The 113782-nt window shown below is 71.9% G+C and carries 107 protein-coding genes and 5 tRNA genes (2 of these 112 cut by a window edge); 47 read left to right on the top strand and 65 right to left on the bottom strand.

What is annotated here, in order from left to right; translation table 11 throughout:
* The 3 genes from ABC270_RS10780 to ABC270_RS10770 all read left to right on the top strand — a co-directional run.
* Positions 1-291 carry the 3' portion of an NUDIX hydrolase gene (locus ABC270_RS10780; protein ID WP_412880797.1) on the top strand. The gene continues 171 nt to the left of window position 1, outside the view, so only the last 291 of its 462 coding nucleotides appear in the window; the start codon falls outside the window, past its left edge; the stop codon is at positions 289-291.
* A 99-nt stretch (positions 292-390) separates the two neighbouring features.
* A complete protein-coding gene (locus ABC270_RS10775; protein ID WP_412880796.1) occupies positions 391-2757 on the top strand; it encodes an ATP-binding cassette domain-containing protein in 2367 nt (788 codons plus the stop codon).
* Between the two features lie 91 nt (positions 2758-2848).
* Positions 2849-3028, top strand: a complete 180-nt coding sequence (locus ABC270_RS10770) for a hypothetical protein (protein ID WP_412880795.1) — start codon at positions 2849-2851, stop codon at positions 3026-3028.
* A gap of 135 nt (positions 3029-3163) precedes the next feature.
* Here the strand turns inward: ABC270_RS10770 and ABC270_RS10765 are convergent, their stop codons facing one another.
* A complete protein-coding gene (locus ABC270_RS10765) occupies positions 3164-3610 on the bottom strand; it encodes a MarR family winged helix-turn-helix transcriptional regulator (RefSeq protein WP_412880794.1) in 447 nt (148 codons plus the stop codon).
* 59 nt (positions 3611-3669) lie between these two features.
* Between ABC270_RS10765 and ABC270_RS10760 the strand changes: the two genes are divergently transcribed.
* The gene (locus tag ABC270_RS10760) at positions 3670-4038 is read left to right on the top strand and encodes a VOC family protein (RefSeq protein WP_412880793.1); all 369 of its coding nucleotides are present in this window, start codon (positions 3670-3672) and stop codon (positions 4036-4038) included.
* 12 nt (positions 4039-4050) lie between these two features.
* Here ABC270_RS10760 and ABC270_RS10755 read toward each other — a convergent pair whose 3' ends face one another.
* Positions 4051-5043, bottom strand: a complete 993-nt coding sequence (locus ABC270_RS10755; RefSeq protein ID WP_412880792.1) for a lipid II:glycine glycyltransferase FemX — start codon at positions 5041-5043, stop codon at positions 4051-4053.
* A 164-nt stretch (positions 5044-5207) separates the two neighbouring features.
* A complete protein-coding gene (locus ABC270_RS10750; protein ID WP_412880791.1) occupies positions 5208-6239 on the bottom strand; it encodes an alcohol dehydrogenase catalytic domain-containing protein in 1032 nt (343 codons plus the stop codon).
* 54 nt (positions 6240-6293) lie between these two features.
* On the opposite strand from ABC270_RS10750, the gene ABC270_RS10745 reads away from it, so the two are divergent.
* The gene (locus ABC270_RS10745) at positions 6294-6941 is read left to right on the top strand and encodes a copper resistance CopC family protein (protein WP_412880790.1); all 648 of its coding nucleotides are present in this window, start codon (positions 6294-6296) and stop codon (positions 6939-6941) included.
* 84 nt (positions 6942-7025) lie between these two features.
* Here ABC270_RS10745 and ABC270_RS10740 read toward each other — a convergent pair whose 3' ends face one another.
* Positions 7026-8246, bottom strand: a complete 1221-nt coding sequence (locus ABC270_RS10740; RefSeq protein ID WP_412880789.1) for a beta-ketoacyl-[acyl-carrier-protein] synthase family protein — start codon at positions 8244-8246, stop codon at positions 7026-7028.
* 57 nt (positions 8247-8303) lie between these two features.
* Between ABC270_RS10740 and ABC270_RS10735 the strand changes: the two genes are divergently transcribed.
* Positions 8304-8885, top strand: coding sequence for a TetR/AcrR family transcriptional regulator (locus tag ABC270_RS10735; RefSeq protein WP_412880788.1), 582 nt, complete (start codon positions 8304-8306; stop codon positions 8883-8885).
* Between the two features lie 23 nt (positions 8886-8908).
* Here ABC270_RS10735 and dhaM read toward each other — a convergent pair whose 3' ends face one another.
* The 3 genes from dhaM to dhaK are packed head-to-tail and all read right to left on the bottom strand — an operon-like array spanning position 8909 to position 11313.
* On the bottom strand, positions 8909-9631 hold the full coding sequence (gene dhaM, locus ABC270_RS10730) for a dihydroxyacetone kinase phosphoryl donor subunit DhaM (protein ID WP_412880787.1): 723 nt from the start codon (positions 9629-9631) through the stop codon (positions 8909-8911).
* On the bottom strand, positions 9628-10254 hold the full coding sequence (dhaL, locus tag ABC270_RS10725; RefSeq protein WP_412880786.1) for a dihydroxyacetone kinase subunit DhaL: 627 nt from the start codon (positions 10252-10254) through the stop codon (positions 9628-9630). The genes dhaM and dhaL overlap by 4 nt, the downstream gene beginning before the upstream one ends.
* 57 nt (positions 10255-10311) lie before the next feature.
* On the bottom strand, positions 10312-11313 hold the full coding sequence (dhaK, locus tag ABC270_RS10720) for a dihydroxyacetone kinase subunit DhaK (RefSeq protein ID WP_412880785.1): 1002 nt from the start codon (positions 11311-11313) through the stop codon (positions 10312-10314).
* Between the two features lie 292 nt (positions 11314-11605).
* Here dhaK and ABC270_RS10715 point away from each other — a divergent pair, with 292 nt between their 5' ends.
* Positions 11606-12328, top strand: a complete 723-nt coding sequence (locus tag ABC270_RS10715) for an MIP/aquaporin family protein (RefSeq protein WP_412880784.1) — start codon at positions 11606-11608, stop codon at positions 12326-12328.
* 210 nt (positions 12329-12538) lie between these two features.
* Positions 12539-14050 carry a glycerol kinase GlpK gene (gene glpK / locus ABC270_RS10710; protein WP_412880783.1) on the top strand — a complete coding sequence of 504 codons (1512 nt, stop codon included), beginning with the start codon at positions 12539-12541 and terminating at the stop codon, positions 14048-14050.
* Positions 14051-14219: 169 nt separating this feature from the next.
* On the opposite strand, the gene trpD is transcribed toward glpK, so the two are convergent.
* Entirely contained in the window at positions 14220-15275 is a 1056-nt protein-coding gene (gene trpD, locus ABC270_RS10705) for an anthranilate phosphoribosyltransferase (RefSeq protein ID WP_412880782.1), read from the bottom strand.
* A gap of 70 nt (positions 15276-15345) precedes the next feature.
* Between trpD and ctaE the strand changes: the two genes are divergently transcribed.
* From ctaE to ABC270_RS10680, 5 genes are all read left to right on the top strand, one after another.
* On the top strand, positions 15346-15984 hold the full coding sequence (ctaE, locus tag ABC270_RS10700) for an aa3-type cytochrome oxidase subunit III (protein ID WP_412880781.1): 639 nt from the start codon (positions 15346-15348) through the stop codon (positions 15982-15984).
* Between the two features lie 20 nt (positions 15985-16004).
* A complete protein-coding gene (gene qcrC, locus ABC270_RS10695) occupies positions 16005-16814 on the top strand; it encodes a cytochrome bc1 complex diheme cytochrome c subunit (RefSeq protein WP_412880780.1) in 810 nt (269 codons plus the stop codon).
* Positions 16815-16847: 33 nt separating this feature from the next.
* A complete protein-coding gene (gene qcrA / locus ABC270_RS10690) occupies positions 16848-17924 on the top strand; it encodes a cytochrome bc1 complex Rieske iron-sulfur subunit (protein ID WP_412880779.1) in 1077 nt (358 codons plus the stop codon).
* Positions 17924-19612 carry a cytochrome bc1 complex cytochrome b subunit gene (gene qcrB / locus ABC270_RS10685; RefSeq protein WP_412880778.1) on the top strand — a complete coding sequence of 563 codons (1689 nt, stop codon included), beginning with the start codon at positions 17924-17926 and terminating at the stop codon, positions 19610-19612. Before qcrA ends, qcrB begins: the two co-directional genes overlap by 1 nt.
* Positions 19613-19787: 175 nt before the next feature.
* Complete coding sequence (locus ABC270_RS10680; RefSeq protein WP_412880777.1) at positions 19788-20747, top strand: phosphodiesterase; 960 nt, start codon at positions 19788-19790, stop codon at positions 20745-20747.
* A gap of 192 nt (positions 20748-20939) precedes the next feature.
* On the opposite strand, the gene ABC270_RS10675 is transcribed toward ABC270_RS10680, so the two are convergent.
* The 4 genes from ABC270_RS10675 to ABC270_RS10660 form a co-directional block, all read right to left on the bottom strand.
* The gene (locus tag ABC270_RS10675) at positions 20940-22517 is read right to left on the bottom strand and encodes a stealth conserved region 3 domain-containing protein (RefSeq protein ID WP_412880776.1); all 1578 of its coding nucleotides are present in this window, start codon (positions 22515-22517) and stop codon (positions 20940-20942) included.
* Positions 22518-22701: 184 nt separating this feature from the next.
* Positions 22702-23139, bottom strand: coding sequence for a DUF6804 family protein (locus ABC270_RS10670; protein WP_412880775.1), 438 nt, complete (start codon positions 23137-23139; stop codon positions 22702-22704).
* Positions 23139-23723 carry a GDSL-type esterase/lipase family protein gene (locus ABC270_RS10665; protein WP_412880774.1) on the bottom strand — a complete coding sequence of 195 codons (585 nt, stop codon included), beginning with the start codon at positions 23721-23723 and terminating at the stop codon, positions 23139-23141. The genes ABC270_RS10670 and ABC270_RS10665 overlap by 1 nt, the downstream gene beginning before the upstream one ends.
* Positions 23720-25252, bottom strand: a complete 1533-nt coding sequence (locus ABC270_RS10660; RefSeq protein WP_412880773.1) for an SDR family oxidoreductase — start codon at positions 25250-25252, stop codon at positions 23720-23722. The genes ABC270_RS10665 and ABC270_RS10660 overlap by 4 nt, the downstream gene beginning before the upstream one ends.
* A 42-nt stretch (positions 25253-25294) precedes the next feature.
* Between ABC270_RS10660 and deoC the strand changes: the two genes are divergently transcribed.
* The 3 genes from deoC to ABC270_RS10645 all read left to right on the top strand — a co-directional run bounded on the left by deoC (position 25295) and on the right by ABC270_RS10645 (position 27984).
* A complete protein-coding gene (deoC, locus tag ABC270_RS10655; protein ID WP_412880772.1) occupies positions 25295-26038 on the top strand; it encodes a deoxyribose-phosphate aldolase in 744 nt (247 codons plus the stop codon).
* Positions 26039-26129: 91 nt separating this feature from the next.
* On the top strand, positions 26130-27095 hold the full coding sequence (locus tag ABC270_RS10650; protein WP_412880771.1) for an ROK family protein: 966 nt from the start codon (positions 26130-26132) through the stop codon (positions 27093-27095).
* A gap of 322 nt (positions 27096-27417) precedes the next feature.
* Complete coding sequence (locus ABC270_RS10645; protein ID WP_412880770.1) at positions 27418-27984, top strand: type IV toxin-antitoxin system AbiEi family antitoxin; 567 nt, start codon at positions 27418-27420, stop codon at positions 27982-27984.
* 24 nt (positions 27985-28008) lie between these two features.
* Here the strand turns inward: ABC270_RS10645 and ABC270_RS10640 are convergent, their stop codons facing one another.
* The 17 genes from ABC270_RS10640 to ybaK all read right to left on the bottom strand — a co-directional run bounded on the left by ABC270_RS10640 (position 28009) and on the right by ybaK (position 46573).
* The gene (locus ABC270_RS10640) at positions 28009-30336 is read right to left on the bottom strand and encodes a RelA/SpoT family protein (protein ID WP_412880769.1); all 2328 of its coding nucleotides are present in this window, start codon (positions 30334-30336) and stop codon (positions 28009-28011) included.
* Positions 30337-30408: 72 nt separating this feature from the next.
* The gene (locus ABC270_RS10635) at positions 30409-30756 is read right to left on the bottom strand and encodes a rhodanese-like domain-containing protein (RefSeq protein ID WP_412880768.1); all 348 of its coding nucleotides are present in this window, start codon (positions 30754-30756) and stop codon (positions 30409-30411) included.
* Positions 30756-31757, bottom strand: coding sequence for a protein translocase subunit SecF (secF, locus tag ABC270_RS10630; RefSeq protein WP_412880767.1), 1002 nt, complete (start codon positions 31755-31757; stop codon positions 30756-30758). Before secF ends, ABC270_RS10635 begins: the two co-directional genes overlap by 1 nt.
* A complete protein-coding gene (gene secD / locus ABC270_RS10625) occupies positions 31757-33511 on the bottom strand; it encodes a protein translocase subunit SecD (protein WP_412880766.1) in 1755 nt (584 codons plus the stop codon). The genes secF and secD overlap by 1 nt, the downstream gene beginning before the upstream one ends.
* An 89-nt stretch (positions 33512-33600) precedes the next feature.
* A complete protein-coding gene (locus ABC270_RS10620) occupies positions 33601-33999 on the bottom strand; it encodes a preprotein translocase subunit YajC (RefSeq protein WP_412880765.1) in 399 nt (132 codons plus the stop codon).
* A 99-nt stretch (positions 34000-34098) separates the two neighbouring features.
* Entirely contained in the window at positions 34099-35130 is a 1032-nt protein-coding gene (gene ruvB / locus ABC270_RS10615) for a Holliday junction branch migration DNA helicase RuvB (protein WP_412880764.1), read from the bottom strand.
* Entirely contained in the window at positions 35127-35747 is a 621-nt protein-coding gene (ruvA, locus tag ABC270_RS10610) for a Holliday junction branch migration protein RuvA (RefSeq protein WP_412880763.1), read from the bottom strand. Before ruvA ends, ruvB begins: the two co-directional genes overlap by 4 nt.
* Positions 35744-36409: a crossover junction endodeoxyribonuclease RuvC gene (gene ruvC, locus ABC270_RS10605; RefSeq protein ID WP_412880762.1), complete on the bottom strand. Its 666-nt coding sequence runs from the start codon at positions 36407-36409 to the stop codon at positions 35744-35746. The genes ruvA and ruvC overlap by 4 nt, the downstream gene beginning before the upstream one ends.
* Positions 36410-36411: 2 nt before the next feature.
* Complete coding sequence (locus ABC270_RS10600) at positions 36412-37179, bottom strand: YebC/PmpR family DNA-binding transcriptional regulator (protein WP_412880761.1); 768 nt, start codon at positions 37177-37179, stop codon at positions 36412-36414.
* A gap of 240 nt (positions 37180-37419) precedes the next feature.
* A complete protein-coding gene (pdxT, locus tag ABC270_RS10595) occupies positions 37420-38025 on the bottom strand; it encodes a pyridoxal 5'-phosphate synthase glutaminase subunit PdxT (protein ID WP_412880760.1) in 606 nt (201 codons plus the stop codon).
* Positions 38015-38935 (bottom strand): pyridoxal 5'-phosphate synthase lyase subunit PdxS, encoded by a 921-nt coding sequence (pdxS, locus tag ABC270_RS10590; RefSeq protein WP_175350594.1) that lies wholly within the window; start codon positions 38933-38935, stop codon positions 38015-38017. The genes pdxT and pdxS overlap by 11 nt, the downstream gene beginning before the upstream one ends.
* 12 nt (positions 38936-38947) lie before the next feature.
* Positions 38948-39541: an HIT family protein gene (locus ABC270_RS10585; protein WP_412882071.1), complete on the bottom strand. Its 594-nt coding sequence runs from the start codon at positions 39539-39541 to the stop codon at positions 38948-38950.
* A 131-nt stretch (positions 39542-39672) separates the two neighbouring features.
* The gene (thrS, locus tag ABC270_RS10580) at positions 39673-41709 is read right to left on the bottom strand and encodes a threonine--tRNA ligase (protein ID WP_412880759.1); all 2037 of its coding nucleotides are present in this window, start codon (positions 41707-41709) and stop codon (positions 39673-39675) included.
* Between the two features lie 135 nt (positions 41710-41844).
* Positions 41845-42387 (bottom strand): adenine phosphoribosyltransferase, encoded by a 543-nt coding sequence (locus tag ABC270_RS10575; RefSeq protein WP_412880758.1) that lies wholly within the window; start codon positions 42385-42387, stop codon positions 41845-41847.
* Between the two features lie 166 nt (positions 42388-42553).
* Positions 42554-42787, bottom strand: a complete 234-nt coding sequence (locus tag ABC270_RS10570) for a hypothetical protein (RefSeq protein ID WP_412880757.1) — start codon at positions 42785-42787, stop codon at positions 42554-42556.
* Between the two features lie 613 nt (positions 42788-43400).
* Positions 43401-45992 (bottom strand): ATP-dependent Clp protease ATP-binding subunit, encoded by a 2592-nt coding sequence (locus ABC270_RS10565; RefSeq protein WP_412880756.1) that lies wholly within the window; start codon positions 45990-45992, stop codon positions 43401-43403.
* 95 nt (positions 45993-46087) lie between these two features.
* On the bottom strand, positions 46088-46573 hold the full coding sequence (gene ybaK, locus ABC270_RS10560; RefSeq protein ID WP_412880755.1) for a Cys-tRNA(Pro) deacylase: 486 nt from the start codon (positions 46571-46573) through the stop codon (positions 46088-46090).
* A gap of 66 nt (positions 46574-46639) precedes the next feature.
* On the opposite strand from ybaK, the gene ABC270_RS10555 reads away from it, so the two are divergent.
* Positions 46640-46936: a DUF6412 domain-containing protein gene (locus tag ABC270_RS10555; protein ID WP_412880754.1), complete on the top strand. Its 297-nt coding sequence runs from the start codon at positions 46640-46642 to the stop codon at positions 46934-46936.
* 56 nt (positions 46937-46992) lie between these two features.
* A complete protein-coding gene (yidC, locus tag ABC270_RS10550) occupies positions 46993-47742 on the top strand; it encodes a membrane protein insertase YidC (protein ID WP_412880753.1) in 750 nt (249 codons plus the stop codon).
* On the opposite strand, the gene ABC270_RS10545 is transcribed toward yidC, so the two are convergent.
* Positions 47739-47957, bottom strand: a complete 219-nt coding sequence (locus ABC270_RS10545; protein WP_412880752.1) for a hypothetical protein — start codon at positions 47955-47957, stop codon at positions 47739-47741. The genes yidC and ABC270_RS10545 overlap by 4 nt on opposite strands.
* A 92-nt stretch (positions 47958-48049) precedes the next feature.
* Between ABC270_RS10545 and ABC270_RS10540 the strand changes: the two genes are divergently transcribed.
* A complete protein-coding gene (locus ABC270_RS10540) occupies positions 48050-49024 on the top strand; it encodes a hypothetical protein (protein WP_412880751.1) in 975 nt (324 codons plus the stop codon).
* Here the strand turns inward: ABC270_RS10540 and ABC270_RS10535 are convergent.
* The 3 genes from ABC270_RS10535 to ABC270_RS10525 all read right to left on the bottom strand — a co-directional run bounded on the left by ABC270_RS10535 (position 49018) and on the right by ABC270_RS10525 (position 52987).
* The gene (locus ABC270_RS10535; protein ID WP_412880750.1) at positions 49018-50421 is read right to left on the bottom strand and encodes an MFS transporter; all 1404 of its coding nucleotides are present in this window, start codon (positions 50419-50421) and stop codon (positions 49018-49020) included. The genes ABC270_RS10540 and ABC270_RS10535 overlap by 7 nt on opposite strands.
* 267 nt (positions 50422-50688) lie before the next feature.
* A complete protein-coding gene (locus ABC270_RS10530; protein WP_412880749.1) occupies positions 50689-52416 on the bottom strand; it encodes a carboxypeptidase regulatory-like domain-containing protein in 1728 nt (575 codons plus the stop codon).
* Between the two features lie 109 nt (positions 52417-52525).
* Positions 52526-52987, bottom strand: coding sequence for an NUDIX hydrolase (locus ABC270_RS10525; RefSeq protein WP_412880748.1), 462 nt, complete (start codon positions 52985-52987; stop codon positions 52526-52528).
* 247 nt (positions 52988-53234) lie between these two features.
* Here ABC270_RS10525 and ABC270_RS10520 point away from each other — a divergent pair, with 247 nt between their 5' ends.
* Positions 53235-54062 (top strand): universal stress protein, encoded by an 828-nt coding sequence (locus ABC270_RS10520; protein ID WP_412880747.1) that lies wholly within the window; start codon positions 53235-53237, stop codon positions 54060-54062.
* An 18-nt stretch (positions 54063-54080) separates the two neighbouring features.
* On the opposite strand, the gene ABC270_RS10515 is transcribed toward ABC270_RS10520, so the two are convergent.
* The 3 genes from ABC270_RS10515 to ABC270_RS10505 all read right to left on the bottom strand — a co-directional run bounded on the left by ABC270_RS10515 (position 54081) and on the right by ABC270_RS10505 (position 56615).
* Positions 54081-55136, bottom strand: a complete 1056-nt coding sequence (locus ABC270_RS10515; protein ID WP_412880746.1) for an SGNH/GDSL hydrolase family protein — start codon at positions 55134-55136, stop codon at positions 54081-54083.
* Positions 55137-55214: 78 nt separating this feature from the next.
* Positions 55215-55571, bottom strand: a complete 357-nt coding sequence (locus tag ABC270_RS10510) for a PRC-barrel domain-containing protein (protein ID WP_412880745.1) — start codon at positions 55569-55571, stop codon at positions 55215-55217.
* A gap of 48 nt (positions 55572-55619) precedes the next feature.
* Entirely contained in the window at positions 55620-56615 is a 996-nt protein-coding gene (locus ABC270_RS10505; protein ID WP_412880744.1) for a glycosyltransferase family 9 protein, read from the bottom strand.
* Positions 56616-56717: 102 nt separating this feature from the next.
* On the opposite strand from ABC270_RS10505, the gene ABC270_RS10500 reads away from it, so the two are divergent.
* The 7 genes from ABC270_RS10500 (at position 56718) to ABC270_RS10470 (ending at position 63657) form a co-directional block, all read left to right on the top strand.
* Positions 56718-57269 (top strand): D-glycero-alpha-D-manno-heptose-1,7-bisphosphate 7-phosphatase, encoded by a 552-nt coding sequence (locus ABC270_RS10500; protein WP_412880743.1) that lies wholly within the window; start codon positions 56718-56720, stop codon positions 57267-57269.
* Between the two features lie 74 nt (positions 57270-57343).
* Entirely contained in the window at positions 57344-58411 is a 1068-nt protein-coding gene (locus tag ABC270_RS10495; protein ID WP_412882070.1) for a glycosyltransferase family 9 protein, read from the top strand.
* A gap of 71 nt (positions 58412-58482) precedes the next feature.
* Entirely contained in the window at positions 58483-59502 is a 1020-nt protein-coding gene (locus ABC270_RS10490) for a glycosyltransferase (protein WP_412880742.1), read from the top strand.
* A complete protein-coding gene (locus ABC270_RS10485) occupies positions 59499-60800 on the top strand; it encodes a glycosyltransferase (protein ID WP_412880741.1) in 1302 nt (433 codons plus the stop codon). Before ABC270_RS10490 ends, ABC270_RS10485 begins: the two co-directional genes overlap by 4 nt.
* Positions 60797-61426 carry a D-sedoheptulose-7-phosphate isomerase gene (locus tag ABC270_RS10480; RefSeq protein WP_412880740.1) on the top strand — a complete coding sequence of 210 codons (630 nt, stop codon included), beginning with the start codon at positions 60797-60799 and terminating at the stop codon, positions 61424-61426. Before ABC270_RS10485 ends, ABC270_RS10480 begins: the two co-directional genes overlap by 4 nt.
* Positions 61423-62814, top strand: coding sequence for a PfkB family carbohydrate kinase (locus ABC270_RS10475; protein ID WP_412880739.1), 1392 nt, complete (start codon positions 61423-61425; stop codon positions 62812-62814). The genes ABC270_RS10480 and ABC270_RS10475 overlap by 4 nt, the downstream gene beginning before the upstream one ends.
* 138 nt (positions 62815-62952) lie before the next feature.
* Positions 62953-63657 (top strand): SDR family oxidoreductase, encoded by a 705-nt coding sequence (locus tag ABC270_RS10470; RefSeq protein WP_412880738.1) that lies wholly within the window; start codon positions 62953-62955, stop codon positions 63655-63657.
* A 144-nt stretch (positions 63658-63801) separates the two neighbouring features.
* On the opposite strand, the gene ABC270_RS10465 is transcribed toward ABC270_RS10470, so the two are convergent.
* Positions 63802-64896: a glycosyltransferase family 9 protein gene (locus ABC270_RS10465; protein ID WP_412880737.1), complete on the bottom strand. Its 1095-nt coding sequence runs from the start codon at positions 64894-64896 to the stop codon at positions 63802-63804.
* 117 nt (positions 64897-65013) lie between these two features.
* On the opposite strand from ABC270_RS10465, the gene ABC270_RS10460 reads away from it, so the two are divergent.
* The 3 genes from ABC270_RS10460 to ABC270_RS10450 are packed head-to-tail and all read left to right on the top strand — an operon-like array spanning position 65014 to position 68767.
* Positions 65014-66429, top strand: coding sequence for an aldehyde dehydrogenase family protein (locus tag ABC270_RS10460; protein WP_412880736.1), 1416 nt, complete (start codon positions 65014-65016; stop codon positions 66427-66429).
* Positions 66426-67913, top strand: coding sequence for a D-glycero-beta-D-manno-heptose 1-phosphate adenylyltransferase (rfaE2, locus tag ABC270_RS10455; protein ID WP_412880735.1), 1488 nt, complete (start codon positions 66426-66428; stop codon positions 67911-67913). Before ABC270_RS10460 ends, rfaE2 begins: the two co-directional genes overlap by 4 nt.
* Positions 67910-68767: a glycosyltransferase family 2 protein gene (locus ABC270_RS10450; RefSeq protein WP_412880734.1), complete on the top strand. Its 858-nt coding sequence runs from the start codon at positions 67910-67912 to the stop codon at positions 68765-68767. Before rfaE2 ends, ABC270_RS10450 begins: the two co-directional genes overlap by 4 nt.
* Before the next feature lie 662 nt (positions 68768-69429).
* On the opposite strand, the gene phoA is transcribed toward ABC270_RS10450, so the two are convergent.
* From phoA to ABC270_RS10410, 8 genes are all read right to left on the bottom strand, one after another.
* Positions 69430-71112 (bottom strand): alkaline phosphatase, encoded by a 1683-nt coding sequence (gene phoA / locus ABC270_RS10445; RefSeq protein WP_412880733.1) that lies wholly within the window; start codon positions 71110-71112, stop codon positions 69430-69432.
* A gap of 131 nt (positions 71113-71243) precedes the next feature.
* Positions 71244-71660: an SIP domain-containing protein gene (locus tag ABC270_RS10440; RefSeq protein WP_412880732.1), complete on the bottom strand. Its 417-nt coding sequence runs from the start codon at positions 71658-71660 to the stop codon at positions 71244-71246.
* A gap of 26 nt (positions 71661-71686) precedes the next feature.
* The gene (locus ABC270_RS10435) at positions 71687-72388 is read right to left on the bottom strand and encodes a TetR/AcrR family transcriptional regulator (protein WP_412880731.1); all 702 of its coding nucleotides are present in this window, start codon (positions 72386-72388) and stop codon (positions 71687-71689) included.
* Positions 72385-74544, bottom strand: a complete 2160-nt coding sequence (locus tag ABC270_RS10430; protein WP_412880730.1) for a CocE/NonD family hydrolase — start codon at positions 74542-74544, stop codon at positions 72385-72387. Before ABC270_RS10430 ends, ABC270_RS10435 begins: the two co-directional genes overlap by 4 nt.
* Entirely contained in the window at positions 74541-76355 is a 1815-nt protein-coding gene (locus ABC270_RS10425) for a dipeptide ABC transporter ATP-binding protein (RefSeq protein ID WP_412880729.1), read from the bottom strand. Before ABC270_RS10425 ends, ABC270_RS10430 begins: the two co-directional genes overlap by 4 nt.
* Positions 76352-77245, bottom strand: coding sequence for an ABC transporter permease (locus ABC270_RS10420; RefSeq protein ID WP_412880728.1), 894 nt, complete (start codon positions 77243-77245; stop codon positions 76352-76354). The genes ABC270_RS10425 and ABC270_RS10420 overlap by 4 nt, the downstream gene beginning before the upstream one ends.
* Positions 77242-78252 carry an ABC transporter permease gene (locus tag ABC270_RS10415; RefSeq protein ID WP_412880727.1) on the bottom strand — a complete coding sequence of 337 codons (1011 nt, stop codon included), beginning with the start codon at positions 78250-78252 and terminating at the stop codon, positions 77242-77244. The genes ABC270_RS10420 and ABC270_RS10415 overlap by 4 nt, the downstream gene beginning before the upstream one ends.
* Positions 78249-79850 (bottom strand): ABC transporter substrate-binding protein, encoded by a 1602-nt coding sequence (locus tag ABC270_RS10410; RefSeq protein WP_412880726.1) that lies wholly within the window; start codon positions 79848-79850, stop codon positions 78249-78251. Before ABC270_RS10410 ends, ABC270_RS10415 begins: the two co-directional genes overlap by 4 nt.
* A gap of 212 nt (positions 79851-80062) precedes the next feature.
* On the opposite strand from ABC270_RS10410, the gene ABC270_RS10405 reads away from it, so the two are divergent.
* Genes ABC270_RS10405 through ABC270_RS10395 form a run of 3 tightly spaced genes read left to right on the top strand, consistent with a single transcriptional unit; the run spans position 80063 to position 81707 of the window.
* The gene (locus ABC270_RS10405; protein ID WP_412880725.1) at positions 80063-80656 is read left to right on the top strand and encodes a molybdopterin-dependent oxidoreductase; all 594 of its coding nucleotides are present in this window, start codon (positions 80063-80065) and stop codon (positions 80654-80656) included.
* Positions 80653-81453 carry an FAD-binding oxidoreductase gene (locus tag ABC270_RS10400; protein WP_412880724.1) on the top strand — a complete coding sequence of 267 codons (801 nt, stop codon included), beginning with the start codon at positions 80653-80655 and terminating at the stop codon, positions 81451-81453. The genes ABC270_RS10405 and ABC270_RS10400 overlap by 4 nt, the downstream gene beginning before the upstream one ends.
* On the top strand, positions 81453-81707 hold the full coding sequence (locus ABC270_RS10395) for a DUF6510 family protein (protein WP_412880723.1): 255 nt from the start codon (positions 81453-81455) through the stop codon (positions 81705-81707). Before ABC270_RS10400 ends, ABC270_RS10395 begins: the two co-directional genes overlap by 1 nt.
* A gap of 274 nt (positions 81708-81981) precedes the next feature.
* Here the strand turns inward: ABC270_RS10395 and ABC270_RS10390 are convergent.
* A tRNA-Gly gene (locus tag ABC270_RS10390) sits at positions 81982-82053 on the bottom strand.
* Between the two features lie 273 nt (positions 82054-82326).
* On the opposite strand from ABC270_RS10390, the gene ABC270_RS10385 reads away from it, so the two are divergent.
* From ABC270_RS10385 to ABC270_RS10375, 3 genes are all read left to right on the top strand, one after another.
* Positions 82327-83088, top strand: coding sequence for a glycoside hydrolase family 16 protein (locus ABC270_RS10385; RefSeq protein ID WP_412880722.1), 762 nt, complete (start codon positions 82327-82329; stop codon positions 83086-83088).
* 137 nt (positions 83089-83225) lie between these two features.
* The gene (locus ABC270_RS10380) at positions 83226-84011 is read left to right on the top strand and encodes a phosphatase PAP2 family protein (protein WP_412880721.1); all 786 of its coding nucleotides are present in this window, start codon (positions 83226-83228) and stop codon (positions 84009-84011) included.
* A 136-nt stretch (positions 84012-84147) separates the two neighbouring features.
* Positions 84148-84486: a hypothetical protein gene (locus ABC270_RS10375; protein ID WP_412880720.1), complete on the top strand. Its 339-nt coding sequence runs from the start codon at positions 84148-84150 to the stop codon at positions 84484-84486.
* Positions 84487-84640: 154 nt separating this feature from the next.
* Here ABC270_RS10375 and ABC270_RS10370 read toward each other — a convergent pair whose 3' ends face one another.
* Complete coding sequence (locus ABC270_RS10370; protein ID WP_412880719.1) at positions 84641-86107, bottom strand: family 20 glycosylhydrolase; 1467 nt, start codon at positions 86105-86107, stop codon at positions 84641-84643.
* A 35-nt stretch (positions 86108-86142) separates the two neighbouring features.
* Positions 86143-86646, bottom strand: a complete 504-nt coding sequence (locus ABC270_RS10365) for a hypothetical protein (RefSeq protein WP_412880718.1) — start codon at positions 86644-86646, stop codon at positions 86143-86145.
* A gap of 117 nt (positions 86647-86763) precedes the next feature.
* Here ABC270_RS10365 and ABC270_RS10360 point away from each other — a divergent pair, with 117 nt between their 5' ends.
* The gene (locus tag ABC270_RS10360) at positions 86764-88629 is read left to right on the top strand and encodes a glycoside hydrolase family 43 protein (protein ID WP_412880717.1); all 1866 of its coding nucleotides are present in this window, start codon (positions 86764-86766) and stop codon (positions 88627-88629) included.
* 59 nt (positions 88630-88688) lie between these two features.
* On the opposite strand, the gene ABC270_RS10355 is transcribed toward ABC270_RS10360, so the two are convergent.
* The 3 genes from ABC270_RS10355 to ABC270_RS10345 form a co-directional block, all read right to left on the bottom strand.
* Positions 88689-88763, bottom strand: a tRNA-Val gene (locus tag ABC270_RS10355).
* 15 nt (positions 88764-88778) lie between these two features.
* Positions 88779-88852, bottom strand: a tRNA-Cys gene (locus ABC270_RS10350).
* Positions 88853-88934: 82 nt separating this feature from the next.
* A tRNA-Gly gene (locus ABC270_RS10345) sits at positions 88935-89006 on the bottom strand.
* Positions 89007-89252: 246 nt separating this feature from the next.
* Between ABC270_RS10345 and ABC270_RS10340 the strand changes: the two genes are divergently transcribed.
* From ABC270_RS10340 to ABC270_RS10320, 5 genes are all read left to right on the top strand, one after another.
* A tRNA-Val gene (locus ABC270_RS10340) sits at positions 89253-89325 on the top strand.
* Positions 89326-89437: 112 nt separating this feature from the next.
* Complete coding sequence (locus ABC270_RS10335; RefSeq protein ID WP_412880716.1) at positions 89438-90997, top strand: DUF3375 family protein; 1560 nt, start codon at positions 89438-89440, stop codon at positions 90995-90997.
* On the top strand, positions 90994-91755 hold the full coding sequence (locus ABC270_RS10330) for a DUF4194 domain-containing protein (protein WP_412880715.1): 762 nt from the start codon (positions 90994-90996) through the stop codon (positions 91753-91755). Before ABC270_RS10335 ends, ABC270_RS10330 begins: the two co-directional genes overlap by 4 nt.
* Positions 91752-95144, top strand: a complete 3393-nt coding sequence (locus tag ABC270_RS10325; RefSeq protein ID WP_412880714.1) for an ATP-binding protein — start codon at positions 91752-91754, stop codon at positions 95142-95144. The genes ABC270_RS10330 and ABC270_RS10325 overlap by 4 nt, the downstream gene beginning before the upstream one ends.
* A 464-nt stretch (positions 95145-95608) precedes the next feature.
* Entirely contained in the window at positions 95609-95905 is a 297-nt protein-coding gene (locus ABC270_RS10320) for a hypothetical protein (protein WP_412880713.1), read from the top strand.
* Between the two features lie 201 nt (positions 95906-96106).
* Here ABC270_RS10320 and ABC270_RS10315 read toward each other — a convergent pair whose 3' ends face one another.
* Complete coding sequence (locus ABC270_RS10315; protein ID WP_412880712.1) at positions 96107-97573, bottom strand: peptide MFS transporter; 1467 nt, start codon at positions 97571-97573, stop codon at positions 96107-96109.
* Between the two features lie 214 nt (positions 97574-97787).
* Between ABC270_RS10315 and ABC270_RS10310 the strand changes: the two genes are divergently transcribed.
* The 3 genes from ABC270_RS10310 (at position 97788) to ABC270_RS10300 (ending at position 101284) form a co-directional block, all read left to right on the top strand.
* Complete coding sequence (locus tag ABC270_RS10310; protein WP_412880711.1) at positions 97788-99887, top strand: acyl-CoA dehydrogenase family protein; 2100 nt, start codon at positions 97788-97790, stop codon at positions 99885-99887.
* Positions 99888-99968: 81 nt separating this feature from the next.
* Positions 99969-100637 (top strand): DNA-binding protein, encoded by a 669-nt coding sequence (locus ABC270_RS10305; RefSeq protein ID WP_412880710.1) that lies wholly within the window; start codon positions 99969-99971, stop codon positions 100635-100637.
* Positions 100634-101284, top strand: a complete 651-nt coding sequence (locus ABC270_RS10300) for a hypothetical protein (protein ID WP_412880709.1) — start codon at positions 100634-100636, stop codon at positions 101282-101284. Before ABC270_RS10305 ends, ABC270_RS10300 begins: the two co-directional genes overlap by 4 nt.
* A 60-nt stretch (positions 101285-101344) precedes the next feature.
* Here the strand turns inward: ABC270_RS10300 and csrA are convergent, their stop codons facing one another.
* From csrA to ABC270_RS10235, 13 genes are all read right to left on the bottom strand, one after another.
* On the bottom strand, positions 101345-101605 hold the full coding sequence (csrA, locus tag ABC270_RS10295; protein ID WP_412880708.1) for a carbon storage regulator CsrA: 261 nt from the start codon (positions 101603-101605) through the stop codon (positions 101345-101347).
* A 4-nt stretch (positions 101606-101609) separates the two neighbouring features.
* Positions 101610-102539: a hypothetical protein gene (locus ABC270_RS10290; protein ID WP_412880707.1), complete on the bottom strand. Its 930-nt coding sequence runs from the start codon at positions 102537-102539 to the stop codon at positions 101610-101612.
* Positions 102514-104568, bottom strand: coding sequence for a flagellar biosynthesis protein FlhA (locus ABC270_RS10285; protein WP_412880706.1), 2055 nt, complete (start codon positions 104566-104568; stop codon positions 102514-102516). The genes ABC270_RS10290 and ABC270_RS10285 overlap by 26 nt, the downstream gene beginning before the upstream one ends.
* Complete coding sequence (locus tag ABC270_RS10280) at positions 104565-105809, bottom strand: EscU/YscU/HrcU family type III secretion system export apparatus switch protein (RefSeq protein ID WP_412880705.1); 1245 nt, start codon at positions 105807-105809, stop codon at positions 104565-104567. Before ABC270_RS10280 ends, ABC270_RS10285 begins: the two co-directional genes overlap by 4 nt.
* 4 nt (positions 105810-105813) lie before the next feature.
* The gene (locus ABC270_RS10275) at positions 105814-106590 is read right to left on the bottom strand and encodes a flagellar biosynthetic protein FliR (protein WP_412880704.1); all 777 of its coding nucleotides are present in this window, start codon (positions 106588-106590) and stop codon (positions 105814-105816) included.
* On the bottom strand, positions 106590-106865 hold the full coding sequence (gene fliQ / locus ABC270_RS10270) for a flagellar biosynthesis protein FliQ (RefSeq protein WP_412880703.1): 276 nt from the start codon (positions 106863-106865) through the stop codon (positions 106590-106592). Before fliQ ends, ABC270_RS10275 begins: the two co-directional genes overlap by 1 nt.
* On the bottom strand, positions 106865-107686 hold the full coding sequence (fliP, locus tag ABC270_RS10265; protein ID WP_412880702.1) for a flagellar type III secretion system pore protein FliP: 822 nt from the start codon (positions 107684-107686) through the stop codon (positions 106865-106867). The genes fliQ and fliP overlap by 1 nt, the downstream gene beginning before the upstream one ends.
* A complete protein-coding gene (locus tag ABC270_RS10260) occupies positions 107683-108225 on the bottom strand; it encodes a FliO/MopB family protein (protein WP_412880701.1) in 543 nt (180 codons plus the stop codon). Before ABC270_RS10260 ends, fliP begins: the two co-directional genes overlap by 4 nt.
* 2 nt (positions 108226-108227) lie before the next feature.
* Positions 108228-108938 (bottom strand): flagellar motor switch protein FliN, encoded by a 711-nt coding sequence (gene fliN / locus ABC270_RS10255; RefSeq protein WP_412880700.1) that lies wholly within the window; start codon positions 108936-108938, stop codon positions 108228-108230.
* Positions 108935-109840, bottom strand: a complete 906-nt coding sequence (locus tag ABC270_RS10250; RefSeq protein ID WP_412880699.1) for a flagellar motor switch protein FliM — start codon at positions 109838-109840, stop codon at positions 108935-108937. Before ABC270_RS10250 ends, fliN begins: the two co-directional genes overlap by 4 nt.
* Before the next feature lie 150 nt (positions 109841-109990).
* A complete protein-coding gene (locus tag ABC270_RS10245; protein WP_412880698.1) occupies positions 109991-110956 on the bottom strand; it encodes an OmpA/MotB family protein in 966 nt (321 codons plus the stop codon).
* Between the two features lie 2 nt (positions 110957-110958).
* On the bottom strand, positions 110959-111771 hold the full coding sequence (locus tag ABC270_RS10240; protein ID WP_412880697.1) for a motility protein A: 813 nt from the start codon (positions 111769-111771) through the stop codon (positions 110959-110961).
* A gap of 1 nt (position 111772) precedes the next feature.
* Positions 111773-112054 (bottom strand): flagellar FlbD family protein, encoded by a 282-nt coding sequence (locus ABC270_RS10235; protein WP_412880696.1) that lies wholly within the window; start codon positions 112052-112054, stop codon positions 111773-111775.
* Between the two features lie 277 nt (positions 112055-112331).
* Between ABC270_RS10235 and ABC270_RS10230 the strand changes: the two genes are divergently transcribed.
* Together ABC270_RS10230 and ABC270_RS10225 are read left to right on the top strand one after the other, a co-directional pair.
* On the top strand, positions 112332-113189 hold the full coding sequence (locus tag ABC270_RS10230) for a DUF4397 domain-containing protein (protein ID WP_412880695.1): 858 nt from the start codon (positions 112332-112334) through the stop codon (positions 113187-113189).
* Between the two features lie 26 nt (positions 113190-113215).
* On the top strand, positions 113216-113782 hold the 5' portion of the coding sequence (locus ABC270_RS10225; protein ID WP_412880694.1) for a class F sortase. 63 nt of this gene lie beyond the right edge of the window; the window shows 567 of its 630 coding nt (coding positions 1-567); its start codon is at positions 113216-113218; its stop codon lies beyond the right edge, outside the window.

Here is a 113782-nt window from a genome sequence, read left to right as displayed (position 1 = left end):
GAGCTCCGTGAGGAGACCGGCATCGTCATCGCCGACCCCGGCGAGAGCGTCTGGTCGCACGACTTCGACGTGACCTGGGACCAAGCCGACCACGACCGCGGTCACGCCGAGTTCTACGTCGTGCACACCGACGGCTTCGAGCTCGACGACAGCGGCTGGACCGACGACGAGCGCGTCGACATCACCGCATCGCGTTGGTGGACCGCTGACGAGCTCGCAGCGACCGCGGAACCCTTCGAGCCGGCGGAACTCCCCGAGCTGGTACGTCGCGCAGGGCGGTCGCGGGGCTGACCTGCTGCGCAGCGGCCTGGAGGCGCGCCCCGCCTCCGTCGCGCTGCTCCCGTCCGTGGGGGTGTCGCCACGGACGGACCGCGCGCTACGGTGACGTCCATGCACACCGGCTCCGAGCACGCTGCCGACCAGCACGACCGCATCCGCGTCCGCGGCGCGCGGGAGCACAACCTCCGGGACGTCGACGTCGACCTGCCGAAACGGCGGTTGACCGTCTTCACCGGTGTGTCGGGTTCCGGCAAGAGCTCGCTGGTCTTCGGAACCGTCGCGGCCGAGTCGCAGCGCATGATCAACGAGACGTACAGCGCGTTCGTCCAGGGCTTCCTGCCGTCGCTCGGTCGCCCCGACGTGGACCTCCTCGACGGACTGACCACGGCGATCGTCGTCGACCAGGAGCGCATCGGCTCGGACCCCCGCTCCACCGTCGGGACGGTCACGGACGCGAACGCGCTGCTGCGGCTGCTCTTCAGCCGCCTCGGGCAGCCGCACATCGGTGGCCCGAACGCCTTCTCGTTCAACCTCGCGACCGTGTCGGCCCGCGGGGCGATCACGGTCCAGAAGGGGACCGACGCCAAGGCCGAGCGCGTCACCTACGACCGACTCGGGGGCATGTGCGCCGACTGCGAAGGCCGCGGGCAGGTGAGCGACATCGACCTCACGCAGCTCTTCGACGACTCGAAGTCCCTGGCTGACGGTGCGATCACGGTCCCCGGCTACGGCACGGACGGCTGGAACGTCCGCATGTTCGCCGAGTCCGGGTACGTCGACAGGTCGAAGCCCATCAGGGAGTTCACCGAGCAGGAACGACAGGACTTCCTGTACCGCGAGCCGACCAAGCGGAAGATCGCCGGGATCAACATGACGTACGAGGGTCTGGTACCCCGGGTCCGACGCTCCCTGCTGCAGAAGGACCGTGAGTCGATGCAGCCGCACATCCGCGCGTTCGTCGACCGGGCCGTGACGTTCACGACCTGTCCGACGTGCGACGGGACGCGCCTCAACGACAGCGCCCGGTCCTCCCGGATCGACGGGAAGAACATCGCCGACGTCTGCGCCATGCAGATCAGCGATCTCGCCGACTGGCTCCGAACGCTCGACGCGCCGAGCGTCGGCCCGTTGCTCTACGGACTGCGGGACGCGGTCGACGCGTTCGTCGAGATCGGCCTCGGCTACCTCTCGCTCGACCGTCCGACCGGCACCCTCTCCGGGGGAGAGGGGCAGCGGGTGAAGATGGTGAAGCACCTCGGATCGGCGCTGAGCGACGTGACGTACGTGTTCGACGAGCCGAGCACCGGGCTCCACCCGCACGACGTCGAGCGCATGAACGAACTCCTCCTGCGCCTCCGCGACAAGGGCAACACCGTGCTGGTGGTCGAGCACAAGCCCGAGGTCATCCGGATCGCCGACCACGTCGTCGACCTCGGTCCCGGTGCCGGGTCCGAGGGTGGCCGGGTCTGCTTCGAGGGGACGGTCGACGAACTGCGGGCGAGCGACACCGTGACCGGGCGGCACCTCGGCGACCGGCAGACCCTGCGTGCCGACGTCCGGACCCCCAGCGGGGCGATCGAGATCCGTGGCGCGGCAACGCACAACCTGCAGGATGTGGACGTCGACGTCCCGACCGGGGTGCTGACGGTCGTCACCGGCGTCGCAGGGTCCGGCAAGAGCTCGCTGATCCACGGCGCACTGTCGACCCGGGACGGCGTGGTCACGATCGACCAGGGCGCGATCCGAGGGTCCCGTCGGAGCAACCCGGCGACGTACACCGGTCTCCTCGAACCCATCCGGAAGGCCTTCGCGAAGGCGAACGGCGTGAAACCCGCGTTGTTCAGCGCCAACTCCGAGGGCGCGTGCCCGGCGTGCAACGGTGCCGGGGTCGTCTACACGGACCTCGGCATCATGGCAGGCGTCTCGACCACGTGCATCGAGTGCGGCGGCAAGCGCTTCGACCAGACCGTGCTCGAGTACCACCTCGGCGGCAAGGACATCAGTGAGGTGCTCGCGATGCCGGTGTCCGAGGCCGAACGGTTCTTCGCGGAGGGCGACGCACGCATCCCCGCCGCGCATGCCGTCCTCGGTCGGCTGGTCGACGTCGGCCTCGGCTACCTGACGATCGGCCAGCCGTTGACGACGCTGTCGGGCGGGGAACGCCAGCGACTGAAGCTCGCCGTGCACCTCGGTGAACCCGGCAACGTGATCGTGCTCGACGAGCCGACCACGGGCCTCCACCTCGCCGACGTCGCGGGGCTGCTCGGCCTCCTCGATCGTATGGTGGACGCCGGGCGCACGGTCGTCGTCATCGAACACCACCAGGCCGTCATGGCGCACGCGGACTGGATCATCGACCTCGGCCCAGGGGCGGGGCGCGACGGCGGGCGGGTCGTGTTCGAGGGCACGCCCGGGCAACTCGTCGCCGACCGATCGACGGTGACCGCCCAGCACCTGGCGGAGTTCGTCGGGGCCTGAGGGGCGTCGCAGCGACCGTCGTCGGCGGGGGAGCGGCCGACCAGCGCACTCCGACCGCCGCGCTCAGCGGAGCGGGCGTACGGTCCAGCGCATGACGTACAGCCAGCCCGACCCCGCAGAAGAGACCACCGCAGCCGCGTCCCCCGAGCAGCCCGACACCGACGAGCAGTTCCTCGAGGAGTCCGGCCGCGAGGACGCCGCCCTCGAGATCGACGCCGAGGACGTCCCGACCGAGAGCGACACCGCAGAAGGCGACTCGTCGGGGGAGTGACGCTCGGGTCCATCGTCGTCCTCATCAACCACTGAGACACACCAGCACCGCTGTGACGGGGCGGATCGACGTGGTCGATCCGCCCCGTCACACGTTCAGCGGGCCGGTCCGGGGCCACACCCGCACCGGTCGTCGTCAGGGTGCGCGAAGCGCCTGCACCATCGACCGCAGGGCGTGCCGCGCGGCTGATCGGTCGGCTGCGTCCATGCCGGCCAGCATCCGGTCCTCGACGCTCCGAACAGCGGCTGACGCCTGCGCGAGTGCGACCCTGCCCCGATCGGTCAGCGTCACCGGCACCACCTTGCCGACGCCGTCCTCGGGCCGCCGGATCACCGAGCCGTCCTGCTCGAGTGCCTGGAGCAGGACGTTCATGGTCTGGCGCGTGACGAACGCCCCTCGGGCGAGTTCGGAGTTCGACAGGCCGGGTCGCTGCGCGAGCAGCTCGAGGCACGAGTAGTGGGTCACGTTCATGCCCAGGGGGCGGAGCACGTCCTCCATCGCGGTCCGCAGCGCGCTCGACGCCTCCTTGAGGAGGTACCCGAGCGAGGTCTCGAGGTCGATGCCGGGGGTGTCTTGACCCATGTCAGTAGTCTGACATATCCTTTGTGTCAGGAAACTGACACGCTACCAAGGAGCGCACCATGCCCGTCACCGGCCCCGACTTCATCTCGTTCCAGGTCCGCGACCTCGACGCCGCGCAGGCGTTCTACGAGCACTACCTCGGGCTCGTCCGATCGCCGGCCGGACCGCCGCACGCGGTCGTCTTCGCCACGCAGCCGGTCGCGTTCGCGCTGCGCGACCTCGTCCCGGGAACCGACCTCGACGCCGTGGAGCAGCCGGGCACCGGCATCGCCGCCTGGTTCCACGCCGACGGTGTGCAGGACATCCACGACGCCCTCGCCGCGGACGGGCACCGCATCGTCACGGCACCGTTCGACGGGCCGTTCGGTCGGACGTTCACGTTCGCCGACCCGGACGGCTACCAGGTCACCCTGCACGACCGCGCGTGACGGCGGGACGGATCAGCCGTGGACGGTCGCAGGCCGACGGAGCGCGAGTACCGCCGTACGGACGACCGGCGGCAGGGGAGACGACACGACCGTCGTGAACGGCCGCTCGACCGCCCCGAGCGACATCTTGAACCGGCTGATCCCCTCGTCGACGTACCCCACGAGGTCGACCGCGGTGTGCCCGTGCTCGAGGGCGTGCCGCAGCACGTCGAAGTACAGCGCGGTACTCGGGTTCGCGGACCGGAAGGCTCGGAGGGTCCCGCCGGCCCAGCCGGTGACGACGGGGTGTCCGGTCAGCGCGACGATCACACCGGCGACCGTGCCGTCGACGAGGGCCGTGGCGGTGTAGACGTCGTCCCGGGTCGTCGCGAGCCGCTCGATCCGGGCGCCGATGTCCTGCGGGTACGGCGACGGGACCCCGCGGCTCTCGTACGACTCGTTCAGGACGTGCGGCAGGTGCTCGGTGACCTCACCGGCCCGCGACCGCCTGATCGTCACGCCCTTGCGCTCGGCGACCCGGATCGCTTGCCGCGCACCGCGCTTCATGCCCGAGAGCAGCCGTTCCGGCGTCGCGTCGACGAGGTCGACCACGTACGTCCGGTCCGGCAGCCCGGTGACGCCGGCACCCCGGACCGCAGCGCCGGGATCCGGTGTGGCACCCGGGCCGAGGTCGTACCGAGCCACCATGACCCCGTGCCGGAGCTGCCAGCGGCGGAAGGCACGCAGGACCGCGGTCAGCACGTGGTCGGGCACGAGCGGTCCCACGAACGGGAACGGCGGCAGCACGGGCCTCGACGGCACGCCACGGTGCCGCAGGACCGGGAACACGCCGACCGGGACGCCGTCCGAAGTCACGACGAGCGGCTCGAACCGCCAGTCGAAGCACTCGGCCTGCATCCTGAGCCACGCCCAGTCGTGGAAGCCGGTGGCCCCGGGGTGCGCCGAGACGAGTGCATCCCACTCGAGTCCGTCACGAGCCGTCCGGAACCACATCGTCGTACCCACACCAGGAGCCTAGGCAGGCCACGTGCGGCGGAACGGCCGGGTGCGAGAAGTGTGCGGCAAGCCGCGGCTCCCGGTCCCTCAGAGCAATCAGCGGGAGCCGATAATGCATATTATGTCAACTCAGGCTTCGCCGACCGGGCGGCCGAGGACGCTGAGCGGTCCCCTCACCACGTCGCGACGGTCATCCCCGAGCCCGCTGCCGGACGGTCCATCGCCAGGACGGCCTCAGGCAACTCCTCGAACCCGATCGTGCGTCCGATCGACTCCGCGGGTCGCAGTCGTCCGGCGACGACGTCCTCGAGCATCGCCGCGTACTCCGCCACGGCGATGCCGTGGCTGCCGAGCAGTTCGAGCTCGTCGCCGATCACCCGACCCATCGGGATCGCCGGGATCGCCTCGTCGCCGAGCAGCAGCCCGACCTGCACGTGCCGACCCCGAGGCCGCAGCGTCGCCACCGCGGCCACCGACGTCGCTCGACTCCCGAACGCGTCGACGGAGACGTGCGCCCCGCCGCCGGTCAGCGCGCGGATCCGGTCGACCGTGTCGTCGTCCAGCGGCACGGTCTGGGCGCCGAGCGCCGCAGCACGACCGAGCGCCGCGTCCGAGATGTCCGACGCCACCACGCGCGCGCCGGCAGCGACCGCGACCTGCACCGTCGAGAGTCCGACACCACCGCAGCCGAACACCGTCACCCACTCCCCTGCGGCCACGCGACCTCGGGCGTGCAGCGCGTGGTACGCGGTGCCGAACCGGCAGCCGAGACTCGCGGCCTCCGCGAATCCGACCGCGTCCGGCAGGGCGACGACGTTGAGGTCGGCGTGCGGCACGGCGACGAGGTCCGCGTAGGAACCCGGCAGGTCGAAGCCGGGCTGCTGCTGCGCGGTGCACACCTGGGTCGCCCCGGCACGGCACTGCTCGCACTCCCCACAGGCGAAGACGAAGGGAGCGGTCACGCGGTCCCCGACGGCGATCCGCCGGACCTCGGCGCCGACGGCGGCGACCTCGCCGGCGAACTCGTGGCCGGGGACGTGCGGCAACGTCACCGAATCGTCGTGGCCGGTCCACGCGTGCCAGTCGCTCCGGCAGACCCCGGTCGCGCGGACCCGGATCAGGACGCCGTGCGGCGGCAGCACCGGCTCGGGGATCTCGACCACGGTCGGGACGGAACGGAACTCGGAGTACTGCACGGCTCGCACCCGACCATGATGGCAGGTCGGCAGCGACCGGAGCACGCCCGTAGGCTCCTGTGCATGCGTTCATGGTCGGTCATCGCCCTCGTGCTGCTCGCCGCGGCGTCCCTGTTCGTCGGAGCGGCCCCGGCGTCGGCGCACTCGGCGCTGGTGTCGAGCAACCCGGCCGCCGGCGCCGACGTCACGGCTCCGCTCGACCGCGTGAGCCTCACCTTCTCCGAGGCGCCGCTCGCCGGTCTCGACGCGGGCCTGCGCATCGAGGTCCGCGACGGCTCGGACCGTGACGTGTCGACGGGCTCCGTCGAGGTCTCCGGCTCCTCGATGTCGAAGGCCGTGGCGCTGGCCGACGGGACCTACCGGGTCCTCTGGCGGTACGTGTCGCCCGACGGCCACCCGATCACGGGCGAGTACTCGTTCACCGCTTCGGGTGCGTCAGCGGTGACCTCGACCGCAGCACCGACCGCCTCCCCCGCACCCACGACGCCCACCCCCTCGAAGGCCGCGACGTCCCGGTCGACCGCCACGGCGACGGTCGGCCCGGCCGGCGCGATCACCCACGCCGGCCATTCGCCGGTCGCCGTCTGGGTGATCGGCGCGGTCGCGGTCCTCGCCGCCGCTGCTGCGGCGGCCGCGGCCGTCGTGCGCCGCCGCTCCGTCCGCCCGGCGGCCCGTGGAGACGACACGCCGGTCAGGGGCTCGGCAGACTGACGCGACGGCGGCGGCCTGTGCACGCCGCCACCGGGCCCGGCCTGGAGGCACGACACACCGCCGCCTCGTCGGTCGCGCGGCCGGTCAGGCAGCCGTGAAGACGAGGGACACGTTCTGACCGCCGAACCCGAAGGAGTTGTTGAGCGCCGCGCGCACCGGGGTGCTCCGTGCTGCGCCCGAGACCACGTCGAGGTCGATCGCGGGGTCGAGCCGGTCGAGGTTGCGGGTCGGCGGGACCACCCCGGTCTCGACGGCGCGGAGCGCGAGGATCGACTCCACCGCGCCCGCGGCACCGAACAGGTGCCCGATGGCGCTCTTCGGGGCGGACACCGCCACACCGGTGCCGACCGCTCGTGCGATGGCCGCCGCCTCCCCCACGTCCCCGACCGGCGTGCTCGTCGCGTGGGCGTTGACGTGGTCGATGTCGCCCGGCGCGATCCCGGCCATCCGGATCGCGGACCGCATGGCCCGCTCCTGCTCGCTGCCGTCGGCCAGCGGCGCCGTGATGTGGTGTGCGTCCGAGGTGACCGACCAGCCAGCTAGGCGCCCCCGCACGTGCGCGGCCCGTGCTCGGGCGTGGTCGGCACGTTCGAGGACGACGATGCCGGCGCCCTCACCGAGCACGAAGCCGCGGCGGTCCGCGTCGAAGGGCCGCGAGAGCGTCGTGGGGTCGTCCTCCCCCGGCTTCGCGAGCGCCTGTGACTGCGCGAACGACGCCATCGTCACCGGTGTGACCGCAGCCTCCGTACCACCGGCCACCACGACGTCGGCCTCGCCGGTCGCGATGAGCCGGGCAGCGGTGACGAGCGCCTCCGCCCCCGACGCGCAGGCGGAGACCGTCGTGTAGGCACCGGCCCGCGCGCCCAGTTCGATGCTGATCTGCGCCGCGGCGCCGTTCGCCATGAGCATCGGGACCGCACGCGGGGACACGCGTCGGGCACCCGCATCGCCGAGCACGTCGTGGGCGCCGAGGAGCGTCTCCACTCCCCCGATGCCGGTGCCGACGACCACCGCGAGCCGGTCCCCCTCGACGCCCGGCGCTCCGGCGTCCGCCCAGGCCTCGTGTGCAGCGACGAGCGCGAGCTGCTGGCTCCGGTCGAGCCGGGCGGCACGGACGCGTCCGAGGGCTGCGTCGGCATCGAGCGCGGCGTCCGCCCCGACGCGGATCGGAACCCGGTCCCAGAGATCGCCCCCGCGATCGAGGACGTGCACGCCCGAGCGTCCGGCGACGAGGGCGTCCCAGAGCGCGTCCACGCCGTGGCCGAACGGGGTGACGCTGCCGTACCCGGTGATGACGATGTCCACGCGGAACCTCCTGCTTGTACGTTGAACAAGTCGAGTTGTACCACGTACAATTCCCGCATGGCAATCGACGGCGACGGCACGACCGCACGCGGATCGGCGACCAGAGCGCGGATCATCGCGGCGACGGCGGGGCTCCTCGCGGCGGGTGGGTCGACCGACGTCACGGTGAGCGGCATCGCCCGGACGGCGGGCGTCTACCCGAACCAGATCACGCACCACTTCGGCTCGAAGGACCGCCTCGTCCTCGATGCCGCGTTCACGCTCTTCCTCCGCGACACGAGCCGGATGCAGGCGGCTGGTCGCCGGGTCGGTACTCCCGAGGCGTTCCGGAACCTGCTGGCGCGGACGACGTTGACGATGCCCTCGCTCCCCCTGGTCGTCGCCGCGCTCGGCGCCGGAGGGCGGGAGCGCAGCGCACACCTGCTCGGGCTGCTCTTCCGGCAGTCCGAGCGCTACCTGGAGCGCGTCGCGCATGACCGCGACTGGGCCCTCGGTTCGGTGCACGGCGACGTCCGGACGTTCTGGAGCGCGGCGTTCGGAGCGGCGCTGCTGCATGCGGCCGGCGGCACCGGCGCCCCCGGGGACGTCGACCTCGCCGCGACGCTGTCGATCAGCGCGCGACCAGGCGCCGCACGCTGACCGACGTCATCCCCGGGAGCCGGTCACTCGCCGAATCCTGACCGCACGAGCGCGACGAGTGCGTCGACGGCGTCCTGCGCGTCGTCCCCCGCCGCCTCCACCGCGATCGTCGCGCCCTTCGGCAGTGCGAGCGCCATGATGGCGAGGAGGCTCTTCGCGTCGACACCGTTCACCCGGACGCGTGCGTCGAAGCGGGCAGCGGTCTTCACGAACTCCGCCGCCGGGCGGGCGTGGAGCCCGCTCTCGTTCACCAGTTCGACCGTCGCCGATGCGGCCGGGCCCTCCTCTGGTGCCGAGCCCGCCGTGTCGTCGGCGGAGGTCGACGTACTGTCGGGTGTCGCGCCTCCCGGCTGGTCCGTGGCGTCCGGACCTGCAGCGCTGGCGGCCGCGGCGAGGACCGCCGACACGTCGCCGCCGGTCTGTGCGGCGACCGCCGCCGCGACCGTCCCCTCGACCAGCGGGGCGTGCGAGACGTGGACCCGGGCCCGGTCGTCGTCATCGAGGAAGTCGAGCGCCGTGTCGGTCGTCAGGTAAGCAGAGCCGAGGTCGCAGAGGACGACGATCCCGTCGCTGTCGCGGAGCTCCTCGAGTCCGGCCGTGATGGCCTCGAACGACGTGCCGATCCCGCCGTCCTCGGTGCCCCCGGCGGCCACGAGCGCGACGTCCGCGGCCATCTGCCGGGCCAGCTCGACGGTCCCGGAGGCAACCGCGGCGCTGTGCGAGACGACGAGGATGCCGACGGTCACGCGGCGTCCACCGCGGCGCGCAGGAGGTAGACCGTCGACTGGGCCCCGGGGTCGCGGTGCCCGACAGCGCGTTCACCGAGGTAGCTCGCGCGGCCCTTCCGAGCGACCAGTGCGTCGGTGGACTCGGCACCGGTCGCGGCGGCCTCCGCTGCGGCGGCGAGGACCTGCTCCGGGGTCGCACCGTCGCCGGCTGCCGACGCAGCGGCGTCCACCGCGGGTGTCCACGCGTCCACCATCGTCTTGTCCCCGACCTCCGCCTTGCCGCGGGAGACGATGCCGTCCCGCGCTGCCGTCAGCACGGCGACGAGCGCGGACGCGTCGAGCGTCTCCGCGTCACCCGCGGCCTGCGCGGCCTTGAGGTACGCCGTGCCGAACAGGGGTCCCGCCGCACCGCCGACCGTGGAGATGAGCTTGGTCGCGACCGTCTTGAAGACCGAGCCCGGGGTGTCGAACGACCCGGCGTCGATCGCCTCGACCACGGCGCGGAAGCCACGGTCGAGGTTCTCGCCGTGGTCGCCGTCGCCGATCTCGCGGTCGAGCGTCACGAGTTCGGCGCGGTGGTCGTCGATCGTCGCTGCTGAGCGACGCACCCAGTCGATGGCCCATGCGGTGTCGAGCGCCAATGCGGTGTCCCTTCTGCGGCCGGCCCGTCGTCCGGGCCGGGGTCGTGGTCCGGCGGGTCAGCGACCCCAGCGCAGGGCCGGGGTCTCCACCGGGGCGTCCCAGAGGGCGGTGAGTTCGTCGTCGAGCACCGTGACGGTCAACGAGAACCCCTGCATCTCGAGGGACGTGACGTAGTTGCCGACCAAACTACGCGTGACCTCGAAGCCGCGGTCGGAGAGGACCTCCTCGGCGCGTCGGTAGGCGATGTAGAGCTCCAACTGCGGGGTGCCGCCCATGCCGTTCACGAGGAGGAGCAGCCGCGAACCGGCGGGCGCATCGAGGTCCGTGAGGATCGGTTCGAGCACGCGGTCGACGAGCTCGTCAGCCGGCGCCATCGGGATGCGCTCGCGGCCGGGTTCCCCGTGGATGCCGATGCCGAGTTCGACCTCGTCGTCGGCGAGGGTGAACGACGGCTCGCCCGCGTGCGGCACGGTGCCGGACGAGAGCGCGAGCCCCATCGACCGGGTGACCTCGTTCACGTGGCGGGCGACCGCGGCCACGGCGTCGAGGTCGTCGCCGCGCTCGGCGGCCGCGCCGGCGCACTTCTCGACGACCACGGTGCCCGCGACACCCCGACGACCGGCGGTGTACAGCGAGTCCTGCACCGCGACGTCGTCGTCGACCACGACGGACTCGACGCGGACGTCGTCCATGGCGGCGAGTTCGGCCGCGGTCTCGAAGTTGAGGACGTCGCCGGTGTAGTTCTTCACGATGTGGAGGACGCCGGCTCCCCCGTCGACGGCCTTCGTCGCGGCCACGATCGGGTCCGGGGTCGGGCTGGTGAACACCGGGCCGGGGACGGCGGCGTCGAGCATGCCGTACCCGACGAACCCGGCGTGCAGGGGCTCGTGACCGCTGCCGCCACCGCTGACGATCCCGACCTTGCCGGACACCGGGGCGTCGGCTCGGTGCAGGTGGATCGGGTCCTCGACGAGCACCACGTGACCGGCGTGTGCCCGGGCGAACCCGCGGACGGTCTCGTCGACCACGGCGTGCGGGTCGTTGATGAGCTTCTTCATGCGCGGAACTCCTTCGTCGACGGTGACGGGCGCACCTGACCGGTGACGCGTTCACCCTACAGCGGGCGCCCGTTCGTGCTGCGTGCACGTTCGTGCACCAGGATCACGGGCGGAACCGTGCCGGGGACGCGCAATCTCCTACCCGTCATGCACGTTCGTGCACTTTCCCGCGGATCGCTCGCGAATCCGTCGCGGAGCCGCGATCCGCGTCAGTATGCTCGCCCCAATCACTCAACGGGGAGTGCCGGACCCGCACCACCGGACCCCCACCCTCACGCACTGGAGGTCACCGATGGACGGCATCGGCGTCAATTTCCTCTCCGAGCTCGTCGGCACGGCGATGCTCATCATCCTCGGTGGCGGTGTCGTCGCCGCCGTGTCCCTCACGAAGTCCAAGGGCTTCGGCGCGGGCTTCCTCATGGTCACGATCGGTTGGGGCTTCGCGGTCTTCGCGGGCGTCACCGTGTCGTACAAGTCGGGCGGCCAGCTGAACCCGGCGGTGAGCCTCGCGCAGGCGATCCTCGGCAACATCACCGTCGGCGAGATGTTCCTCTACTGGATCGCGCAGCTCATCGGAGCGATCATCGGTGCGGTCATCGTCTGGCTCGCCTACAAGCAGCACTTCGACGAGGAGCCGGACCCGGCAGCCAAGCTCGGCGTCTTCTCGACCGGCCCGGCGATCCGCAACTACGCCTGGAACCTCGTCACCGAGATCATCGGCACCTTCGTCCTCGTCTTCGTGGTCATCGCCTTCACCAACGGCAAGACCCCGGCGGCACTCGGCGCGGTCCCCGTCGCCTTCCTCGTGATCGCGATCGGTGTCTCGCTCGGTGGTCCGACCGGCTACGCCATCAACCCGGCCCGTGACCTCGGCCCGCGCATCGCCCACGCCTTCCTCCCGATCAAGGGCAAGGGCTCGTCCGACTGGTCCTACGCGTGGGTCCCTGTCGTCGGCCCGCTCGTCGGCGGTGCACTCGCGGCGGGGCTCTCGTACGCGCTGCTCCCCCTGGCCTGACCTCTCCCACTCCGCTGCGGTCGACGCCGACACCGACGTCGACCGCGGCACCCCGCCCGATCGGCACAGCAGCCGGTCCGAGCACCCCGCCCGACCGGCACAGCAGCCGGTCCGAGCACCCCGCCCGACCGGCACAGCAGCCGGTCCGGGCACCCGAAGCCCGGTCGGCACCGCAGCCGACCGTGACACCGACACCCGTAAGGAGCACCAATGGCCGACTACATCGTCGCCATCGACCAGGGCACCACCTCGACCCGAGCGATCGTGTTCGACCACTCCGGTTCCATCGTGTCCGTCGGACAGAAGGAGCACGAGCAGATCTTCCCGCGCGCCGGATGGGTCGAGCACGACCCGGCCGAGATCTGGGACAACACCCGCGAGGTCATCGGCCAGGCGCTCTCCCGCGCCGACATCACGCGACACGACGTCGCCGCGGTCGGCATCACCAACCAGCGCGAGACCGCGGTGGTCTGGGACAAGAACACCGGCAAGGCGGTCTACAACGCCATCGTCTGGCAGGACACCCGCACCCAGGCCATCGTCGACAAGCTCGCGGACGGTGACACCGACCGCTACAAGGCCATCGTCGGCCTGCCGCTCGCCACCTACTTCGCCGGCACGAAGATCGCCTGGATCCTCGACAACGTCGAGGGTGCGCGTGAGAAGGCCGAGGCGGGCGACCTCCTCTTCGGCACCACGGACACCTGGGTGCTCTGGAACCTCACCGGCGGCACCGACGGAGGCGTCCACAAGACCGACGTCACGAACGCGTCGCGCACGCTCTTCATGGACCTCGAGACGCTGCAGTGGCGCGACGACATCCTCGCCGACTTCGGTGTCCCGAAGTCGATGCTCCCGGAGATCGTCAGCTCCTCCGAGGTCTACGGGCACGTCGAGTCGTCGAGCCTCCTCCGCGAGGTCCCGATCGCCGGCATCCTCGGCGACCAGCAGGCCGCGACCTTCGGCCAGGCGGCGTTCGACCAGGGCGAGTCGAAGAACACCTACGGCACGGGCAACTTCCTCATCTTCAACACCGGCACCGAGATCGTCCGGTCGGAGAACGGCCTGCTCACCACCGTCGGGTACAAGCTCGGCGACCAGGAGACGCACTACGCCCTCGAGGGTTCGATCGCCGTGACCGGGTCGCTCATCCAGTGGCTGCGCGACAACCTCGGTCTCATCGGCAGCGCCCCGGAGGTCGAGGCCCTCGCCAAGACCGTCGAGGACAACGGCGGCGTGTACTTCGTCCCGGCGTTCTCGGGCCTCTTCGCGCCGTACTGGCGCCCGGACGCCCGCGGTGCGATCGTCGGTCTCACGCGCTACGTCAACAAGGGCCACATCGCCCGTGCCGCCCTCGAGGCCACGGCGCTGCAGACCCGCGAGGTCCTCGACGCGGTGAACGCCGACTCGGGCGTGGACCTCACGGAGCTCAAGGTCGACGGCGGCATGACCGCGAACGACGCCCTCATGCAGTTCCAGGCGGACATCCTCAACGTGCCGGTCGTCCGACCGGTCGTCGCGGAGACCACGGCGCTCGGTGCCGCCTACGCCGCGGGTCTCGCCGTCGGCTTCTGGGCGAACCTCGACGAGCTCCGTGCCAACTGGCAGGAGGACAAGCGCTGGGAGCCGCAGCTCGACGACGCCGAGCGTGAGCGCACGCTGCGGCTCTGGAAGAAGGCCGTCACGAAGACCTTCGACTGGGTCGACGAGGACGTCCAGTAGTCCGCTGCTGACGTGACCGCCTGGAGGCGCGGTGCGGGTCCGACGGACCGGCACCGCGCCTCCCGGCGGTTGCGGTGGGCGCGGGCGCTGCCTCCCACCCTGGGACCGCGGGGTCGCGGCGTTCGGGTGAATCCAGGTTCCGGCGCACCGGCGTTCCGGCGGAACGCGATCAGGCGGCGGGTGCGGTGCCGACCCAGTCGGCCAGCTTGCGGGCCGCCGCGCCGGAGTCGATCGCCTCGGCCGCGACGGCGAGCTGCTCCCGGAACCGCTGCAGGATCGGACGGTCCGCCTCAGCAGGGGCTTCGGCGAGCCGGAACGACACGAGACCCGCCGCGGCGTTGAGCAGCACGATGTCGCGGACGGGGCCGGTCTCGCCCGCGAGCACGCGGTGCACCACGGCTGCGTTGTGCTCCGGGTCGCCCCCGAGGAGGTCCTCCGTCCGGGCGCGGGCGATGCCGAGGTCGCGCGGGTCGAGGTCGTGCTCGATGATCCGCCCTCCGGTGACCTCCCAGATGTGGCTGTGCCCGGTCGTCGTGAGCTCGTCGAGCCCGTCGTCCCCGCGGAACACCAGCGCGGTCGCACCCCGGGTCTGGAACACGCCCGTGATGATCGGCACGAGCTCGAGCTGCGCCACGCCCACCGCGTTCGCCTCGCACCGCGCGGGGTTGACGAGCGGACCGAGGAAGTTGAAGACGGTCGGCACACCGATCTCGCGGCGGACCGGTGCCGCGTGCGCGAAGCCCGGGTGGAACGCGCTCGCGAACGCGAAGGTGAGCCCGACGCGGTGGAAGGTGTCCGCAACACGCGCGGCGTCCATCGTGAGGTCGAGGCCGAGTGCGGCGAGGACGTCGCTCGAACCGGACTTCGACGAGCTCGCCCGGTTGCCGTGCTTGACGACCGGCACGCCGGCGGCCGCGATGACGATCGCGGCCATCGTGGACACGTTCACGGTTCCGACCACGTCGCCGCCGGTCCCGACGATGTCGAGCGCCATGGGGTCCACGTCCAGCGGGACCGCGGCGTCCAGGATCGCATCGCGGAAGCCGACGACCTCGTCGACGGTCTCGCCCTTCGCGCGGAGTGCGACGGCGAACGCTGCGACCTGGGCGGACGTCGCACGCCCCTGCACGATCTCCTCCATGGCCCATGTGGACTGCCTGATCGACAGGTCCTGGCGCGCCATGAGCGCGCTGATCACCGAGGGCCACGTGAGTTGGTCGTGCATGATCCGATCGTAGTGAATTCGAGCGACCCACCAGTTGGCTGCGAAAACACTGTCGGTGGTTTCGGCCATAATGGAGTCCGTGACTAGCACCCCTCTCTCCAGATCTGCCACCGCACCGGTCCTGAACAGGCCGAACGCCGTGGCCGTGGGGACGATCGTGTGGCTGGGCAGCGAGGTCATGTTCTTCGCCGGCCTGTTCGCGATCTACTTCACGCTCCGCAGCACCTCGCCCGAGCTCTGGGCCACCGAGACCGCCAAGCTCGAGGTGCCGTTCGCGTCGGTGAACACGATCATCCTGGTGCTGTCCAGCTTCGCCTGCCAGTTCGCGGTCTTCGCCGCCGAGCGCTTCCAGGTGCACCGCACGAGTTGGAACCCGCGCCACTGGGGCATGACCGAGTGGTTCTTCGTCACCTACTGCATGGGTGCGATCTTCGTCTGCGGGCAGGTCTTCGAGTACGCCAACCTCTGGCACGAGGGCGTCACGCTCTCCTCCAGCGCCTACGGTTCGGCCTTCTACATGACGACCGGCTTCCACGGCCTCCACGTCACGGGTGGCCTCATCGCGTTCCTGCTGACCCTCGGTCGCGGGTTCGCCGCCAAGAACTTCGGTCACAAGGAAGCGACCACCGCGATCGTCGTGTCGTACTACTGGCACTTCGTCGACGTCGTCTGGATCGGCCTCTTCGCCGTCATCTACCTGCTCAAGTAGAACTGGATAGCCCCCACAGCATGTTCAACAGATCCAAGTCCAAGAAGGGCCGCCGGTCTCCCCTGGCGACCGTCTCGCTCATCGTCGTCGGCCTGATGACGACCGGCGGTGCCTACGCGCTGTTCAGCTCCACGGCGAACGCCGACGACAGCACGAGCAGTGTCTCCGCCGCGTCGACCCAGTCGAAGGTCAACGAGGGCGAGAAGCTCTTCGCCTCGAACTGCGCGACCTGCCACGGTCTGAACGCCCAGGGCACCGGCGAGGGGCCGTCCCTCATCGGCGTGGGCGCCGCGTCCGTCGACTTCCAGGTCGGCACCGGTCGCATGCCGATGGCTGCCTCGGGCCCCCAGGCCGAGGAGAAGCCGGTGCAGTTCACCGACGAGCAGGTCGACGCGCTCGCGCAGTACGTCGCGTCGCTCGCCCCCGGGCCGGCCATCCCCTCCTCCGACCTGACGGACGGCAAGGGCGATGCGGCCGAGGGTGCCGAGCTCTTCCGCATCAACTGCGCGATGTGCCACAACGTGGCCGGCGCCGGCGGTGCGCTGACCGAGGGCAAGTACGCGCCGAACCTGCAGAGCGTCTCGGGCAAGCACATCTACGAGGCCATGCTCACCGGCCCGCAGAACATGCCGGTCTTCAACGACCTGAACCTGACCCCGCAGCAGAAGGCCGACGTCATCTCGTACCTCAAGTACGTGCAGGACAACAAGTCGCCCGGCGGCTTCGCACTCGGCTCCATCGGCCCGGTGGCAGAAGGTCTGTTCATCTGGATCTTCGGTCTCGGCGCCGTCGTCGCGATGACGGTCTGGCTGACCGCGAAGTCCAACTGATCGTCCGTGTCGAACGACACTGAAGGGAACACCATGGCAGAGCACGACGACGAGGCACTGAACTCGTCCTCGGCTGTCGAGAAGCACGGCACGACACACGGCACCATCGCCTCGGCCGGCACCGCGGTCGTGCCCGCGGACCCGTTCGAGAACCCGGGCGAGCCGCCGCACCGCGCGCGTCGAACCGACGTCGACCCGAAGAAGCAGCGGCTGGCCGAGCGCCAGGTCGCGACGTTCTTCTACCTCTCGATCGTGGGCAGCGTCCTCGCGATCGCGGCGTACGTCGCCTTCCCGATCAAGGAAGACGACTTCAGCACCGTCCGCCTGGCGAACCTCTGGCTCGGGCTGTCGATCACCCTCGCGCTCCTCGCACTCGGCCTGGGCGCCGTGTACTGGTCGAAGTCCCTCGTGGTGGACCGCGAGATCACCGAGATGCGCCACTCCACGCGCGGCACCGACGCGACCCGCGCCAAGGCGGTCGAGGCCTTCCAGCTCGCCGACAAGGAATCCGGGTTCAGCCGTCGCAAGCTGATCCGCAACTCGATGATCGGCGCCCTGGCCGCCTTCCCGCTCCCGGGCATCGTCCTCGTGCGCGACCTCGCGCCCGCTGCCGACCCGAACGAACTCCTCCGCCACACCATGTGGGCGAAGGGCACGCGCCTGACGAAGGACCCCACGGGTCTGCCGATCAAGGCGTCCGACGTGACCATCGGTTCGGTGTTCCACGTCATCCCGGACGGCATGCTCGACAAGGAGGACATGCTGGAGGAGAAGGCCAAGGCCGCCGTCCTCCTCATGCGCCTCGACCCCAAGGACCTCCACCCGGCCAAGGGCCAGGAGAACTGGGGCTACGACGGCATCGTCGCGTACTCGAAGATCTGCACCCACGTCGGGTGCCCGGTCGCCCTGTACGAACAGCAGACGCACCACCTGCTCTGCCCGTGCCACCAGTCGACCTTCGACGTCGCGAACAACTGCGAGGTCATCTTCGGACCGGCTGCACGTCCCCTCCCCCAACTTCCGATCGCGATCGACGACGACGGCTACCTGGTCGCACAGAGCGACTTCCACGAGCCCGTCGGACCGTCCTTCTGGGAGCGTGAGCGCTGATGAGCACAACCACCCGTCCCGCGACGACGTCGGCCACCAAGCCGGCGCCGGAACGCGGTTCCCGCATCATCGGGGCCGCTGCCAACTACATCGACGAGCGCACGAGCATCTTGGGCCTGGTGAAGGAGGTCGGTCGCAAGATCTTCCCCGACCACTGGAGCTTCATGCTCGGCGAGGTCGCGCTGTACAGCTTCGTCGTCATCCTGCTGTCGGGGACGTTCCTGACGTTCTTCTTCCAGGCGTCGATGGCCGAGGTCGTGTACCACGGCGCGTACGTCCCGCTGAAGGGCGTCGAGATGTCGACCGCGCTGCAGTCGACCCTGAACATCTCGTTCGACATCCGCGGTGGTCTGTTCGTCCGACAGATCCACCACTGGGCGGCCCTGCTGTTCATCGCCTCGGTGATGCTGCACATGGCGCGCGTCTTCTTCACCGGCGCGTTCCGCAAGCCGCGTGAGCTCAACTGGGTCTTCGGCTTCATCCTCTGGGTGCTCGCCATGGCCGAGGGCTTCACCGGCTACTCGCTCCCCGACGACCTGCTCTCCGGCAACGGTCTCCGCATCATCGTCGGCATGATCGAGGGCGTCCCGGTGATCGGTGTCTGGATCGCCTACCTGCTCTTCGGTGGGGAGTTCCCGGGCACCGACATCGTCGGCCGGCTGTACACGCTGCACATCCTGCTGCTCCCGGCGATCCTCGTCGCGGTGCTCGGCGTCCACCTCGTGCTCGTCGTCATCAACAAGCACACGCAGTTCGCCGGTCCGGGCAAGACGAACGACAACGTCGTGGGCGTCCCGATCCTCCCCGCGTTCGCCGCGAAGGCCGGTGGCTTCTTCTTCATCGTCGCGGGCATCCTCGCCCTCATCGCGTCGCTGTTCACGATCAACCCGATCTGGAACTACGGCCCGTACGACCCGTCCCCGGTGTCCGCCGGTACCCAGCCCGACTGGTACATCGGCTTCGCCGACGGTGCGCTCCGTCTGGTGCCGCCGCACTGGGAGGTCGTCTGGTTCGGCTACACCGTGTCGTTCAACATCCTCGTGCCGATCGCCGTCCTCCTGGCGCTCATCGTGGCGATGTTCATCTACCCGTTCGTCGAGGCGTGGGTCACGGGCGACAAGCGCGAGCACCACATCCTCGACCGTCCGCGCAACGCCCCGACCCGCACGGGTCTCGGTGCGGCCGGCATCACGCTGTACGCGAGCCTCTGGGCCGCGGCGTCGTCGGACATCATCGCGACCCACTTCATGGTGTCGATCGACCACGTGATCCACGTGATCCAGGCCATGACGGTCCTCGGCCCGTTCGTCGCCTTCTGGATCACGAAGCGCGTGTGCCTCGCCCTCCAGAAGAAGGACCGCGAGATCGTCCTGCACGGGTACGAGTCGGGCCGCATCGTTCGACTCCCCCACGGCGAGTACATCGAGGTGCACGAGCCCCTCGACGAGTACGAGCGGTGGCGTCTGCTGCAGTTCAACGAGTACAAGCCGCTCATGGTCCGCCCGGACGCCCGGGGTCGCATCACCGGCCTCCAGAAGGCTCGCGCACGCGTGTCGCGGTTCTTCTTCGAGGACCGCATCGCCCCGGTGTCGAAGGCCGAGCTCGAGGCCGCGCACGCCGCGCACCACGGGCCCGAGCTGACCGAGGGTGAGCACCCCGCGGCCGCGGTCGGAGCCGGCAACCACTAGCAGGAGCAGGAGCAGGAACACTGCTCAGCAAGAACGAACGAGCCCCTCGTCCACTTCGTGGTCGGGGGGCTCGTTCGTTCGCTGCATCTCGGAAACACCGTCTCCGGTTCACCGGCGGTTCAGAAACGTGTGGCAGCGTGTTGCACCACGCACCCGTCAACGGAACGAGAAACCGATGGACAGCCGGACGGCCGAACACCCCAGGCCGAACCACTTCCTCCTCCACCTCAGTGACACGCACCTCGTCGGCGGCGACGGCCCGCTCTACGGGGACGTCGACCCCGCCGCGCGGCTGGCCGAGATCATCGCCGACATCGAGGCCTCCGGTGCCCGGCCCGAGGCGATCGTCGTGACCGGCGACGTCGCGGACAAGGGCGAACCCGGCGCCTACGCCCGTGTGCGGGAACTCCTCGAACCCGCCGCAGCCCGCATCGGCGCGCAGGTCATCTGGGCGATGGGCAACCACGACGAGCGCGGCGCCTTCCGCCAGGAGCTGTTCGGCATCCAGCCCACCGATCGTCCGGTCGACTTCGTCTACGACGTCAACGGCCTGCGCGTGATCACCCTCGACACGAGTGTTCCCGGACACCACCACGGCGAGGTCTCCCCCGAGCAGCTCGACTGGCTCGCCGAGGTCCTCTCCGAAGCTGCGCCCCACGGCACCATCCTCGCGATGCACCACCCGCCCGTCCCGAGCGTCCAAGACCTCGCCGTGCTGGTCGAGCTCCGTGACCAGGCGTCACTCGCGGAGGTCGTCGAGGGCAGCGACGTGATCGGCATCATCGCCGGACACCTGCACTACTCGACGAGCGCCGTGTTCGCGGGCATCCCCGTGTCGGTGGCGAGCGCGACCTGCTACACGCAGGACCTCATGGAGTACCAGGCCGGTACCCGGGGTCGGGACGGCGCTCAGTCGTTCAACCTCGTCCACGTGTACGGGCGGAACGTCGTGCACTCGGTCGTGCCGATCGGGCACTACACGACGGTCGGCGAACCGGTGTCCGCGGTCGAGACGGAGGCCCGACTCGCCGCCGCCGGTGTCCGCATCGCTCCCGCTGTGGAGCCGGCTCCGGTGACGTCGAGCATCCCCGTGTTCACCCTCGACTCGGTGCCACTCTCCCCCGTGCACCCGTAGGCCCACCCTGCGAGCAACGCGCGCGTCCCGACGTCCCGCGTGTCGATCGACACGTACGGCATCGGGACCCGCGCGTTCCTCCGCCTGAGCCCGCTGAACCGTCGAGACCGCGGTGCACGCGGTACGCGGGGCTGGGTTCCGGCGCTGAGCTCGCCGGCTCGCCCGGAGCGACCCGGCAAGACGCTGGCCTCCTCAACGGCGGGTCGCTGGCGCGTCCTCAGCGTCGGGCCGCTCCCACGGTGCGGGGAACGGGAAGTACTTCTCGAGGAAGTCCGTCACACGCTCGGTCCGCTCCTCGTCGCTGACCTCCGGGAAGCTGCCGTCGTTGAGGCAGAAGAAGTCGACGTTCCGCTTCTTGAGCAGGTCGTCGAGCATCTTCAACCCGGACTGCATCGTCGTGTCGACGTAGCGGACCGACGCGTTCTCCTGGATGATCGCCCGACCCGTGAGCAGCGCGTAGTAGTGATACAGCGAGTTCGTCACCGAGATGTTGTCCGCCGCCCGGAACCGCGACGCCGCCGTGGCCCGGAACTCGTCGGCGAACTCGTGCTCCATCTCGGTCATGATCGACGCTCGGAGCGGCGTCGGCGCGTGTTCGAGGTGCCTGGTCGTCACGGCGCCGAACCGCTGCTGCAGCAGGCGTCGGTTGACCCGGGCCGAGTTCTCGAAGCCGCTGCGCCGGGGGTTGTTCGAGCCGAGCCCGATGCGGGTGTCGGCGACGATGAACTTCGTCACCGACCCCGGGCTGAAGAACACCGACGGGTCTGCCAGGCGCCCGAAGAACATGTCGTCGTTCGAGTAGATGAAGTGCTCGCTGATGCCCGGGATGTGGTGCAACTGCGACTCCACGGCCTGGGAGTTGTGCGTGGGCAGCACGGAGGGATCGGCGAAGAACTCCTCGCTCCGGACGATGCGGACCTTCGGGTGGTCGGCGAGCCACTTCGGCGCCGGCGAGTCGGTCGCGATGTAGATCTGCCGGATCCACGGGGCGAACGTGTGGACGGAGCGGAGCGCGTACTTCAGCTCGTCGATCTGCCGGAACCGGGCGGGGGCGTCGTCGCCCTCCCCCAGGACCGCGTTCGCCTGCGCCGCCTGACGTGCCCGCTGGTACTCGACCGCGTTGCCGTCGACCCACGAGAACACGATGTCGATCGGGAAGCGGATGTCCGACACGTGGTCGTCGAACATGTGCTCCACGGTGCGCCAGGTGCGGCCGTAGCGGTCGATGTCGACGAGGACGAACTCCTCGATCGGCAGACTGCGGCGCATCAGGGCGTTCTCGACGGGTGCGAGGACCTCGGTGTCGGTGACGCGCCAGAACTCGAGCTGCACGCTCGTCTCGGCACCGTAGCGCAGGCGGCCGATCGGTTCGACCCGGGGACGGAACAGGCGCAGGACCGGTTCGTCCGGTGCGCCCAGACCGTCGTCGAGGACGAGGACCGCGGGTCGCTTCGGTGGCTTCGCGTAGAAGGGTTCGTTCGCGGCGGCCGCCATGATCGCGCTCTCGGCGCGCTGGTGGTCGCGCTCGTCGACGGCGATCACCGGCCGCCGGTCGTTGCCGCGGATGAGCAGGTGGTCGACGTCACCGGCGGTGAGGGCGTCGTCGAGGAACAGCAGGTCCTCGATCATGGACTGCTGGGGCGTCAGGTGGCCGTTGACGAGCGTCAGACGACCCTTCCGCACCACGACGTCGGGCCGGTCGAGACCGCCGGACGACGGGCGAGGGGTCAGCAGTGGACTCTCGGTCACCGGCTCGGTCTCGTCGCTCATCCATGCCCTTCGGGTCGATCGGTCGGGTCCTGCACCCGACTGACTGATCCTACCGTCCGCACGGACCGCGGGTTCGCGCTGCGCCTCGGGACCCGCTGGCGCCGGGACCCGCTGTCGTCGGGACCGGCACGGAGGCTCGGCGCACGCCCGCCCCGCCGCGCTCGGGGTGCGCGGGGTCGCCTGCTCAGCGGCTGGTCGCGTCCGCCTCGCGCGGCACCTTCACGGCCAGCCCGACGACGACGAAGAGCGCCGCGGCGACGATCTGCAGGGCGGCCCAGACCTGTCCGGGGATCGGCACGACGACCAGCGGGTTCCAGCAGACCGCCACCGCGGCCATGAGGGCTGCCGCCCACCAGGTGCGCCCACGGACGGCGAACACGAGGATGATGAGGGCGAGGACGGTGACGCCCCACCGGGCGAAGACGAACGCCGAGGCGTCGATGATCGCGACGCAGGCGAGCAGGACGACGGCGGCGAGCAGCGACGGCGCGAGTGCCGGGCGGGTGTACGGCGGCAGTTCCCGTCCACCACCGGCGGGCCGCTGTGCCGGACGCGACCGCGGTGCCGCGGGCACGCCCTGCTGGGACGACCCGATCGCGGGCCGTCCCTTCCTCGGTGCCATCAGGCGGACGCGCCGTCGAGGTCGATCGCCCGGAACGGACGCGACATCGGCGGGAGGTCCCGGACGCGCTCGAGTGCGGGCTCGAGCTCGTCGAGGTACGCCCGGTATCCCTCGTCGTTGAGGTGCAGGCCGTCGTCGGTGAAGCGGTCGGCGAGGTGGTCGCCGTCGGCGAGGGCGGGCCAGGCGTCGAGGTACTGCGCGTGGCAGGTGGCGACGAACTGGCGGAGGTGTCGGTTCGCCTCCTCGATCTTCGCGCGGTACTCGGCCTGGCGCGGCAGCACCGAGACGAGGAGCAGCCGGACGCCGGGCAGCTCGCGACGCAGGGTGACCAGGATCGTCTCGACGTTCCGGACCACGTGCTCGACGCTCGCGCGGTGGTTGCCGAAGTCGTTGGTGCCGATGAGCAGCACGATGACCTCGGGCTCTGCGGCGACGACGGCGTCCAACCGGGCGAGCACCCCGTCGGTGGTGTCGCCGCCGACGCCGAGGTTCAGCGTCCGCTCCGACGGGAGCCGGTCCTGCCAGTCACCGGCCTCGGTGATGCTGTCCCCCAGGAACAGGATGGTGGGTCGGTCCTCGGTCATGCTGCCTCCTCGTGCGACGTGTCAGCGCTCCCATTCTGGTGGGTCCGGTTGCGCGAGGTCGAGTCGGTGTTGTGCGACTCCCGCTCGGCCGCGGCCGTGATCCGCTCCACCATGCCGGGGAAGATCACCCCGTGGAACGGCAGGATCGAGTACCAGTACAGGCGCCCGGAGAGCCCCTGCGGGAAGTAGATCGCACGCTGGTGGTAGTCGCTGCCGCCCGTCGGTGAGGGCGTCACGGTCATCTCGAGCCATGCCCGGCCGGGCGACTTGAACTCCGCCCGGAGCCGCAGGTAGTGCCCGCGGTCCAGTCGTTCCACACGCCACCAGTCGAGCGCGTCGCCCTGCTCCAGACGCTGTGGGTCCCGGCGACCACGGCTCAGCCCGACGCCGCCGGCGATCTTGTCCATCCACCCCCGCGCGACCCAGGCGAGCGGGAACGAGTACCAGCCGTTCTCCCCGCCGATCGACTCGACGACCCGCCAGACGTCGGCCGCGGACGCGTCGGTGTGTCGCTTGCGGTCGTCCACGTACACGGTGTGGCCGGCCCAGTCGGGGTCGCTCGGGAGCGGGTCGGCCGGGGTGGCGGCCAGGGTCGCGTTCCGCCAGCTCGTCTCGACCTCGCCCGTGCGCATGCGGGTCAGGGCGAGCCGGACGGCGCGGCGGTACGGCGTCAGCCCGCCGTCCGGGTGCGGGACGTACTGGTCGATGTCGTGCTCGCGTTGGACGCACTCGAACTGGAGTGACTCGATGATCGGCCGGGCGAGCTTGCGTGGGATGGGCGTGACGATGTTGAACCAGTGCGCGGCGAGCCCCGGCGTGAGCACCGGCAACGAGGCGATGCCACGCTGCGGCAGCTTCGCCTCGACCGCGTAGCCGTTGAGCATCTGGCCGTAGCGGAGGACGTCGGGGCCACCGATGTCGAACGTGCGATTGACGTCAGCGGGGATCTCGAGCGCCTTGACCAGGTAGTAGAGCACGTCGCGGATGGCGATGGGCTGGATGTGGTTTCGGACCCACTTCGGCGCGGGCATCCACGGCAGGACGTCGGTCACGTGCCGGATCATCTCGAACGAGGTGCTCCCGGAGCCGATCACCACGCCCGCCTGGTACGCGATCGTCGGCACGCCGGAGCGGAGCAGGACGTCGCCGACCTCCTTGCGGCTCCGCAGGTGCTTCGACAGCTCGCCGTCCGGGTGCAGTCCGCCGAGGTACACGAACCGACGCACCCCGGCGACGCGGGCCTCGTGCCCCATCGTCCCGGCTGCCTGGGTCTCGGCTCGCTCGAAGTCGCCGTCGGCACCCATCGCGTGCGCGAGGTAGTAGACCGCGTCGATCCCCTCGACGGCGGACCGGACGGCGCGGGCGTCCATCAGGTCGCCCTCCGCGATCTCCACGTCGTCGTGCCAGGGGACGTCCTGCAGCTTCCGGGGCGTCCGCACGAAGACCCGCACCGTGTGACCGGCTTCGAGGAGTCTGGGGACGAGACGACCGCCGATGTACCCGGTGGCGCCGGTGACGAGGACGTGCATGCTGGGCACGGTACGCGCGTCGCCTCCGGGTAGGCTTGCCGGGTGGACAACGCAGCCATCCCCACCACCGGCCACCTCAACGCGGACGCGGTCCGGGCCCTCATCGACCACGCGATCCTGAAGCCCGAGCTCACCCGGGCGGACGTCGACGCGCAGCTCGACGAGGCCGCGGCGTACCGCGTGTTCAGCGTGTGCGTCCGACCGAGCGACGTCGCGCACGCCGTCGAGCGCCTGACCGGCACCGGGGTCGGCGTCGGTACCGTGATCGGCTTCCCGCACGGCACCACCTCGACCGCCGCGAAGGTCGCCGAGTCGCTGCAGGCCCTGGCCGACGGTGCCTTCGAGCTCGACATGGTGCAGAACATCGGTGCCGCGAAGTCCGGCGACTGGGAGCGCGTGGAGCAGGACGTCCGTGCCGTCGTCGACGCGGCGGGGAGCACCGTCGTGAAGGTCATCCTCGAGACCGCGTTCCTCACCGAGGACGAGATCGTCGCAGCCTCGCGCGCCGCACAGCGCGCGGGCGCCGCCTTCGTGAAGACCTCGACCGGCTTCGCCGGCGGCGGCGCGACGGCCGCGCACATCCGTCTCATGCGCGAGACCGTCGGCGCGGGCACCGGCGTGAAGGCCTCCGGCGGCGTCCGCGGCCTCGACACCCTGATCGAGATGGTCGACGCGGGCGCGGACCGCATCGGCACGAGCGCCTCGGCGCGCATCCTCGACGAGCTCGCGCACCGCACCGAGACCGGAGCCGCGTCGTCGCTCGGCGACGACACCTCGTCCTACTGACCCCACCCCTCGCCGGGGCCGAGCACCTGCCGGACGCCAGCGTGCGTGCCGGACGTGCACCGAGCCTCCAGGCCGTCGCACCGGAGCGATCATGACCGACAGCACCACACCGACCAACCCCGTGGGCCAGTCCCTCGCCCTCGCCGTGGACCTCGGCGGCACCAAGGTCGAGGCGGCCCTGGTCACCGACCAGGGCGTCGTCCTGCCGGCGACCAGACACCGCAGCCCGACCGGCCCGGGGCGGACCTCGGACGAGTTGCAGGCCGCGGTCGACGAGGTCGTCACCGCCACGCTCGCGACCCTTCCTGCGGACGCGGTCCTCGTCGGCGTCGGCATCGGTTCGGCCGGGCCCGTCGACGAGGTGAACGGACTCGTCTCCCCGCTGAACATGCCGGTCTGGCGCGGCTACCCGCTGCGTGAGCGGGTCGCGCAGCACGTGCCGGACGGTGTCCCGGTGACGCTCCGCATGGACGGTCTCGCGATCACCCTCGCCGAGCACTGGGTCGGAGCCGCGCAGGGATCCGACCACGTGATGGGCATGATCGTCTCCACCGGGGTCGGCGGTGGCCTCATCCTGCACGGGCGCACGGTCAGCGGTCCGACCGGCAACGCGGGCCACATCGGCCACGTCGAGTGCGGCGGGTTCGACGACCCGTGCGCGTGCGGTGGCACCGGCTGCCTCGAGGCCGTCGCGTCCGGTCCGAAGACCGTCGCCTGGGCACGGCGCCAGGGCTTCGCCGGCACGACCGGCGAGGAACTCGCCGCCGCGTACGCCGCTGGCGACGAGGTCGCCGTCGCCGCGGTGCGGCGCAGCGGACGCGCGCTCGGTCAGGCGATCGCCGCGGCGACGAGCCTGGTGGACCTCGAGGTCGTCGCGATCGGCGGCGGCTTCTCGCACGTCACACCGGACCTCTTCGAGTTCGCCCGGCAGGCCGTCGCGGAGCGCGTCGAGTTCCCGTTCGTGACGAAGGTACGGATCGTCCCCACCGGGCTGTCGCAGGACGGGCCGCTCATCGGCGCTGCTGCGCTCGTCCACCGAGCCGACGTGCTGCGCTGAGCGACCGGCGCTGACGCGGCCACGCGGCGTTGAGCTGCAGTTCGGCGCGCGGTGCGGCGTCTTGCGGCGCCGCGCGGTGTCGCGTCCGTCCGCACCGTGGTGCGGCGCGTCCGTCGGCACCGTGTCGTACGCGGCCTGTGCCGCTGGCGTGCGGCGCGGCTGGAGCCGCTGCCGTCGGCTGCGGCGTCTGCCGCGGCGGTCACTCGACAGGCGTCGGCCGGCCGGGAGGCACGGGCCGTCCCCGTCGTCCTGCCTCCGGTCGCGCAGGGACCCTGTCCACAGCCCCGCCCGACGAGGCCGGGCGGTCCGGCAGGATGTCGGGGTGCCCCGCTCGCGCCTGCTGACGACCGACGACTGGCCGGAGGTCGAACTCCGGGCCGCGGTGCTCGCCGGCGAACTCGTGCCGGTCGGACCGTGTTGGGCGTCTGCAGCCGAGCCTCAGGATCCCGCGTTGCGTGCGGCAGCGGCCGCGTGGGCGCTGCCGGACGTCCGGCTCGTCGCCGCCCACGGCACCGCGGCCTGGGTGTGGGGTGCGATCTCGCGTCCGCCGCTCCCCCACGAGTGCGTCGTCCCCGCGCACGTCCGGCTCCGTGTCGACCCCGCAACGGTCCGGGTGCGCGAGGTGGCTCTGCCACCAGACGACGTCGTGGTCCTCGCAGCACTGCGGGTGACCACGCCGCTCCGGACCGGGATCGACCTGCTCCGGGCTCCCGGGCCGGCCCCGGGCGTCATGCACGCAGCGGACGCGGAGGCTGTCCGGGGTCTCGTCGTGTCCGGCGCGGTCGAGACGGACGACCTGCGGCGAGCACTCCGTTCGCTCGGTGTCGTGCCGATGGCCCGGCAGGCCGAGCGTCGTGTCACCGCGCTGTTCGGAACGGACCCGGGCTGACGGCGCTGCTGCGGCGTGACGGCGTCAGCCGGCGCTGACCCGGTACACGTCGTAGACGGCGTCGATGCGCCGTACCGCGTTGAGCACCCGGTCGAGGTGGGTGGTGTCACCCATCTCGAACACGAACCTGCTGAGCGCCAGGCGGTCCGACGAGGTCGAGACGGTCGCCGAGAGGATGTTCACGTGGTGGTCGGTCAGGACGCGCGTCACGTCGCTCAGGAGCCCCGAGCGATCGAGCGCCTCGATCTGGATCTGTACGAGGAACACCGACTTCGAGGACGGAGCCCACTCGACCTCGATCATGCGGTCCGGCTCGTTCATGAGCGACTTCACGTTCGAGCACGACGCCTGGTGCACGGAGACGCCCTGGCCGCGGGTGATGAAGCCGACGATCTGGTCGCCGGGCACCGGGGTGCAGCACTTCGCGAGCTTCACCAGGATGTCCGGCGCGCCGCGGACCAACACGCCGGAGTCGCTGTTGCGGAGCTGGCGACTCGTGATCTGCCGCGGGAAGGCGAGCTCCGGCTCGTCGGTCTCCGTCTCGGTCTGGACGCTGCCCAGCACCTTCTCGATGACGGACTGCGTCGAGACGTGGCCCTCACCGATGGCGGCGTAGAGGGCGGAGACGTCCTCGTAGCGCATCGACGACGCGACCTCGGCGATGGTGTCCTGACTGAGGATGCGCTGCAGCGGCAGGTTCTGCTTCCGCATCGCGCGGGCGATCGCGTCACGGCCCTGCTCGATCGCCTCTTCGCGACGTTCCTTCGTGAACCACTGCTTGATCTTGTTCCGCGCGCGCGGGCTCCGGACGAAGGTCAGCCAGTCCTGGCTCGGGCCGGAGTCGGGGTTCTTCGACGTGAAGATCTCGACGACGTCGCCGCTCGAGAGGGTGCTCTCCAGGGGCACGAGGCGGCCGTTGACCTTCGCCCCCATGGTGCGGTGCCCGATCTCGGTGTGCACCGCGTACGCGAAGTCCACCGGGGTCGCGCCCGACGGCAGCCCGATGACCTTGCCCTGCGGTGTGAAGACGTAGGTCTCCTTGGCGCCGATCTCGTAGCGCAGCGAGTCGAGGAACTCACCGGGGTCGCTCGTCTCTGCCTGCCAGTCGGTGATGTGGGCGAGCCACGCCATGTCCTGGTCGTTCTGGCTCGACGAGTCGACGTCACGACCGGCGACGCGCTGCTTGTACTTCCAGTGCGCCGCGACACCGAACTCGGCCCGCTGGTGCATCTCGTGGGTGCGGATCTGGATCTCGACCGGACGGCCCTGGGGTCCGAGGACCGTGGTGTGCAGCGACTGGTACAGGTTGAACTTCGGCGTCGCGATGTAGTCCTTGAACCGTCCGGGCAGCGGCGTCCACCGGGCGTGCACGGAACCGAGCATCGCGTAGCAGTCCCGCACGGTCGGGACGAGCACACGGATGCCGACGAGGTCGTAGATCTCGTCGAACTCGCGCCCCCGCACGATCATCTTCTGGTAGATCGAGTAGTACTGCTTCGGACGCCCCATCACGTCGCCACGGATCTTCGCGGCCTTGAGGTCCTTCTTCAGCGTGCCGATGACGTTCTGCACGAACTGCTCGCGCTTCGGCTGCCGCTCCTTCACGAGGCTGTCGATCTCGACGTAGAGCTTCGGGTGCAGCACCGCGAAGGACAGGTCTTCGAGCTCCAGCTTGATCATCTGGATGCCGAGCCGGTGCGCGAGCGGCGCGTAGATCTCGAGCGTCTCCTTGGCCTTGCGCGTGGCCGAGGCGGACTCGACGAAGCCCCAGGTCCGAGCGTTGTGCAGGCGGTCCGCGAGCTTGATGACGAGCACCCGGATGTCCTTCGACATCGCGATCACCATCTTGCGGACGGTCTCCGCCTGCGCGCTGTCGCCGTACTTGACCTTGTCGAGCTTCGTGACGCCGTCCACGAGCATCGCGATCTCGTCGCCGAAGTCAGCGCGGAGCTGGTCGAGCTGGTAGTCGGTGTCCTCGACGGTGTCGTGCAGGAGCGCCGCGGCGATCGTGATGGTGCCGATGCCGAGGTCGGCGAGGATCTGCGCGACCGCGACGGGGTGGGTGATGTAGGGCTCGCCGGACTTGCGCTTCTGCCCGTCGTGCGCCTGTTCCGCGACCGAGTACGCCCGCTCGATCAGCGTGACGTCGGCCTTCGGGTGGTGCGACCGGACCGTCCGGATGAGCGTGTCGACCGCGCCGGCCGGCTGCGCGCGGGAGAACAACCGCGGGAGCAGGGACCGGAGCGAGCCCAGGTTGCCCGTGGTGTTCGGCCCGACCGGACTCGTCGGTCGAGCAGGCGAGGCCGGGCGGCTCGCGGCGTCCGACGGCGTTGATTCGCGCGTGTCGGTCATGATGCGCCTCCCGAGACCTCGTCCGGTGCGGAGACTCTCCGCGGTCGATCCGACAAGACTACGCGCGTCCGGTCAGTGCTCGTGACGTGGTTCGCTCTGGGCGCTCCGCACGACCTCGGCGCCAGACTGCTCCCACGCGGTCATGCCACCGAGCACGTTCACGGCGGACACTCCGGACTGCTCGAGCGCGGCGACCACGCGGGCCGAGCGACCACCGGAGTGGCAGATCACCATCGCGGGGCTGTCACCGCCGTCGATCTCCTGCCACCGCGACACCAGCTCGGACATCGGGACCAGCGTGGCCTCGGGAGCGTGGACCTCGTCCCACTCCCCCTGCTCGCGGACGTCGAACAGCTTCGCGCCCGCGGCGAGACGGCGACGGGCCTCCGCCACGTCGATGTCGGTGATCTCGACGCCCATCAGGCGTTCGCCGCCGCGTCGACCTGCTGCTGGCGCTTCGCCGCGGCCTGTTCCTTCTTCGCGTCGGCCTGCTTGATCTTCGGCTCGTTCTCCCGGAGGTGGGCGTACATCGGCGACGCGATGAAGATCGTCGAGTAGGTGCCCACGATGATGCCGATGAACAGCGCGAGCGAGATGTCCCGGAGCGTGCCCGCCCCGAGGACGTACGACCCGATGAAGAGGATCGCCGCGACCGGCAGCAGTGCGACCACCGAGGTGTTGATCGACCGCACGAGGGTCTGGTTCACCGCGAGGTTCACGGACTGCTTGAACGTCCGCACGCTCTCCTGGCTCGTGTTCTCACGGACCTTGTCGAACACGACGACGGTGTCGTACAGCGAGTAGCCGAGGATCGTCAGGAAGCCGATGACCGCGGCCGGCGTCACCTCGAGCCCGACGATGCCGTAGACGCCTGCGGTGATCAGCAGGTCGTGCAGCAGCGCCGTCATGGCAGCCAGCGACATCTTCCACGTCCGGAAGTACAGCGCCATGACCACGGCGGCCAGCGCGAGGAAGATGATGAGGCCGCGGATGGCCTGCGCGAGGACGTCCGCGCCCCACGTCGCGCCGATGAACGTCGACGCGACCTGGCTGTCGGGGACGTCGTACGCCTTCGCGAGGGCGTCCTGCACCTCGGTGGTCTGCCGGTCGGTCAGCTGGCCGGTCTGCACACGGATGCCGTGCTGGCCGAGCTGCGAGACGCGCGGGATGCCCTCGGGCACGATCGACTCGACCGTGTTCGTCGCGATCTGCTGGTTCGTGGTCGTGACGTCGGAGATCGTGAACTCCGAGCCGCCCGTGAACTCGATCCCGAGCTGGTACCCGCCGCGGAGCCACGGGATGCCGAGGGAGAGCACGATCATGACGATCGCGATGAGGTACCACGTGCGACGGCGCCCGACGATGTCGTAGGAGCGCTTGCCCGTGTAGAGGTCGCTGCCGAACTGGCTGAAGCTGGCCATCAGTCGTCCTTCCCGTCCGGCGTCGTGCCGTTGTCGCCCGCGGCTTCGCGGGCCTTCCGCTCGGCGATCGTCTGCCGACGCTGCGCCTCACCGGCACTGCGCCGCTGACGCTTGCCGTCCACGACCGGAGCGCGGAACTGCGCGCGCCCCCGGTAGACGGCGCCGAGCGCGCTCGGGTCGAGCCCGCTGAACGTGTGCCCCTCGCCGAAGAACCGGCTGCGCGCGATGAGCTGCATCATCGGGTGGGTGAACAGCACCACCACGACGACGTCGATCAGGGTCGTGAGCAGCAGGGTGAACGCGAAGCCCTTCACGTCGCTCACCGCGAGGATGTAGAGCACGACCGCGGCGAGGAAGTTGATCGAGTCGGACGCGAGGATCGTCCGCAGGGCTCGACGCCACCCGGACTCGACCGCGCCCTCGAGCCCGCGTCCGTCGCGGAGCTCGTCGCGGATGCGTTCGAAGTAGACGATGAACGAGTCCGCGGTGATGCCGATCGCGACGATCAGACCCGCGACGCCGGCCAACGAGAGGCGGTAGTCGACGCGCCACGACATGATCGCGATGACGAGGTAGGTGAGTGCGGCCGCCACGGCGAGGGACAGCACCGTCACGAACGCGAGCGCCCGGTACTGGATGACCGAGTAGATGATCACCAGGATGAGGCCGATCAGGCCCGCGATGAGACCGCCGACGAGCTGCGCGGTCCCGAGGGTCGCCGAGATGTTCTCGTTCGACTGGACCTGGAAGTTGATCGGCAGCGCACCGTACTTGAGCTGGTCCGCGAGGGTCTTGGCGGAGTCTGCCGTGAAGTTGCCGGTGATCTGCGCCCTGCCGTTGGTGATCGCTGCGTTCGACGCCGGGGCGGTGATGACGGTGCCGTCGAGGACGATCGCGAACTGGTTCTGCGGGGGCTGCAGCTTCACGAGTCGGCTCGTGACGTCGCGGAAGTCGTCCGAGCTCTTGCCGGAGAAGGTCAGGTTGACGGCCCACTGACCGGTCGACGCGCCCTGGGAGTCGGTCGCGAGGCCTGAGGTCGCGTTGCTGATGCCGGAGCCGGACACCTCGACCGGGCCGAGGATGTACTTGGCCGCACCGTCCTGGTCGCACGTGACGAGGGGCTTGTCGTCGGGCGCCGTCGTGACGTCGTCCGGCGCCTTGCAGTTGTAGTTGTCGTACAGGGCCTGCAGCGCGGGCGTGACCTGGGAGAGGTCGCTCCCGTTCGTCGGCTTCGTGCTCGGCGTGGCCTGCAGCGACGCCGGCGGCGTGTACGGCGTCGGCGAGGCTGACGCCCCGTCGCTGCCGCCCACCGACGTGTTCGTCGCGGCCTCGGTGTAGAGCACCGGGCGGAAGGTCAGCTTCGCCGCTGCCTCGATCCGGTCGATCGTCGCCTGGTCCGGCTTGCCGGGGATCGACACGACGATGTTGTTCGTCCCCTGCGTGTTGATCTGCGACTCGGACACGCCCGTCGCGTTGATGCGCTGCCGGATGATGTTGACGGCCTGGTTGAGCTGCTGGCTCGTGACCGAGTCACCCTGGGTGTTCTGCGCCGCGAGGGTGAGCTGCGTGCCACCCTGCAGGTCGAGCGCGAGCTCCGGGACCCAGCTGGCGCCCGCGAACCACTTGCCGGAGTCGTCCTTCGTCGTGCTCGCGAGGATCGAGGCGGCGGTGTTGAGTCCTGCGAGGACCGCCATCAGGATCACCAGCCAGGTGAGCGAGCGGAGCGCCTTCTTGACGGGTGTCGATCGTGCCACCAGTCGTCTCGTCTTTCTGTCAGGACCGACGACGCGAGCCGACGGCGGGGGTGGTGCTGCCGGGCCTGACGGCCCGACAGCCCAGGATGTCAGTTGTCGTTCTTGCGGTTCGGCTCGTCGGTGCGCTCACCGTAGGCCGGGGCCTGATCGTCGACGACCGGCTGACCGTTCAGTTCCGTGACGCGCTTCGGCTCGTCCTCCGGCGTGACGGTGGTGTCGACGTCGTTCGCGGTGTCGTCCACGACCCGCGAGAGCGTCTGGCGGTGCACGGTGACGACCGTACCGGGGGCGATCTCGACCTCGGCGGTGACCTTCTCGTCGTCGACCGAGAGGAGCTTGCCGTAGAGACCGAAGGACAGCATGACCTGTGCGCCCGGGACCATCTTCGTGGCGAGCTCCGCCTGCTGCTTCTTGCGCTTCCGGCTGTTGTAGAACATGAAGGCCGCGAACGCCACGACGATGACGATGAGGATGACTTCTTGACCCATGATGCGATGCCTTCTCTGGTTGCTCGGTTTCGGGCCGTAGCAGTCTAGGGCACTCGTCCAGCGGGAACGTGTGCGGCCGGGGACTGCGCCGCCCGACGATCAGTCTTCGTCGTCGAAGAGACCCGGTTGCGCTGCAGCCTGACCGGGCGTCAGCCCGAAGTGCCGCCAGGCCTGTGGTGTGGCGATCCGCCCGCGAGGGGTCCGGGTGACGAGCCCGACACGGACGAGGAACGGCTCCACGACGGACTCGATGGTCTCGGACTCCTCGCCGACGGCGACCGCGAGGGTGTTCAACCCCACGGGACCGCCGTCGAACCGCGTCAGCATCGTCTCGACGACGGCTCGGTCGAGCCGGTCGAGGCCGAGTTCGTCGACGTCGTAGAGCTCGAGTGCGCCCTGCACCGCGGCCATGCCGTCGCGGGGCCGGTGCACCAGGGTGAAGTCACGGACGCGCCGGAGCAACCGGTTGGCGATGCGGGGGGTGCCGCGGGAACGCCCGGCGATCTCGCGCAGGGCGGACCGGTCGATGTCGAGCTCGAGGAGGTGCGCGGCACGGATGAGGACCTGCTCGAGCTCGTCCTTCTCGTAGAACTCGAGGTGGGCGGTGAACCCGAACCGGTCGCGCAACGGGTTCGGGAGCAGGCCGGCCCGGGTCGTCGCGCCCACGAGCGTGAACGGTGCGAGGTCGAGCGGGATGCTCGTCGCGCCGGCACCCTTGCCGACCATCACGTCGATCCGGAAGTCCTCCATCGCGAGGTAGAGCATCTCTTCCGCGGACCGAGCCATCCGGTGGATCTCGTCGATGAACAGGACCTCGCCCGGGACCAGTGAGGACAGCACGGCCGCGAGGTCACCGGCGTGCTGGATCGCCGGACCGCTCGACATGCGCAGGGGCCGGCCGGACTCGTGGGCGACGATCATCGCGAGCGTCGTCTTGCCGAGTCCGGGAGGACCCGCCATCAGGATGTGGTCGGGCGTGCGCTCCTGCATGGCCGCGGCCTTGAGCAGCAGGTCGAGCTGGCCGCGGACCTTGCGCTGCCCGACGAACTCGTCGAGCGAACGGGGACGGAGTGCTCCCTCGAAGGCGAGTTCCTCCTGCGATTCCGCGCCCGCCGCGGTGATGCCGCTCACCGACCGGCACCGGCGGGCCGGAGTGCCCCGAGCGCGGCGCGCAACAACGCCTGGGTGCCGAAGGTGGCGGCAGCGGGGTCCCCGGCGACGACGGCGTCGACGGCGGACCGAGCGGCGTCTTCACGCCAACCGAGGCCGGTGAGCGCCGTGACGACGTCCTCCGACGCGGGGTGGGCAGGGACGCCCGTCGAGGAGACGGCCAGTGCCGGCTGCTCGAACGCGGCGAGCTTGCCCGCGAGCGCGACGGTGATGAGCTTCGCGGTCTTCGGGCCGATGCCGGACACCTTGCGGAAGGCGGCGTCGTCCTCGTCGGCGACGGCGGTGGCGATCTGGCCCGGGTCCATGTGGGCGAGCACCCCGAGGGCGGACTTCGGCCCCACGCCGGAGACGCTGCGGAGGAGGTCGAACACCCGGAGGGCATCGGTGGTCTCGAAGCCGAACAGGAGGTGCTCGTCCTCACGCACGATCATCGCGGTGCGGACGAACACCTCGGCCCCGTGTCGCATGGTCAGGGCGTGCGCGGGCGTGACGGTGACGGCGTACCCGACTCCCCCGACCTCGATCACCACGCTCGACCCGGCGACGTCGATGCAGGTGCCCCGGAGACTCGCGATCATGCTCCGAGCCTAGGGCCGCCCACCGACGTTGCCCCCGCACCACGCGCGACGCCGCGTGACCCGCCGCGAGCCGCCGCGGCTGCGGCTCGTGCCAGGGGCGAGTCGGCGCCCGAGCCCTGCTGCGCGTCGCGCCAGGCCCGCTGCGCCGGGGTGAGCGACGACGGACCGGACCCGATCTGGTCGGGTGATCCGAGCCTCCAGGCGTGGCACACCGCGAGGGCGAGCGCGTCCGCGGCGTCGGCGGGCCGCGGTGCCTCGGCCAGGCCGAGCACCGCTGCGACCATCGTCTGCACCTGACGCTTGTCGGCGTTGCCGTACCCGGTGATCGCCGCCTTGACCTCGGACGGGGTGTGCAGCCCGACCGGCAGGCCGCGCGCTGCCGCGGCGTGCAGGGCGAGGCCCGCAGCCTGTGCGGTGCCCATCACCGTGCGGACGTTCGCCTGCGCGAACACCCGCTCGACCGCGACGGCCTGCGGTCGGTGCTCGTCGATCTCCGCGGCGATGCCGTCCGCGATCCGCAGCAACCGCTGTTCGAGTGCCATGTCCGCCGGTGTCCGGACGACGGTCACGTGCACGAGCCGAGCGCGACGGTTCGGTGCGACCTCGACCACGCCGACGCCGCACCGGGTGAGCCCGGGGTCGACCCCGAGCACCCGGAGCATCGCTACTCGCCTTCGTCCTCGTCGAGTTCGGCCTGGACGTCCGCGGGGATGTCGAAGTTCGCGTAGACGTTCTGCACGTCGTCCGAGTCCTCGAGCGCGTCGATCAGCTTGAACACCTTGCGGGCGGTGTCGGCGTCGACCGGGACCTTGAGCCCGGGGACGAACTCGGCGTCGGCCGAGTCGTAGTCGATGCCGGCGTCCTGCAGTGCGGTTCGGGCCGCGACGAGGTCGGATGCCTCGGTGATGACCTCGAAGCCGCCGCCCTGGTCGATGACGTCCTCGACACCGGCGTCCAGCACGGCACCCATGACGGTGTCCTCGTCGAGGCCGTCGGTCTTCGTGACCGAGATGACGCCCTTGCGGGAGAAGTTGTAGGCGACGCTGCCCGGGTCGGCCATGGTGCCGCCGTTGCGCGACATCGCGGTCCGGACCTCGGCCGCAGCGCGGTTCTTGTTGTCCGTCAGACACTCGATGAGCATCGCGACGCCGTTCGGGCCGTAGCCCTCGTACATGATCGTCGTGTACTCGATCGACTCACCGGTCAGCCCGGCACCGCGCTTGATGGCGCGGTCGATGTTGTCGTTCGGCACCGAGGTCTTCTTCGCCTTCTGCACGGCGTCGACCAGGGTCGGGTTCCCCGACAGGTCGGCGCCGCCCATCTTCGCGGCGACCTCGATGTTCTTGATGAGCTTGGCGAACGACTTCGCACGGCGCTGGTCGATGACCGCCTTCTTGTGCTTGGTCGTTGCCCACTTGGAATGCCCGGACACGGTGCTCCTTGCGTCTTGCGGAAGATCCTGGTCAGTCTACCGAGCCGGGAGGCACGGTGTCGGTCCGGCGCGCTGGTCCTGTGGAGAGCGCGCGGCCGACTCGCGGGACCAGGTTCCGGACACGGCACCGCGAACGAGCACGGTTCATTGTCCGGAACCTGGTCCCGCCGGTCGGGTCGGTCGCCGGTCGGGTCGGTCGCCGGTCGGGTCGGTCGCCCGTCGGGTCGGGCGCCGTTCGGGTCAGGCGCTGCGGACGAGGTCGAGGAAGCGCCGGTGGAACCGGTCCTCCCCCGCGACCTCGGGGTGGAACGCGCTGGCGATGACGTTCGCCTGCTGCACGGCGACGACCTGGCCGTCCGGGAGCGCCCCGAGCACTTCGACCCCCGGGCCGTGCTCCTCGACCACCGGTGCGCGGATGAAGACAGCGTGCACCGGGGCGTCACCGAGCTCGGGCATCGGGATGTCGATCTCGAAGGAGTCGTTCTGGCTCCCGAAGGCGTTCCGTCGGACCGTCGTGTCGAGCACGCCGAGTGTCTGCTGGCCCGGGATGCCCGCGGCGATCCGCGAGGAGAGCATGATCATCCCGGCGCAGGTGCCGTACGTGGGGAGTCCGCCGCGGATGGCGTCGGCGAGGGGCTCCGCGACGCCGAACGCCCGGGACAGCTTGTCCATCACGCTCGACTCGCCACCGGGGACGACCACGCCGTCGAGCGACGCGATCTCCTCCGGGCGGCGGAGCGGCACGACGTCGGCGCCGAGTTCGGTCAGCGACGCGATGTGCTCCCGGAAGTCGCCCTGGAGGGCGAGGACGCCGATGCGCGGGTGCGCGGCCGGACTACCAGCCACGCTCGGCCAGGCGGTGCGGCGCGGGGACGTCGGCGACGTTGATGCCGACCATGGCCTCGCCGAGCCCGCGGGACACCTCGGCGATGACCTTCGGGTCGTCGTGGAAGGTCGTCGCCTTGACGATCGCCGCGGCACGCTTGGCCGGGTCGCCCGACTTGAAGATGCCGGAGCCCACGAAGACACCGTCGGCGCCGAGCTGCATCATCATCGCGGCGTCGGCCGGGGTGGCCACGCCACCGGCGGTGAAGAGCACGACGGGGAGCTTGCCGGTCTGCGCGACCTCCTTCACGACGTCGAACGGCGCCTGGAGCTCCTTCGCGGCGACGTAGAGCTCGTCCTCCTTGAGGTGGCGGAGGGCAGCGATCTCCTTGTTGATCGTGCGGATGTGCTTGGTGGCCTCGGACACGTCGCCCGTGCCGGCCTCCCCCTTTGAGCGGATCATGGCCGCACCCTCGGTGATGCGACGGAGGGCCTCGCCGAGGTTGGTCGCACCGCAGACGAAGGGGGTGGTGAAGTTCCACTTGTCGATGTGGTTGACGTAGTCGGCGGGCGAGAGCACCTCGGACTCGTCGATGTAGTCGACACCGAGCTCCTGCAGCACCTGCGCCTCGACGAAGTGGCCGATGCGGGCCTTCGCCATGACCGGGATCGACACCGCGGCGATGATCTCCTCGATCATGGACGGGTCGGACATGCGGGCGACGCCGCCCTGTGCACGGATGTCGGCGGGGACGCGCTCGAGGGCCATGACGGCCGTGGCGCCGGCTTCTTCCGCGATGCGGGCCTGCTCGGCGTCGACGACGTCCATGATCACGCCGCCCTTGAGCATCTCCGCGAGGCCGCGCTTGACGCGGTCGGAGCCGGTGATCGAGGTGCCGGGGGTGCTCGGGGTGCTGCTGCTGTCGCTCATGATGACGACAGTCTAGTGGTCCCCCGGCCAGCCTTCCGCGACGAGTCGACGGGTCTCGCCGAGCAGCTGGGACATCGACTTCGTGCGGGCGATGATCGGGAAGAAGTTGGAGTCGGACTGCCAGCGCGGGACGATGTGCTGGTGCAGGTGCCCGGCAACGCCGGCCCCTGCGACCTCGCCCTGGTTCATGCCGATGTTGAAGCCGTCGCAGTGCGAGACCGCCCGCAACACGCGCATGGCCGTCTGCGTGAGCTCGCCCATCTCGCGCAGTTCGTCCGGTGTGGCTTCGTCGTACAGCGGGACGTGCCGGTAGGGACACACGAGGAGGTGCCCGTTGTTGTACGGGAACAGGTTGAGCAGGACGTAGGCGTGCGCTCCACGAGCGACGATGAGGGCGTCCTCGTCGGACTTGTGCGGCGCCTCGCAGAACGGGCAGTCGTCCTCGTGCCCGCGACCCCGTCCTTCACGCCCGGCGTCGATGTACGCCATGCGGTGCGGGTTCCAGAGTCGCTGGAAGGCGTCCGGCACCGCGGCACCGGTCGCGGCGTCCCGGATCACCAGCGGGTCGTCGGCCCCGCCGGGGGCCGGAGCGGCGCCAGCGCCCACCGCGCCGTCCGGACCCACTGCGTCGTTCGCAGCCGACGCAGCGGACGCACCCGCGGCCCGGGAGCCGACCACGTCGGTGACGTGACCGGTCCCGGGGACGTCGGACGGGCTTCCCGGCTGGTCGGTGACCATCAGACCTGCGCGCGGTCGCGGATCGCGGTGAGGATGCGCTCCACCGCCTCGTCGACCGGCACGGCGTTGTCCTGCCGACCGTCGCGGAAGCGGAACGACACGGCACCGGCGTCGCGGTCGTCGCCGCCGGCGATGAGCTGGAACGGCACCTTCGCCTTGGTGTGTGTGCGGATCTTCTTCTGCATGCGGTCGTCCGAGTGGTCGACCTCGGCGCGCACACCGTGCGACCGGAGCTTCGCGACGACCTCGTCGAGGTAGTCGCCGTACTCGGCAGCGACCGGGATGCCGACGACCTGCACCGGCGACAGCCATGCCGGGAACGCACCCGCGTAGTGCTCCGTGAGGACGCCGAAGAAGCGCTCGATCGAACCGAACAGGGCGCGGTGGATCATGACCGGGCGCTGCCGCGAGCCGTCGGACGCCGTGTACTCGAGCTCGAAGCGCTCCGGCAGGTTGAAGTCGAGCTGCACGGTCGACATCTGCCACGTGCGGCCGATGGCGTCGCGGGCCTGCACCGAGATCTTCGGGCCGTAGAACGCCGCGCCGGCGGGGTCGGGCACGAGCTCGAGCCCGGACTCCTCGGCGACCTCGCGCAGGGTGTTCGTCGCGATCTCCCAGACCTCGTCGTCACCGACGTACTTCTCCGGGTCCTTCGTGGAGAGCTCGAGGTAGAAGTCGTCGAGGCCGTAGTCGCGCAGGAGCGACAGCACGAACTCGAGCGTCGTGGTGAGCTCCTCCTTCATCTTCTCCTGCGTGGTGAAGATGTGGGCGTCGTCCTGGGTCATGCCCCGGACGCGCGTCAGACCGTGGATCACACCGGACTTCTCGTTGCGGTAGACCGTGCCGAACTCGAACATCCGCAGCGGCAGGTCGCGGTAGGACCGGGCCTGCGAGCGGTAGGCGAGGATGTGCATCGGGCAGTTCATCGGCTTCAGGTAGTAGTCCGCACCCTGCCGGGTGACGTTGCCGTCCTCGTCGCGTGCCTCGTCCATGTGCATGGCCGGGAACATGCCGTCCTTGTACCAGCCGAGGTGCCCGGACTGCTCGAAGAGGTCGCCCTTGGTGATGTGCGGCGTGTAGACGAACGAGTAGCCCTCTTGCTCGTGCCGACGGCGCGAGTAGTCCTCCATCTCGCGGCGGATGATGCCGCCCTTCGGGTGGAAGATCGCGAGGCCGGAGCCGATCTCGTCCGGGAACGAGAAGAGGTCGAGCTCGGCGCCGAGCTTGCGATGGTCGCGCTTGGCGGCTTCCTCGAGGCGGACGAGGTACGCCTTGAGCTGGTCCTTGTCGGGCCACGCGGTGCCGTAGACGCGCTGCAGCTGCGGGTTCTTCTCCGAACCGCGCCAGTACGCCGCCGCGACGCGCATGAGCTTCGACGCGTTGCCGATCCACCGGGTGTGCGGGACGTGCGGACCACGGCAGAGGTCCTGCCAGACGACCTCGCCGGTCTTCGGGTCGACGTTCTCGTACACCGTGAGCTCGCCGGCACCGACCTCGACGCTCTCGCCAGAGTCGCCGGACTCCGCCGCACCCTTCAGCCCGATGAGCTCCTGCTTGTAGGGCTCCCCCGCCATGCGCTCGCGGGCTTCCTCGTCGGTGACGACGACGCGTCGGAAGCGCTGGGCCTGACGGACGATGCGGTCCATGCCCTTCTCGATCGCCTTGAGGTCGTCCGGGGTGAACGGCTCGGCGACGTCGAAGTCGTAGTAGTAGCCGTCGGTTACGGGCGGGCCGATGCCGAGCTTGGCGTCGGGGTTGATCTGCTGCACGGCCTGCGCGAGCACGTGCGCTGCCGAGTGGCGGAGGATGTCGAGGCCGTCCTGCTCGTCGAGGGTGACGGGCTCGACGAGGTCGCCCTCGTGCACCTCGGCGTCGAGGTCCTTGAGCACGCCGGCGACACGGATCGCGACGACGCCGCGGACCCCGTCGAAGAGCTCGGTGCCGGTCGTGGTCGTCGTCGCGGTGCGGGGCTCGGGCGCCTGGGGAAGGTCTGCGGGCTCGGCGCCGTCGGCGGGCGCTGCGACTGACTCGGTCACGATCGTGGTGCTCCTCGGTTGTTTCAGGGGTGCGTCAAGACTAGTGCGCCGCGACCGCCGTGCGGCCCGCCTGTGGGGCGCTCCCGTTGGCGGAGGCGGTGTGCAGGAACGGCCTGGAGGCGGGGTGCGGTCCCGTCAGGCCGGGACGGTGCCGAGGGTGGTCACCGGGACACGGGCCTCCACGCGCTCGCGGCCGGCGAGGCCGTCGAGCTCGAGCAGGGCGGCGAAGCCGATGGCCTCGTAGCCCGCGCGCTCGAGGAGCGTGATCGTCGCGGCCGCGGTGCCGCCGGTCGCGAGGACGTCGTCGACGACGAGCACGCGGGTGCCGGCGGGCAGCTGTCCCGGGCGCAGTTCGAGCTCGGCCTCGCCGTACTCGAGGGCGTACTGCTCGCTGAGCACCTTGCCCGGGAGCTTGCCGGCCTTGCGGACGGTGAGGACCCCGACCTGGTGCTGTGCGGCGATGCCCCCGGCCAGCGCGAACCCGCGGGCCTCGATGCCGGCGACGGCCTGGAAGCCCTCCCCCACGGCGAACGGTGCCGCGAGGGCCTCGCAGACCCGGCCGAACGCCACCGGGTCCGAGAACACGGGCGTGACGTCGCGGAACAGGATCCCCGGCTTCGGGAAGTCCGGCACGATCGCGGTCAGTCGGTCGACGAGGGCAGCTGCGGTTTCGGTCACCGCACAACGGTACGGCAGTGGCGGCGGTCGGCCGGACGCGGTTCGGATCGGCAGCGCACAACCGAAGGCGCCCCGAACCACGGCTTCGCGCAGTTCGAGGTGACTTCGGTTGTGCGAAGGCGCACGTGCGCCGGCGCCCCGGCCGGGGGGCGAGGCGCCGGTGCACTCAGCGCCAGCGCTGCATCGCGCCGCTCTGCAGCAGCAGGCGGAGCTCGCTCTCCCGCTGCTCGCGCTCGATCCGCTGCCGGGTCGCGAAGTCGACGGACACGCGGACGCGCGTGGTCCGACGACTCCAGAGGATCAGCCAGAGGCCGACCCGGAGGGCGATGCGGTCGGGCAGCGAGACCCGACGGCGCACCGCGCGGGTATCGGGAGGACGGGTGGTGGTTCTCGTGGACATGGTGGTGGATCCCCTACTGGATGGTCGCCCGGACGACTTCCGGGCGCGACGGATCGACCCGGGGTGCGGGCCGGTGAGAATGACAGGTGAATGCATTCCGGGCGCCACGACGTCAGCGTGGCGTGACGCTCGAAGAATGCGCCGGAATGTGATCGGGAATGCGTGCCGATGGGAAGAGCGTCACCCGCCGCCGACCCTCACGACGCATTCTCCGTGACGCCACGACCCGACCACCGGTGGTGGCGGGGACGAACGGCGTCACGGGCGGCGGTCGCGAGCCGATGGGCTCAGCGATGCTGCGTGCGCAGGAGTGCGGTGGTGTCGACGCTTCCGGTCAGCGGACTCGGACAGGGGTGCCGAAGAGTCCAGTGGTCCCACGGAACGACACGCTGCCGGTGAACGGCGTGCGGTGCTTCGTCATGGTGATCATCATGGTCTCGCCCCCTCTCGGTCTCGTGCTGAACAGTGCTCGTGCACACTATCCACACCGGGAATGCCCGCGCAAGCATTTCTCCGGAATTGATCCGGAATCGGTCCGGAATTGCCGCCGACAACAGCGGAACGGCCCGGTGTCACGAAGGACACCGGGCCGTTCCGTGCGGAGCGAGCGGGATCAGACCTCGACGGGCTGCGCCGCGTCGACGCGCAGGGCGCCGTCCACTGCGTCGACCCGGACCGTGTCTCCGACGCGGACCGCATCCGAGACCACGAGGGTCGCGATCCGGTCGTCGACCTCGCGCTGGATGAGCCGACGGAGCGGGCGGGCGCCGTACTCCGGCTCGTACCCGTGCTCGGCGAGCCAGGCGACTGCCGCGTCGGAGACCGACAGCGTCATGCCCTGGCCGACCAGCCGGAGCGCGGTGTCCTCGAGCAGCAGGGACACGATCGACTCGATCTGCGCGCGGTCGAGCTTGCGGAAGAGCACGATCTCGTCGATGCGGTTGATGAACTCGGGCCGCATCGCCTCGCGGAGCTTGCCCATCACCCGTGCCCGCAGGTCGTCCTCCGCGAAGCCGTCCGCAGCACCGACCGCCGAGAACCCGAGCGCACCGGAACGGGACGCGAGGAACTCGGACCCGATGTTCGACGTCATGATCACGACCGTGTTCCGGAAGTCGACCGTGCGCCCCTGCCCGTCGGTCAGCCGGCCGTCGTCGAGGACCTGCAGCAGCAGGTTGAAGACGTCCGGGTGGGCCTTCTCGACCTCGTCGAGGAGGATCACCGAGTACGGGTTCCGGCGGACGCGCTCGGTGAGCTGCCCTGCCTCGTCGTAACCGACGTACCCGGGAGGGGCACCGACCAGCCGCGAGACCGTGTGGCGCTCGCCGAACTCGCTCATGTCGAAGCGGAGCATCGCCGAGTCGTCACCGAACAGCGACGACGCGAGCGCCTTCGCGAGCTCGGTCTTGCCGACGCCGGTCGGCCCGAGGAACAGGAAGCTGCCCACCGGTCGACGCGGGTCGCCCATCCCGGTGCGGCTGCGTCGCACCGCGCGGGCGATCGCCTGCACGGCGTCGTCCTGGCCGACGACGCGCTCGTGGAGCTCGTCCTCGAGGACGGCCAGGCGCGAGCGGTCGCCCTGGCTCAGGCGGGCCGCCGGGATCCCGGTCGCGCGCGAGACCACGCTGGCGATGTCGGCCTCCGTGATCAGCCGGTTACCCGGTTCCGGACTGGAGGCACGGGTCGCGCCCGCCTCCGAGGCGGCGGTAATCCGGGCCTCCAGGCCGTCGATCTGGTCGCGGAGGCGCGACGCCTCCTCGTAGTGTTCCTCCGCCACGGCCGCGTCCTTGGACGCGCTGAGCGCGGCGACCTCGGCGCGGAGCGCCTCGACGTCCACGTCGCCCGACAGCGCGAGCCGGCGACGCGCACCGGCCTGGTCGACGAGGTCGATCGCCTTGTCCGGCAGGTGCCGGTCGGTCACGTACCGGTGGGACAGCTCGACCGCGGCGCGGAGGGCCTCCGGCGTGTAGGTGACGTCGTGGTGCTCCTCGTAGCGCGGCGCGAGTCCGGTGAGGATCGCCACCGCGTCCTCGACGCTCGGCTCCCCGACCGTGACCGGCTGGAACCGGCGCTCGAGGGCGGCGTCCTTCTCGATGCGGCGGTACTCGTTCAGCGTCGTCGCACCGACCATGTGCAGGTCACCACGGGCGAGGCGGGGCTTGAGGATGTTGCCGGCGTCCATCGAACCGCCCTCGCCACCACCGCCGGCTCCGACGAGCGTGTGCAGCTCGTCGACGAACACGATGAGCTCGTCCGCGTGCTCGGCGATCTCGTCCATGGTCTTCGTCAGGCGTTCCTCGAAGTCGCCTCGGTACTTGGCTCCGGCGAGCATGCCGGGCAGGTCGACCGCGACGACGCGCTTGCCCTGCAGGAGCACCGGGACGTCCCCGTCGACGATGCGCTGCGCGAGCCCCTCGACGATGGCGGTCTTGCCGACGCCGGGCTCACCGATGAGGACGGGGTTGTTCTTGGTCCGGCGGAGCAGGATCTCGACGGCCTGCTCGATCTCGTCCGCACGGCCGATCACGGGGTCGATCTTCCCGTCGCGGGCGCGGGCCGTGAGGTCGGTGCCGTACTGGTCGAGCGTCGGGGTCGCGCTCTGGTCGGCGGTGTCGGTGGTGGTTCCGGGCATCGGGCTCCCTGTTCGTGCGGCCGCGGCGGCCTCCTGCGCGTACTCCTGCACCACCTGCGGGGTGACGCCGGCGCTCGCGAGCAGCTGCCCGGTGACCGTGTCCTGGTCCATGACGAGCGCGAAGAAGACGTGCTCGGGGTCGGTGTAGGTGCTGCCGAAGCCCTTGGCGGCCTGGGTCGCCTCGAGCAGGATGCGCTGGGCGGTACCGGTCAGGGCCGGTCGTCCCTCACGCTGCACGCCGTCGTGGGACGGAGCCGGCAGCCGCTGCTCGATCTCGTCGGCGAGGCGCTCCGGGTCGGCGCCGGCACGGCGGACGACCGCGGTGAAGGGATCGGTGCGGACGAGGACGTGCAGCAGGTGCAGCGCATCGATCTCGTGCTGCCCCTGCTCGGTCGCGTACTCGGCGGTGCGCTGGAGCAGCTGGTGGGTGCGACGGCTGAGCAGTCGCGTGATGTCCACCGGTCGTCCCAGCGGTACGGATCGCTGGGCACCGGTGTTCTGCGCCGCGAGCAGACGGGCGAGGAACTCGTCGAACGAGTCACTGCCGTTGGTCGGGCCGAACGTCTCTGGCAACGGGACCTCCTGGGAACTTGAGTGCCTTCGACTCAATGCAACGCAGGGGTGTGCGGACCATTCCCGGTTCCGGAAGAAAGTTGCGGCGTGCTGGCTCAGGTCCGGGCGATGGGCTTCGCGATCGCGTTCGTGACCCGCACGAGGTCCGCCGGGGTGAGCTCGATGTCGAATCCGCGACGGCCACCGGACACGAAGATGCTGTCGTACGTGAGCGCGGACTCGTCGAGCACGGTCGTGAGGGTGGTCTTCTGCCCCACGGGGCTGATGCCGCCGACGACGTAGCCGGTGCGCTTCTCGGCGAGGGAAGGGTCGGCGAGCGTGGCCTTCTTGCCGCCGACGGCCGCGGCGATCGCCTTGAGGTCGAGCCGGTTCGCGACGGGGACGATCGCCACGGCGAGGGCACCGTCGACCGAGACCACGAGGGTCTTGAAGACCTGCTCCTCACGGAGTCCGAGCGCGGCGGCGGCCTCTTCCCCGAAGTTCGTGGCGGTCTCGTGGTGCTCGTACACGTGGGGCGTGTACGGCACGCCCGCGCGGTCCAGGGCGACCGTCGCGGGGGTGCTCGGCGATGCAGCGGTCATGCGGCGATCATGCCGCCCCACGGCCGTCGGGCCGGGACGGCGCGCGGACGCTACGCTGAACGCACCATGGTCGTCGTCGAGTTCCTGCTGCGCCTCGTCGCCGTGCTCGGCGCGGGCGCGCCCGTGGCGACCGGAGCCGGCGACCTGCTCCCCGCGATCGTCGTCGCGGCACTCGGTAGCGCCGCGGTGGTCGCGCTCGTGGTCCTCACCGCGGTCGTCGCCGGTGTGCTCGGCACGCGACCGTCCCGCGGTGCGATGGACGACACGGCCTGGGCGGTCCTCCGGACGGAGATCGCGTCGTCGCACCCCGACGCGGACGGTCACGCGCGTCCGAGGGCGCCGGGAGTCGTCGCACCGGTCTGACCACGTCGGTGGTCGGGCCGATCCGCGACCCTTCCACCTCGACCGATCGGACCACCATGGACATCACCACCCTGCCCGTCGTCGGCACCCTGCTGCACGCCGGCGCCGACCTGCTCACCGCCGTGACCGGCTGCCTCGAACCGTTCGCCGGGTCGTTCTCCGCTGCGCTCGCGGTGGTCGCCCTCACCCTCGCCGTCCGGGTGCTGCTCGTGCCGCTGTCCGTCCTGCAGGTGCGGGCCGAGCGCGATCGACGCCGGATCGCACCGCAGCTCGCCGGGCTCCGTCGCCGGTACGGACGGGACCGCGAACGACTGCAGCGCGCCGTGCAGGAGCTGTACACCTCCGAGCGGGTGTCGCCGCTCGCCGGGTGCCTGCCGGTGCTCGCGCAGGCCCCGGTGGTGTCGCTCCTGTACTCGCTCTTCACGCACGCATCGATCGGGGGTGTGGCGAACACGCTGCTCGAGGCGAAACTCGTGGGGGTGCCGCTCGCGCACTCGCTGGTGGGCACGCTCGCGTCTCCGCTCTGGGCACACGCCTGGGTCCTGCTCGTCCTCCTGGCGGTGCTCGCGGTCGTGGTGGAGGCGTCCCGACGGGCGAACCTCCGCTGGAACCCCGCGGAGCCCGCGGACCCGAGCGTCGCCGGTGCGACGGCAGCGGCGTCCGTCGGGCGCGTGGCACCGTTCATCACCGTGGTGTTCGCCGCCATCGCGCCCCTGGCCGCCGCGCTGTACGTCGTCACGAGTGCCGTGTGGACCTTCGGTGAGCGCGAGGTGCTCCGGCGTGCGCTGGAGCGTGCTGCGGACTAGCCGCCCTGCCCCTCCTGCTGCGGCCCCTGGTCGACGGGGTCGTACTCGGTCCCGCGCCCCTGCTCCTCGTCGGCGGTCGGCACGTGGCGTTCGGTACCGGTGCCGCCCGGGCTCGTCGCGACGTAGTCGGCCTCCCCGGACTGGGTGTCGTGGCTGAGCGGCTCGAGGGTCTCGTCGTCGGCCGGTCGAGGCTGGTCGTTCGCGGGGTCGGTCATCGTTCCTGGGTACTCCTCGCGCACTGGGCGAACACGGTCGACGGCCGAGTGCGAGCATGGGGCGGGCAGCAGGGGCCGGAACAGGAGTGGGCATGGCCGAGGACGACCTGGCGACCGAGCGGGCGCGACTCGAAGCCGTGGCGTGGGGTGCCGACTCCACGCCGGCGGAGGCTGCCCGCGCGCGGATCGCACTCGAGGACCTCACCGCGGGACGCCGGCCACGGCGGTCGTCGGCCGCTGACGCGGTCGGGGGTCGCACGGGCAGGCCGGACGCCGGACAGGCAGTGCCCGCGGACCCGCGGACCGGCAGCGTCCCGACGACAGCCGCCCCGTCGGACCGCGACCTGTCCGCGCGTGGCCGACACGACGTCCCCGGGCCCGCGTCGGCGCTCGACGCACCATTCGACACCGCGTCCGGAACGGCCCCGCCTGCGCCGACCGCGGCCGGGGAAGTCGCGTCCGGGCCGGCGGAGGCGCCGCCGAGCGTCACCCAGGCCGACCACGGGTCGGACGCGACGACGGGCGACGGGCGTGGGGCGGGCCTCCAGGCAGGGTGGCGGCGACGCGTCCGCGACCTGCTCTGGACGCGCCGCCCCCGCGTGTGGATCGCGCTCGGTGCGATCGCCGCCGTCGGGGTGGCGTTCGCGGCCGGGACGGTCGTCGGGACGGCTCGGCCGTCGATGCCCGCCGCACCGAGCATCACGCCGACGGCCGGCACCGTGACCCTGGAGCAGTTGCTCGACGTGCCGCAGACGTACGCGGACCAGCTGCCCGGACCCGTGGACGCTCCCGTGAGCCTGCACAGCACCCGCCTGATCTTCACGAACCGCGCGCTCGACGGCGGTGACCTGGAGACACCCTGGAGCGTCTGGGCGGGGGTCGGTACCGACCGGTCGACCATCTGCCTCGTGGCGAGCGCGGACCGGATCGAGTCCTCGACGGCGTGCTACCCGCGCGAGGACGCGCTGCACGGGTCCGTGTCGCTGTCGGCCCAGTCCACGAGCGGGACGCTGACCCTCTGGTTGCGCGGCGGCGGGGTGCAGGGAACGGTGACCGACGGCTACTGAGCGCCGGGCCACTGAGCATCGGGGCTGGTGCGCCCGCCGGAGTGGTGCGTGCGGACCGCTCCCGTGACCACGGCGACCGATCCCGTGAGTGTCTGGATCGCCCGGCTGATCGTCGGCACCGACGTGGTGACCACGGCGAGCGAGGACGTGATGGCCTCGATCGAGGAGGTCGACAGGTGCTCCTGGGCGTGCGAGTGCACCGGGAAGCCCTTGCGCGCGGCGACGACGACACCGAGCGAGGCCAGCAGGACGGCACCGCCCGCGAACGGCATCCACTGCAGTCCGACGACACCCAGGGCCTGCCCGCCCAGCGCCGCTCCCCCGGCGATGCCGATGTTCGAGGCGCCGTTGACGAGGGCACCGGCGATGTCGGGCGACACGCCTCCGGTACGGATCGCGGCCGCCATGAACAGGGTGCCGGTCGTGCCGTTCGCGGCCATCCAGACGCCGGCGACCGCCATGGTGCCGACGAGCGAGCCGTGCACGAACGGCAGCACGGCGAACGCGGCCGCCATGACCGCGACGGCGACGATGAGCGTCTGCCGCGGCGCACGGTCGACGAACAGCCCGGCGAGCCAGAGCCCGACGACCCCGGTGGCACCGAGGACGAGCAGGGCACCGGAGACCAGGTGCGCGTCGAGACCGGCGTCGATCGCGTAGGGGCCGATGTACGTGTAGACGACGTAGTGCCCCGCGAACAGGAGCAGGTCGGCGATCACGACCGAGAGCAGCCCGGTGCGCGCCCACGCCCGCGGCGAGCCGATGTGCGGCGACGATGCACCGCGAACGGCCGGGAGGAACGCCAGTGCTACCCCGGCGAGCACGGCCGACGCCACGGCGACCGAACCGACGGCCGGACGCCAGCCGATGGTCTGCGCGACCCACGTGGCGATCGGCACGCCCAGCACGAAGCCGAGCGAGCTGCCCGAGTACACGAAGGCGATCGCGCGACCGGCGAGGCGCGGCGGCACGATGCGGGTCGCGTACGCGGACGCCACGGAGAAGAACAGCGCGTGCGCGACGCCGCCGACGACCCGGCCGGCGCACACCACGGCGAATGACGGTGCGAGCGCCACCATCAGGTTCGACACCGCGTAGCCGACGAGCGTCGCCACGAGCACGGCCTTCCGGGGCAGTCGCGCCGTGAACGACGTCAGCGGCAGCGCGAGCAGGGCGACCGCCGCGGCGTAGACGGTGACGACCACGCCCATCGTCGACTCGGAGACGCCGAGGTCACGGCTCATCGTGCCGAGGAGCCCGACCGGCATGAGCTCGGTGGTGATCGCGAAGAACGTCGCGAGGCCGAGGACGGCGATGCCGACGATCGAGCCGGTGGTGACGGTGATCGGCCGCGTGTGCGCCGGCACGGCCGAGGTTCGGGTGGTGGTGGTGGACACGGGGCTGACCTCCTCGCTGGGGACGTCCGGGCGCACGGCGACGACGTCCGGGACGACGAGGAGCTGCGCGCTCGAGCTGTGGATGGTGTGGTGGGTACGACTCCACGGCGAGTGCGCCCCTCCAGTGTTGCACGCTGCACTCGGGCTGCGCGAGGGGCTACCGCTGAGAACTTCCTCGGAGCGCTCCAACGGCGTCCGGCCGGGGTTTGTTCCCGGAACGACGAACGGGGTGGGACCGAGCGGTCCCACCCCGTTGCGCGACAGGTGTCAGTCGTGCAGGTGCGTCCGGCGACGGTGCCGCACGGAGCGGTACGTCAGGAGCCCCGCGCCGAGCAGGACGAGGACGCCCGCGGCGATCAGCTGCGGTCCGACGTCCGCGCCCGTGTAGGCGAGGGCGCCGGTCGTCGGGCCCGGCCCCGTGGCCGCGACCGGAGTGGTCGTCGGGGCGGCACTCGCGGTCGGAGTCGCCGTCGGGGTGGGGCTCGGCGTCGCCGCGGCTGCGACGACGAGGTCGTCGACGGTCACCACGTCACCCGCGTCCGCGCCGGACGTGAAGGACACCGTGGCGGTGCTGCCCGACACCGCGACCGTGTAGTCCGTCGCGGGGTCGAGCCCCTCGAGGGTGTACCGACCGTCGGAGGCCGTGGTGGCGGTCACCGGGCCGCCGGCATCGGTCTCGTCCGGGGTGGCCGTCACGGTGCGTCCGGCGACGGGTTCGTCGTTCGTGTCGACCACGCGGCCGGTCGCGCTGGTGGTCACCACGAGCTCGATCGGGGGTACGGCCGTCACCTCGTTCGCTGCGCCGGTCTGCACCACGACCGGATCACGTCCGTCCACCGACACCTCGACCGACCCGACGGGCGTGAATCCCGACCCCGAGTAGAACCCGGCATCGTTCGTGATCGTCTCGATCGTCGCGGTGGGATCATCCGGATCAGTGATCGTGACCGGCACGTTGGCGGCCGGCTCGCCGTCGTCCGTCACGGTGCCGATGATCGACGTCGTGCCCGTCGGCGATGTGAAGGCGAAGGGGACGGCCTGGTCAGCGCCCCCGGCGACGGTGTTCAGCGATGCCGTGGCGGTGGGGCTCCCGGTCGCGCCCGGCGGAGGCGTGATCGCCACCGTGTACCCGCCGATGACCGGCAGCTCCGGGAACGAGTACGTGCCGTCGGCCGTAGTCGTCGTGTACACCGTGCCACGCGGCGCCGTCACCGTGACGGTCGCGCCGGGGATCGGAGCGCCGTCGAGCGTCGCGGTGCCGGTGATCGCCGCGGTGCGGTTCGCGAACCAGGTCTGGTAGACCGGGAACCCGCTCCGACGCTCGAACGTGAGCGTCAGGCTCCTGAGCGGCACGGTGGGTGTGAACCACGCGGTGGCACCCGAGGTGTCGACGGAGCCCGCGTTGCCGGTGAGGGTCAGTGCGGCGGCGTCCCACGACGGGACGTCCTGCCCGGTGGTGCCGTCCGGGTCGGCTGGGCAGGACCACCCGCCGGGCGACGCCGCGGAACACGAGTTGTAGACGCTCCGGAACCCCAGGTCCGCCGCGGTCGCAGCCGCTCCGCCCTGGGTCGTCGCCGCGACCGTCACGCGGTCGGCGTCGACGTCGCCCAGCACGAACGACCAGCTCCCGGCCGGGGTCGCGTCGGCGAACGTGTAGGTCGTGACCGATGGCTGCCCCGCGGCGTCGGCGAGCGGGCGCTGGTTCAGGTAGGTGTTGCCTCGGCTCGACCCGTACGCGGCACCCGGGCCGGTGTTCGGGCCTTGCCACGTGGAGTTCCCGCTGATGACGGTCGACTGCCGGGAGTTCGAGGTGAAGGTGGTCTCCGGGAAGCCTGCCATGCTGACGGTGCCCGTGTAGGCCGTGCTCTGGCCGGCGAGGGTGAACGTCCCCCACTGTCCGGCCGGTTCGGCGGAGGCGGACGACGCACCGACGAGCGCGAGTCCCCCTCCGATTGCGAGGGCGGTCAGTGCCGCCGTGACGGTGCGTAGCCGCATCGGGCTCCCCTGCTCGTGCTGACCTGGTCCCTGCACCAGACGTCGTGTTCTCGACGTTCGCTCAGGCTATCCACCGAGCGCGGGGTCGGTCCAGATCGCGACCCGGCCGTCACGCGGAACGGACCGCCCGGACCAGAGCGTCGAGGGCCGACACCTGCCCGAGGACGAGATGCTCCCGCGCCTCCTCCACGAGCATCCAACGTGCATCGTCGACCTCGGGCACGTCGACGAACCTGCCCGAACCGCGCGGGAGCTCGAGTCGTACGGTGTTGCTCACGACCTCGCCGACGTCGAACTCCGGCGCGTGCAGGGCGAACACCCGGACGACCTTCGCGGACTGGCGGTGTTCCCCGAGGTCCACCACGTCGCCCTCGGGAGCGGCCGACCCGATCTCCTCGGCGAACTCCCGCCGAGCGGTCGCGAGCGGATCCTCGCCCGCCTCGACCTCACCCTTCGGGATCGACCACGACCGGGGACGGCGCTGCCAGAACGGCCCGCCCATGTGCGCGACGAAGACCTCCGGACCGGCCGGTCCGGCGCGGTGGAGGAGCAGTCCGGCACTCGTGCGCACGCCCCGAGGCTACGCAGGACGCGTCGGGTGTGCGGCGCCCCGCCCTGGAGGCACGGTGCCCCTCACGTCCCTCCCGTCCGTGCGCTGCGTGGGCCAGCGAACGGCGGCGCGGTACCTCGGAGGAACCGCAGGCAGCGTGCAGCCCGCCGGGGGCGCCCGGGAGTACGCTCCGCGGCCAAGGAGCGCCTCCAGACGCCCCGAAACCGGCACGAGGAGGTCGATCGGCATGGACGGACGATGGTCGACGGTGACGTTGGCAGCGGACGCCGCGAAGCCCCACGAGCAGGCACTGCGGTGGGTCGCGAGCAGGGCCGGCACGGGCATCGAACGGGTCCGGGTGATCGGCGTCGACCCGGCGCAGGAGGGCCGCGTCGGCGCGGACGGCAAGCGGGTCGCCGACGCGCTCGCCGATGCCGCGCGTACGGCACTCCCCGGCGTGGACGTCGTGGTCGACCGCCACGCGGGGTCCTTCGTGAACGCGCTCGTGACGGCGTCCGACGACGGGGACCTCCTGGTGATCGGCTCGTGGCGGAGCCGACGCGGGACGACGAGGGGGTCGGGGCCGGCCCGGGTCGCGGAACGTGCTCCCGTGCCGACCGTCGTCGTGCCGGACGGACCGCACCCGATCGACGGCGACGTCGTGCTCGCGGTCGAGGACCCGCTCGACGAACGGGCGGTCGCGATCGCCGTCGACGAAGCGGAGCGGCGACACCGCCGGTTGACGGTGCTCCGGGCGTGGGAGATGCCCGTCCTCACCCGGACCGGACTCACGGACTTCGCCGAGGACCCGATGCGCTGGCGGGCGCGGAACGCCAAGCTGCTCGAGCGCGTGACGGCCCGGCTGCGGCAGCGGTACCCGCACCTGCGGATCCACCCGCTGCTGGTGGAGGGGCACCCGGGGCACGCGATCGCGGCGCACTCGCGGACGGCCTCCCTCGTCGTGCTCGGGCAGGGCCACGTGCACGCCCTGTCCGGGTCGGTCCTGCACGACGTGCTCCGCGAGTCGGTGTCGCCCGTGTGCGTGGTCCCGCCGACCGCTCACGACGCCGTCGAGGAGCGCGGCGCGACCGCGTGACGCCGCGCGGGCCCTCGGTCAGCCGGCGAGGTCCTGCACGGCCGATGCCACCCGGTCGGCGAGGTAGGCGACACCGCGCTCGTTCGGGTGCAGGGCGCCCGGCTCGAGGTCGATGCGCTGCAGGTTGCTCGTGCCGTCGAGCGACACCCCGGCGACGTACGGCCGCTTCGTCGCGCACGGCGATCGCGCCTGGGTGCTCGAGAACACGTCGACGAAGCGGACCCCGGCGGCACGGGCTGCCTCGGCGGACACCGTGTTCAGCTGCTCCTGGACGCCGTGCAGGTAGACGACGTCGGTGTCGGTGAAGGGGTAGGTGTCGGTGGGGAACGATCCCGCGAGCGTGCCGAGGTCGACCGCCGCTCGGAAGCAGCCCTTCGCCGGGGTGTGGTCGGCGTCCGGGAAGATCGCCGGGTAGCCCAGGAACACGACGACGGCGTTCGGCGCCGCCTCCTCCACCCGGGCGAGCGTGTCCGCGATGCCGAGGGCCACCCGGGAGGCGATCTTCGTCCCGAGCTCGTCCTCGCCGTCCCGGACCAGGGTGCTCTCGCACGACGGGGCGTCGCGTCCCGAGAACACCGGCCCCTTCGCGCTGAGCGCCAGGCACGACGCCGCGGTCCCGAAGAGGTCGGCGTCGTTGCCGCCGATGGTCAGTGTCACGAGCCGCGTCGAGTCCGACAGTGCGCGGATCTGTGGTGGGACCCCCCTGAACTGGAACCCCGAGGTGACGTCGTCGCTCGTGGCGCCGCCGCACGTGACGTCGGTCAGCTGCAGGCCGAAACGCTGCGCGATCCGGTGTGGGTAGTCGCGGGCGGACTGCCCGCACGCGTTCGTCGGCAGGTGGCTCGGGTCGTCGAGGCCGTACCCGGCGGAGTAGGAGTCCCCGAGCGCCACGTACTCGCTCCCCGGCGGGACGTCCGCGAGCCGCTCGGGCGGGTCGGACGAGACGGGGAACGGCTGTGGTCGCGGCCACGACGGCGCGGCCGCCGCGTCCGACTGCCTCGGCGCTCCCGGGACCACGCCCGTCGTCACCAGGACGCACACCGCAGCGACCAGGGCCAGGGCGGCGACGGACACCGGGCGGGCCGAGCGTGACAGGGGGACCTCCGACGGGCGGGGACGGACGAACGGAGGGACCAGGCTAGCCGCTCGGGCTCAGCGCCGCCCGAGTCGTCGTTCGCCGTTGCTGCCGGTCTGGTACGTGAGCCCGTAGTGCTCGTACAGCCCCGGCTCGATCGCGGCGTCGAGCTCGCCGTCGGTCGCGATCGACGGAGCGTCCTTGACGAGCTTCTTCGGGAACGCGACGACGAGGTGCTTCGGGGCGACGAGGGCGCCGGTGAGCGGCACGAAGACGAGCTTCTGGAACCCGACGAGGCCCGTCGTCACTGATCCGAAGGCCGGGTCGGAGGTCGCGGTGTCGTAGTAGATGCTCTCGAGCGTCCCGATCTTCTCCTCGGACTGGTCCACGACCGGCAGGCCGATCCAGTCCCGGATGTTCGCGGCTTCGAACACGGTCGTTCCCTCCCGGCGGCCGGTCCCTCCTGCCACCTGCTCCCGAACCTACTGACGGACGGCTGAACCCGACCGCCCCGGCACGACCCCGAGTCCGTCCACCGCCTCGAGCACGTCGTCCGGGGCCACGGCCAGCAGTGCGGGGTCGGGTTCCTCGGAGAACACGTCGCCGCGGCGCTGTGCGGCGTCGGTGAGCACGACGTGCGGTCCGGACGCGGGCGGACCCCACGCTTCGGGCGGTGCCGGTCCGAACAGGACGACCGACGGGACGCCGTAGGCGGAGGCGAGGTGCGCCGCGCCGGTGTCGACGGTGACGACGACCGCGGCGTCCGCGACCACCGCTGCGAAGGGCTGCAGGTCGAGGACGCCCGCGAGGACCGCCTCCGGCGCCAGCCCGGCCGCGTCCGCGACCGCACGTGCGCGGGCGACGTCGTCTGCGCCTCCCGTCAGGACCACGTCGTGTCCGCGCGCCCGGAGTCCGCGCACCACGTCGGCGAAGCGATCCGTCGGCCAGTGGCGCGCGCCGTGGAACGCACCCACGTGCACGACCGCTGCCCCTGGTGCGACGGACGGCGTCACCGGACGGTCGATCGCGACCTCGTCCGCGTCGGCAGGGATGCCGTGCCAGGTGAGCAGGCGTGCCCAGCGCTCGCGTTCGTTGCAACCCTCGGGCCACTCCGGCCCGTCGTGGCCGCGGTCCGGGTCCCGGTGGCCGATCACCCGTCCGGGGTGCAGCGCCTCCAGGAGGTCGTTCGACTCCGGGCCGACCCCGTGCAGGTTGACCGCGACGTCGACCGAGCCGGCCGGGGCGGCGATCGGGTGGTCCAGCCCGTGCTGGGCGAGGTGCACGTCGACCGCGGGGACGAGCTCGACGACCGGCGCGAGCCAGGCCGTGGTCGCGAGCGTGATGCGGTGACCCGGGAACGCGCGTCGGAGCGCCGTCAGCGCGGGCACGGCGACGAGCAGGTCCCCGAGCTTGATGGCACGGAGCACGAGGAGTTCCGGGCGGCCGTCGGACGGGGGCATGGTCGGCAGGGCGGTCACGGTGGCGGACGGTAGGCGGCGGTCGCTGCGCGCGCGGTCAGCTCTGCGCGGAACGGCCCTTCCTGGGCCGTCGTGGGGGACGTCATCGGTACTGCTCGGTGCATGGCCCTCGCTCCGGACCGCCCCGTCAGCGGCGTCCTCTTCGACCGTGACGACACACTCGTCATCGACGTGCCCTACAACGCCGACCCGCACCGGGTCGTGCCGGTGCCGGGGGCGCACCGGGCCGTCGAGCGCGTCCGTGCGGCAGGGCTGCGGACCGGGGTCGTCACGAACCAGTCGGTGATCGCGAAGGGCATGGCGACCCGCGAACAGGTCGACGCGACGAACGCGCGCGTGGACGAGCTGGTCGGACCGTTCGACGTGTGGTGCGTCTGCCCGCACGACGCCGGCGACGGCTGCGACTGCCGGAAGCCCCGGCCCGGCATGGTGCTGCGCGCCGCCGAGGAGCTCGGGGTCCCCGCCGCCGCGCTCGTGGTGATCGGGGACATCGGCGCCGACGTCGAGGCTGCCCGGGCCGCGGGGGCGCAGGGCGTCCTCGTCCCGACGGCACGGACCCGACAGGAGGAGGTCGACGCGGCCGAGACGGTCGCCGCGACGCTCGACGACGCCGTGACGCTCGTCCTCGCACAACGAGGGACCCCGGTCGCGTGAGCGCTGCGTCGGACCCCGGTCGCGTGAGCGCTGCGTCGGACTTCGGTCGCGAGAGCGCGGTCGCGACGTCGCGCGTGAGCAGGGCGCCGGGTCCTCGCGTCCTCGTCGCGCGGCTCGACTCCTTCGGCGACGTCCTGGTCGCCGGACCCGCCGTGCGCGCGGTCGCCGCCGGCGCCTCGCACGTCACGCTGCTCTGCGGCCCCCAGGGCGCTCCGGCCGGCCGGCTGCTCCCGGGCGTCGACACCCTGCGGACCTGGGCAGCGCCGTGGGTGACGGAGACCGCGCGACCGATCGACGACGCCGTGGTCGACGAGTTCCGCGCGCTGGTCGCCGAGGAACGCCCGGACGAGGCCGTCGTGCTGACGTCCTTCCACCAGTCCCCGCTGCCGCTGGCGCTGCTGCTCCGGCTCGCCGGCGTCCCACGGGTGAGCGGCGCGTCGGTGGACCACCCGGGGTCGCTCCTCGACGTGCGGCTCCGACCGGGAGAGGACCTCCCGGAGGACCTCCCCGAGCCCGAGCGTGCCCTGCGGATCGCGCGGGCCGCGGGCTTCGCGCTGCCCGAGGGCGACGCCGGGAGGCTCGCGGTGCGTCTCGACGTCGACCCACCGGCCGTGGCGGCCGGTCTGGGTCGGTACGTGGTCGTGCACCCCGGCGCCAGCGTCCCGGCCCGCGCGTGGCCGGCCGAGCAGCACCGGGCGCTGGTCGCCGCGTACGCGGCAGCCGGCATCCCGGTGGTGGTCACTGGGTCGCCCGGAGAACGCGCGTTGACGGCCGAGGTCGCGGGGGCCACCGGGATCGACCTCGGCGGGGCGACCACCCCGGCGGAGCTCGCGGCGGTCCTCGCGGGCGCGGAGGTGGTGGTCGTCGGCAACACCGGACCCGCGCACCTCGCGGCGGCCGTGGGTGTCCCGATCGTCAGCCTGTTCTCCCCCGTCGTGCCGGCGGTGAAGTGGGCGCCGTACGCGCCGCTCGTCGAACTGCTCGGCGACCAGGCGGCGCCGTGTCGACTCAGTCGCGCCCGCGAGTGCCCGGTCCAGGGCCATCCCTGCCTCTCCCGTGTGTCCGTCCAGGATGTGCTGGATGCGCACCGACGACTCCTCGACCGCGCTTCCCGGCTGAGCGCACACGTTCCTGCGTCCTGACCGAGCCAGCGATGCGTAGCGTGCGCCACTGCTCCTCCTTCTCCTCCTGCTCCTCGACCCGGAAGGCCTGCATGCGCATCCTCGTGTGGCACGTCCACGGTGGTTGGATGGACGCGTTCGTCCGCGGCCAGCACCAGTACCTCGTCCCGACGAACGCGGCGCGCGACGCCGACGGCCTCGGACGCGGCGGACGGGACTGGCCGGACTCGGTCGTCGAGATCGCACCGGAGGACGTGGCCGCCGCCGAGGTCGACGTGGTCGTCCTGCAGCGCACCGAGGAGCTCGGAGCGGCCGAGCGGCTGCTGGGGGGCCGCCCGGTCCCGATCGTCTTCGTCGAGCACAACGCTCCCCGTGTCGACGTGCCGAACAGCCAGCACCCACTGCGGGACCGCGACGACCTCGTCATCGCCCACGTGACGCACTGGAACGCACTCATGTGGGACTGCGGGTCCACCGCCACCACGGTCGTCGAGCACGGCGTCGTCGACCCCGGGCCGCTGTACACCGGCTCGCTCGACCGCTTCGGCGTCGTCATCAACGAACCGGTCCGCCGGGGCCGGGTGGTCGGGACCGACCTGCTTCCCCGTTTCGCCGCCGTGGCGCCGGTCGACCTCTGGGGCATCGGCACCGAGCGGATCGTCGAGCTCGGCCACGGCGACCGGGTCGTCGCGAAGGGGGACGTGCCGGCGGACCCGATGCACCGTGCGCTCGCGGACCGTCGGGCCTACGTGCACCCGAACCGGTGGACCTCGCTCGGGCTGTCGCTCATCGAGGCGATGCACATGGCGATGCCGGTCCTCGTCCTCGCGACGACCGACGCTCCGCGGACCGTGCCCGCCGACGCCGGGGCGATCGCGACGGACGTCGACGAACTGGTCCGGGCCTCCCGGCTGCTGCTCGAGGACCCGGACGAGGCGCGCCGACGCGGCACCGTCGCCCGGGAGGCCGCGCTCGAGCGCCACGCACTCGCGCGGTTCACCGCCGACTGGGACGACCTGCTCGACCGGGTCGTCACCGACCACCACCCGGCCGCGCGGACCGCGCGACGGAACGGCGCGGCAGGGGCCGTGCTGGAAGGGAGTGCCCGATGAAGGTAGCGATGGTCTCCGAGCACGCGAGCCCGCTCGCGACCCTCGGCGGCGTCGACGCGGGCGGACAGAACGTCCACGTCGCCGAGTTGTCGGCCGCGCTGGCCGACCGCGGCCACCAGGTGACCGTGTACACCCGGCGGGACTCCGCCGAGCTGCCCGTCCGGGTGCTGCTGCGCCCGGGCGTCGAGGTCGTCCACGTCGACGCCGGCCCGGCGCGCGCCGTCCCGAAGGACGAGCTCTTCCCGTACATGGGCACGTTCGCCGCCGTGCTCGCCGCCGAGTGGTTCGTCGACCGGCCCGACGTCGTGCACGCGCACTTCTGGATGTCCGGGCACGCCGCACTCGAGGCCGTCGCACAGGTGCAGGCCCGGACCGGTGGGGTGCGGATCCCCGTCGCGCAGACCTTCCACGCGCTCGGCGTCGTCAAGCGGCGGCACCAGGGCGCGGCGGACACGAGCCCCGTCGAGCGCGAGTGGGTCGAACCCGCCGTCGGACGGAGCGTCGACCAGGTCGTCGCCACGTGCTCCGACGAGGCGTTCGAACTCAAGGCCCTCGGTGTCCCGCTGCACCGGATCTCCGTCGTGCCGTGCGGCGTCGACGTCGACACCTTCCGGCCCGACGGTCCCGCCGAGGCACGGGGACGCACGCAGCGGGTGCTCACCGCGTCACGACTCGTGCAGCGCAAGGGCGTCGGGACGACCATCGCCGCCGTCGCCGAGCTCGTCCACGAGGGCCGGGACGTCGAGCTCGTCGTCGTCGGCGGTGCCGGCGTCGCCGGGGCCGACCTGCCCGACGACCCGGAGTACCAACGCCTCGACGCCCTCGCCCGGCAACTCGGCATCCGCGACCACGTGCACTTCCGCGGACAGCTCGGTCAGCACGACATGCCCGCCGTGTACCGCAGCGCCGACGTCGTGGTCTGCGCCCCCTGGTACGAGCCGTTCGGCATCGTGCCGCTCGAGGCGATGGCCTGCGGCCGCCCCGTCGTCGCGTCGAGCGTCGGCGGACTGATCGACACCGTCGTGGAGGACGCCACCGGCCTCCACGTGCCGCCGCGCGACGAGGACGCCGTCGCCACCGCCATCGGCACGCTCCTCGAGGACCCGGAACGCCGCGAGGCGTTCGGCGCCGCCGGCCGCGAACGCGCGGTCGCACGGTACACGTGGCAGAAGGTCGCCGCCGAGAGCGAGCGTGTCTACGACCGGTTCATCGCCGGCGGCGGCGCGGTCGCGGACACCCGCTCCGGCGCACGTCGCGCCCCCCGTCGTACCGCGACCACCGAGAGGACCGCACGATGACCATCTCCCCGACCGAGACCGCAGGCGCCTTCCCGGCCGGTCCGGTGTCGAGCGTCCAGGTCGTCCGCGACCACGTCGCCGCGTCCGTCCCCGTCATCGCCTCGCTCGTCGACCACGGCGACCACATCGCCGCCTGGGCCGACGACATCGCCACGCGGCTCGTCGCGGGTCGGCGGCTCCTCGCCGCGGGCAACGGCGGCTCCGCGGCGGAGGCGCAGCACCTCACGTCCGAACTGACCGGCCGCTTCGACGGGGACCGCCCGGCGTACTCGGCGATCTCGCTGCACGCCGAGACGTCCGCCGTCACCGCGATCGGCAACGACTACGGGTACGACGAGGTGTTCGCCCGCCAGGTCCGGGCACACGCCCGCGCCGGGGACGTCGTCGTCCTGCTCAGCACGAGCGGCAAGAGCACCAACCTGCTCCGCGCGGCGGAGGCCGCCCGGGCGGTCGGGGCCTTCGCGATCGCCATGACCGGTCCGCGTCCGAACCCGCTCGCATCGATCGTCGACGACGCGATCTGCATCGACGGCCCCTCCGCGAACGTGCAGGAGGCGCAGCTCGTCCTCGTGCACGCCCTCTGCCGCGCGATGGAGCCCGCCCTGCGCCGCGGAGCCCGCCGGTGACCGGCGCACCGCTCCGCACCGCACGGCGCATCGTCGTCGTCGGGGACACCCTCCTCGACGTCGACGTCTCAGGAACGAGCGAACGCCTGAGCCCCGACGCCCCGGTGCCCGTCGTCGACGTCCGCGCCGACGACCGCCGCGCCGGCGGCGCCGGACTCGTCGCGACGATGCTCGCGAAGGACGGCCACGACGTGACGCTCGTCACCGTGCTCTCCGACGACGGCCGGGGAGACGAGATCCGAGCGCTCCTCCCCGACGTCCGGGTCGTCGCCGGGCCCTCCGGCGCACCGACGCCCGTGAAGACCCGCGTGCGCGTCGTCGACCACGCCCTGGTCCGGATCGACGAGGGCTGCGCGACACCGCCGGTCCCGTCCGTCACCGCCGAGATGACCGCCGCCCTCGACGGGGCGGACGCGATCGTCGTCGCCGACTACGGCCGGGGCGTGGCCGCCGCTCCCGCACTCCGCGAGGCGCTGTCGGCCGCGACCGCGCACACACCGGTCGTCTGGGACCCGCACCCGAAGGGCGCCACCCCGGTCCCCGGCACCACGGTCGCGACCCCGAACACCACGGAGGCCCGAGCCTTCAGCGGGGTCGGCGGGGACGGCGTCCCGTTCGCGACCGACGCCGCCGCTGCCCTCCGCGAGCGCTGGGGCACCGGCGCCGTCGCGGTCACGATGGGTGACCGTGGTGCCCTCGTCGCATCGGCGTCGGGCAGCCGCTTCGTCCCGGCGCCCTCCGCCACCGTCGGCGACCCCTGCGGCGCCGGTGACCGGCTCGCCGCCGGGGTCGCGGTCGCGCTCGCCGACGGCGCCGACGTCGCGGACGCCGTGGCCGCCGGGGTCGCCGACGCCTCCGCGTACCTCGCAGCGGGCGGTGTGACCGCGCTGTTCGCCGACCACGGTGCCGAGCCCGTGGCCGTCCCCGGCGTCGACCGCGACGCGATGCGCCTGGTGCACCGGGTCCGCGCCGAGGGCGGGACCGTCGTCGCCACCGGCGGCTGCTTCGACCTCCTGCACGCCGGCCACGCCCGGACACTGTCGGCGGCCCGGGCGCTCGGCGACTGCCTGGTCGTGTGCCTCAACTCGGACGACTCCGTCCGCGCGCTCAAGGGGCCCGAGCGGCCGATCATGACGCAGGACGACCGCGTGGAGCTCCTCCTCGCGCTGGACTGCGTCGACGCGGTCGTGGTCTTCGACGAGCACACACCGGACGAAGCGCTCCGCCGGTTCCGTCCGGACGTCTGGGCGAAGGGCGGCGACTACGCGGCCAGCGAGCTCCCCGAGGCGGCCACGCTCGCCGAGTGGGGCGGCCGGGTCGTCACCGTCCCGTTCCACGCAGGTCGGTCCACCACACGGCTCGCCGCGGCGCTCGCCGCGGTCGGCTGACCCGACCCACCCGACCACGTACCGGACGGGAGGCGCGGCACAGCGCCGCCACGGGCCTCCCGTCCGTCACCGGTCACCACACACGTCCCGTCGGCACCGCCGGCGGACCGGCACCACGCCACTCCCGGAAGGAAGTCCATGCCCGTCCCCACCACCCCCATCGGCCGCGTCCTCGTCACCGGCGGCGCCTCGGGTCTCGGCGCGGCGGTCGTCGCCGCGGTCGCCGAGGCCGGCGGCACCCCGATCGTCCTCGACCTCCGGGTCGACGCCGTGCCGGAGGGCACCGACGCCGTCGCCGTGGACGTCACCGACACCGAGGCCACCGAGCGTGCGGTCCGCGAGGCCGCGGAGCGGCACGGCGGCCTCGACGCGGTCGTCACCGCCGCGGGCATCGACACGCCGGCCCCGATCGGCGGCATCTCGTCGGGCGACTGGGAGCGCATCGTCGGCGTGAACCTCCTCGGGACGGCCGCCGTCGTGCGTGCGGCGCTGCCCGCCCTCGAGGCCACGCACGGCCGCATCGTGACGATCTCCTCGTCCCTGGCCCTCCGCGGCGTCGGCGACGGCACCGCCTACTCGGCGTCGAAGTTCGGCGTGCGCGGGTTCTCGCAGGCGCTGGCCGCGGAGACGGCCGGTCGCGTCGGTGTGACGAACATCATCCCCGCAGGCATGCGCACGGCGTTCTTCGAGGGCCGGACCGAGCAGTACAAGCCGGGCCCCGACGCGCAGCTCATCGAACCCGAGTACGTCGCGAACTCGATCCTGTTCGCGTTGTCGCAGCCCGCGGGCTGCGAGATCCGGGAACTCTCGATCATGCCGGCGACCGAGCCGAGCTGGCCCTAGACGTCACCAGGCGTCGTCTCCGCGACCACGTCACGGACGGGAGGCGCGGTGTCTGCTGGCACCGCGCCTCCTTCCCGTCCGTGGTCGCGACGTGGTCGCGACGCGACCCAGCGCTCTCAGCGCTGTCAGCTCCCGGCGGAACGGTCAGCGTCGCGGGACGACCGTCGCGAGCAGGTCGTCGACGTCCGCCAGCACGGCCTCGGGCGTGACCTCGTCGACGAAGGACGGGTCGTGCTCGCAGCGTTCCGCCGTCCACCCGACCTGGGTGACGTCGATCCCGCACACCGGGCAGCGGGTCACAAAGGACATGTGGACGCGGTGTCGACCGCGGTCGAACGGTCCCGCGTTGACGACGTTGCCGAACCAGAAGACGCCGACCGTCGGTGTGCCGACCGCGACCGCGAGGTGCCGCGGCCCGGAGTCGTCGCCGACCATGACGTCCGCCGCGGCGAGCACCACGGGCAGCTCGGTCAGGGGCAGCGTGCCCACGAGGTCGTGCACGCCCGCGACGTCCCCGAGCTCGGCGCGGATCACGTCCGCCGCGGCCCGGTCCGAGGCGTCCCCGACCAGGACGACGTCGTCCCCCGCCGCGAGCCGTTCCCGCGCGACCGCCGCGAACCGCTCCGGGCTCCAGCGGCGACGAGGGTCCGTCGCGCCGGGGTGCATCGCCACGAGCCGGTGGGCGACCCCGAGCCGCTCGCGGACGGCGAGCCGCTCCGGCTCCGTCACGAGGACGCGCGGGTCAATCGTGACCGGTGCTGCGCCGGCGAGCGAGACGACCTCGAGGGCGCGGACCACCTCGTGCTGGTAGTAGACGTAGCGGACCCAGCGCTCCAGGACCTCGGCGTCCTCGGTGGCGGTGCCGACGGTGTGCCGGGCGCCGAGCCCGAGCAGGAACGGGTTCGAGTTCCGGCCTCCGCCGTGGAGCTGCACGGCGAGGTCGAAACGACCGCGTGTGCGAGCGTCGAAGTCGTCCTGGGTGGGGGCACCGTCGCCGGAGTCGCGGACCCCGGCCACGACCGGCAGTTCCTCGAAGGCGTGCACGGAGGCGGTGCGACCAGCGAGCACCGCGGGCGCGACGGGCGTGCCGAGCAGGGTGATGCGGGCGTCCGGGTACGCGGCGGCGAGGGCGTCGATCGCGGGTACGGCGAACAGCAGGTCGCCGAGTCCCCCGCCCCGCAGCACCGCGATCTCGTGGACGTCGTCGAACCGGGGACCACCGTTGCCGATCAGTTGCACCACTCGTTCCTACCCAGGTCGACCCGAGCATCCGCGCCCGATGGACGAGAAGCGCGGTCCCGTGTGCGCGTCCAGCCGCCCGGGAGGAACGTGCGAGTCCCGCACGGAAGGACCCGCATGACCCTCACCGCCCCCCGTACCGCCTCCGCCTCCGACTCCGCCGGTGCTGACCTCGTCGTCATCGATCCCGTGGACGGCTCCGTCGCGTCGACCACACCGCGTGCCACCGAGGAGGACGTGCGGGCAGCGGTCGCGCGCGCCCGGGCGGCCGCTCCGGGCTGGCGTCGGACGGCTCCCGCGGAGCGTGGAGCGCTGCTCCGTGCCGCGGCCGAACAGCTGCGGGAGCACGCGGACGAGCTCGCAGGGCTGAACACCCGCGAGACCGGCAAGGTCCCCGGGGACGCCCTCGGTGGGGTCGAGGCCGGCATCGGGACGCTCCTGCAGTACGCGGAGCTCGGGCCCGTGCACCGGGGCGAGTCGTTGCGTGGCCAGCACGGTGCCGCTGACTGGACCGTCCCGCACCCCCGCGGTGTCGTACTCGCGCTCACGCCCTGGAACGACCCGGTCGCCGTCGCCTGCGGGATCCTCGGTGCGGCGATCGTCACCGGCAACACCGTGGTGCACAAGGGCTCGGAGCGCTGCCCCGCGACCATCGCCCGCCTGAACACCCTCCTCGCCGAGGTCCTGCCCGACGGCGTCCTCGTCGGCGTCGACGGTGACGCCGCCACCGGCGAACTGCTGCTCGAGCAGGACGGCATCGACGTCTACGCACACGTCGGCTCGACCGCCACGGGCGACCGACTGTCCGAGGTCGCCGCCCGTACCCGGGCCCACGTCGTCCGGGAGAACGGCGGCAACGACGCGGTCGTCGTCGACGCCGACGTCGACCCCGCGTGGGCTGCAGCACAGGTCGCGCTCGGAGCCTTCGCCAACACGGGGCAGATCTGCACGAGCGTCGAACGGGTCTACGTCCACCGCGCGGTCGCTGACGCCTTCGTCGCCGCGCTCGTCGCCGAGGCCGACCGCCGAACGGCAGCACCCTCGGCGGAGTACGGTCCGCTGGTCGACGACCGGATGCGGGACGCCGTGCACGCCCAGGTCCGTGACGCCGTCGACGGCGGTGCCGTCCTCCGCACGGGCGGCGTCGTCCCCGAGGGGCCCGGATCGGCGTACCCGGCCACCGTCCTCACCGACGTGGCCGACGACATGACCGTCATGACCGAGGAGACCTTCGGCCCGGTGGCCCCGGTGCGCATCGTCGACTCCTTCGAGGAGGGGCTCCGCCTCGCCGCGGCCGACCGGTACGGCCTCGCGGCCACGGTCCTCACGAACGACACCGGCAACGCGCTCCGCGCCGCGGCGGAGCTCCCGGTCGGTACCGTCAAGGTCAACGCCGTGTTCGGCGGCGCTCCGGGCGGGAGCGCGGAACCGCGTGGCGCGTCCGGCTCCGGGTTCGGCTACGGCCCGCACCTGCTCGACGAACTCACGACGACGACCGTCGTCCACCTCGAGCCCGCCGGTGGTGTGCGGTGACCGCCGACGTGCGTCTCGTGCGCGACCTCGTCGGACGGATCGACGACCGCGAGCCGCTCGTCGTCGTGATCGGCGACGGCATCCTCGACCGCTGGACGGTCGGCGAGGCCGAGCGGGTCTCGCGCGAGGCCCCCGCCCCGATCGTCCGTGTGACGGAGAGCATCGCCGTCCCCGGTGGTGCGGCGAACACCGCGGTGAACGCCCGCGCGCTCGGCGCCAGGGTGCGCATGGTCGGGTACGTCGGCGACGACGAGTCCGGCCGGACCCTGCGCGACCGACTCGCCGCCGCAGGGGTCGACACGACCTTCCTCGTGGAGGTCCCCGGTGCCCGCACCACCACGAAGGACCGCGTCGTCGGCGGTGATCGTGTCGTGGTCCGTGTCGACGACATCGCCGCGCCACCGGACGACGCCGCGCGGGCACGCTTCGGTGAAGCCGTGGCCCGTGCCGTCCGCTGTGCCGACGCCGCCGTGGTGTGCGACTACGGCCTCGGCGTCGACCCCGAGACGGTCGTCCCGATGCTCGACCGCGACCGCCCGGCCGCCGTGGTGGTGGACGCGCACGACCTGACCCGCTGGGCCGGACTCCACCCGGACCTCGTGACGCCGAACGCCGGCGAGACCGCCGCGCTCCTCGCCCACGCGGCCGGTACCCGGTCGCACGACCTCGGCCAGGGCTCGTCCCGGGTGTCGGCGGTCGTCGATGCCCGTGACACGGTGCTCGCTGCGACGGGCGCCCGGGCAGCGGTCGTGACCCTCGACCGCGACGGCACCGTGCTGCTCGAACCCGACGCCGACCAGGCGTTCCGGACCCGTGCCACGCCCGCCGCCGAGCAGCAGGCCTCCGGCGCCGGTGACACCTTCTGCGCCGGCGCGACGGTGGCACTCGCCGTCGGTGCCACCCGTCGGCACGCGGTGTCCTTCGCGCAGGCCGCCGCCGACGTCGTCGTGCGTGAGGCGGGCACCTCGGTGTGCTCGGCCCGCGCCCTCGTCGCCTCCGTGACCGCGCCGGCCGAGACCGTCGTGGACCACGACGAGCTCGCGGACGCCGTCGCCGCGGCCCGCGCCGCGGGTCGTCGCATCGTCTTCACGAACGGCTGCTTCGACGTCGTCCACCGCGGGCACACCACGTACCTCCGGCAAGCGAGCGAACTGGGCGACCTGCTCGTCGTCGCGCTGAACGACGACGACTCCGTGCGCCGGTTGAAGGGCCCGGAGCGGCCGATCAACACGGCGGAGGACCGGGCCGGCGTGCTCGCCGCACTGGCGTGCGTCGACCTCGTCACCGTCTTCGCGACCGACACCCCGATCCCCCTGCTGCGACGCATCCGACCCGACGTCTACGTGAAGGGCGGGGACTACTCGCCCGAGATGCTCAGCGAGACCGCGGTGGTGCGCGAGTACGGCGGCGAGGTCGTCATGGTCGACTACGTCGCCGAGCACTCCACGACCGCCGTGGTTCGGCGCATCCGCGAATCGTCGTGAGCGCGCGCTGGTCCGGTGACTGGGCTCGGCCCCGTGTCGACGGGGCCGCGCCCGAGGTGGACGTGCTCGTCCCGACCGTCGGTCGGTCCGCCGAGCTCGCGACGACGCTCGCGGGGCTCGCCGCCCAGGTCGACGTCGACCTCCGGATCGTCCTGAGTGACCAGTCGACGGACGGGGACGCCGCCACCCGGCCCGCGGTCGCGGCGATGCTCCGCGTCCTGGAGGCGCAGGGCCGGCCCGTCACGCTCCTCACCCACCGCGAGCGGCTGGGTCTCGCCGAGCACCGGCAGTTCCTGCTCGACCACGCCACCGCGCCGACCGTGCTGTTCCTCGACGACGACGTCTGGCTCGAACCGGGCAGCGTGCGGCGGATGCTCGACGCGCTCCGGACCCTCGACTGCGGGTTCGTGGGCTCGGCCGTGCAGGGGTTGTCGTACCTGGCCGACCGGCGCCCGCACGAGACCGCGGTGTTCGAACCGTGGTCGGACGGCGTCGAGCCCGAGGTCGTCCGGCGCGGGACACCCGCCCACGACCGCTGGTCGTTGCACAACGCCGCGAACCTGGCGCACGTCGCCTCGGACCTCGGTGTCGAGCGCGGCGGCTGGGTGCCCTACCGGGTGGCCTGGGTCGGCGCCTGCGTCCTCTACGACCGTGAGCGGCTCGAGTCCGTCGGCGGCTTCCGCTTCTGGCCGGAGCTCCCACCCGAGCACGCCGGCGAGGACGTCGTCGCGCAGTGGCGGGTGATGGAGCGGTTCGGCGGCGCGGGCATCGTGCCGTCGGGAGCGGTGCACCTCGAGTCCCCCACCACCGTGACCGACCGCCGGGTGGACGCACCGGACGTCGTCTTCCGCTGAGCGCGGAGCGGCCCGCCGTGCGACTTCGTTCCCTCGTCGTGTGCGTCGGGCGGTGGGCTCGGGATCGGGCGTCCCCGGTGAGAACGATGGACGAGGCACGCGCGGATCGGCCAGGCATGCCCGGTTCGATCAGGTACGCCCGGTTCGACCAGGTACGCCCGGATCGACGCGGCGGGGCGGGGCGTCGCGTGCGCGATCTGACCCGAGAAGCCCGTTCGTTCCCGCACCGTCGGCGATGACAGGCGGGATCGGGCGTCTCCGGCGGAAACGTTCGACCAGGCACGCCCGCAAGGACCTGGCACGCCCGCATTGACCTGACACGCGCGAATCGGCCTGGCATGCCCCATTGCAGGAGACGGGCCCGGGTCGACGGGGCCGGGGGCGTCGCGCGCACGATCTGACCGAGGATGCCCGTTCTTTCCCACAGCGGGTGCGATGGTAGATGGGATCGGGCGTCCTCTGCGGAAACGATCGACCAGGCACGCCCGGATCGACCAGGCACACCCGGATTGACCAGGCACGCCCGGATCGACCAGGCACCCCGGATCGGCCAAGCACGCCCGGTCTGGCCGAGCGGGCGCGGGTCGCGGAGCGGCGGACCCTTGACGGACGGGGAGGCACGGTGCCGGCCGGCACCGTGCCTCCCGTCCGCGGTCGGCGCGTCAGCGCACGCGCACCTGCGCGGTCGCGACCTTGCCGGTCTGCACGCCGGTGAACGTGAGCGTCGTCGTGCCGCGCTCGGCGCGCCACGTCGTCGACGCCGTGCCGTTCACCAGGTCGAGGGTGCCGAGGTCGGCGTCGCCGAGCTGGACGCGGACCTGACGGTCGCCGGCGAAGCGGCTGCCGGTGACCGTGACGCGCTCGCCGCGACGGGGCGACCGGTCGGACACGTCGACCCGTGCGCCGCGGCTGAGCGCGGCGACGTCCTCCGACAGCCCGAGACCGTCGCGGATGGTGAAGAACGTGTCGGTCTGGTCGGAGAGCCCGACGACGTTCGCGGCGCCCGGGCCGTAGGCGGCGATGCGGACCTGCGTGCCGGTGTGCTGCTGCGAGCCGCCGGCGGCAGCGGTGCCGTACGAGACCTTCATCGTGGTGCCGTCGGCCGTCACGAGCGCCGTGGAGAGCGCGGCGGGCGGCGTGTTGTCGACGATCTGGCTCGAGTGGGCGTGGTCAGCGGTCGCGATGACGAGCGTGTTGCCGTCTCGCTTCGCGAACGCGAGCGCGGCCTGCACGGCCTCGTCGAAGTCGATCGTCTCGCCGATCTGGCCGCAGGCGTCGGCGGCGTGGTCCTGCTTGTCGATGCTGGCGCCCTCGACCTGGAGGAAGAAGCCCTTCTTCGCGTGCTTCTGCTGCAGGAGGTCGATCGACTTGTTGGTCAGCGACGCGAGCGAGAGCCCGGTGTCGAGGCGTGCCGGGTTCGGCGTGCAGCGGGTCGGTGCGGCGTCCGCGCCACCGACGGTCGCCGTGGTCGGGGCGTACCGCGTCGGGAAGTTGCCCGGCGTGAAGAGCCCGAGGAGCGGCGCCTTCTGGTCTGCCCTGCGGACCGCGGCGAGTCCGGCGGCGTCGTCGACGACCTGGTAGCCGCGTTCGTCGGCCTGCTCGAAGAGGGTCTTGCCGGCCCACTGACCGGCCTTCGCGGTCTGCTGGAAGCTCGCGGAGCCACCGCCGAGGGTGACGTCCGGGCGCGCGTTCAGCAGCTGCTCGCTGATCGAGCCGAGCCCGCCCGCCTGCAGGGCGTCGGTGCCGCACGCCGCGGTGTCGGGACCGTAGCAGGAGCGCGAGCCGACGTGTGCGACCTGGACCGCCGGGGTGGCGTCCTGGATCTCGGCCGTGGAGACGTCGCCGGTCTTGTACCCGTTCGCCTTCGCGAGTTCGAGGAGCGACTGCTGCGGCTTCCCGTCGATGTCGACCGAGATGGCGCCGTCGTAGGTCTTGGTCCCGGTCGCCCACGCGCTGCCGGAGGCGGCCGAGTCGGTGACGTAGTCGGGCTTGCCCTTGTTCTCCCCGCTCTTCACGAGGGAGTAGGTGGTGTACGAGCCGGTCATGGGCAGGGCGTCGAGACCGGGGAGCCGGCCGGCGGCGCCGTACTGGTAGTTGCGCGCCACCGTGATCTCGGAGTCGCCCATCCCGTCGCCGATGAGCAGGATGACGTTCTTCGCGCCGGCGTTCTGGATGGCCTGGCGGACGTTCCGGGTCTGGTCGCCCTGGTGGCGGGCTGCGCCGCCGTGCTGGTTCAGCGCGAGCTGGGCGACGGCCTCGGCCGTACCCGGCAGTGCGACGGCGCCGACGATGACGGCTGCGCCGAGCGCGAGCGCCGCGCGGCGTCGCTTCGTGGTGTGCTGCATGTGGATCCCCTCTGGACGTGCCCCGAACGGGTGCCATCAGAGGATGGCTGTGCAGCGGTACAGGATGGTGAACGCGCCTCGACGACGACGTGAACGGTGCGCGCGCCCGGACGGTGCCGGGACTGCGCGGGTCAGCCGCCGATCTCGACGTGCTGGCCGGCTCCGTCGATGCCGAGCTGCACGAGGGAGCGCGCTCGGTCGACCCAGGCGTTGTCGGCGCACCCGATCCACACCGCAGTGCACGGCACACCACCGGGGACGCACCACTCGGTCGCCCAGCCGACGACCGCCTCGGCCAGTGCCTCACCGTGGTCGGCGAAGACGAGCGACGCGACACTGGACGGCCGGGTGCTCCGGACCAACCAGGTGACGGTCACACGCGGCGGTGCCGGCAGGATCCGGACCTCGCCCTCGTGGGTCACCTCGACGAAGACCTGCCCGTACGCGGTGTCGGGGAGCTCGACGAGCTGGCGGTGGATCTCCGGGAGCTCACCGGCACAGCCCGCGACGAGCACGTGCTCGACGGGCTGCTGCCGGTTCCTGGTCATCCGGACACCGTACGGCCCGTGCTCGCTCACGACAAGGGGTTCGTCGTGACGCGTGTGAGCGCGGGGCCGAGTTCGTGGGCGAGGAAGGACCACATCCACTCCAGCGCGACCGTGTTGGTCAGCCCGGGAACACCCTGCTGGATCTGCGTCGCGACGCCGTCGCTGTACGCCGCGAGCTTGAGGGCGACGGTCTCCGGGTGCGCGGTCGCCGTGAACACGCCCGACTCGACCCCACGCCGGAGGACCCGGACGAGGCACGCCTCCCAGACACGGATGCGTTCGGCGTACTCGGCGGCGACCTCGGGTCGGCGGACGACGGCGGTCCAGTAGTCCGACCAGACGCGCCAGTGCTCGCGGACCTCCGGGCGCTCGGCGAACAGCGGCTCGACGAGCATCCGGACGGCCCGCACCGGGTCGGGTTCCGCATCGACGGCCTCGACGATCGCGCCGTAGAAGCGTTCGGTCTCGAGGACCACGACCTCGTTGAGGATCTCCGCGACGCTGTCGAAGTGGTACGTGACCGTGCCCACGGACACGCCCGCCTCGGCAGCGATGTCGCGCAGGCCCGTGGAGCCGACGCCCCGGCGGACGATGACCTCGCGGGCGGCGGCGACGATCATCGCCCGACGGACCTCGGGCCGCTGGCGGGCCCGGGTCCGCCCGCCCGTGTCGAGGCCGGGTGTGCGGGACGGGGCTGACCCGGCGCCCGTGTCGGGGGCGGCGCTCACGCGGACGTCCGCGGCACGTCGTCGACGAAGGTGTGCTCCGCGACGAGCACCTCCGGAGTGCCGGCCACACCGTCGCGCGCCCACGCCCGCACGGTGTTCTCGACGTGGAACGTGTCGGCGGTGGCGCGGAGCTCCGCGGTCGTCTCGAGTCGCGCCGCCCAGTCGTCCGTCGCCAGACCGATCGCCCACCGGGACGACGCCCGGGCACTCGTCGGGTCGCCCGTCCGGATCCGGTAGGTCTCGCGCGCGTCCTCGGTGAAGACGAGCCCGTCCGGGTAGACGCGGCCGCCGCCGTAACCGGGGTCGACGTCGAGCGTCCACTCCCCCGTCTCGACGTCGTGCGTGACCGTCCGCTGCGGCAGCGACCCGGACGGTTCCACGCGCTCGATCGCGAGCGGCGTCGACCGCTCGGGCTCCTCGAACGCCACCCCGTCGTCGGTGCTCCTCGTCCACACGGGCAGCCGGACCGAGGACGCCGACGGGTCGACCTCGAGCGTCGGGCTCACGCCGTGCGGCCACACCCACGGCCAGTACGACGTCGACACCGCGATCCGGAGCCGGTGACCGGCGGCGAACCGGTGCCCGGTCGACACGAGGCGCACCGGCAGCACCGTCCGCACTCCCGGCTCGAGCGGGTCGTCCCGGTCCATCCCCTCGCGGGCGGAGGCGTTCAGCACGCCGCGGGTGACGAGCGTCGAGGACCCGTCCGGCGCGACGTCGCACAGGCGCACGGTCACGGTGGCGCGTGGCTGGTCGCTCGTGACGGCGAGGTCGACGAGCACGGTGCCGAGCAGGTCGACGGGCTCGTCCACGGGCAGGTCGAAGCACACCGACCGGCCGTCCTCGGCGCGCTGGTCGGGCGGCAGGTCGGTGGCGTTGCCGAACGGGAAGAACCGCCCGGCGTCGACCCCGGTGTGCTCGGGCGAGCGGACGACGACCACGCCGTCGGTGCCGCCCCGCAGCGCCGTCAGCGGGAGCGAGCGGACCGACGTCGCCGCGGACGGCCACGCCTCGGCCCCCACCCACCGCCCGCGTCGCTGCTCGTAGTACGTCGCGGGTGGCTCGCCCTCGTTGATCCAGGCGCGCAGGGCGGGGTCCTGCTCGACGCCGGTGTCGACCTCGCGGAGCCAGCGGTCCCACCAGCGGAGCGTCTCCTGCAGGAACCCGATCGACGGTCCCGGTGCGAGGCCGCGGTCCGGGTACTGGTGCGACCACGGCCCGACGATGCCCTTGACCGGCGCCGGGACGTTCGCCACCAGGCGCAGCACCGCGTCCCGGTACGGGTCCGCCCACCCGCCGACGGCGAGGACCGCGGCTCCGATGTTCCCGTAGTCCTCGGCGGCGCTGCCGTGCCGCCAGTAGTCGTCCCGCTCCTGGTGCGCCAGCCACGTCGGCGTCATCGGGCGGTTCGCGTCGAGCCGCTCGCGCCACCGGTCGACCCAGCCGTCGCCGACGACCTCGGGTCGGGGCGGACGCGAGTTGAACGCGAACATGGTCGCGCCCCACGCCGCCATGTCGATCCCGAGGAGCGCCCCGCCGACGTAGTGCACGTCGTTGTCGTAGCGGTCGTCGGTCGAGCAGACGGTCACGATCGCCTTGAGCGCCTCGGGGGCGCGCGCCGCGAGCTGCAGTGCGTTGAACCCGCCCCAGGAGATGCCGAACATGCCGACCGAACCGGTCGACCAGGGCTGGTCCGCGAGCCACGCGATCACGGCCTCGCCGTCGCGCAGCTCCTGTTCGCTGTACTCGTCGTCGAAGAACCCGTCGGACGACCCCGTCCCGCGGATGTCGACCCGCACCGAGGCGTACCCGTGCGCCGCGTACCAGGGGTGCCGCTCCGAGTCGCGGGGTGCGGTCCAGTCGTCGAGCCGGTACGGCAGGTACTCGAGCAGCACCGGGACCGGCTGGACCGGCGACGCGGACGAAGGTGACGCGGACGAAGGTGACCCGGACGGCGACGCGGACGAAGGTGACCCGGACGGCGACGCGGACGAAGGTGACCCGGACGTCGACGCGGACGCCGGTGACCAGATCCGGGCGTGCAGCCGCACCCCGTCCGGCATCGGGATCCACTCGTCGCGCACGACGACGCCGTCCGGCAGCCCGTCGGGCGACCCGATCGCGGTGAAGCGTTCCCCACTCGAGCGCAGACTCATGCGCCGACCCCCTTCCCGACGACCACGTCGTGGTCGCTCCAGTTGCGGACGAGGTGCCCGTGGCCGTGGTCGGTCCACCCCTCCGCGTGTCCCCAGTGCTGCAATCCGTCGTCGACGTCCGGCAGCTCCGTGCTGCCCGGTTCGAGCGTGGCTGCGAGGAGCGTCGACGTGTAGGGGTGGTTCGGGCCGCCGAACACCGCCTCGGTCGGCCCGATCTCCACGATCCTTCCGCCGGTCATGACGGCGACCCGGTCCGCCACACCGCGGACGACGGCGAGGTCGTGGCTGATGAACAGGCAGCTGAGGCCTCGTTCGCGCTGCAGGTCGGCGAGCAACGCGAGGATCCCCGCCTGCACCTGCACGTCGAGCGCGGTGGTGATCTCGTCCGCGATCACGAGCCGCGGCTCCGCAGCGAGTGCACGGGCGATCCCCACCCGCTGCCGCTGCCCACCGGACAGCTGTGCCGGCAGCCGGTCGGCGAACTCCGGGCCGAGGCCCACGAGCGTCAACAGCTCGCCGACCCGCGCCCTCGACGACGACCCCGTGAAGAGCCGGAGCGGTCGGGCGATCGCCGCGCCCACGGTCCGGCGGGGGTTGAGCGACGTGTCGGCGTTCTGGAACACCAGCTGGACTGCGCGCCGCAGCTCGGGCGACCGACCGGCGACCGGCACACCGAGGTCACCCGACACCGTGCCGTCGTCGAACGCGAAGGTCCCCGACTCGGCCGGCACCAGGCCCGCGAGGGCCGTCGCGAGCGTCGACTTGCCGCTGCCGGACTCCCCCACCATCGCGAGTGTCTCGCGCGCCCCGACGGTGAAGGAGACCCCGTCCACCGCGGCCGGCAGGCCGCGTCCGTACCGGATCACCAGGTCCTCGGCGGTCACCACCGGACGCGCGCCGACGGGAGGCCCGGTGCGCGTCCCGTCGTCGGCGACCGTCCCGGGGACGGTCACCGCGCCGGCGGGGCGATCCGCGCCTCCCGGCCGTCGCCCGTCCGGCACCGCGGCCAACAGCGCGCGCGTGTACTCGTGCTGCGGCGACGCGAAGAGCGACGCCGTCGCGGCGTGCTCGACGACCTCGCCGGCACGCATGACCGCGATCTCGTCTGCCATGGCCGACACCACGCCGAGGTCGTGGCTGACGAGCAGGACGGCCATGCCCAGCTCGCGGCCGAGCTCCGCGACGAGGTCGAGGACCGCCGCCTGCGTGACCACGTCGAGTGCGGTCGTGGGTTCGTCGAGCACGAGCACGCGGGGTCGGGCCGCGACCGCCATCGCGATCGCGACGCGCTGCTGCTGCCCGCCCGAGAGCTGGTGCGGGAACCGTCGGACGATCGTCTCGGGCGACGGCAGTCGGACCAGACGCGCGAGCTCGACGACCCGCTCCGCTCCGTCCGGCTCGCCGTGTGCCCGGAGCGCCTCCCGGATCTGCTCGCCGATCCGCATCGACGGCGTCAGTGCCTGCCCGGCGTTCTGCGCGACGACGCTCGCGGTACCGCCGCGGAGCGCGCGTCGTCCGGCGGGTGAGAGTGCGAAGACGTCCTCGCCGGCGACCCTGACGGTGCCGCGTTCGACGACCGAGCCGGCACGGAGGTGCGCGAGGAGCGTGCGGGCCACGGTCGACTTCCCGCTGCCGGACTCCCCGACCAGCCCGAGGGTGCGGCCGGCGGCGATGGCGAACGACACCCCGCGGACGACCGGGACGGTCCGGGGACCAGCGGCGTAGGAGATCGCGAGGTCGTCGACCTGGACGACGGGGCCCGGAACGGCGGCGCCGGCTGCGACGGTGGTGGTCGTGTCGGTCGCGGTCATGCGCTCACTCCCTGCTTCGCACGGTCGACGCCGAGGGACTTCGCGAGGCCGTCCGCGGCGAGGTTGAGGCCGACCACGAGGGTCGCGAGGGCGACGATCGGCGCGAGCGTGCCCAGCGGCACCACGGTCAGCGCTGTCCGGTTCTCCTGCACCATGAGTCCCCAGTCCGGCGTCGGCGGGTTCGCGCCGAACCCGAGGAACGACAGCGAGGCGACGAGCAGCACGATCCACGATGCCCGCATCGCGTACTCGACGAGCACCACGTCGAGCACGTTCGGCAGGATCTCCCGGAACACGATCGACAGCGGCCGCTCGCCGCGAGCGCGGGCAGCGGTGACGTAGTCCTGCGTGATCACGGTCCGTGCGGCTCCGCGGACCACGCGGGTCACGGCCGGGGCGTAGACGATCGTCACGGCGAGGACGATGACCCAGAGGCCGGCGTCGAACACGGTCACGACCACGAGGAGCGCGAGGATCGAGGGCACGCTGAGCAGGGCGTCGACGACCCGCATCACGACCTCGTCGAACCAGTTGTCCGCGTACGCGGTGATGCAGCCGAGGACGGTGCCGACCGCGACCGCGATCGTCGTCGCGAGGAACGTGACGAGCAGTGCGTACCGACCGCCGTTCAGCGTGCGCGACAGGACGTCGCGGCCGTACTGGTCGGTGCCGAGCCAGTGGTTCCAGGTCGGCCCGGAGAGGACGTCCCCGGCGTTCGTCGCGACCGGCGAGTGGCCGGCGATGACCGGAGCGAGCACGGCGAGCACGAGGTGGAGCGCGATGAGGCCGAGCCCGACGGACAGGGCGGTCGAGCCCCGCAGCGGCGCGGTCACACGGCGGACGGCACCGGGGCGGAGCGTCCCGGTCGGGCGGGGGGCGACGGCGGTCATGCTGCTGCCTTCCGGGTTCGGCTCGCGGTGCCGGCACGTCGGACCCGGGTCCGGCGCTGGCGCGTGCGCAGCTTCGGGTCCAGGACGAGCGCGACGAGGTCGGCGGCGAGGTTGCACACGACGTAGACCACCGCACTGAGGAGCGCGATCGCCTCGATCGTCGGCAGGTCCCGGTCGTACACGGACTCGAGCATGAGCTTGCCCATGCCGGGGTAGTTGAAGACGTTCTCCACGACGACCACGCCGCCGAGCAGCCACGCGACGTTGAGTGCGATCACGGTGAGGGTCGGCAGCAGGGCGCTCGGCACGGCGTGCTTCCACACCACCCGTCGCGTCGAGAGGCCCTTGAGCTCGGCGGTCGTGACGAACTCCGAGGCCATCACGTCGATCGTCGAGGAGCGGGCGGTCCGGACGATGTACGCAGCCATCGCGAGCGTGAGCACGATGATCGGCAGCCAGATCGTCGGCAGGAGTTCCCCGACCGTGGCGTCGCTCCCCCGCAGCACGACCGCGGGGAACAGCGGCACGCCGATCGCGAAGAGGAGCACGAGGACGGTGGCGACCATGAACTCGGGGACGCTCATCACGACCAGGCTGACGATCGAGACCAGCCGGTCGGTGGCACGGCCGCGGCGGACCCCGGCGAGGACCCCGAGGAACAGCGACAGGGTGACACCGACGAGCATCGCGGGGACGGCGATGAGCATGCTGTTCCGGAACGCCGTGAACAGGGTCGGCGCGACGGGCTCGCCGCTGACGAGCGACGTGCCGAAGTCGCCGTGGGCCGCACCGCCGAGCCACTCGAGGTAGCGCAGCCACACGTTCTGGTCGAGGCCGAGGGACTCCCGGAGCTGCTTCACGGCCTCGGGCGTTGCGTTCTGGCCGAGGAGCTGCTGCGCGACGTCGCCGGGCAGCGCCTGCACCGCGAGGAACACGAAGAGGGACGCGAGGACGACCGTGAGCACGGCGATCCCGAGTCGTCGGAGGACGGGGACGAGGACGTTCATCGGCGGAGTCCGATCCGGAGCCAGTCGAACTCGAAGCCGTACTCCGAGTAGTTGACGACGTCGCGGGACAGCCCGACCAGGCGGTCCCCGAACATCGGGGTCATGTCGGCGCCGTCCTCGACGATGAGCCGTTGCGCGTCCTGGTAGAGCGTCAGGCGCTTGGCGTCGTCCATCTCGGCCCGGGCGTCATCGAGGAGTGCGTCGAACCGCTCGTTCGACCACGCGCTCTCGTTGTAGGACGACCCGGAGCGGAAGATCTGGTTGAGCAGCTGGTCGATCGGACGCCCGGTGAACCAGTAGCTCACCATGAGCGGCTTCTGCATCCAGATCTGCGTGTAGTACGAGTCCGAGCTGGCGTTCTGCACCGTCAGGCGGATGCCCGCGTCCGCGACGGCGTCACGGTAGGCGACGGCCATCGGGGTGAAGACCGACTCGTAGCTGGACGTGTAGATCGACGTGCGCAGGTCCGACCGCCCGGCGGCCTTGAGCAGCGCCTTCGCCTTGTCCGGGTCGTGCTCGCGGTGGTCGTCCACGAACGCGGCGAGCTGCGGCGGCACGGGGTTGTCCCAGCCGGGCGACCCGGTGCCCTGCAGTGCGGTCTCGACGATCGAGCGGGGGTCGTAGGCGAGCTTCATCGCCTGGCGGACGCGGGGGTCACGGAACTCGTCGCTCGTCGCGAGCATCGGGATCGTGTACCACTGGGCGTTCTTCGACCGGGCGATCGTGGCCCGGTCCGACGCCGCGACGACCCGGGCCGTGGCGAAGTCGAGGTTGGTCTGCGAGATGAGGTCGATCTGTCCGGCGAGCAGGGCGTTGACCCGGGCGGTGGTGTCCTGGATCGAGAAGAAGTCGATGCCGTCGAGCGCTGGGCGCCCCGCGAAGTGGTCGTCGAACGCCTCGACGCTCCCGGCACCGGCCGGCGTGAACGACGACAGCCGGAACGGTCCGGTGCCGATCCCCGTGCGGCCGATGTCGGCCACGGCGTCCGCGGGGACGATGTAGCACTGGTACGCCGTCAGCAGGGACGGGAACTCCGCGTTCGGCTTCGTCAGCGAGAACCGGAGCGTGTGCTGGTCGACGGCCGTCATCGACCGGGCATCCATCACCTCGCCGAGGACCCCTGCCTGCGGGCTGCCGGTCTTCTCGTCGAGGATGTGCTGGATGCTCGCGATCGCATCCGCTGCGACGAAGCGCGAACCGTCGTGGAACCGCACACCGCGGCGGAGTCGGAAGGTCCACTCGGTGCCGTCGGCGTTCGCGGACCACTCCTCGGCGAGGTCGGGGACCGGTTGCCCCTGCTCGTCGAGCTTCACCAACCGGTTGTACAGCGCGCCCAGGTACTCGTACGCGGACAGCGAGCTCGCGGAGTCGAGGGTCTCGGCCGCCGAGGCAGCTGGTCGGGCGACCCGGAGCCGCCCGCCGCGGCGGGCCGTTCCGGTGGCAGCGGCCTCCGGCAGGGCGGTCGTGCCGGCCGAGGCACCGGAGCTGCACCCGGTCAGGGTGAGCAGGCCGAGGCCGGCGAGTCCGGCCGCACCGGACAGGAGCGTCCGGCGGCTCGGGCCGCGGGCGTTCCGGGGTTCGTGGACGATGGGCTGCATTCGGGGTGACCCCTCCTGGTAATCGTTCCGGTGAACGATAAGGGAACCGCGCCGATCCCCCAACCCCCTGCCACCGACCGCCGGAGCGGTCCGGAGCAGCCCCGATGCGCGTCCGCGTGCGGATGCGAGGCGGTCGGCACGGTGCGCGTCGGCGTCCTGAGTGTTTACCAACCCGTTACATGCGGGACGCCGGGCGCGCGCCAAGATCGAGCATGGCGACCTTCACGCGCGGCTTCGGCGGTCGGCGGCACGAACGCGACGACTCGCGCCTCCCACCAGGCCAGACCCTCGTCGAGGACTGGCCGGTCCTCTCCGCCGGTGCGACACCCGAGATCGAGCCGTCGGACTGGTCGTTCTCCATCCGGACCGAGAGCGGCCTGCACTCCTGGACGTGGGACGAGGTACACACACTCGGCGTCGAGGACGTCACCGTGGACATCCACTGCGTGACGCACTGGACGAAGCTCGACATGCCGTGGCGCGGGGTGCCCCTCGACCGGCTGTTCGCGGACGTCGAGACGTCGCTCGACTTCTGCATGGTGCACAGCTTCGGCGGCTACACGGCGAACGTCCCGCTCGACGAACTGCTCGACGGGCAGTCCTGGATCGCCTTCGAGGCCGACGGCGAACCGCTGACACCCGAGCACGGCGGCCCCGCACGCCTCCTCGTGCCGCACCTGTACTTCTGGAAGAGCGCCAAGTGGGTGCGCGGGATCGTCATGCAGTCCGACGACGAGCCCGGGTTCTGGGAGAACGCCGGCTACAACATGCACGGCGACCCCTGGAAGGAAGAGCGGTACTGGTGAGCGGTGCACTCCCGTCCACCGGCTCCCCGTCATCCGGCCTGGAGGCACGGCTCACCCCCGTTGCGTCGGCACCGGTCCGCCGTCGGCCGGCCTGGCACCCCGCCACGGTCGTCTCCGTCACGCCCGAGACCCCGAACGCTCGGCGCCTCGTCCTCGACGTCCCGACCTGGCCCGGCAACGACCCGGGCCAGCACCTCGACCTGCGCCTCACCGCCGAGGACGGCTACCAGGCCTCGCGGTCGTACTCGGTCGCGTCCTCGGGGTCCGGGACGCAGGTGGTGCTCGCCGTCGACCGGGTGGACGGCGGCGAGGTCTCCCCGTTCCTGGTCGACGCGATCGAGGTCGGGGACGCCCTCGAGGTGCACGGGCCGCTCGGCGGGTGGTTCGTCTGGCACTCATCACCCGACGCCCGGCCGGTCCAGCTCATCGCCGGCGGATCCGGCATCGTGCCCCTCGCGGCCATCGCGACCGCGCACGTCGAGGCTGGCGACCCCGCCCCGTTCCGACTGCTCTACGCCGTCCGGACGCCGGCGGACGTCTTCTTCCGCGACGAGCTCGCCCGGGCCGCCGCAGCCGGCGTGACCACGACGGTCGTGCACAGCCGGCGAGCCCCCGCCGGCGAACCCGTGGGACGGCTCACCCGCGAGACCCTCGCGTCCGCGGTCTTCCCGCCGTCGTCCGGCGCGCAGGTCTACGTGTGCGGGTCAACGCCGTTCGTCGAGCAGGTGCTGCGGTGGCTCACGGAGCTGGGCCACGACACGAGCGACGTCCGCGCCGAACGGTTCGGGGGCAGCTGATGTCGCTCGTCGACGGCAACGCACTCGCCGGGGTGCTCGCCGAACGGTTCGGCCCGGACGCCACGACGGTCCTGCTCCGGTGTCCCGGCTGCGGGAGCGACGGCGTCGTCGCCCGGACCCGCGTCCACGTGACCGCGATGGGTGCTGTGGCCCGGTGCCACGACTGCGACACCGTGCTCGTCACCGTCGTCGACGACCCTGCCGGGCGCCGCGTCCGCTGCGCCCAGATCGCTCATCCCACGTCCTCGCACTGACCGCAAGGGCGCGAGCGGATCCTGCGGGAACCATGCGGGAAACCGCACCACCAGGACCGGAACCCATCCGAGAAGCGCGCCGCTCCGGATGCTCCATCGGGCGTGCGGACAACCCATCCTCACGACCCAGGGGCACGGTGGCCCCGACGCCGACGAGCGCGGGCACCCGAATCCTGCGCGCGTCGGCCGTCGGCCGTCCGAGGTGCCCGCCGCGGACACCCACCGGCCCGGTACGGCGAAGGCCCCGGTCTCCACGACCGGGGCCTTCTGTCCGAGCGGATGACGAGATTCGAACTCGCGACCCTCACCTTGGCAAGGTGATGCGCTACCACTGCGCCACATCCGCGTACACGGCAAGCCTAACCCCTCTCCCTCCGTCCGAGCACCCCGACCTGCTCCGCCGGGCGCGTCGAGCCCCTCCAAGTGGGGTGACGTCGCCCCACCATCTGGGGACATCCCGGGCGTGCCCCGGGCCGCTCCTCCTGCCTACGCTCGACCAACACGAACCGAAGCGGTCTGGGGAGGCCGTTCCGGCACGTCGCGGCACCGAGGGACCGGTGTCGTCAGCGATCCGCGTCGCTCCGTCACAGCGCGGACCAGATCAGGGAGTGGAAGACGCATGCCCCAGCGCACCTCGATCCGCGCCGTCGTCACCGTCATGGCGCTGGCCGCGGGCCTCGTGATGGCACCGATCGGAACGAGCACCTCAGCCGAGGCCGCCGCGGTCGCAGCACCGCGGGGCAACGTCGGCAAGTTCAAGCAGCAGTTCGTGGAGGACTTCCGGACGAACGCCAACTGGGGCGGGAAGTTCGCGAAGACCTACGCGCAGAGCTGGCAGCCCTACCCGGACGGCATGAGCAACATGTACTGGTCGGGCAAGCAGATCCGCGCCCTGAACGGCCACATGGACGTCTACCTCGACGGCAAGCACGGCGCCGCCGGCACGTTCGGCACCCCGACCGGCGCGTGGGACCACAAGGGCGGCAAGTTCAGTGTCCGCGCGAAGGCGGTCGGCGGCGACGGCAACGGAGCGGCCTTCATGCTCTGGCCGACGTCGAACGTGTGGAGCGACGGCGAGATCGACTACCCGGAGGCCAACTTCGAGGACGCCCCCATGGCGCACCACCACTCGATGAAGCCGGGCAACGAGGTGAACGCGATCAGCACCTCCACCAGGGCCTCGTGGCGCGACTGGCACGTCTACTCGATCGAGTGGATCCCCGGGAAGTCCGTCACGTACCTGCTCGACGGGAAGGTCATCTCGACGGTCACGAAGGACGTGCCGAAGACCTCGCACCGGTACATGTTCCAGGTGGGGAACTGGGGCAAGGCGGGGCACCTCTACATCGACTGGGTGGCCACGTACACGTACACGGGGTGACCAGCGGTCGGACCGACGGACGGGAGGCCCGTGGCGGCACCGCCACGGGCCTCCCGTCCGTCGCCGGGTCACGTCACCACCGCAGCGACACCGAGCCCGACAGCACTGGACTCCCGTCCGAGGAGTTCGATGGGTCGATGCAGCAGGACTCCGTCGCCCCGTCGGCCGACCACCGCGGCTGGTGGCACCGCAAGTTCGCGCCGGAGGTCCGGACCGTCGGCCGGGCCGAGCGCGCCGTGCTGCTCCGCGCCGCCGTGGTGCTCGCGATCGTCGGCGCGGTCGTCTTCGCCACCATGCTCGTCGGCGTCCTGACGCACACGGGCGTCCAGCGGCTCGACCGCCCCGTCGACGAGTGGTTCGACTCGCAGCGGGACGCCGACCGCACGAACGTGATGGTGGTGCTGGCGACGGTGTTCGGACCGGTGGGGATGCCGATCGTCGTCCTCGTCGTGACGGTCGCGTGGGCCCTCCTCGCACGGCACGCGTGGCGTCCGCTCGTCCTCGCGTGCGGGATGGTGCTCGGGGTGATGACCGCCCAGGCGCTGGCCCCGCTCGTCCGGCACCCCCGGCCACCGATCGCCGAGATGCTGCTCGGACCCGACCACACCTTCTCGTTCCCGTCCGGTCACGTCCTCGGGGCGAGCGACTTCTTCCTCATCGGAGCGTTCCTCATCGCGTCGCGCACCCACCGGCGCTGGGTCACGGTCGGCCTCTTCGCGCTCGCGGCGCTCATGATCGCGTCCCAGGTGATCAGCCGGCTCTACCTCGGCTACCACTGGCTGACGGACACGCTGTCGTCCGTGGGGCTCTCGATGATGATCACGGCGCTCACCATCGCGATCGACACACACCTGACCGCGAGGGTGCCGGAGCTCGAGCGGGATCCCGGACCCGCGTCCACGACGGGCGACCTCGTCCGGTGACCGCGGTCGAGGTCGTCGCGGGGGCTGCGGGCGTGATCCTGCCGGGCTGCGCCCGTCGGGTCTCCCTGCGTTCTCGGTGATCACCACGGCGTGCCGGGTGCTGCACGGCGGGAGCGCCGCCGATGTCGGTGCATCGATGTCCTCGTTCTTCGGCAAGCTCACCGCGCAACACGACCGGGCACCGATCCGGGAGTCGCTGTCGACCCTCCTCCTCGTCGGGGTGTTCCTCGCCACGCTCCTGACGTTCCCCGGTCTGTTGATCGGGGGTGCGTACGACGCGGCGCACCGGGAACGGGTGACCTGCTCCGTCAGCGCCGCGGAGGCGATCACCGTCTCCAGCCGATCCTCGAGGGGTGTCGGCTCCTCACGCGCCGGCGTCGGCGGCGGGTCGTTCTGGCTGCGGAAGAACACCCCCGTCACGGTCCCGTCCCCGACCGTCCACAGCATCGACGACCTCACCGGGCTCGCGCAGTGACGAACGGATCCCGAGACGCTCACGACCTCGTCACGAGGGCCGTTCGGTCACGTTCCGGCTCAGTGCGGGTGAGCTCCCCGTGGGGACGGTGACGGTCGGCTCGGAAGCGGAGCCGCCGTGCGCGTTCGTCCGCCGACGCGCTGCCGCGCCCGCGTCACCTACGGGCTCGCGGACCTGAGGCGTTCGCGGTGTCGATCATCGCTACGACGTGCGGCGTGCTCCACCGGAGGAGCGCCGGGGACGGAGGCGCGTCGAGGTCCTCACCCCAGACAGCGATCGCCGCACCCGACATCGGCGTCGCCAGTCGCGACCCCGAGTCGCCGTCCCACGTCCGGAGCGTCCAGTGTCGGCGGAGGTCAGCGGCGCTGTACGCGGCGTCGGCCGGGTCGAGATCGGTCGGCACCTCGTAGAGGTAGTACGAGTCGTAGTTCAGCAGGTCGATCCCCGCCGCGGCGAGGTCGCTCGCCCGCGCACGGTGCTGCCGGCGTTCCCGGCGCTCGGTCGCGTCCTCGGTGTCGCCGTCGAAGCTCCAGTACGTGACACGGATGCGTGGGTCCAGGCGTCGGACGGCGGAGCGGTCGATCCCGTCGTTCCACGCCCACACCGACTCCGTGCCGACGGCGGCCGCCAGCGTGTTCAACCACGTGACCCGCTCATCCGCGCTGACGTCCTCGCCCCACTCGTCGCCACCGATGTGGACCGTTCGGCTCTGCGGGAACGTCCGCCTCACCTCGGCGAGCAGGCCGGTCGCCAACGCGACGCTGCCGGGCGCGGACGGGTCGAGTTCGCTCTCCCCGTCGCGGATGCGGTCGACCCACCGCTTCCCGTGCTCCGCCTCGAGCAGCGCGAACGCCGCCGCCATGTGCCCGGGCGTGTCGACCTCGGGGACGATCGCGATGCGCTTCTCCTCGGCGTACGCGGCGATCGCCCGAGCCTGGGCGGTGCTGAGGAACGGCTTGCCGGTGACCCGACTCGTGTACACGCCGTCGCGCAGGTCCGCGTTCGCGGGGGTCTGCCCGAGGACCGCGCTCTCGATACCGACGTTCTGGTCGTCGGTGAGGTGCAGGTGCAGGAAACGGCCGCCGTGCTGCGCGAGCAGGTCGATGTACCGCTCGATGAGCGACGGTCGGTAGTACGCGCGGGCGACGTCGAGCATCACCCCGGTCTCCGGCCTTGCCGGGCTCGCGTGCCCGGTGCGCACCGTCGACGTCGACGTGCGGCAGGTCGACGCGGAGTACACGCCGGTGCACGCGACGACCGCGTACTTCCCGGCGGGCACCCGGGAAACGGAGGTCAGCGTCGCACGGACGGTCGCTGTCCTACCCGCAGCCAGCGCTCGGACCGGCACGTGACCGAGCGCGTAGCGCCCGCTGCTCGACGCGAGGTACAGCCATGCGGGCAGCGCGGACGTCCTCGACGCCCCGGTGTTCCGCACCGTGACGCTGGTGCGGACGGTCGTCCGGGTCGACGGGCCGGAGCTGCTCGCCCTGACCGCCGTGACCGTCGGTCGCGGCGCGGGCGGGGTGGCGGCCGTCGCCTGCTGATCAGGGCCGACGGACCCGGCGACTGCTCCGAAGCCGACCACGGCAGCCGCTGCACTGGCGAGCGCGATGCCGAGCACGACGGTCCCTCGGGCCCTCCGGCCCCCGTCGGCCGTCACTGTCCGGCCCCCCGGGTGACGACGATCGCGTCGAACAACGACTGCCCGGACCGATCCGGTGTCGACGCGTCGAGGGTGATCCCGTCGGCTCCTGCCGGTACGTCGATCGGGATCCTGCTCGAGGTCCCGCAGGTGAGGTCGGCCCGCCCGAGGACCGCACTCGGCCCGTCCTCGTGTTCGGTGAGCTCGCTGACGCGCAGGTGCACGGTCTCCTCCGACCTGCAGACGGCGAGGACGTCGTACGGGCCGCGGAGGTCGTACGCGAGGGACACCTGTGCTCGAGCGGTCCTGCTTCCGTCCTCGGTGGTCAGTCGTCCACCGCCGCCGCCGTGGTCGGCGTCTCCGTGGACGCCGAGTTGCGCGGACGCCGTGCTCATCCACTGCGCGAGGTCGTCGGACGCGGCCTGCGTGTGGTCGCCGCCGGAACAGCCGGCGAGCACGGACGCTCCCAGGAGCCCGGTGAACAGCGCGGTGACGGAGCGGCGGCGGAGCGGGTGCACGTGCCGATCATGCCGCGACCGGCCGACGTCCGGCGACCCCGTCATCGCGGGGTGGCCGCCCGCGGCGTAGTCTCGCCCTCGTCAGCACGCTCCTCGACGACGAGAGCAGGTCACACCGTGCGCCGATCCCTGCAGGCGGTCCTCACCATCGCGACGGTCGCAGCGCTCGCGACCACGTTCCTCGAGGCCGGTGCGGAGGCGCCACCCGCGCAGGCCGCCAGTGCCACGGCCGGACGCAGCCCGGCCGCGCCGACCCACCAGAACCCCATGACGCTGTCGCTGCCGGACGGGCAGAGCGCCGCGAGCTGTGCGGACCCCACGGTGGTGCACGGGGTCGGGCGCGACCGGGACTGGTACCTCTACTGCACCAGCGACGCCCTGACCACGACGGAGGAGAACCCCGACGGGTCACTGGTCCAGCACGTCGTCCCCACCTACCGTTCGACCGACCTCACGCACTGGACGTACGTCGGTGACGCCTTCACGACGAAGCCGGCCTGGGTCGGGGACGCGAACGGCATCTGGGCGCCGGACGTCGTGTACCGGGACGGCCGTTGGTACCTCTACTACGCGGCATCGGACACCCCGACGGCGACCGCGCCGACCGGTGGCGGATCGGCCGTCGGCGTCGCCACGAGCTCGAGCCCGACCGGACCGTGGACCGACTCGGGCGGGCCGGTCGTCGCGCCGCAGGCAGCGCCGAACGGAGCCGGACAGCGGTGGGAGTTCGACCCCGAGGTGATCACCGACCACGGCGTCACCTACCTGTACTCCGGCAGCTACTTCGGCGGGGTGAACGTCCGTCGCCTCACCCCGGACGGCCTGCACTCCGTACCGTCGAGCGAGCGCGAGATCGCCATCGACAACCGGTACGAGGGCACCTACCTGATGCGCCACGACGGCTGGTGGTACTTCATGGGGTCCGCGACGAACTGCTGCAACGGCGCACTCACCGGCTACGGCGTCTTCGTCGCCCGGTCCCGCAGCCCGCTCGGACCGTTCACCGACCGGGACGGCGTCGCGATCACGGCGACGCGGGTGGGCGGGACGCCGATGCTCGCGCAGAACGGCAACCGCTGGGTCGGGACCGGTCACAACACGGTCGTGACGGACTTCGCCCGGCAGGACTGGATCGTCTACCACGCGGTGGACCGCGACGACCCGTACTACGCCGGGCAGGGCACCTACACGAAGCGCCCGGTCCTCATCGACCCGCTCGACTGGGTCGGCGGCTGGCCCGTCGTCCGAGGTGGGGCGGGTCCGTCCGACACCGTGCAGCCCGGGCCCGTCGCCCAGCCCGGCGAACGACCGACCTACCGACCGACCCGAGCGCCGGTCGACGTCCCCGGTCGACTGCTGCGTGCCGCCTCGACGTCGTTCGACGGGTCGGCGCTGCCCCCGTCGCTCAGCTGGGTCCGAGAGCCCGATGCGTCGACGTGGACGGTCAGCGGTGGCGCGTTCCGCTGGCAGACCCAGGACGCCGACATCCACCCACCGGCGACGCCGCTCGCCTCGGTGCTCGCCGAACCCGCGCCGAGCGGGGACTACGTCGTCGAGACGACCGTCGCGGTGGACACCCCGGCGACCGGCGACGGCGTGAACTACGTGCAGGGCGGGCTCATCGTGTACGGCGACGACGGCAACTACGTCCGTCTGACGTCCAACTCGATCTTCGACACCCGCCAGACGGAGTTCGGGAAGGAGGTCACACCGCAGCCAGCAGGGGCGCCGAACTACGGGAACATGGTGGTCGGCCCCGTGGGAGACCGCACCACGCTCCGCATCGTGCACCGTGTCGTCGACGGGGTCGACCAGTACACGGCGTACACGAGCGACGACGGGCATCACTTCGTCCGCGGCGGCACCTGGACCGCGGACCTCGGCGCGCACCCGCGCATCGGGCTGATCTCGCTCGGCGGTGCCGGCTTCACGAGCACGTTCGACGACCTCCGTGTCAGCACGGTCCGGAGCGTGCGCGGCTGACGTCGGAACGCGCGAGGGGAGAACACGAAAGCCCCCGGCGTCTGCCGGGGGCTTGCTCGTGGTGGGCGATACTGGGATCGAACCAGTGACCTCTTCCGTGTCAGGGAAGCGCGCTACCGCTGCGCCAATCGCCCAGAGGAGTGTGGAGCTGGAGGTGGGGACGGGATTCGAACCCGCGTGGACGGCTTTGCAGGCCGCTGCCTAGCCTCTCGGCCACCCCACCATCGAGGTTCACGTCTCCGTGAGTACCCGAACGGTGGGATACCCTCTGGTGAGTCGTCACGATCCGGAGATCGGGACACTCGAGCGGATGACGAGATTCGAACTCGCGACCCTCACCTTGGCAAGGTGATGCGCTACCACTGCGCCACATCCGCAATGCTTCTCGGAAGAAGCCTGACCGCCGTCCGACGAGCCGCTCTTGCTGGCCTGCCGTCTCGGCGACGTCGTAAACTCTATACGAACCCCGGCGCATCCGCCAAAATCCTTCCGGTTCACCGGGCGTGTCCCCCGTGTTCACGCGGATGCACGGGCGTCGAACGACTCCGCCACACCCGGGCGACGCGTCGTGTTCGGCACCGGCCTCGGCATCCGCTATTATCGACTGGCACGACAAGTGCAGCGGGCGATTGGCGCAGTTGGTAGCGCGCTTCGTTCACACCGAAGAGGTCATCAGTTCGAGTCTGGTATCGCCCACCCGCTGTGTCGCATCGACGACACGACCGAGAGCCCGACGCAGCACGCGTCGGGCTCTCGTCGTTCCGGCAGCTCGCGCAGACCACCACGACACGACCATCCGTAGGGGCACATGACCGACGTCGACCTCGAGTTCGCTCGCGTGCGCGCGGTCCTCGACCGGCCGACCCTCCGACTCCTCTCGCGTCCGACGAGTGCGGCGGTCGTGGCCGTGTTCCGAGCGGTGTTCGACCGCGACGTCCAGTACGTCCCCGCGGACCGGATGCACCTCCAGGTCGAGGAGCACGTCGCCCGGCTCCAGGCGACCGGCGCACGCGTCCCGGCGAGCGAGCAGGCGGGAGACGTCGAGGACACCCGGCCGAACGGTCGCGCGCTCTGTCGCGAGTGGGTGGCCGCGCAGTGGCTCGTCCGGTCGAACTCCCCCGACGGCGACGAGCAGTACTCCCTGACCAGTCACGCCCTCGAGGCCCTGAGCCTCGTGGACGCGCTGAGCGCGGACCGGGCACTCATCAGTGAGAGCCGCCTCGCGATGATCGTCGACGCCGTGCACCGGTGGGCCGCCCGCGCCGAGCCCGACCCCGACGTGCAGATCCGCCGGCTCGACGCACAGATCGCCGAACTCCAGGCCGAGCGGGACCGGCTGGCCGACGGGGACGCGGTCGAGACCGTCGACGACGACCGGATGCGCGACGGCTACACGAACATCTCCGACCTCATCCGCCAGCTCCCGAGCGACTTCAAGCGCGTCGAGGAGGCGGTGGCGACGATGCACCGCTCGATCGTCGAGGACTTCCGCAGCGAAGTCCGCCCGATCGGCGAGATCCTCGACGACTACCTCGCGCGCACCGACAACCTCATGCAGTCCACCCCGGAGGGCCGCGCGTTCGAGGGCGCGTTCGAGCTGCTCCGCGACGACGCACTGCTGCTCCGCCTCCGCGACGACATCGGCACGATCCTGGCGCACCCGTTCGCCTCGACGCTCGAGCCGGGCGAGCGCCGAGCGTTCCGGAACACCGTGGGCATCCTCCGGCAGGGCATCGAGGACGTCCTCGCCCGGCGCCGACAGCTCACCGCGACCCTCCGCGACCAGATCGTCGCGCACGACGTCGTCCGGGACCGCGAGCTCGACGCCGTCCTCCGTTCGGTGAACCGCGGTCTCGCGGCGTGGATCGAGCAGGGGTCGGCGCGGGACCGCGTCCCGCTCGGACTCCTGCCCGAGCCGGCCGAGGTCGAGACGCTGCGCGAGCGCTTCTACGACCCGGACACCGAGTCGGTGCCGCCGCCGATCGAGGAACCGGACGACGACGTCTTCGATGACCTCGACGTCGAGACACTGCGGCGCCACGGCGGTCCCCTGCTCGCCGAGCTGCGCGACGCGCTGCGGTCCGCCACTGCTCCGTCGAGCGCCGCCGCCTTCCACGGCCTGCCCGACGAGCAGCGGCGACCGGTCGAGCTCTTCGGCCTGGCCCACCTGCTCACGGGCCGCCCGGACTTCGAGGACGGCCGACACGTGGTCGCGCACCACACGGTCCGGCCCGACGGCAGCCCGGTCACCTTCCACATGCCGACCGCCGACCTCACCGACGGCGGCGCCACGGCTGACGACGCCGACGCTCACGACGCGGCACACGACCCAGCACCCACAGCAGCACACGCACAGGAGGCACGGTGAGCGACACCACGCCGGCGCCGGTCGACGAGACGGCCGGGTTCGAAGACCTCGAGACGTTCCCGCAGGACGAGGACCGCGACGAGACGAGCTTCGCCCTCTTCGAGGGCGACGAGGGACGACTCGACGAGCAGCAGCGACGCGCGCTGGTCGCGCTGCTCCGCCACACCTACGTGAGCGCCCGGACGCACGCTGACGAGTGGCGCGCGGTCCTCGACGCCGAGGGACAGCTCCGGTCGCGCCTCAACGACCTCTTCCTCGAGCTCCACGTCGACCGCGACCGCGAGGTCGCCTGGAAGCGCCAGGCCCGCTCGGAGAGCCAGCGCCGGGCCTTCCCGACGCTGCTCCGCGACGTCCCGTACACGCGCGAGGAGACGATCGTCCTCGTGTACCTGCGCATGCGCCTCCGCGCCGACACGCGCCCCGGCCCCGACCAGGTCGTCGTCGACCGGTCGGAGATCCTCGGGCACGTGGCCGGTTTCCTGCCCGCCGGGTCGACCGACCGCACGCGCGACGAGGCCCGCGTCGCGAGCGCCGTCGAGCGCCTGGTGCGCGCGCGCATCCTGCTCCGCACCACCGACCCGGACCGCTTCCGCGTCGCCAGCGTCGTCGAGGTGCTCCTGCCCCTCGAACGGCTCCTCGAACTCGACACCTGGCTCCGCACCGCGACCAGCGGCGACGGCGAGGCGACCGCCGGGGCCGAGCCGGGCCTCCAGGCCGAGCCGACCGACACCGACGACGAAGGCGAGCCGGCAGCATGACCGACACCGCGACCGGGACGACCGCGTACGAGGAGTACGCGATGCCCGCCCTCTTCGACACGGTGGCGCAGTGGCGTGCCGAGTCGATGCAGGTCGTGAACTGGGGCGGCTTCCACGGCCACCGCCAGGTGGAGCTCTCCGGCACCGCGACCCTGATCTCCGGCGCGTCCGGCACGGGCAAGTCGACCCTGATGGACGCCTACCTCGCGGTGATGATGCCGTCCGACGTGCCGTTCAACGGCGCATCGAACGACACCACGACCGGCCGAGCACGCGGTGCGGACCAGCGGAACCTCCTGACCTACCTGCGCGGCAAGGTCGACACCCAGCGCGACCCGGAGACCGGCGCGCTCCGAGACGTGAACCTGCGCGGCGACGACCAGACGACGTGGGGCGCCGTCGCGGTGACGTTCCGGAACGACGACGAGCGTCGCTTCACGGTGCTGCGCGCGTACATCGTGCCGAAGCGGGCCCGCGGCGTCGGGGACATCCAGATGACGATGGCGACGGTCGACGACACGTTCGACCTGCGGCGGCTCGAGGAGTTCGTCCCGGCGCGCTTCCACCACCTCGAGCTGACCGGGCGCGTGCCCGGCCTCGTGATCCGCGACACCTACCAGGAGCTCGCGTACACGCTGCAGACCCGGCTCGGCATCGGCGACTCCGGCGGCGGCAACCGGGCGATGCGCCTGCTCGCGCGCATCCAGGCCGGACAGCACCTCCCCACCGTCGACGCCCTGTACAAGTCGCTCGTCCTCGAGACGCCGGCGACCTACGAGGCGGCCGACCGCGCCCTCGCGCACTTCTCCGCCCTGGACGATGCGTACGAGGCGATGGACACCGAGGAGCGCAAGGTCCGCATCCTGTCGCCCATCGTCGACCTCCACGCGGAGATCGCCCGGTCGAAAGCTGCCGCCGCGGCGCTCGACGGCATCGCCACCGGTGCGGAGGTCTCCCCCTTCGCGCACTGGACGGCGTCACGCAAGCGTGCGCTGCTCGACGACGAGGTCGCCCGCAACGCCCGCGAGCGCACGGCCGCGCGTGCGGAGGTCGCCGCCGCGTCCGCCCGGCACGCCGCCGTCGAGGTCGAACTCCGGGACGCCGAGGCCCGGCTCCGTGACCAGGGCGGCAACGCGCTCGCACAGCTCGAGGACCGCATCGACCGGCGGACCCGTGAGCGCGACGCGGCGGCACGGGCCCGTGCCGTGTTCGAGGAGCGCACCGCCGTGCTCGAGACGACGGTCGACACCGAGCCGACGTTCGTCACGGCGCAGCGGACCTCGCACGAGTTCCTCGGGTCGTACGCGTCGGCTCGGCAGGAGCTCGACCAGCGTCGCGACGCCCTGACCCGCGAGGAGTACCCGCTCCTCGACCGCGAACGCACCCTGCGCCAGGAACGCCAGTCGCTCGAGCACCGCCAGGGCGCGATGCCGCTGCCGATGCACGAGGCCCGCGTCGCGATGGCCCGCGCGGCCGGCATCGACCCCGCCGACCTGCCCTTCGTGGCCGAGCTCCTCGACGTGCTCCCGGGCGAGGAGCCCTGGCGGACGGCGATCGAGTCCGTGCTGGCCCCCGTCGCCCGCACGCTCCTGGTCGACCAGGACCACCTCGCGGCCTTCAGCGAGGCCATCGACTCCCTCCGGCTGCCCGTGCGGGTCCAGTTCGAGGGCGTGCCGACCGGGCCGCACATCGACCTCGACGGTGACCCGTCGATGGTGTCCGGGAAGCTCGCGATCAAGCCGTCCCCGTTCAGCACCTGGGTGCGCGAGCGCATCGAGTCGGAGCGCACCGATGCCCGCTGCGTCGAGGACGCGGGCGACCTCGGCGGCGGTGGACGTCGGGTGACGCGGTCCGGGCAGCTCCGCGACGGCCGACGTGGCGCACACGGCGACCGTCGACAGGCGAACGTCATCGGGTTCACGAACGAGGCCAGGGTCACCGCCGTCGAGCAGGAGCTCGCCTCGATCACCGAGGACCTCGCGACGCTCGAGGCCCGGCGCACCGACGTCGCGCAGGACATCGCCGTGCTCGACGCCCTCCGCACCGCGCACCAGCACGTGGTCGACGCGAGCTGGGACGGCATCGACGTCGCCGGTCTCGACGAGTCCCTCGCGCAGCTCGACGCCGAACGCCAGGCCCTGCTCGCCGCCGACGACGGTCTCCGGACGCTCCGGGCGACGGTGGCCAGGCTCCGGGCAGCGCTCGACGAGGCCTCCGACCGGCGGTCCGCGGCGCGCCTGTCGGTCTCGCGACTCGAGGAGCGTCACGGCGTCCTCGTCGACGGGCAGGACGCGGCCGCCAAGATCCTCGCGCGGTTCGACGACGCCCCGGACTCGCTGCCGGACGACGAACAGGCGCGGCTGCTGTCCGAGACGTTCGAGGAGGTCGGCGCCCCCGACGGCATCGACGGTTTCGACGACGCCACCCGACGGCTCCGACGGCGGCTCGACGAGCGGCTGTCACAGGCGCTCGACGGTGCCGCATCGGCCTCGAACGCTCTGACGCTGACGTTCCAGCGGTACCAGGACGCCTGGCCGGACCCGAACCTCGGCACCGGGGTCGCCTCGTACGAGGACTACCACGCGATCCTGGAGCAGATCCTCGCGACCGGCCTGCACGCCCGTCGGACCGAGTGGCGCCGACGACTCTCGCAGTGGAGCGGCGAGGACCTCGTGCCGCTCGCCGGCGCCTTCGACCGCGCCGTCGTGGAGATCGAGGAGCGCCTCGAGCCTGTCAACGAGATCCTCCGCGAGCTGCCGTTCGGCGCCAACCGGGACCGGTTGAAGATCGTCATCCGTCGTGTCACCCGCGAAGAGGTCGCGTCCTTCCGCAAGGAGCTCCGCGCGCTGTCCGCCTCGGTGGACACCGAACTGACCGACGACGTGCTCGAGACCCGGTTCCGCCGACTCCGCCGGTTCATGGCGATCATCCGGCCGGACAGCGCTGCACCTCGGGGCCGCACGACCGCCCGGGACGCCGTGCTCGACGTCCGGCGGCACATGGAGATCACCGCCGTCCGCTACGACGTCGACGGGAACGACCTCGGCGTGTACTCGTCCCTCGGCGACAAGTCCGGCGGTGAGACGCAGGAGCTCGTGGCGTTCATCGTCGGCGCCGCGCTCCGGTACCAGCTCGGCGACGAGACCCGGCCCCGGCCCCGGTTCGCGCCGGTGTTCCTCGACGAGGCGTTCATCAAGGCGGACTCGGAGTTCGCCGGGCGTGCGGTCACGGCGTGGCTCCGGCTCGGGTTCCAGCTCGTGGTGAGTGCGCCGCTCGACAAGGTGACGGCACTCGAACCGTCCATGGAGCGGCTGCTCTCGATGCGGAAGCACCCCGACACGGGACACTCGTCCATCACCGAGATCGCGCGGGTCGCCCCCGGGGCGTAGGGGAAGCCGGGCCGGCGGGCGAGGTTCCGAAATCTCGGCATCTCGACGCGATTCCGGCCTGTTCGTGCGACCTCGGTGACACGCGTGCGGCGAGTCATGGAACCTCGGCGCGGTCACACCGAGCGCCCGTGCGGCACACCGACGGGAGGCACGGTGCGCCCCCGTCATGCCTCTCCCGTCGGACACGACTCAGAAGGACGGTCGGGGTTCCAGAATTTCGGCATCTCGGCGCGACGACGGTCGGTCAAGGGAACCTCGGTGATGCGCGCTCGGCGAGTCCCGGAACCTCGGTGATGCGCGCTCGGCGAGTCCCGTAACCTCGGTGATGCGCGCTCGGCGAGTCCCAGAACCTCGGTGATGCGCGCTCGGCGAGTCCCAGAACCGCGCGGCACGTCCTGCGACCAGCGCGGGCCGACGGGCGGCGACCAGCGCGGGCCCACGGACGGGGACGGTACGGTGGGCGGGTGTTCGGACGACGCTCCCCCACCCCGCGCCCCGACGACCGCGGAGGCCTCGGCATCGGCGCGCTCGTGCAGGTCGTCGATCCCGGGCAGCAGGGCGGCGAGCACTGGGCCGACGAACCGATCGGCGTCATCGTGGCACCGGGGGCGAGCCAGCTCGGCGGGACGCAGCGGACGTGGACCGTCGTGTTCGACGAGCCCGCGTACACGACGGACGGCCGCGGCCCGTTCGAGCGCGCGACCGTCCTGAGTCGTCAACTGGTACCGGTCGAACCGGCAGCGGCCACCGAGGCCGACTGACCGGGCCTAGTACTCCTCGGAGCCGCTCTTCATCATGGCCGCCGTGGCCATGCAGAGTCCGACGCCGCCGAGCACGCCGATCCCGATGATGACGCCTGCGATGACTTCGAGCATGTCCGTGACTCCTTGGTTGTTCGGGGCCGGTCTGGCGTCCTCCAGCCTACCCGGTCCGACCGGGAGGACCGCCGCGGGCTCGCGAGGTCAGCGGACGCCGCGCATGAGGCGGAGGACCGGCTTGGCGAACGCGAGGAGCAGGACGCCGACCACGACCGCCGCGAGGCCGAGCACCGTGAAGTACGGCGCCTCGTTCCCCGGGTCGTAGTAGCGGGAGAGCACGCCGGTGGCCGCGGTGCCGAGCGACACGGACAGGAAGAACAGCGCCACCATCTGCGTCTGGAACTTCGCGGGCGCGAGCTTCGTGGCGACGGACTGCCCGACGGGCGACAGGAGCAGCTCGGCGATCGTGAAGACGAGCAGGATGCCGACGAGTGCGAGGAGCGGGGTGCCGTTCTCGCCGGAACCCACGAACGGCAGGAAGAGCAGGAACGCGACGCCCATGATGCCCGTGCCGAGGGCGAACTTCGTCGGGGTGGAGGGCTGACGGTCGCCGAGCTTGGTCCAGAGCGCCGCGAACACGCCCGAGAGCACGATGATGAACACCGGGTTGATCGACTGCACCCACGACACGGGCATCTCCCACCCGAACAGCGAGCGGTCCAGCCGCTGGTCCGCGTAGACCGTGACGACCGTGAACTGCTGCTGGTACAGCGACCAGAACACGGCGCTCGCGATGAAGAGCGGGATGAACGCCAGCACGCGGGAGCGGTCCTCGGGGCCGATCCCGCTGCCGAGGATCACGACGAAGTACCCGATGGTCGCGAGGACGACGATCGCGACGACCACGGTCGGCAGGTTGCCGACGTTCAGGAGCCCGGTGAGCACCGCGACCACGATCAGCACGAGTGCCACGACGACCAGGACGGCAACGAGCGGCAGTCGTCGACGGTCGACGGGGTTGGTGACGTGCCGGACGGCGTCGGGCAGGTGACGCCGGCGGATCGCGTACTGCACGAGCCCCGCGGCCATGCCGACGGCGGCCAGACCGAAGCCGAAGTGGAACCCGAGCGTGCTCTGCAGCAGCCCGGTCAGCAGCGGGCCGAAGAACGCCCCGAGGTTCACCCCGAGGTAGTAGAGCGAGAACCCGGCGTCGCGGCGCGGGTCGTCCTTCGTGTAGAGACCGCCCACGATCGTGGTCGCGGTCGCCTTCAGTCCACCGGAGCCGAGGGCGATGAGGACCAGCCCGACGCCGACGCCGGTGACGCCCGGCAGGACCGCGAGCGCGATGTGGCCGAGCATGACGACGACGGCACTGCCGAACAGCGTGCGGTCCGCGCCGACGAGCCGGTCGGCGATCCACGCGCCGATGATCGTGAACAGGTACACCGCACCGCCGTAGGCACCCATGATGCCGCTCGCGATGCCCTTGTCGATGCCCAGTCCGCCCTGCGTGAGCGAGTAGTACATGTAGATGAGGACGATGCCCTGCATGCCGTAGAACGAGAACCGCTCCCACAGCTCGACCGCGAACGGTGTGGACAGTTCGAACGGCTGTCCGAAGAACGTGCGCTTCGTGCCGGGCTCGTGGCCCGAGGCGGTGGTACCTGACATGCCGCACAGTCTGCCCCGGGGGCGGCATGCCGGCACAATCGTCGATGGGTGCTCACAAATTCGCACCGCGGACCGTTGGAGGGTTCCCACGACGACGGACGGCCTGTCGTGCGCCCGGGTTGTCCGCCCGCACGGCGTTCACGTCACGAGCAGGCGCGGTGCATACCGTGGGTTCTGCAACACCGGACACCGCAGTTCAGGAGGACTCCCGACCATGGTCGACACCGCGCCCGCGCACAGCACCCCGAAGGCCAGCACCCCGAAGGCCGACGCCGCCGGCGACCCCGCCGCGGGCACCCCCGTCGGGTCCACCGCTGCGGGTGTGCGCATCGACACGGACCTCGTCGCCGAACTCCTGCTCGGCCGCTGGGCGGAGGACCGACGCATCTCGCGCCGGCTCGCGCTCGACCCGGCGATGCACAAGATCGAGGGCATGCCCTACGCCGACGCCCGATCGCGGACGCTCGACCAGCTGCGCATCCTCGTCGAGGCCGGCGCGATCCAGCGGCCGTACCCGCCGGAGTTCGGCGGCCAGGACAACCACGGCGGGAACCTCGCGGCGTTCGAGGAGCTCACCACGGCGGACCCGTCCATGCAGATCAAGGCGGGCGTGCAGTGGGGCCTGTTCGGTTCCGCCGTGCACCACCTCGGGACCGAGCGGAACCACCGCGAGTTCCTCCCGGGCATCGTCTCGTTCGAGGTTCCCGGGTGCTTCGCGATGACCGAGACCGGGCACGGATCCGACGTCCAGAGCATCGCGACGAGCGCCACGTACGACCCGGACACGCAGGAGTTCGTCATCCACACGCCGTTCCGCGGTGCGTGGAAGGACTACATCGGCAACGCAGCGCTGCACGGCAGGGCCGCCGTGGTGTTCGCGAAGCTCGTGACGCAGGGCGTCGACCACGGCGTGCACGCGTTCTACGTGCCGATCCGCGACACCGAGGGCGTGTTCCTGCCAGGCGTCGGTGGCGAGGACGACGGCTACAAGGGCGGCCTCAACGGCATCGACAACGGCCGACTGCACTTCGACCACGTCCGCGTGCCCCGGACGAACCTCCTGAACCGGTACGGCGACGTCGCCGAGGACGGCACCTACAGCTCCCCCATCGCCTCGCCCGGTCGTCGGTTCTTCACCATGCTCGGCACACTCGTACAGGGCCGGGTCTCGCTCGACGGTGCAGCCGTCGTGGCACAGAAGATCGGTCTGCAGATCGCCCTGACCTACGCGATGGAGCGCCGGCAGTTCCCCACGGGCGACGGCACCGAGGGCGTCCTGCTCGACTACGGCCGGCACCAGCGGCGCCTGATCCCGCGGCTCGCGACTGTGTTCGCGCAGTCGTTCGCCCACGAGAAGCTGCTCCGGACCTTCGACGACGTCTTCAGCGGACGCGAGGACACGCCGCAGCGCCGCGAGGACCTCGAGACCCAGGCAGCCGCGTTCAAGGCGATGTCGACCTGGTCTGCGCTCGACACGCTCCAGGAGTGCCGGGAGGCATGTGGCGGCGCGGGGTTCCTCGCCGAGAACCGCCTGACGGGCCTGCGCGCCGACCTCGACGTGTACGTGACCTTCGAGGGTGACAACACCGTCCTGCTCCAGCTCGTCGGCAAGCGCCTGCTCACCGAGTTCCGCTCGCGTGCGCCGAAGGACGCCGCATCCACCGCGCGCTTCGTCGCGGCCACGGCAGCGTCCAAGCTCGCCGACGCTGCGGGCATCCGGCGGCTCGAACAGACCCTCGCCGACCGGGGCTCCCTCGCTGCGAGCGTGACGGACCTGCAGGACCCGGTCACCCAGCGCGAGCTCCTCGCAGGGCGGGTCGACACCATGGTGACCGAGATCGGCATGCGGATCGCCCGGGCGGGTAAGGACCGCGAGCGCGCGGCGCTCCTGCTGAACCGGTCGCAGCACGAGCTCATCGAGGCGTCGAAGGCCCACGCCGAGCTCATGCAGTGGGACGCGTTCACCGAGGCACTCGACGAGGTCCCCGAGGGTGACACCCGGCGCGTGCTGGTCTGGCTCCGCGACCTGTTCGCGCTGGGGCTCCTCGAGCAGCACCTCGACTGGTACCTCGTGCACGGGCGTCTGACCGCCCAGCGCGCACGGGCCGTGTCGGCGTACATCGACCGACTCGTCGCCCGCGTGCGGCCGATCGTGCCGCAGCTGCTCGAGACCTTCGCCTACGAGCCCGGCCACGTGCGGGCGCCGATCGCGCTCGGAGCCGAACGGGAGCGCCAGGAGGAGGCCCGCGCCTGGTTCGCCGCCGAGGCCGCTGCCGGTCGTCTGCCCGAGCAGGAGAAGAAGCCGCGCCCGTGACGCGGCAATGCCGATCAACCTCTGAGGGTTGATAGCGCCGTTGTCAACCTTGTAGGGTTGACTGCGGGAGGGTACATGATCGTGATCACGGCAGACCAGGTCGACAGTCGGGCAGGGTCCGACCGCGTCGACCCGGCGCTGCGGCTCGTGTCCGACGTGCTCGGCGGCGCGGCGGTGCTGCCGCCGGAGCGGACCGCTGGTGACGAGTTCCAGGCGCTCGTGTCCTCCGGGGGTGCGGCGGTCGACGTCCTCCGTGCGCTGACCAGGCAGGGCGGGTGGAGCATCGGCGTGGGCGTCGGCCCCGTCCGCTCCCCCCTCCCGGACACCATCCGCGCGGCCACGGGCCCGGCCTTCTTCGCGGCGCGCACGGCGGTCGACCGCGCGAAGGCCACGTCGGAGCGCTTCGCGCTCGAGGTGGCCCCGGGCGCCGCGCGCACGACGGCCGAGGTGGAACCGCTCGTCGCGCAGACGATCCGAGCACTCGGTCGTCGATCGGCCGAGGGGTGGGAACTGGCCGACCTGCTGGACACCGGCCTGTCCCGGACCGAGGCCGCGGCGCGGCTCGACATCACGCCGCAGGCGGTTGCGAAGCGGTACGCCTCGGCGGAGCTGCGGACCGATGCCCCGCTGCGCGGCGCGCTGGCTGCCCTGCTGCAGGCCGCCGACCGCCCCGCGGACGGGAACGGTACCGACCACGACCACGACCGCGCCGACCGCGCCCGACCCGCCACGGAGGAACCGTCACCGTGACCCCCGCCCTCTGGACCGCCGCTGCCGTCGTCGTGCTCGCCGCCGCAGCCTGGAGCACGATCCGCCCGCTGCACCCCGTCGCGCGGGCCGCACCGCCGGTGGTCGTGCTCCTGGCCCTCCTCGCGGTCCGCATCGCGACCGGGACCATCGGCGCCGGCACGAACGCGGGCTCCGGCGCCGGCACCACCGTGGTCGGCCTCACCGCGACCGCGCCCGACCCCGTGATCGGGACCGTGCTGGCCGTCGCGGTCTGCCTCCTCGGGATCCTCGCCGGCAGCGCCGTCACCGGGGCCGTGCTCGGCGTCGCCATGCGGCGTGACCTCCGGCGCGGGGACGTCCGACGGGGCACGCACGGCGGCATCCTCGTCAGCACGAACGACGAGCCGCTCGGGGATCCGACGCTCCCGGACGTCCCGGCCGCGTCCGAGGTCCTCCGCGGCGGCGCGGTGATCGGGTTCCTCGAGCGCTTCGCCATCGTCGGCGCCGCGCTCGTCGGCCACCTCGAGATCGTCGCCGCGGTCATCGCGGTGAAGGGCCTCGGCCGCTTCTCCGAGCTCGACTCCCCCGCGGCGCGCGAACGGTTCATCGTGGGCACCCTGACGAGCACGTGCTGGGCGGGACTCGCAGCCGCGGTCGTCCTCCTGTAGCGAGACCAGCGGCGGTCGTCCCCCTCGACGACACCGGCGACGACGGCCCTCAGCGGAGGGTCAGGAGCCCGCCGACGGCCCGCCCTGGTCGCCCAGCGCACGACGGAGTCGCGCCTCGGCGTCGTCGGCGGCACCCGCCGCAGCGGCCGCCTCCGCGTTCGCCTCGGTGACCGCGCGGACGACCTCCTCGCGCTGGATCTTCACGCCCCGCGGGGCGTCGATGCCGATGCGCACCCCGTCGCCACGGCCGTCGAGCACCGTGATGACGATGTCGTCACCGACGAGGATCCGCTCGCCGACCTTCCGCGTGAGTACCAGCACCCCGTCAGCCTAGCGACAGGACCGGCACTCCCAGCAGGTGCACCGACTCCGGCGTGGCGGTCTCGGCGGCCCCGATGGCGACGACCCCGGCGACGGCGACGTGCGTCGCCACAGCCCGGAGCATGGCCGCCGCGTCCTCGGTCTTCCGGCCGGCGTCGACGACGAGCCAGACCTGGTCCGCGCCGAGTGCCTCGATCGTCGCCTGGTCGTCCCACGCGGCGACCGCGAGCACGGTGGCGCCGTCGCGCACGCCGTCGGCCCGCGCGAGGATCCCGGAGCGTCGGTCGGCAGCCGCGGTCGGCCGGAGGGCGTGCCGGGTGGCGAACAGTCCGGCGACCGCGTCCACGTCGCCGGCGCGGCCGACCAGCAGGACGAGGTCACCGTCCGCGGAGCGGACCGCCGGCACTGCGGGCCGCACCGGCGGGACGACCGCACCGGACGGTACGACGGCGTCGTCGGGGGCCGCAGCAGCGTCGAGGAGGCGCACCGAGCCTCCAGGCAGGGTGTCGGGGACGGCCTGGAGGCGCGACCCGCCCTGGTCGGACCGGCTGCGGCCCGCCGCGGCGGATGTGGGTGCGATGCCGTCCGCCACGAACCCGTCGAGGATCGACGCGAACGCGTCGGCGCGCGTGGAGCCGGTGCCGTCGGCGGCGGCGATGCGCGCCTCGGCGGCCTCCGCGTCGGCGAGCAGCGCCGCGATGCCCGCCCGCTGCGCGGGACCGTCGGCGATGGCGACCACCGCGGTGGGCGCCTCGTCCGGCGAGGGCACCTCGACGGTCGCCTCGACGTGGGCCCTGCGGAAGAGCCCGGCGATGCCGGGCGTCGTCACGCGCTCGGCCGCGATGATCCGGGCCGCTGGTCCGAACTCCTCGCGGACCGCGTCGCGGACCGCCTCGAGGGTCGCGCCGTCACGCTGCAACCGCGTCGGTGACACGGACCACCCCCACGGTCTCGATGGTGGAGCCCGCGGCCGTGGCCTCCTGGTACGACAGGACGGGCAGGCCGTTCGACTGCGCGGCCACCATGCGGTGCACGGCGGGCCGGAGCTGCGGTGCGCAGACGAGGACCGCGGAGAGCCCCTGGTCCTCGACGGAGCGGACGGCGTCGCGCACGGACCCGAGGACCTGCTCGATGCGGTGGGCGTCGAGGACGATCTGGCTGCCCTGCTCCGACGGGCGGAGCCCCTCGAGCATCGACTGCTCGAGCATCGGGTCGATCATGATGACCCGGAGCACGCCGCCGTCGGTGTGCCGGGCGACGAGCGCCGGGCCGAGGGCCGCGCGGGCGGACTCGACGAGTCCCTCGGGGTCGGTCGACACCTTCGCTCGGAGGGTCAGCGCCTCGCAGATGCGACCGAGGTCGTTGATCGGCACGCGCTCGGCGAGGAGCCCCTGCAGCACGCGCTGGAGCTCGGCCATCGACAGCATGCCCGGCACGAGTTCGTCGACGGCCGCGGGGTTGACCTGCTTGACACCCTCGGTGAGGACCTTGACGTCCTCGCGGGTGAGCAGGCGCGCGGCGTTGTCGCCGATGACGGCCTGCAGGTGCGTCACGAGCACGGACACCCGGTCGATCACGGTCGCGCCGGTCATCTCCGCCGCGTGCCGGAGCTCCGCCGGGACCCACTTGCCGGCGAGGCCGAACACCGGCTCGACGGTCGCCGCGCCCGGGAGCCCGTCGAGCTGGTCGCCGAGGGCAAGGACACTGCGCGACGGGGCGGTCCCCCGACCGGCCTCCACACCGGCGATGCGGATCGCGTAGGTCGACGGCGGCAGGTCGATGCTGTCCCGCGTGCGGACCGGCGGCACCACGATGCCCATGTCGACCGCGATCTTCCGACGGAGTGCCCGGACCCGGCCGAGCAGGTCGTCCGAGGCGCCGGAGACCATGTCGACGAGGTCGGGGGCGAGCAGGATCTCGAGGGCGTGCACCCGCATCTGCTCGATGAGGTCCTCCGGGGTGTCCGCGCTCGGAGCGGCGGCTTCGAGCGCCTGCGCCTGGCCGGCCGCCGCGGCCTCGTGCTTCGCGTTCTGCCCGATGCGCCACCCCGTGAACAGCAGGAGCCCGCCGACGATGAGGAACGCGACGATCGGCATGCCGGGGATGAACCCCATCGCGATCGCCGCGACCCCGGCGATGGTGAGGGCGTTCCGCGACTGGCCGAGCTGGGCGGCGGCGCTCGACCCCATCTCGGTCTCGGCCCCGGAGCGGGTGACGATCATGCCCGTCGACACCGCCATGAGGAGCGCCGGGATCTGCGTGACGAGGCCGTCACCGATCGTCAGGATGCCGTACTTGCCGAGGGCGTCGGTGATCGAGAGGCCGTTCTGCGTCATGCCGATCGCGATGCCGCCGACGAGGTTGATGACGATGATCAGGATGCCCGCGATCGCGTCGCCCTTGACGAACTTCGAGGCACCGTCCATCGCGCCGTAGAAGTCGGCCTCCGCGGACACCGCCGCGCGGCGCTCCTTCGCCTCGGCGTCGGTGATGAGTCCCGCGTTGAGGTCGGCGTCGATCGCCATCTGCTTGCCCGGCATCGCGTCGAGGGTGAACCGCGCACCGACCTCGGCGACGCGCTCGGCGCCCTTCGTGACCACGACGAACTGGATCACGACGAGGATGAGGAAGATCACCGCGCCGATGATGATCGACCCCGAGACGGCGACGTGGCCGAACGCCTGGATGACGTCGCCCGCGAAGCCCTGTCCGAGCACGAGCCGCGTCGAGGCGACGTTGAGTCCGAGGCGGAACAGCGTCGCGACGAGCAGCAGCGACGGGAACACGGAGAAGTCGAGGGGCTTCTTCACGAACAGCGTCGTGAGCAGGATGACGAGCGCCAGCAGGATGTTGCAGATGATGAGCACGTCGAGCAGGAACGACGGCACCGGCAGGATCAGCAGCAGGATGATGCCGACGATGAAGACGGGGACGGCGAGCTTCGGCAGGTCCTTGCGGTTCACGCGGGAACCCCTTCGTTCGGAGCGCCTTCGCGCGGGGTCGGAGCAGGGCGCGGGGTCGGAGCAGGGCGCGGGGTAGGAGCAGGGCGCGGAGTGCGGAGCTTGCGGGGGCGGACGTCGCCGGTGAGCGTCGTCGGGTCGAGGACGGTCGCGACCTCGGCCTCGGTGGTCGGACGCGGTGCGGCGTGTGTACCGCCAGCCGAACCGCGTGCGGTGAGCTGCATGACGAACGACAGCACGCGGGCGACGGGCGTGTACAGGTCGACCGGGATCTCCTGCCCGAGCTCACACGCCGCGTGCAGGGCCCGGGTGAGCGGCACGTCCTGCACGATCGGCACGCGGGCCTCGAGCGCCCGGTCCCTGATCGCCGCGGCGACCGGCCCCGCACCCTTGGCGACGACACGGGGCGCGGACTTGCCCGCCTCGTACTTGATCGCGACGGCGTAGTGCGTCGGGTTCGTCATGACGACGTCGGCGTCGCCGATGGCGGAGATCATCCGGTTCCGGCTCATCGCCATCTGCCGCGAACGGCGCTGCGACCGGATCAGCGGGTCACCGTCGGACTGCTTGTTCTCGTCCTTGACCTCGCGCTTGGTCATCATGGTGCGCTTGCGGTTCCGACGAACGACCACGAACACGTCCACCGCGGCGAGCAGGAGCCCCGCGGCGATCGCCGCCCGGAGGAGCGTGCCGACGCCCTCGCCGGCCGCCGCGAGCACCGCGGTCAGGGGCAGTGAGCCGCTCGTCATCAGGACGGGCACGAGTCCCTGCACGGCGAACCACAGCACGAGCCCCACGACCGTGGTCTTCAGCAGCGCCTTGACACCGTTCCAGAGCGCCTGCACGCCGAACACGCGCTTGAAGCCCTGCACCGGGTCGAAGTGGTCCGGCTGCGGCGCCATGCGGCGGAAGTGCACGCCGCCCTGTGCGACGGCGGCGGCGAGGACGGCGACCGCGGTGACGCCGAGCATCGGGCCGATGATCGTGCCGACGGACGCCATCGCCTCGGCGAACACCCGGTTCATGGTGCCGATCGTCGGCTCCGCGATGACGGTCTGCACCGCCGCGAGCTGGGACCGGCCCGCCGCTGCCGCGTTGCCGACCGCAGCGGGGATCATCAGCGCCGCCGCCGCGATGCCGACCCACGCGCCGAGGTCCTGCGACCTGCCGAGCTGCCCCTTGCGGTGCACCTCGCGCATCCGCTTGTCGGTGGCCTTCTCGGACCGCTCTCCGCTGTCGGACACGTCGTCACCCCCTGCCCGTGATCGCCTGGACGGCGTCACCCGTGAGGGACGACACCACCGACGGGAGCGCCATCACGAGCGCCCCCGCGAACAGCACGGTCAGACCGATCTTGATCGGGAAGCCCATCTGGAACGCGTTGAGCGCCGGGGCGACCCGCGTGAGCAGCCCGAGACCGACGTCGGCGAGGAAGAGCACGACGACGAGTGGTCCGGCGATCTGCAGCGTCGCGAGGAACATCTGCGTCAGCGCGTGCACGAGCACCCCGGCGAAGCCCCCGAGCGCGAAGCCGGCCGGGCTGCCGTCGGCGGCGACGAGCGGCACGGCGTCGAACGACCGGACGAGCCCGGCGACGATGAGCTGGTAGCCGCCGGAGGCGAACAGGAGCGCGAGCGCGGTCATCTGGAACAGCCGGGTGAACTGCGCACCGTTCACCTGCGACTGCGGGTCGAACGCCTGCGCGAGCGTGAAGCCGCCGAACAGGTCGATGAGCGCGCCGGCGGACTGCACGGCCGCGAAGACGAGGTACACGAGGAAGCCGAGCGCGAGACCGACGACGAGCTGCGTGACCAGCGCGACCAGGAACGCGCCGGTGTCGGCGGGCGTGTACCCGGCGGTGACGCGGGGTGCGACCCCGATGGCGAGCGCGATCCCGAGGGCGACCTTCACGGTGCCGGGGAACGCCTTGTACGCGAAGGGCGGCGCGACGACGAAGAACGCCACGAGGCGCACGCCCGCGAGCATGGTCCCCTCGAGGCGCGCTGCGTCGACGCTGAGTTCCATCAGGCCGCCCCGAGCAGCTTCGGGATCATGTCGAACGCGGCGTGCGTGAAGGCGATCATCTCGGAGATCATCCAGTTGCCGCAGACGACGAGCGCGATCGCGACCGCGACGGCCTTGGGGACGAACGACAGCGTGACCTCCTGGATCTGGGTCACCGACTGGAGGAGCGAGATCGCGAAGCCCACCACGAGCGAGGTCACGAGGACGGGCGCGGCGAGCTTGCCGGCGACGACGAGCGCCTGCAGCACGAGGTCGAGGACGGCCTGCTGGTCCATCAGTGCACCACCTGGTACGACTCGATGAGCGACTTGATGATGAGCCCCCATCCGTCGACGAGCACGAACAGCAGGATCTTGAAGGGCAGCGAGATCATCACCGGCGGGAGCATCATCATGCCCATCGACATGAGAGCCGCCGAGACGACGAGGTCGATGACGAGAAACGGGATGAAGATGACGAACCCGATGATGAACGCGCTCCGCAGCTCGGAGATGATGAACGCCGGGATCACGGTCGTCATCGGCACGTCGGAGAGGTCCTTCGGGTTCGCCTGACCAGCCGCGCGGGTGATGAGGGCGACGTCCTCCTCGCGCGTCTGGTGCAGCATGAAGGTCCGCAACGGCTTCGTGCCGACCTCGACGGCCTGGTTGAAGTCGAGGTGCCCGGCGAGGTACGGCTGCAGGGCGTCGTCGTTGATGTGGCCGATGACCGGCGCCATCACGAACAGCGACAGGAAGAGCGCGAGGCCGGCGAGCACCTGGTTCGGCGGGATCGACTGGAGCGCGAGCGCGTTCCTCGTCATCGCGAGGACGACGAAGATCTTCGTGAACGACGTCATCATGAGCATGAGAGCCGGTGCGACGCTGAGGAGCGTGATGCCGATGAGGGTCACGACCGCCGAGGAGGGCGTGCCGTCCGGGCCGTTCACGCTGACGCTGAAGTCGCCGGTGGCGGGCGGGGTCGGGGTCGCCGGCGCGGTCGGCTGGACGACCCCGGCGGCGTGCGCGCCGGTCGCGGTGAGCAGGAGGAAGCCGGCGACCGTCGCCAGCCCGAGGAGGACGAGGGCGATCAGCCGACCGGACCGCAGCGCGGTCACCCGGCTCGCCGGTTCTTCAGGGCCGCGGCGGCCTGGCGCCAGGTGTCCGCGGACAGGATCGAGCCCTGCAGCTGCGCGGCGGTCGGGACGACGGCACGCTGCGGCCGCCGGTTGCGGGGGCGCATCGGCAGGTCGGCCGGGAGGCCCGGCTCGGTTGCGGCCTGCTGCTCCAGTTCACGACGGAACACGTCGGCCGACGGGGTCGGCGTCGGCTCCGCGGTCGTCGCGCCACGCGTCGGCAGGACCACGGGTCCGGTGACGATTGTCAGCTCGGGTGCCGGTGCCCGGCCGCTCGTCAGGAGGGACACCCCGTGTTCGGAGACGCCGAGCACGAGCCGCTCCCCCTCGACGTCGACGACGACGACGCTCGCCTTGCCGCCGATGCCCTGACGACCGACGACCTCGACCGACGCGGCACGACGCCCGTGGGCCTTCCCGCCGACGAGCTTCTTCCGGCTGACCCGGTGCAGCACCCACATGAGGGCGAGCACCACGCCGAGCGAGAGCGCGACGCGGAGGACGATGACCGCGGTGTCCACGCTCAGACCGTCTCGGCGACGTCGAGGATCTTCGTGATGCGGACGGCGTAGTCCTGGTCGACGACGACGACCTCGCCGTGGGCGATGAGGCGGCCGTTGAGCAGGACGTCGGCGGGTGCGCCGGCGCTGCGGTCCAGTTCGACGACGGCGCCGGGCTCCATGCCGAGGACGTCGCGGACGGACATCCGCGTGCGACCGATCTCGACGGTGAGGGTCATCTCGACGTTGTTGATCCGGCCGAGGTTCCCGACCGGTGTCGTGACGGTGGGGACGTGCGGTGCCGACACGGTGCCGTTCTCGCGCACCCGGATGCCGAACCAGCCCCCGGGGACACCGCCCCCGGTCAGCTCGAACACGGCCGTCTCGGGGTCGGCGAGGAGCGCGGCGCCGGATTCGACCCGAGCGTCGCCGAGCACCCCGATGCCGAGGACCGACGCCGCCGCCTCGAGCGACGGGCGCAGCACGTCGGTGACGTCGACGATCCCGTGGTCGGTGCCGCCCGCCGCGGTGACGGCGTCGAGGTCCGTGAGGACGAGCACGAGGTCGGCCGACAGGCCGCCGACGAAGGACGCGACCACCCCGGTGGCCGCCGCCTCGAGCACGGCCGCTGTCGCGCCTCCAGGCAGTGCCACCGCGTTCAGCGGCGTCGCCGTCGGCAGGGCGACCACGAGGGCGTCGGCGGCGGTGGCGTGGAGGGTGGTGGTGGCGGTCATGCGGAGGGCTCCGTAGCTGCGGTGGTGGTGACGACGATGCCGGCGAGGCGCGACCCGTTCGCGCCGACGGCCGCGCTGCCGACGGGCTCGCCGTCGACCGCGATGGTGAGGGGGCGGTGCTGCGGGTGCGGCAGCGGCAGCACGTCGCCGACGGCGAGGCCGAGGACCTGCGTCGGCAGCACCGTCGCCGGCGCGAAGCGCAGGGCGACGCCGACCGGCACGTTCGCCAGCTGCTCGTCGAGCAGGTGGCGGGCCTCGGCGGCGGAGACGTGCGTCGCGGTCTCGCCGAGCTGCGGCAGGAGCGCCTCGGCCGGGAGCGCGAGCGTGCCGGGCGCGACCCGTTCGCCGACCCGGATCTCGAAGGAGGCGACGATCATCAGGTCGCCCTTCTGCGCGGCCTGCGCGAACTGCGAGTTGAACTGGAAGCCGCCGGCGGTGACGTCGTGGACGAGGAGCCCGCCGAACGAGTAGCGGAGGTCGTCGAGGGCGTCCTCGGCGATCTTGCGGACCAGCGCCTGCTCGATCGGCGTGAACGTCCGTTCGGGCGTCGGCAGCGGCTTCGACGCTCCGAGGGCGTGCGACACCCAGGTCAGGGCGGCGTCGAGCGGGACCTGGAGGACACCCTTCGGCACGACGTCGGCGATCGGGAGGAGCACCATGCCGGTGAGCGCGGGCAGCGACGCCGCGTACTCGTCGTAGGTCCGCATCTGGACGGCTTCGCACGTGACCTGGCTGACGGCGCGCACCTTCGCGGTGAGCTGGGTGCCCCACTGCCGGGCGAAGGTCTCGAAGGCGAGCTCGAGCACCCGCGCGTGCTCGCGGGCGAGGGTCGAGGGGCGGGCGAAGTCGTACACGTCGACCGACGTGTCGGCGGCCGGAGCGGCGTCGGTTCGCGCGGGCACGCCTGACGGCTTCGGCGGTGCTGCGGCGGTCTCGATCACGGGTGCGTCTATCGGTCCGCTGTGCACCACCCGTCAGCGCTGTGCCCCCTTCTGGGGCGGCAGCGTCGCGGCTCGCTTCCGGGGCGGCGTCGTCGCGGCTCGGACTGCGCGCTACCCGTTCGTGACCCCCTTCGCGCCGTCCTGGGCCGCGGCGAGGGCGGGCATCAGCGCGCTGACGTCCTGGTCCTGGTTCGACAGCACCACGATGTCGACCCGTCGGTTCAGGGTGAGTGCCTGGTCGGAGTCACCCTTCGCGAGCGGCCGACTCGACCCGTACCCGACGCTCTGCACGTGCGCTGCCGGGAGACCACCCCGTTCCACGAGGTCGCGCAGCACGCCGGTGGCCCGCGCCGCGCTGAGCTCCCAGTTCGTCGCGTACGGCGCGGTCGAGTTCCGCTGGTCGGCGTGGCCCTCGACGCTGACGTCGTGGTCGCTCGTCCGCAGCACCGGCGCGATCGCGTCCATGATCCGCTTCGCCTGGTCGGAGAGGTCGGCGCTGTTCGTGGCGAAGTAGGTCTCGCTGCCGACGAGCCGCACGGTGAGCCCGCGGGCGTCGACCGTGAACTGCACGTTCGTGGTCTGCCCGGCCTTCCGCAGGTTCGTCTTGATCGCGCGCTCGATGCCCTGGAGGTCGTCGAGCTCCCGCTTCGCGGCGTCGACGTCGGCCTTCGTCGCGGCCTTCGGCACCGCGGTGTTCGTCGGGTCCGCGGTCGCGGTCCCCGGTCCGGCCTCGGCGTTGCTGCCCGCGTCGCCGCTCGATGCGCTCGAGTGGTCCGCGTGCGACTTGTCGATCGAGTACCCCGAGCCGTCCTCGACCTGGTCCTTCGTCACGACGGTGCCGGACGCGGTGTCGACCTTCTGCGACTTCACCTCGCCGAACCCGGTCGCGAGCGAGTTCTTCAGGGCGATGTACTTCTGCTGGTCGACCGTCGACATGGCGAAGAGCACGAGGAACATGCACATCAGGACGGTGATCATGTCCATGTAGGACGCCATCCAGCGCTCGTCGGGGTGCTCGGCCTCGTCGTGGCCCTTCTTCGCCCGGCCACGACCACGACCGCGGGGGTTCGCGCTCATCGTCAGGCCGCCAGCTGCTCGTCGTCCGCGGCGGACTGCTTCTTCGCCGACTTCGCGTCCGCGATCCGGGCCGCGGGCGGGACCATCGCCTTGAGCCGCTCACCGAGGAGGCGCGGCTGGCTTCCGGCCTGCACCGCGAGCAGGCCCTCCATGAGGAGCGTCTGCCGGTCCGACTCGAGCTGCGCGAGCTTGCGGAGCTTGCCGCCGATCGGCAGCCACAGGAAGTTCGCGGTCAGGAGGCCCCAGAGCGTCGCGACGAAGGCACTGGCGATGAGCGGCCCGAGCTCGTCCGGCTTGCCGAGGTTGGCGAGCACGTGCGTCAGGGAGACGACCGTGCCGATGATGCCGACGGTCGGCGCGAAGCCGCCGAGCCCCATGAAGAACGCGCTCGCGCTGCGGACCGGGGCCGCGTTCGACTCGATCTCGTCCTCGAGGAGGATCCGGAGCTCGTCGCCGTCGGTCCCGTCCGCGATGTTCTGCAGCGCCTTCTTCATGAACGGGTCGTCGTGCTTGTCGGCCTCCTGCTCGAGCGCGAGGAGCCCGTTCGCCCGCGCGGTCTCGGCGAGTCCGACCACGTCGTCGATGACGGACTGCGGCGGGGTGACCTTGCCCGTGAACGCCTTCGGGACGGCCTTGAAGCTCGCGATCGCGTCCTTGAGGGTCGTGCTCGCGATGCCACAGCCGATCGTCGCGCCGAAGACGAGGAGCATCGGGGCGGGCAGGAAGAGTCCGCCGAGCTCGACGTGCTCCATCTCGACCATGCCGAAGAGCGCGCCGAAGGCGATGAGGATGCCGATGATCGTCGCGATGTCCACGTCAGCGCCCCCCGTCGTGCGCGTGCAGCGGAGCCACCGGGGCGAGCGTGGGGACCGGGCCGGTCGCGTTCCGGGCCGCCTGCCCGTCGGTGCCGTACGCCATCCCGACGATCCGGGCGCGGTACGCCGCGATCAGGTCGATGACCTCGCCCATGGACTCGCGCACGATGTACTTCGCACCGTCGACCATGATGAGGGTCGTGTCCGGCGTCTCCTGGATGCGCTCCACGAGGTCCGGGTTCACAGCGAAGCCGCTGCCGTTGAGTCGTGTGACGACGATCATGGCCCGTCCTGGTTCTCGATCGTCCCGCCGCCGTCCGTGGGGCGGGATGCCGCCCTTCCGTGGGCGTGCACCGAGGACTATCGGCCCGGAGTGCCGACTCGTAAGCACTGGGCGCCCGGCGACGCCTTCGGGGTACAGACCAGGGGACAGATCGCTGAGCGAACGCCCAGCAACCCGGCGCAACCGGAGCGCCCGGATCCTCGGTAGTACCTGCGAGACGTCGAGGACGACGTCGTACCGACCGGCCCGACCCGGGCCAGAGAAGGAGACGACAACGATGCGCAAGAAGTCCCTCGCCGCCGGCCTCGCGTCCGGTGTGCTACTCGCCGCCACCGCCGCGGTGCTGCCCGCGGCCACGGCCACCGCCGCGACCGGCGACGCGACCCTCTCCGTCCTGCACGCCGTCCCGTCCGTCACCGTCGACGTCTACCTCGACGGCAAGCGCGCCCTCGACGACTTCACACCGGGCACCCTCGCCGGTCCGATGACGGTGCCGGCAGGAGCGCACACGATCGCGATCACCGCCGGTGACGCGACGAACGACTCGAAGCCGATCATCGGCCCGGTGGACGTCTCGCTCGACGCGGGCGGCAACTACACCGCCGTCGCGCACGACGACACCAGCGGCAAGCCGACCGCCACGCTCTTCACCAACGACACATCGGCGACCCCGGCTGGTCAGGGCCGCCTCATCGTCCGCCACGTCGCAGCCGCCCCCGCGGTCGACGTCCTCGCCGGTGGCAAGGCCGTGGTCTCCGGGCTGACCAACCCGGACGAGAAGGCGCTCGAGCTCCCCGCCGGCACCGTCTCGGCCTCGGTCGCCGCAGCCGGGACGACCACCCCGGTGATCGGCCCGGCGGACGTCTCCGTCAAGGCCGGTACCGACACCATCGTCTACGCGTGGGGCAGCCTCGAGGACAAGGACCTCGCCCTCGCCACGCAGACGATCTCCGGCCTCGGCGGCACCCCGAACGGCGTCCCCGCAGGCGACGCGGGCCTCGTCGCGACGAACCAGCCCGACGTCGCGCCGTGGATCGGAGCCGCCGCGGCACTCCTCGCAGCCGCCACGCTCGGCACCGTCGTGATCCGTCGGCGTCGCACCGCGGCCGCCGGTCGGCAGGACGCCGGTCGCTGATCGTGCGCCGCACGGTACGGCCGTCCGTGGCGGCGCTCGCCGTCGCCACGGCGGCCGTCGCCGTCCTGACCGGGTGCTCGCCGGCTGGCCCCCTCCCCGGCGGGCACCCCTCCCTCGCCCCCTCGAGCACGCCGACGCCTCCCCCGGCGGCGTTCTCGACCGCGGTGCCGCAGCAGGCGGCGACCGTTCCCCCGGTCGCCCCGGAAGCCGCGGCTCCCGCTCGCGTCACCGTCGACTGGGCCGGTGTCACCGCACCGGTCCGCCCCGAGGGCGTCGACGCCCAGGGCGCGATGGCGCTCCCGCCGGACCCGGCCATCGCCGGCTGGTACCGGTACGGCGCAGCCCCGGCCTCCGCCGAGGGCACGGTGGTGCTCGCCGCCCACGTCGACGCGGTCGGCTACGGCATCGGGCCGTTCGCCCATCTGCGCGACGTGCCGGACGGCCGCACGATCACCGTCACGGACACGGCCGGCGCCGAGACGCGATGGCGGATCGACTCCGTGTCGCTGGTCGAGAAGCGCGGGCTGCCCTGGGACCGCATCTTCCGCACCGACGGCGACCGGCGACTCGTGCTCGTCACCTGCGGTGGCGTG

Origin of the sequence: Curtobacterium phoenicis (genome assembly GCF_047238015.1) — a bacterium.
Classification (GTDB): Bacteria; Actinomycetota; Actinomycetes; order Actinomycetales; family Microbacteriaceae; genus Curtobacterium.
This window is presented reverse-complemented; position numbering and strand designations above follow the sequence as displayed.

What these genes read in the sequence shown, in the direction of transcription:
- ABC270_RS10775 (WP_412880796.1), top strand. Translation starts at nt 391, where the DNA reads ATGCACACCGGCTCCGAGCACGCTGCCGACCAGCACGACCGCATCCGC.
- ABC270_RS10770 (WP_412880795.1), top strand. Translation starts at nt 2,849, where the DNA reads ATGACGTACAGCCAGCCCGACCCCGCAGAAGAGACCACCGCAGCCGCG.
- ABC270_RS10765 (WP_412880794.1), bottom strand. Translation starts at nt 3,610, where the DNA reads ATGGGTCAAGACACCCCCGGCATCGACCTCGAGACCTCGCTCGGGTAC.
- ABC270_RS10760 (WP_412880793.1), top strand. Translation starts at nt 3,670, where the DNA reads ATGCCCGTCACCGGCCCCGACTTCATCTCGTTCCAGGTCCGCGACCTC.
- ABC270_RS10745 (WP_412880790.1), top strand. Translation starts at nt 6,294, where the DNA reads ATGCGTTCATGGTCGGTCATCGCCCTCGTGCTGCTCGCCGCGGCGTCC.
- ABC270_RS10735 (WP_412880788.1), top strand. Translation starts at nt 8,304, where the DNA reads ATGGCAATCGACGGCGACGGCACGACCGCACGCGGATCGGCGACCAGA.
- dhaK (WP_412880785.1), bottom strand. Translation starts at nt 11,313, where the DNA reads ATGAAGAAGCTCATCAACGACCCGCACGCCGTGGTCGACGAGACCGTC.
- ABC270_RS10715 (WP_412880784.1), top strand. Translation starts at nt 11,606, where the DNA reads ATGGACGGCATCGGCGTCAATTTCCTCTCCGAGCTCGTCGGCACGGCG.
- glpK (WP_412880783.1), top strand. Translation starts at nt 12,539, where the DNA reads ATGGCCGACTACATCGTCGCCATCGACCAGGGCACCACCTCGACCCGA.
- trpD (WP_412880782.1), bottom strand. Translation starts at nt 15,275, where the DNA reads ATGCACGACCAACTCACGTGGCCCTCGGTGATCAGCGCGCTCATGGCG.
- ctaE (WP_412880781.1), top strand. Translation starts at nt 15,346, where the DNA reads ATGGAGTCCGTGACTAGCACCCCTCTCTCCAGATCTGCCACCGCACCG.
- qcrC (WP_412880780.1), top strand. Translation starts at nt 16,005, where the DNA reads ATGTTCAACAGATCCAAGTCCAAGAAGGGCCGCCGGTCTCCCCTGGCG.
- qcrA (WP_412880779.1), top strand. Translation starts at nt 16,848, where the DNA reads ATGGCAGAGCACGACGACGAGGCACTGAACTCGTCCTCGGCTGTCGAG.
- qcrB (WP_412880778.1), top strand. Translation starts at nt 17,924, where the DNA reads ATGAGCACAACCACCCGTCCCGCGACGACGTCGGCCACCAAGCCGGCG.
- ABC270_RS10680 (WP_412880777.1), top strand. Translation starts at nt 19,788, where the DNA reads ATGGACAGCCGGACGGCCGAACACCCCAGGCCGAACCACTTCCTCCTC.
- ABC270_RS10675 (WP_412880776.1), bottom strand. Translation starts at nt 22,517, where the DNA reads ATGAGCGACGAGACCGAGCCGGTGACCGAGAGTCCACTGCTGACCCCT.
- ABC270_RS10670 (WP_412880775.1), bottom strand. Translation starts at nt 23,139, where the DNA reads ATGGCACCGAGGAAGGGACGGCCCGCGATCGGGTCGTCCCAGCAGGGC.
- ABC270_RS10665 (WP_412880774.1), bottom strand. Translation starts at nt 23,723, where the DNA reads ATGACCGAGGACCGACCCACCATCCTGTTCCTGGGGGACAGCATCACC.
- ABC270_RS10660 (WP_412880773.1), bottom strand. Translation starts at nt 25,252, where the DNA reads ATGCACGTCCTCGTCACCGGCGCCACCGGGTACATCGGCGGTCGTCTC.
- ABC270_RS10650 (WP_412880771.1), top strand. Translation starts at nt 26,130, where the DNA reads ATGACCGACAGCACCACACCGACCAACCCCGTGGGCCAGTCCCTCGCC.
- ABC270_RS10640 (WP_412880769.1), bottom strand. Translation starts at nt 30,336, where the DNA reads ATGACCGACACGCGCGAATCAACGCCGTCGGACGCCGCGAGCCGCCCG.
- ABC270_RS10635 (WP_412880768.1), bottom strand. Translation starts at nt 30,756, where the DNA reads ATGGGCGTCGAGATCACCGACATCGACGTGGCGGAGGCCCGTCGCCGT.
- secF (WP_412880767.1), bottom strand. Translation starts at nt 31,757, where the DNA reads ATGGCCAGCTTCAGCCAGTTCGGCAGCGACCTCTACACGGGCAAGCGC.
- ABC270_RS10620 (WP_412880765.1), bottom strand. Translation starts at nt 33,999, where the DNA reads ATGGGTCAAGAAGTCATCCTCATCGTCATCGTCGTGGCGTTCGCGGCC.
- ruvA (WP_412880763.1), bottom strand. Translation starts at nt 35,747, where the DNA reads ATGATCGCGAGTCTCCGGGGCACCTGCATCGACGTCGCCGGGTCGAGC.
- ruvC (WP_412880762.1), bottom strand. Translation starts at nt 36,409, where the DNA reads ATGCTCCGGGTGCTCGGGGTCGACCCCGGGCTCACCCGGTGCGGCGTC.
- pdxS (WP_175350594.1), bottom strand. Translation starts at nt 38,935, where the DNA reads ATGAGCGACAGCAGCAGCACCCCGAGCACCCCCGGCACCTCGATCACC.
- ABC270_RS10570 (WP_412880757.1), bottom strand. Translation starts at nt 42,787, where the DNA reads ATGTCCACGAGAACCACCACCCGTCCTCCCGATACCCGCGCGGTGCGC.
- ybaK (WP_412880755.1), bottom strand. Translation starts at nt 46,573, where the DNA reads ATGACCGCTGCATCGCCGAGCACCCCCGCGACGGTCGCCCTGGACCGC.
- ABC270_RS10555 (WP_412880754.1), top strand. Translation starts at nt 46,640, where the DNA reads ATGGTCGTCGTCGAGTTCCTGCTGCGCCTCGTCGCCGTGCTCGGCGCG.
- yidC (WP_412880753.1), top strand. Translation starts at nt 46,993, where the DNA reads ATGGACATCACCACCCTGCCCGTCGTCGGCACCCTGCTGCACGCCGGC.
- ABC270_RS10545 (WP_412880752.1), bottom strand. Translation starts at nt 47,957, where the DNA reads ATGACCGACCCCGCGAACGACCAGCCTCGACCGGCCGACGACGAGACC.
- ABC270_RS10540 (WP_412880751.1), top strand. Translation starts at nt 48,050, where the DNA reads ATGGCCGAGGACGACCTGGCGACCGAGCGGGCGCGACTCGAAGCCGTG.
- ABC270_RS10530 (WP_412880749.1), bottom strand. Translation starts at nt 52,416, where the DNA reads ATGCGGCTACGCACCGTCACGGCGGCACTGACCGCCCTCGCAATCGGA.
- ABC270_RS10500 (WP_412880743.1), top strand. Translation starts at nt 56,718, where the DNA reads ATGGCCCTCGCTCCGGACCGCCCCGTCAGCGGCGTCCTCTTCGACCGT.
- ABC270_RS10490 (WP_412880742.1), top strand. Translation starts at nt 58,483, where the DNA reads ATGCGCATCCTCGTGTGGCACGTCCACGGTGGTTGGATGGACGCGTTC.
- ABC270_RS10485 (WP_412880741.1), top strand. Translation starts at nt 59,499, where the DNA reads ATGAAGGTAGCGATGGTCTCCGAGCACGCGAGCCCGCTCGCGACCCTC.
- ABC270_RS10480 (WP_412880740.1), top strand. Translation starts at nt 60,797, where the DNA reads ATGACCATCTCCCCGACCGAGACCGCAGGCGCCTTCCCGGCCGGTCCG.
- ABC270_RS10470 (WP_412880738.1), top strand. Translation starts at nt 62,953, where the DNA reads ATGCCCGTCCCCACCACCCCCATCGGCCGCGTCCTCGTCACCGGCGGC.
- ABC270_RS10460 (WP_412880736.1), top strand. Translation starts at nt 65,014, where the DNA reads ATGACCCTCACCGCCCCCCGTACCGCCTCCGCCTCCGACTCCGCCGGT.
- phoA (WP_412880733.1), bottom strand. Translation starts at nt 71,112, where the DNA reads ATGCAGCACACCACGAAGCGACGCCGCGCGGCGCTCGCGCTCGGCGCA.
- ABC270_RS10440 (WP_412880732.1), bottom strand. Translation starts at nt 71,660, where the DNA reads ATGACCAGGAACCGGCAGCAGCCCGTCGAGCACGTGCTCGTCGCGGGC.
- ABC270_RS10430 (WP_412880730.1), bottom strand. Translation starts at nt 74,544, where the DNA reads ATGAGTCTGCGCTCGAGTGGGGAACGCTTCACCGCGATCGGGTCGCCC.
- ABC270_RS10425 (WP_412880729.1), bottom strand. Translation starts at nt 76,355, where the DNA reads ATGACCGCGACCGACACGACCACCACCGTCGCAGCCGGCGCCGCCGTT.
- ABC270_RS10420 (WP_412880728.1), bottom strand. Translation starts at nt 77,245, where the DNA reads ATGACCGCCGTCGCCCCCCGCCCGACCGGGACGCTCCGCCCCGGTGCC.
- ABC270_RS10415 (WP_412880727.1), bottom strand. Translation starts at nt 78,252, where the DNA reads ATGAACGTCCTCGTCCCCGTCCTCCGACGACTCGGGATCGCCGTGCTC.
- ABC270_RS10410 (WP_412880726.1), bottom strand. Translation starts at nt 79,850, where the DNA reads ATGCAGCCCATCGTCCACGAACCCCGGAACGCCCGCGGCCCGAGCCGC.
- ABC270_RS10405 (WP_412880725.1), top strand. Translation starts at nt 80,063, where the DNA reads ATGGCGACCTTCACGCGCGGCTTCGGCGGTCGGCGGCACGAACGCGAC.
- ABC270_RS10395 (WP_412880723.1), top strand. Translation starts at nt 81,453, where the DNA reads ATGTCGCTCGTCGACGGCAACGCACTCGCCGGGGTGCTCGCCGAACGG.
- ABC270_RS10385 (WP_412880722.1), top strand. Translation starts at nt 82,327, where the DNA reads ATGCCCCAGCGCACCTCGATCCGCGCCGTCGTCACCGTCATGGCGCTG.
- ABC270_RS10380 (WP_412880721.1), top strand. Translation starts at nt 83,226, where the DNA reads ATGCAGCAGGACTCCGTCGCCCCGTCGGCCGACCACCGCGGCTGGTGG.
- ABC270_RS10375 (WP_412880720.1), top strand. Translation starts at nt 84,148, where the DNA reads ATGTCCTCGTTCTTCGGCAAGCTCACCGCGCAACACGACCGGGCACCG.
- ABC270_RS10335 (WP_412880716.1), top strand. Translation starts at nt 89,438, where the DNA reads ATGACCGACGTCGACCTCGAGTTCGCTCGCGTGCGCGCGGTCCTCGAC.
- ABC270_RS10325 (WP_412880714.1), top strand. Translation starts at nt 91,752, where the DNA reads ATGACCGACACCGCGACCGGGACGACCGCGTACGAGGAGTACGCGATG.
- ABC270_RS10315 (WP_412880712.1), bottom strand. Translation starts at nt 97,573, where the DNA reads ATGTCAGGTACCACCGCCTCGGGCCACGAGCCCGGCACGAAGCGCACG.
- ABC270_RS10310 (WP_412880711.1), top strand. Translation starts at nt 97,788, where the DNA reads ATGGTCGACACCGCGCCCGCGCACAGCACCCCGAAGGCCAGCACCCCG.
- ABC270_RS10275 (WP_412880704.1), bottom strand. Translation starts at nt 106,590, where the DNA reads ATGGAACTCAGCGTCGACGCAGCGCGCCTCGAGGGGACCATGCTCGCG.
- fliQ (WP_412880703.1), bottom strand. Translation starts at nt 106,865, where the DNA reads ATGGACCAGCAGGCCGTCCTCGACCTCGTGCTGCAGGCGCTCGTCGTC.
- fliN (WP_412880700.1), bottom strand. Translation starts at nt 108,938, where the DNA reads ATGACCGCCACCACCACCCTCCACGCCACCGCCGCCGACGCCCTCGTG.
- ABC270_RS10245 (WP_412880698.1), bottom strand. Translation starts at nt 110,956, where the DNA reads ATGAGCGCGAACCCCCGCGGTCGTGGTCGTGGCCGGGCGAAGAAGGGC.
- ABC270_RS10235 (WP_412880696.1), bottom strand. Translation starts at nt 112,054, where the DNA reads ATGATCGTCGTCACACGACTCAACGGCAGCGGCTTCGCTGTGAACCCG.
- ABC270_RS10230 (WP_412880695.1), top strand. Translation starts at nt 112,332, where the DNA reads ATGCGCAAGAAGTCCCTCGCCGCCGGCCTCGCGTCCGGTGTGCTACTC.